At 34.1% G+C, this 115,343-nt stretch carries 98 protein-coding genes, 1 tRNA gene and 1 pseudogene (1 of these 100 running past the window's edge); 37 read left to right on the top strand and 63 right to left on the bottom strand.

All coding sequences use genetic code 11. From position 1 onward, the window contains the following. The 3 genes from zwf to A9G11_RS08400 all read right to left on the bottom strand — a co-directional run. Positions 1–83, bottom strand: the 5' portion of a protein-coding gene (gene zwf, locus A9G11_RS08410; protein WP_065619165.1) for a glucose-6-phosphate dehydrogenase. Its footprint begins 1,378 nt before the window's first position; only the first 83 of its 1,461 coding nucleotides appear in the window; it begins with the start codon at positions 81–83; its stop codon lies off the left edge, out of view. A 196-nt stretch (positions 84–279) separates the two neighbouring features. Next, the gene (gene rplY, locus A9G11_RS08405; RefSeq protein WP_065619164.1) at positions 280–564 is read right to left on the bottom strand and encodes a 50S ribosomal protein L25; all 285 of its coding nucleotides are present in this window, start codon (positions 562–564) and stop codon (positions 280–282) included. Positions 565–742: 178 nt separating this feature from the next. Next, a complete protein-coding gene (locus A9G11_RS08400; RefSeq protein WP_065619163.1) occupies positions 743–1,615 on the bottom strand; it encodes a D-hexose-6-phosphate mutarotase in 873 nt (290 codons plus the stop codon). A 198-nt stretch (positions 1,616–1,813) separates the two neighbouring features. On the opposite strand from A9G11_RS08400, the gene hemW reads away from it, so the two are divergent. Then, positions 1,814–2,947, top strand: a complete 1,134-nt coding sequence (hemW, locus tag A9G11_RS08395; RefSeq protein WP_065619162.1) for a radical SAM family heme chaperone HemW — start codon at positions 1,814–1,816, stop codon at positions 2,945–2,947. Positions 2,948–3,184: 237 nt separating this feature from the next. Here the strand turns inward: hemW and A9G11_RS08390 are convergent, their stop codons facing one another. Continuing rightward, positions 3,185–4,162 carry a sugar kinase gene (locus A9G11_RS08390; RefSeq protein WP_065619161.1) on the bottom strand — a complete coding sequence of 326 codons (978 nt, stop codon included), beginning with the start codon at positions 4,160–4,162 and terminating at the stop codon, positions 3,185–3,187. A 1-nt stretch (position 4,163) separates the two neighbouring features. Next, a complete protein-coding gene (locus A9G11_RS08385; protein WP_065619160.1) occupies positions 4,164–4,991 on the bottom strand; it encodes a DeoR/GlpR family DNA-binding transcription regulator in 828 nt (275 codons plus the stop codon). A gap of 340 nt (positions 4,992–5,331) precedes the next feature. Here A9G11_RS08385 and A9G11_RS08380 point away from each other — a divergent pair, with 340 nt between their 5' ends. The 3 genes from A9G11_RS08380 (at position 5,332) to A9G11_RS08370 (ending at position 7,963) form a co-directional block, all read left to right on the top strand. Beyond that, positions 5,332–6,186, top strand: a complete 855-nt coding sequence (locus A9G11_RS08380; RefSeq protein WP_065619159.1) for a tagatose bisphosphate family class II aldolase — start codon at positions 5,332–5,334, stop codon at positions 6,184–6,186. 11 nt (positions 6,187–6,197) lie between these two features. Continuing rightward, entirely contained in the window at positions 6,198–7,118 is a 921-nt protein-coding gene (gene pfkB, locus A9G11_RS08375) for a 1-phosphofructokinase (protein WP_065619232.1), read from the top strand. 272 nt (positions 7,119–7,390) lie between these two features. Further along, positions 7,391–7,963: a hypothetical protein gene (locus A9G11_RS08370; protein WP_065619158.1), complete on the top strand. Its 573-nt coding sequence runs from the start codon at positions 7,391–7,393 to the stop codon at positions 7,961–7,963. Between the two features lie 41 nt (positions 7,964–8,004). On the opposite strand, the gene ribD is transcribed toward A9G11_RS08370, so the two are convergent. The 3 genes from ribD to A9G11_RS08355 all read right to left on the bottom strand — a co-directional run bounded on the left by ribD (position 8,005) and on the right by A9G11_RS08355 (position 10,715). After that, positions 8,005–9,111 carry a bifunctional diaminohydroxyphosphoribosylaminopyrimidine deaminase/5-amino-6-(5-phosphoribosylamino)uracil reductase RibD gene (gene ribD / locus A9G11_RS08365; RefSeq protein WP_176701253.1) on the bottom strand — a complete coding sequence of 369 codons (1,107 nt, stop codon included), beginning with the start codon at positions 9,109–9,111 and terminating at the stop codon, positions 8,005–8,007. A gap of 14 nt (positions 9,112–9,125) precedes the next feature. Then, positions 9,126–9,578 carry a transcriptional regulator NrdR gene (nrdR, locus tag A9G11_RS08360; protein WP_065619156.1) on the bottom strand — a complete coding sequence of 151 codons (453 nt, stop codon included), beginning with the start codon at positions 9,576–9,578 and terminating at the stop codon, positions 9,126–9,128. 180 nt (positions 9,579–9,758) lie between these two features. Next, on the bottom strand, positions 9,759–10,715 hold the full coding sequence (locus tag A9G11_RS08355; protein WP_081298487.1) for a sugar-binding transcriptional regulator: 957 nt from the start codon (positions 10,713–10,715) through the stop codon (positions 9,759–9,761). A 349-nt stretch (positions 10,716–11,064) separates the two neighbouring features. On the opposite strand from A9G11_RS08355, the gene A9G11_RS08350 reads away from it, so the two are divergent. From A9G11_RS08350 to lpcA, 6 genes are read left to right on the top strand one after another with little or no spacing between them, the layout of a single operon-like run. Then, entirely contained in the window at positions 11,065–11,469 is a 405-nt protein-coding gene (locus tag A9G11_RS08350) for a PTS sugar transporter subunit IIA (protein WP_065619231.1), read from the top strand. Positions 11,470–11,491: 22 nt separating this feature from the next. After that, positions 11,492–11,965: a PTS system mannose/fructose/N-acetylgalactosamine-transporter subunit IIB gene (locus A9G11_RS08345; protein WP_065619154.1), complete on the top strand. Its 474-nt coding sequence runs from the start codon at positions 11,492–11,494 to the stop codon at positions 11,963–11,965. A gap of 20 nt (positions 11,966–11,985) precedes the next feature. After that, a complete protein-coding gene (locus tag A9G11_RS08340; protein WP_065619153.1) occupies positions 11,986–12,738 on the top strand; it encodes a PTS mannose/fructose/sorbose/N-acetylgalactosamine transporter subunit IIC in 753 nt (250 codons plus the stop codon). Positions 12,739–12,755: 17 nt separating this feature from the next. Continuing rightward, positions 12,756–13,595 carry a PTS system mannose/fructose/sorbose family transporter subunit IID gene (locus tag A9G11_RS08335; RefSeq protein WP_065619152.1) on the top strand — a complete coding sequence of 280 codons (840 nt, stop codon included), beginning with the start codon at positions 12,756–12,758 and terminating at the stop codon, positions 13,593–13,595. 53 nt (positions 13,596–13,648) lie between these two features. After that, a complete protein-coding gene (locus tag A9G11_RS08330; RefSeq protein ID WP_065619151.1) occupies positions 13,649–14,701 on the top strand; it encodes a zinc-dependent alcohol dehydrogenase in 1,053 nt (350 codons plus the stop codon). Between the two features lie 28 nt (positions 14,702–14,729). After that, positions 14,730–15,311 carry a D-sedoheptulose 7-phosphate isomerase gene (lpcA, locus tag A9G11_RS08325; RefSeq protein WP_065619150.1) on the top strand — a complete coding sequence of 194 codons (582 nt, stop codon included), beginning with the start codon at positions 14,730–14,732 and terminating at the stop codon, positions 15,309–15,311. 100 nt (positions 15,312–15,411) lie between these two features. On the opposite strand, the gene thrC is transcribed toward lpcA, so the two are convergent. From thrC to rpsU, 11 genes are all read right to left on the bottom strand, one after another. Continuing rightward, positions 15,412–16,701 carry a threonine synthase gene (thrC, locus tag A9G11_RS08320; protein ID WP_065619149.1) on the bottom strand — a complete coding sequence of 430 codons (1,290 nt, stop codon included), beginning with the start codon at positions 16,699–16,701 and terminating at the stop codon, positions 15,412–15,414. A gap of 117 nt (positions 16,702–16,818) precedes the next feature. Continuing rightward, positions 16,819–17,757, bottom strand: coding sequence for a homoserine kinase (gene thrB, locus A9G11_RS08315; RefSeq protein WP_065619148.1), 939 nt, complete (start codon positions 17,755–17,757; stop codon positions 16,819–16,821). Then, the gene (gene thrA / locus A9G11_RS08310; protein WP_065619147.1) at positions 17,758–20,214 is read right to left on the bottom strand and encodes a bifunctional aspartate kinase/homoserine dehydrogenase I; all 2,457 of its coding nucleotides are present in this window, start codon (positions 20,212–20,214) and stop codon (positions 17,758–17,760) included. A gap of 367 nt (positions 20,215–20,581) precedes the next feature. Continuing rightward, complete coding sequence (locus A9G11_RS08305; protein WP_065619146.1) at positions 20,582–20,911, bottom strand: hypothetical protein; 330 nt, start codon at positions 20,909–20,911, stop codon at positions 20,582–20,584. A 160-nt stretch (positions 20,912–21,071) separates the two neighbouring features. Beyond that, complete coding sequence (locus tag A9G11_RS08300; RefSeq protein ID WP_065619145.1) at positions 21,072–21,818, bottom strand: SDR family oxidoreductase; 747 nt, start codon at positions 21,816–21,818, stop codon at positions 21,072–21,074. Positions 21,819–22,003: 185 nt separating this feature from the next. Continuing rightward, positions 22,004–22,456 (bottom strand): universal stress protein UspA, encoded by a 453-nt coding sequence (gene uspA / locus A9G11_RS08295; protein WP_065619144.1) that lies wholly within the window; start codon positions 22,454–22,456, stop codon positions 22,004–22,006. Positions 22,457–22,521: 65 nt separating this feature from the next. Further along, entirely contained in the window at positions 22,522–24,036 is a 1,515-nt protein-coding gene (pitA, locus tag A9G11_RS08290; RefSeq protein ID WP_065619143.1) for an inorganic phosphate transporter PitA, read from the bottom strand. A gap of 81 nt (positions 24,037–24,117) precedes the next feature. Next, a complete protein-coding gene (locus A9G11_RS08285; protein ID WP_065619142.1) occupies positions 24,118–25,083 on the bottom strand; it encodes a bile acid:sodium symporter family protein in 966 nt (321 codons plus the stop codon). A gap of 65 nt (positions 25,084–25,148) precedes the next feature. Continuing rightward, complete coding sequence (rpoD, locus tag A9G11_RS08280) at positions 25,149–26,990, bottom strand: RNA polymerase sigma factor RpoD (RefSeq protein WP_065619141.1); 1,842 nt, start codon at positions 26,988–26,990, stop codon at positions 25,149–25,151. 83 nt (positions 26,991–27,073) lie between these two features. After that, complete coding sequence (gene dnaG / locus A9G11_RS08275; protein WP_065619140.1) at positions 27,074–28,855, bottom strand: DNA primase; 1,782 nt, start codon at positions 28,853–28,855, stop codon at positions 27,074–27,076. A 112-nt stretch (positions 28,856–28,967) separates the two neighbouring features. Continuing rightward, a complete protein-coding gene (rpsU, locus tag A9G11_RS08270) occupies positions 28,968–29,183 on the bottom strand; it encodes a 30S ribosomal protein S21 (RefSeq protein WP_034882800.1) in 216 nt (71 codons plus the stop codon). A 185-nt stretch (positions 29,184–29,368) separates the two neighbouring features. Between rpsU and hemB the strand changes: the two genes are divergently transcribed. The 3 genes from hemB (at position 29,369) to A9G11_RS08255 (ending at position 32,401) form a co-directional block, all read left to right on the top strand. After that, positions 29,369–30,376, top strand: a complete 1,008-nt coding sequence (gene hemB / locus A9G11_RS08265) for a porphobilinogen synthase (RefSeq protein ID WP_065619139.1) — start codon at positions 29,369–29,371, stop codon at positions 30,374–30,376. A 312-nt stretch (positions 30,377–30,688) separates the two neighbouring features. Next, complete coding sequence (locus A9G11_RS08260) at positions 30,689–31,462, top strand: hypothetical protein (RefSeq protein ID WP_065619138.1); 774 nt, start codon at positions 30,689–30,691, stop codon at positions 31,460–31,462. Between the two features lie 75 nt (positions 31,463–31,537). After that, positions 31,538–32,401 (top strand): hypothetical protein, encoded by an 864-nt coding sequence (locus tag A9G11_RS08255; RefSeq protein WP_141674384.1) that lies wholly within the window; start codon positions 31,538–31,540, stop codon positions 32,399–32,401. Positions 32,402–32,436: 35 nt separating this feature from the next. On the opposite strand, the gene nudC is transcribed toward A9G11_RS08255, so the two are convergent. Genes nudC through rpmH form a run of 5 tightly spaced genes read right to left on the bottom strand, consistent with a single transcriptional unit; the run spans position 32,437 to position 35,726 of the window. Beyond that, on the bottom strand, positions 32,437–33,240 hold the full coding sequence (nudC, locus tag A9G11_RS08250) for an NAD(+) diphosphatase (RefSeq protein WP_065619136.1): 804 nt from the start codon (positions 33,238–33,240) through the stop codon (positions 32,437–32,439). A gap of 59 nt (positions 33,241–33,299) precedes the next feature. Beyond that, a complete protein-coding gene (gene yidC, locus A9G11_RS08245; protein ID WP_065619135.1) occupies positions 33,300–34,928 on the bottom strand; it encodes a membrane protein insertase YidC in 1,629 nt (542 codons plus the stop codon). Further along, positions 34,928–35,203, bottom strand: coding sequence for a membrane protein insertion efficiency factor YidD (gene yidD / locus A9G11_RS08240; protein ID WP_065619230.1), 276 nt, complete (start codon positions 35,201–35,203; stop codon positions 34,928–34,930). Before yidD ends, yidC begins: the two co-directional genes overlap by 1 nt. Positions 35,204–35,217: 14 nt before the next feature. Next, positions 35,218–35,574 (bottom strand): ribonuclease P protein component, encoded by a 357-nt coding sequence (gene rnpA, locus A9G11_RS08235; RefSeq protein WP_081298485.1) that lies wholly within the window; start codon positions 35,572–35,574, stop codon positions 35,218–35,220. Between the two features lie 11 nt (positions 35,575–35,585). Next, complete coding sequence (rpmH, locus tag A9G11_RS08230; protein WP_034944344.1) at positions 35,586–35,726, bottom strand: 50S ribosomal protein L34; 141 nt, start codon at positions 35,724–35,726, stop codon at positions 35,586–35,588. A gap of 424 nt (positions 35,727–36,150) precedes the next feature. Between rpmH and A9G11_RS14430 the strand changes: the two genes are divergently transcribed. Then, on the top strand, positions 36,151–36,297 hold the full coding sequence (locus A9G11_RS14430) for a hypothetical protein (protein WP_176701252.1): 147 nt from the start codon (positions 36,151–36,153) through the stop codon (positions 36,295–36,297). Positions 36,298–36,481: 184 nt separating this feature from the next. Then, positions 36,482–37,786: a hypothetical protein gene (locus A9G11_RS08225; protein WP_065619133.1), complete on the top strand. Its 1,305-nt coding sequence runs from the start codon at positions 36,482–36,484 to the stop codon at positions 37,784–37,786. A 104-nt stretch (positions 37,787–37,890) separates the two neighbouring features. On the opposite strand, the gene epmB is transcribed toward A9G11_RS08225, so the two are convergent. Further along, positions 37,891–38,919, bottom strand: coding sequence for an EF-P beta-lysylation protein EpmB (epmB, locus tag A9G11_RS08220; protein WP_065619132.1), 1,029 nt, complete (start codon positions 38,917–38,919; stop codon positions 37,891–37,893). A 33-nt stretch (positions 38,920–38,952) separates the two neighbouring features. On the opposite strand from epmB, the gene efp reads away from it, so the two are divergent. After that, on the top strand, positions 38,953–39,519 hold the full coding sequence (gene efp, locus A9G11_RS08215; RefSeq protein WP_065619131.1) for an elongation factor P: 567 nt from the start codon (positions 38,953–38,955) through the stop codon (positions 39,517–39,519). Positions 39,520–39,776: 257 nt separating this feature from the next. Here efp and trmL read toward each other — a convergent pair whose 3' ends face one another. The 4 genes from trmL to thiI form a co-directional block, all read right to left on the bottom strand. Continuing rightward, positions 39,777–40,262 (bottom strand): tRNA (uridine(34)/cytosine(34)/5-carboxymethylaminomethyluridine(34)-2'-O)-methyltransferase TrmL, encoded by a 486-nt coding sequence (gene trmL, locus A9G11_RS08210; RefSeq protein WP_304363245.1) that lies wholly within the window; start codon positions 40,260–40,262, stop codon positions 39,777–39,779. A 22-nt stretch (positions 40,263–40,284) separates the two neighbouring features. Further along, a complete protein-coding gene (gene cpxA / locus A9G11_RS08205; RefSeq protein WP_141674389.1) occupies positions 40,285–41,655 on the bottom strand; it encodes an envelope stress sensor histidine kinase CpxA in 1,371 nt (456 codons plus the stop codon). Positions 41,656–41,692: 37 nt separating this feature from the next. Continuing rightward, positions 41,693–42,406, bottom strand: coding sequence for a response regulator (locus A9G11_RS08200; RefSeq protein ID WP_065619129.1), 714 nt, complete (start codon positions 42,404–42,406; stop codon positions 41,693–41,695). A gap of 123 nt (positions 42,407–42,529) precedes the next feature. Further along, positions 42,530–43,978, bottom strand: coding sequence for a tRNA uracil 4-sulfurtransferase ThiI (thiI, locus tag A9G11_RS08195; RefSeq protein ID WP_065619128.1), 1,449 nt, complete (start codon positions 43,976–43,978; stop codon positions 42,530–42,532). 273 nt (positions 43,979–44,251) lie between these two features. Between thiI and A9G11_RS08190 the strand changes: the two genes are divergently transcribed. The 9 genes from A9G11_RS08190 to A9G11_RS08150 all read left to right on the top strand — a co-directional run bounded on the left by A9G11_RS08190 (position 44,252) and on the right by A9G11_RS08150 (position 54,068). Then, positions 44,252–45,718, top strand: coding sequence for a hypothetical protein (locus A9G11_RS08190; protein WP_065619127.1), 1,467 nt, complete (start codon positions 44,252–44,254; stop codon positions 45,716–45,718). 200 nt (positions 45,719–45,918) lie between these two features. Beyond that, complete coding sequence (gene secG, locus A9G11_RS08185; RefSeq protein WP_065619126.1) at positions 45,919–46,305, top strand: preprotein translocase subunit SecG; 387 nt, start codon at positions 45,919–45,921, stop codon at positions 46,303–46,305. Between the two features lie 7 nt (positions 46,306–46,312). Continuing rightward, positions 46,313–46,397: transfer RNA gene (locus tag A9G11_RS08180), tRNA-Leu, on the top strand. Between the two features lie 185 nt (positions 46,398–46,582). Then, on the top strand, positions 46,583–47,833 hold the full coding sequence (locus A9G11_RS08175; protein ID WP_065619125.1) for an integrase domain-containing protein: 1,251 nt from the start codon (positions 46,583–46,585) through the stop codon (positions 47,831–47,833). 258 nt (positions 47,834–48,091) lie between these two features. Next, the gene (locus tag A9G11_RS08170; RefSeq protein WP_065619228.1) at positions 48,092–49,018 is read left to right on the top strand and encodes a dihydrodipicolinate synthase family protein; all 927 of its coding nucleotides are present in this window, start codon (positions 48,092–48,094) and stop codon (positions 49,016–49,018) included. Between the two features lie 74 nt (positions 49,019–49,092). Beyond that, positions 49,093–50,454, top strand: coding sequence for an MFS transporter (locus tag A9G11_RS08165; RefSeq protein WP_065619124.1), 1,362 nt, complete (start codon positions 49,093–49,095; stop codon positions 50,452–50,454). A 63-nt stretch (positions 50,455–50,517) separates the two neighbouring features. Next, entirely contained in the window at positions 50,518–51,357 is an 840-nt protein-coding gene (locus tag A9G11_RS08160) for a fumarylacetoacetate hydrolase family protein (protein ID WP_065619123.1), read from the top strand. A gap of 115 nt (positions 51,358–51,472) precedes the next feature. Then, positions 51,473–52,474, top strand: coding sequence for a LacI family DNA-binding transcriptional regulator (locus A9G11_RS08155; RefSeq protein WP_218056101.1), 1,002 nt, complete (start codon positions 51,473–51,475; stop codon positions 52,472–52,474). A 343-nt stretch (positions 52,475–52,817) separates the two neighbouring features. Further along, on the top strand, positions 52,818–54,068 hold the full coding sequence (locus A9G11_RS08150) for an integrase domain-containing protein (RefSeq protein ID WP_065619121.1): 1,251 nt from the start codon (positions 52,818–52,820) through the stop codon (positions 54,066–54,068). Positions 54,069–54,764: 696 nt separating this feature from the next. Here the strand turns inward: A9G11_RS08150 and A9G11_RS08145 are convergent. Together A9G11_RS08145 and A9G11_RS08140 are read right to left on the bottom strand one after the other, a co-directional pair. Continuing rightward, positions 54,765–55,340 (bottom strand): serine acetyltransferase, encoded by a 576-nt coding sequence (locus A9G11_RS08145; RefSeq protein ID WP_065619120.1) that lies wholly within the window; start codon positions 55,338–55,340, stop codon positions 54,765–54,767. Between the two features lie 445 nt (positions 55,341–55,785). Next, positions 55,786–56,942 (bottom strand): annotated as a pseudogene (locus A9G11_RS08140) (IS3 family transposase). A gap of 47 nt (positions 56,943–56,989) precedes the next feature. On the opposite strand from A9G11_RS08140, the gene A9G11_RS14055 reads away from it, so the two are divergent. Together A9G11_RS14055 and A9G11_RS08135 are read left to right on the top strand one after the other, a co-directional pair. Continuing rightward, the gene (locus A9G11_RS14055; RefSeq protein WP_081298483.1) at positions 56,990–57,163 is read left to right on the top strand and encodes an EthD domain-containing protein; all 174 of its coding nucleotides are present in this window, start codon (positions 56,990–56,992) and stop codon (positions 57,161–57,163) included. A gap of 78 nt (positions 57,164–57,241) precedes the next feature. Beyond that, the gene (locus tag A9G11_RS08135; RefSeq protein ID WP_081298482.1) at positions 57,242–57,478 is read left to right on the top strand and encodes a DinI-like family protein; all 237 of its coding nucleotides are present in this window, start codon (positions 57,242–57,244) and stop codon (positions 57,476–57,478) included. Positions 57,479–57,761: 283 nt separating this feature from the next. Here the strand turns inward: A9G11_RS08135 and mukB are convergent, their stop codons facing one another. Genes mukB through mukF form a run of 3 tightly spaced genes read right to left on the bottom strand, consistent with a single transcriptional unit; the run spans position 57,762 to position 64,280 of the window. Further along, entirely contained in the window at positions 57,762–62,180 is a 4,419-nt protein-coding gene (mukB, locus tag A9G11_RS08130) for a chromosome partition protein MukB (RefSeq protein ID WP_065619119.1), read from the bottom strand. A gap of 2 nt (positions 62,181–62,182) precedes the next feature. Then, positions 62,183–62,914: a chromosome partition protein MukE gene (gene mukE, locus A9G11_RS08125; protein WP_081298498.1), complete on the bottom strand. Its 732-nt coding sequence runs from the start codon at positions 62,912–62,914 to the stop codon at positions 62,183–62,185. A 43-nt stretch (positions 62,915–62,957) separates the two neighbouring features. Further along, on the bottom strand, positions 62,958–64,280 hold the full coding sequence (gene mukF, locus A9G11_RS08120; protein WP_065619118.1) for a chromosome partition protein MukF: 1,323 nt from the start codon (positions 64,278–64,280) through the stop codon (positions 62,958–62,960). 426 nt (positions 64,281–64,706) lie between these two features. Here mukF and A9G11_RS08115 point away from each other — a divergent pair, with 426 nt between their 5' ends. Then, positions 64,707–65,432, top strand: coding sequence for a DUF4198 domain-containing protein (locus tag A9G11_RS08115; RefSeq protein ID WP_065619117.1), 726 nt, complete (start codon positions 64,707–64,709; stop codon positions 65,430–65,432). A 334-nt stretch (positions 65,433–65,766) separates the two neighbouring features. Here A9G11_RS08115 and uriT read toward each other — a convergent pair whose 3' ends face one another. From uriT to rbsK, 3 genes are read right to left on the bottom strand one after another with little or no spacing between them, the layout of a single operon-like run. Further along, positions 65,767–67,155, bottom strand: a complete 1,389-nt coding sequence (gene uriT / locus A9G11_RS08110; protein ID WP_065619116.1) for a uridine transporter UriT — start codon at positions 67,153–67,155, stop codon at positions 65,767–65,769. Beyond that, the gene (gene uriH / locus A9G11_RS08105; RefSeq protein WP_065619115.1) at positions 67,152–68,108 is read right to left on the bottom strand and encodes a uridine-preferring nucleoside hydrolase UriH; all 957 of its coding nucleotides are present in this window, start codon (positions 68,106–68,108) and stop codon (positions 67,152–67,154) included. The genes uriT and uriH overlap by 4 nt, the downstream gene beginning before the upstream one ends. A gap of 23 nt (positions 68,109–68,131) precedes the next feature. Continuing rightward, the gene (gene rbsK / locus A9G11_RS08100; protein WP_065619114.1) at positions 68,132–69,325 is read right to left on the bottom strand and encodes a ribokinase; all 1,194 of its coding nucleotides are present in this window, start codon (positions 69,323–69,325) and stop codon (positions 68,132–68,134) included. Between the two features lie 381 nt (positions 69,326–69,706). Between rbsK and pntA the strand changes: the two genes are divergently transcribed. Then, positions 69,707–71,239: a Re/Si-specific NAD(P)(+) transhydrogenase subunit alpha gene (pntA, locus tag A9G11_RS08095; RefSeq protein ID WP_065619113.1), complete on the top strand. Its 1,533-nt coding sequence runs from the start codon at positions 69,707–69,709 to the stop codon at positions 71,237–71,239. Between the two features lie 13 nt (positions 71,240–71,252). After that, positions 71,253–72,647, top strand: a complete 1,395-nt coding sequence (pntB, locus tag A9G11_RS08090) for a Re/Si-specific NAD(P)(+) transhydrogenase subunit beta (protein ID WP_141674383.1) — start codon at positions 71,253–71,255, stop codon at positions 72,645–72,647. 56 nt (positions 72,648–72,703) lie between these two features. Here pntB and A9G11_RS08085 read toward each other — a convergent pair whose 3' ends face one another. From A9G11_RS08085 to oxyR, 3 genes are all read right to left on the bottom strand, one after another. Next, entirely contained in the window at positions 72,704–73,741 is a 1,038-nt protein-coding gene (locus A9G11_RS08085; protein WP_065619111.1) for an alpha/beta hydrolase family protein, read from the bottom strand. A 194-nt stretch (positions 73,742–73,935) separates the two neighbouring features. Continuing rightward, the gene (gene fabR / locus A9G11_RS08080) at positions 73,936–74,580 is read right to left on the bottom strand and encodes an HTH-type transcriptional repressor FabR (RefSeq protein WP_065619110.1); all 645 of its coding nucleotides are present in this window, start codon (positions 74,578–74,580) and stop codon (positions 73,936–73,938) included. A gap of 47 nt (positions 74,581–74,627) precedes the next feature. Then, positions 74,628–75,548: a DNA-binding transcriptional regulator OxyR gene (oxyR, locus tag A9G11_RS08075; RefSeq protein WP_065619109.1), complete on the bottom strand. Its 921-nt coding sequence runs from the start codon at positions 75,546–75,548 to the stop codon at positions 74,628–74,630. A gap of 473 nt (positions 75,549–76,021) precedes the next feature. Here oxyR and pcnB point away from each other — a divergent pair, with 473 nt between their 5' ends. The 6 genes from pcnB (at position 76,022) to sppA (ending at position 84,610) form a co-directional block, all read left to right on the top strand. Further along, the gene (pcnB, locus tag A9G11_RS08070) at positions 76,022–77,323 is read left to right on the top strand and encodes a polynucleotide adenylyltransferase PcnB (protein WP_065619108.1); all 1,302 of its coding nucleotides are present in this window, start codon (positions 76,022–76,024) and stop codon (positions 77,321–77,323) included. Positions 77,324–77,397: 74 nt separating this feature from the next. After that, positions 77,398–79,746, top strand: coding sequence for an LPS assembly protein LptD (gene lptD, locus A9G11_RS08065; protein WP_065619107.1), 2,349 nt, complete (start codon positions 77,398–77,400; stop codon positions 79,744–79,746). 79 nt (positions 79,747–79,825) lie between these two features. Continuing rightward, positions 79,826–81,139: a peptidylprolyl isomerase SurA gene (gene surA / locus A9G11_RS08060; RefSeq protein WP_065619106.1), complete on the top strand. Its 1,314-nt coding sequence runs from the start codon at positions 79,826–79,828 to the stop codon at positions 81,137–81,139. After that, a complete protein-coding gene (rsmA, locus tag A9G11_RS08055) occupies positions 81,132–81,932 on the top strand; it encodes a 16S rRNA (adenine(1518)-N(6)/adenine(1519)-N(6))-dimethyltransferase RsmA (protein WP_065619105.1) in 801 nt (266 codons plus the stop codon). Before surA ends, rsmA begins: the two co-directional genes overlap by 8 nt. A 4-nt stretch (positions 81,933–81,936) precedes the next feature. Further along, the gene (gene apaH, locus A9G11_RS08050) at positions 81,937–82,770 is read left to right on the top strand and encodes a bis(5'-nucleosyl)-tetraphosphatase (symmetrical) ApaH (protein ID WP_065619104.1); all 834 of its coding nucleotides are present in this window, start codon (positions 81,937–81,939) and stop codon (positions 82,768–82,770) included. Between the two features lie 16 nt (positions 82,771–82,786). Further along, positions 82,787–84,610 (top strand): signal peptide peptidase SppA, encoded by a 1,824-nt coding sequence (gene sppA, locus A9G11_RS08045; RefSeq protein WP_065619103.1) that lies wholly within the window; start codon positions 82,787–82,789, stop codon positions 84,608–84,610. Between the two features lie 30 nt (positions 84,611–84,640). Here sppA and A9G11_RS08040 read toward each other — a convergent pair whose 3' ends face one another. The 5 genes from A9G11_RS08040 to moaC form a co-directional block, all read right to left on the bottom strand. Next, positions 84,641–86,473: a sulfatase-like hydrolase/transferase gene (locus A9G11_RS08040; RefSeq protein ID WP_065619102.1), complete on the bottom strand. Its 1,833-nt coding sequence runs from the start codon at positions 86,471–86,473 to the stop codon at positions 84,641–84,643. Positions 86,474–86,655: 182 nt separating this feature from the next. Beyond that, positions 86,656–87,354: a Bax inhibitor-1/YccA family protein gene (locus A9G11_RS08035; protein ID WP_065619101.1), complete on the bottom strand. Its 699-nt coding sequence runs from the start codon at positions 87,352–87,354 to the stop codon at positions 86,656–86,658. A 60-nt stretch (positions 87,355–87,414) separates the two neighbouring features. Beyond that, positions 87,415–87,858, bottom strand: coding sequence for a molybdopterin synthase catalytic subunit MoaE (gene moaE, locus A9G11_RS08030; RefSeq protein WP_065619100.1), 444 nt, complete (start codon positions 87,856–87,858; stop codon positions 87,415–87,417). 4 nt (positions 87,859–87,862) lie between these two features. Next, positions 87,863–88,108, bottom strand: a complete 246-nt coding sequence (gene moaD, locus A9G11_RS08025; protein WP_065619099.1) for a molybdopterin synthase sulfur carrier subunit — start codon at positions 88,106–88,108, stop codon at positions 87,863–87,865. Then, a complete protein-coding gene (gene moaC, locus A9G11_RS08020) occupies positions 88,109–88,591 on the bottom strand; it encodes a cyclic pyranopterin monophosphate synthase MoaC (protein WP_065619098.1) in 483 nt (160 codons plus the stop codon). 228 nt (positions 88,592–88,819) lie between these two features. Between moaC and priA the strand changes: the two genes are divergently transcribed. After that, positions 88,820–90,988: a primosomal protein N' gene (priA, locus tag A9G11_RS08015; RefSeq protein WP_065619097.1), complete on the top strand. Its 2,169-nt coding sequence runs from the start codon at positions 88,820–88,822 to the stop codon at positions 90,986–90,988. A gap of 42 nt (positions 90,989–91,030) precedes the next feature. Here the strand turns inward: priA and A9G11_RS08010 are convergent, their stop codons facing one another. From A9G11_RS08010 to A9G11_RS07925, 18 genes are all read right to left on the bottom strand, one after another. Beyond that, positions 91,031–91,336, bottom strand: coding sequence for a ComEA family DNA-binding protein (locus A9G11_RS08010; RefSeq protein WP_065619096.1), 306 nt, complete (start codon positions 91,334–91,336; stop codon positions 91,031–91,033). Positions 91,337–91,488: 152 nt separating this feature from the next. Then, a complete protein-coding gene (locus A9G11_RS08005) occupies positions 91,489–93,351 on the bottom strand; it encodes a SurA N-terminal domain-containing protein (protein WP_065619095.1) in 1,863 nt (620 codons plus the stop codon). A gap of 131 nt (positions 93,352–93,482) precedes the next feature. Then, positions 93,483–95,918 carry an endopeptidase La gene (gene lon, locus A9G11_RS08000; RefSeq protein ID WP_081298480.1) on the bottom strand — a complete coding sequence of 812 codons (2,436 nt, stop codon included), beginning with the start codon at positions 95,916–95,918 and terminating at the stop codon, positions 93,483–93,485. 194 nt (positions 95,919–96,112) lie between these two features. Next, positions 96,113–97,378: an ATP-dependent protease ATP-binding subunit ClpX gene (gene clpX, locus A9G11_RS07995; RefSeq protein WP_218056099.1), complete on the bottom strand. Its 1,266-nt coding sequence runs from the start codon at positions 97,376–97,378 to the stop codon at positions 96,113–96,115. A 21-nt stretch (positions 97,379–97,399) separates the two neighbouring features. Continuing rightward, positions 97,400–98,002, bottom strand: a complete 603-nt coding sequence (gene clpP, locus A9G11_RS07990) for an ATP-dependent Clp endopeptidase proteolytic subunit ClpP (protein WP_065619093.1) — start codon at positions 98,000–98,002, stop codon at positions 97,400–97,402. 95 nt (positions 98,003–98,097) lie between these two features. Continuing rightward, entirely contained in the window at positions 98,098–99,399 is a 1,302-nt protein-coding gene (gene tig, locus A9G11_RS07985; RefSeq protein ID WP_065619092.1) for a trigger factor, read from the bottom strand. A 123-nt stretch (positions 99,400–99,522) separates the two neighbouring features. Continuing rightward, positions 99,523–100,536, bottom strand: coding sequence for a UDP-3-O-(3-hydroxymyristoyl)glucosamine N-acyltransferase (gene lpxD, locus A9G11_RS07980; RefSeq protein WP_065619091.1), 1,014 nt, complete (start codon positions 100,534–100,536; stop codon positions 99,523–99,525). Further along, on the bottom strand, positions 100,536–101,024 hold the full coding sequence (locus tag A9G11_RS07975; RefSeq protein ID WP_065619090.1) for an OmpH family outer membrane protein: 489 nt from the start codon (positions 101,022–101,024) through the stop codon (positions 100,536–100,538). Before A9G11_RS07975 ends, lpxD begins: the two co-directional genes overlap by 1 nt. A gap of 41 nt (positions 101,025–101,065) precedes the next feature. Further along, on the bottom strand, positions 101,066–103,486 hold the full coding sequence (gene bamA / locus A9G11_RS07970; protein ID WP_065619089.1) for an outer membrane protein assembly factor BamA: 2,421 nt from the start codon (positions 103,484–103,486) through the stop codon (positions 101,066–101,068). A 25-nt stretch (positions 103,487–103,511) separates the two neighbouring features. After that, positions 103,512–104,831 carry an RIP metalloprotease RseP gene (gene rseP / locus A9G11_RS07965; RefSeq protein WP_176701250.1) on the bottom strand — a complete coding sequence of 440 codons (1,320 nt, stop codon included), beginning with the start codon at positions 104,829–104,831 and terminating at the stop codon, positions 103,512–103,514. Positions 104,832–104,845: 14 nt separating this feature from the next. After that, a complete protein-coding gene (locus A9G11_RS07960; protein WP_065619087.1) occupies positions 104,846–105,688 on the bottom strand; it encodes a phosphatidate cytidylyltransferase in 843 nt (280 codons plus the stop codon). Beyond that, on the bottom strand, positions 105,682–106,416 hold the full coding sequence (locus A9G11_RS07955) for an isoprenyl transferase (protein ID WP_081298478.1): 735 nt from the start codon (positions 106,414–106,416) through the stop codon (positions 105,682–105,684). Before A9G11_RS07955 ends, A9G11_RS07960 begins: the two co-directional genes overlap by 7 nt. Before the next feature lie 63 nt (positions 106,417–106,479). Beyond that, on the bottom strand, positions 106,480–107,112 hold the full coding sequence (crp, locus tag A9G11_RS07950) for a cAMP-activated global transcriptional regulator CRP (RefSeq protein WP_065619085.1): 633 nt from the start codon (positions 107,110–107,112) through the stop codon (positions 106,480–106,482). Between the two features lie 85 nt (positions 107,113–107,197). Then, positions 107,198–107,404, bottom strand: coding sequence for a YheU family protein (locus tag A9G11_RS07945; protein WP_065619084.1), 207 nt, complete (start codon positions 107,402–107,404; stop codon positions 107,198–107,200). 148 nt (positions 107,405–107,552) lie between these two features. Then, positions 107,553–108,698, bottom strand: coding sequence for a hypothetical protein (locus tag A9G11_RS07940; RefSeq protein WP_065619083.1), 1,146 nt, complete (start codon positions 108,696–108,698; stop codon positions 107,553–107,555). A 563-nt stretch (positions 108,699–109,261) separates the two neighbouring features. Then, positions 109,262–110,419 carry a hypothetical protein gene (locus tag A9G11_RS07935; RefSeq protein WP_065619082.1) on the bottom strand — a complete coding sequence of 386 codons (1,158 nt, stop codon included), beginning with the start codon at positions 110,417–110,419 and terminating at the stop codon, positions 109,262–109,264. Positions 110,420–111,184: 765 nt separating this feature from the next. Beyond that, positions 111,185–112,294, bottom strand: a complete 1,110-nt coding sequence (locus A9G11_RS07930; RefSeq protein ID WP_065619081.1) for a hypothetical protein — start codon at positions 112,292–112,294, stop codon at positions 111,185–111,187. Between the two features lie 146 nt (positions 112,295–112,440). After that, positions 112,441–115,128: an inverse autotransporter beta domain-containing protein gene (locus tag A9G11_RS07925; RefSeq protein ID WP_065619080.1), complete on the bottom strand. Its 2,688-nt coding sequence runs from the start codon at positions 115,126–115,128 to the stop codon at positions 112,441–112,443. Positions 115,129–115,343 lie beyond the last annotated feature (215 nt).

Genomic DNA, 115,343 nt, shown 5'->3' with positions numbered 1-115,343 from the left:
TACAAAGACGGTAATAATTTACGTCTTGTTAAATCCCCTTTAGCGCCAAAAATCACTAAATCGCAAGCTGGGATATCAGACATGGTTTTCTCCTAAAATGAGATAAAAAGAAATTAATCTATTATGTTGGATTATAAGTATACATCCAGTTAATTGTATAAATTATAATAATAGGTATTTGCTATATTTTGCTACTGAATGGAAAAAACAAAAGGTCACCTTTTTAGGCGACCTTTTTGTTTTAAGCTGTCATGGATAACATTTCAACGAATAAATAAACTATACGCGTACAAAATCCATATGAACTAATTTTGGTTTAAATGGGTGACGTTGTACTGCTTGTACCTTAACTTTAACAGCTTTGCCGTCAACTTTAATAGTTAACACATCAGAATAAAATTCTGGTTTTTCTTGCATATTAAAAACTTGGTTGTGATCAAGCACAACAGCAACTGCAGGTTCAGTTCCACCATAAATAATAGCTGGGAATTGACCAGCGTGACGCAGGCGGCGGCTCGCACCCTTACCATGCTCTTTTCTAACTTCTGCATTTAATGTAAACATGTTTATTTCTCTTAGTTATTTAAAATAAAAACCAATCACAGGCGACCCAGTAGTTGGTTATCAAATTAGTGCTTTAAAAAGCGTGAGGAATTATAAAGGGTTCTGTTGGTAAACGCAATCAAATAATCAGTTTATCATTGATATGCAAGCTATTGACTGCGTTTATAATTTTAGAATATTACATTAATTCTATTTTAAAACCAAACGCTGTCTTTTGTGTTGCTGATAACTTTAATGCCTGATTAATACAGCCCGTTTCGACACAAACCATAGATTGATATTCTTCATCGGCAAAATCGACCATTGATTTTGCTTTATCTATCCATGGATTCCAAGTAACAATATCACTAGAATGGGTGTTGGTGAGTTGAATTGTTCTTTTACCGTCGGTGATTGTAATTACATTGTTTGCATTCGTATAGATACGATCTACTTCTTGATTAATAGTAAGTTGACCAGCAACAGTAGGTTCATTAACAGTTGCTAAACGTTCTTGATAAGTATCGCCTAGACCTTTAATAACAACATGATCAATGTTATCAACACCAAAATAGGTATGCAATGCGCTTGTTGCTTCAAAATCACCTTGACAGCTCAGTGTCACTTGACAAGTTTTTCCTAGCTTAATGGTCAACCAAGCATTAAAAGGTTTTGAAAAAAACGACGCTGTTTGTGGATTGTTAGTTAATGACAAAATTAACTCAACCCCTGTTTCATCTTCTTTATATGAATCTAAATTCCAGTCAACTATACGTGCAAAACCATGCATAGGATCACCCAACTTTCCAAACCACGGCCAACAAACTGGCACTCCACCACGAATAGCTTTTCCTTTTTTAAAAACAGCTTTTTTACTCAACCAAATTACTGGCGTAGATTCGGTAACTGGCTGCCAAAATAATAGGTGTGCGCCTTGTAACGAAATAGCTGCTGTACAAAGTTTGTGTTTGATAACTAAAATAGGCAACTCGCCAAATGTAGACTGTTTAATAGATGAACTTAATGATTTTTCTGATAAATTGTTATCTAAAATATCTTTGAAAATACTCATGCTTTCTCCTACAAAATAAAAATAATTGTAATCAATATCAAAAAATTACCGCTGATTGTACGCCGTTTGTTTGAAATATAAAAACACCAATAGATGTAAAAAAGCTTTTTTTATTAATTTGAGGTAATATACCGCGTTGTTTTGATCACTAACCAATGAACAATTATATTTTTTGTAAAAATCTTTCAGGAAAGGCATATGTTTAAGTATAAAATACCCATAAGTTTGTATATCCATATGCCATGGTGTGTGCATAAATGTCCTTATTGTGATTTTAATTCACATACGATAAAAAACACACCAGATTACAATACTTATATTTTTCATTTAATCAAAGATTTAAAGCAGGATAGCGTGCTTTGTGCCGATCGAACGATACACTCAGTTTTTATTGGTGGCGGTACACCTAGTTTGTTCACTGCTGAACATATCGATCAGCTGTTATCTGCCGTTAATCAGATAATGCCTATTGAAAAAAACGCTGAAATCACTATCGAAGCGAATCCAAATTCTGTTGATGTTGAGAGATTTAAAGGATATCAACAAGCTGGCATTAATCGAATTTCAATCGGTGTGCAGAGTTTTCAAGCTGATAAGCTTGCAATATTGGGACGAGTACATAATCCACAAGAAGCTGTAACCGCAGCTAAACTCGCGCATACTTTGAATTTACGTAGTTTTAATTTAGATTTGATGCACGGTTTACCCAATCAAAATGTAGATGATGCTTTGTTTGATTTACAGCAAGCAATCAATCTGAATCCACCACATTTATCTTGGTATCAATTAACGATTGAACCAAATACATTATTTGGTTCAAAACCACCTGTTCTCCCTGATGATGATAAACTCTGGGAAATTTATCAACAAGGACAGCAGTTGTTAAGCAAACAAGGTTACCAACAATATGAAACATCTGCTTATGCTAAATCAGGTTTGCAATGCAAACATAATTTAAATTATTGGCGTTTTGGTGATTATTTAGGTATTGGTTGTGGTGCGCATGGCAAAGTGACACAATCCGACGGTAAAATTATTCGTACAGTAAAAACACGCCATCCTAAAGGTTATTTAGAAGGGCGTTATTTGCAAAAATCCTATACAGTGCCTAAAGATGAATTACCTTTTGAATTTTTTATGAATAGATTCAGATTATTCGAACCAACACCAAAAAGAGAATTTGAACAACGTACTTTTTTGCCAATAGAAATAGTTGATAAACAAATAGCCATTGCTATTGAAAAAAATTATTTATATGAAGATAGAGAAAATTGGCAAATAACCGAAAATGGAAAATTATTTCTGAATTCACTCTTAGAGATTTTTTTATAGGAAAAAAGCACGATAACCTAAAAAAACAATGCTACGTTATCGTTTACAGTTATTTAACACATTCGATACAAACAATTTAACCTATCATTGAGGTCCACTTACATACATTTATCAATAAAAAGTGCATACTGTACATAGCAATGTTTTTTTCATTGTTTTCCTATTCCTTATTTTTCCCCAATAACTTTTGTTATTGGGTTTTTTATGCTTTGAATTTAAGTTGATAAGAAAACAAATTTATGACTTTGACTTCATGGAGTTATGAGAAAGAAATTTCTCAAGTTCAATTAATGTAGACGTTCCTTCCATCGGACCTTTTTTAGAGACAGCCAGTGCGCCACTTACATTAGCATATTGTAACGCTTTTTCCACCGAAAATCCTGCTAACATTAGACTGACAAAAGTTGCAGCAAAACAGTCCCCAGCGCCCGTCGGATCAACGAAGTTTGTCAGATAACCATCCACATGGATCGATTTATAATTATTTTGTTCATCATATCCATAATAATTAGCACCTTTTGCACCGGCTTTTACTACGATATGCTTTATCCCTTTTTCTAGCAAAGCTTTCATGGTTTGCTCTTCACTTTCACCATTGTTGTGAGCAAAATAACTGACTTCATTTTCACTTGGTAAAAAGATATCAGTATATTCCATTATATAATCAAAAGATTGTTCCATTTCTTGAATATCAAACATCTCTTTACGTAAATTAGGATCAAAGGAAATTGTTCCTCCTTTATTTTTAATAATATCTAATGCCTTTCGCATCGCATCAATAGCACGAAATGAATAGAGTGAGGAACCCATTACATGTAGATGATTACAATCTTTTAATAAATTCTCGTTGATATGATTAAATGAAAGTAAACCACAAGCACTATTTGGAATATTAAAAATAAAGTCCCTTTCGTCTTCACCTTTATAAGTAACGAAAGCACTACCGGTATTTGCCTTTTTATGAGAAGTGATACCCTCAGTAATTACTCCATCTTTTTCCAGCCGGTTAATGCACATTTTGCCAAACGCGTCTTTACCTACACAGCTAAAAAATACGACTTGGAAACCTAATTTTGCTACCTGATCTGCAAATATTGCTGGAGCGCCACTTGGGAATGGGCCGATAAATTCACCGGTTTGATCAAAACGTTGATTTTGTTCTTTAGCCAAAAATTCGACTAGCAACTCGCCAATAGTGCAGATTTTAAAACTCATATTATGCCCCTGGTACATTATGATAGGTCACGCAATATTTGTTAACAGCAAGTTGTTTAAAATCAGAATCTAATAGTTGTTGGTGATATTCAGTAACAGCAGGCCTTGATAAGATCATCACGTCCATGTGTTTTAATTTTCCAATACTATTGTTATTGTAATAAACAACTCTTTGCGACAAAATTCCAATAGTATGATCAGCATTCTTAAGCATTTGTTGGTAAGTCTTAAGTTGCTCCATATTTTCGATAATTAATTGGTTATCTGTGTTAATAGCAGCTAATTCAACGATGAAATGTGAAATATGCAGTTGGTTCAAAAGAACATTAATGGCTTCATGGTTTTGTAAAATATTCCCTTCAAGTAAAACACCACCCACAAGAATCACTTCAGCATCCGAAAACTCTTTAACGAGCTGAGCATTACTAATATCATTCATAATGAGTTTTAGTGATTTTTTGTTATGCAAAAAAGGGATTAGTTTTCTAATCAAATTACCATGACTTAAAAAAATGGTGTCACCATCATTAATATAACTTAAGCAGTTTTTTACTAAATTAATATCACCAATGTCATCAGCAGTATTGCTATTATTTGAAGCTACAATATGAGTATTATTTACGGTACCTTCAGGTGAAATATATATAGCTCCGCCAAAAGAGCGTTTTAAATACCCTTGTTGTTCTAAGTATGTTAGATCTTGTCGAATAGTTACATTTGAAACCCGAAGCAAGTCAGACAATTCATCAACTTTAATTTCACCTTTTTTTCGGACTATTTCGGCAATATCTAAACGACGTTTTAATAAGGCTGAAGATGCTCTAGCCAATTTTTATTTCCTATATTACAGATAAACATTAAACAGTAATATTAAAATTTATCATCCAAGCGATCAATAACAAATAACAATGAATATTCGATCTTTCTAATTATTTTATTGCAGTTAATATTCGTGATTATTCTCATTAGTTAATTATACAGTTAACAGTCAAAATCAAACTTTAGCAATAAAATTATTTTTTTTAAAAAATTAAAGTCAATTTTTGTGATCTTGGTCACGCTATTAATACTAGAATAACTTTCGTTTAGCAAGCATAATTACAAAATAAATCTTTCGAATCGAAAGTTAAAAAGGTTTCTAAAATTGACAAAAATTAAGGAGAAGTCATATGTCGATTATTTCAAGTCACAATATGCTAAAAAAAGCTCAAAAAGATCATTATGCGGTTCCTGCCTTCAATATTCATAATTTAGAAACCATGCAAGTGGTTGTTGAAACTGTTGCCGAACTACAATCTCCAGTGATATTAGCGGGTACACCTGGTACTTATAGTTATGCAGGAACTGAAAATATTATAGCCATTGCTGATGAACTCGCTAAAAAACATCATGTTCCATTAGCGGTTCATTTAGATCACCATGAAGAATATGAGGATATTGTGTATAAAATAGATGCCGGTGTGCGTTCTGTTATGATCGATGGTTCACATTTAGCTTTTGAAGATAATATTGCTTTGGTTAAACGCGTTGTCGATTATGCTCATCGGTATGATGTAAGTGTTGAAGCTGAATTAGGTCGTCTTGGCGGTATTGAAGATGATCTGGTTGTTGATGCTAAAGATAGTTTATATACCAATCCAAAACAAGCTGTTGAATTTATTGAAAGAACAGGCATTGATTCATTAGCTATTGCTATTGGAACAGCTCATGGTCTTTATAAATCTGAACCAAAACTAGACTTTGAGCGCCTATCGGAAATACGTAGTATCGTAGAGATCCCGCTTGTGTTACATGGTGCATCAGGCGTACCTGATAAAGATGTGCGCGAATGCATTAAACGTGGTATTTGTAAGGTAAATGTAGCCACTGAATTAAAAATTGCTTTCTCTGACGCGCTAAAACAATACTTGATAGAACATCCAGATGCAAATGATCCTCGCCATTATATGAAACCCGCCAAAGCAGCCATGAAAGACATTGTGAAAAAAATTATCACTACATGTGGATGTGCAGGGAAATTATAGAGAGCAATATGATGATTTACACATTAACACTTAATACAGCAATTGATATGAATATCCGTTGTCATGGACTTAATCCAAATTCGGTAAATCGTACATCACATACTGAATATAGTCCTAATGGCAAAGCCGTTAATGTATCAATTGTTTTACATAAATTTAATAAACCAACTTGTGCGTTAGGTTTCTTTGGTGGCTTTTCAGGAAAATATATCGTTGATGAATTAACAAAAAGACATATTAAAACCATGCCATGTTTTATTGACGATATTACGCGCATAAATGTTTTTATTAATGACGGACAAGATGAGTATAAATTGGTAGGTAAAGGGCCTTTTGTTCCTGATGGTAAAAAAATAGAGATGCTCGCTGTTATCGAATCACTTGATAATGACAGTTACTTGGTCATTAGTGGTAGTTTACCTAATAACGTTGAACCTGAATATTACGACTCAATTTTAAAATTATGTCAAAGCAAAAATATCCAAGTGATTCTGGATATTAGTCATCCTAAATTAAAAGATTTACTTGCATTTAATCCTTTACTAATAAAACCTAATGATGATGAGTTAAAGGAAATTTTTGGTTTAGAGACCCAAACAACCGAACAAGTCATCACTGCATTAGAAACGGTACATACACAAGGAGCAAAAAATATTTTACTTACTATGGGGTCAAAAGGAATGTTCTTTTCCAATGGTAAGCACATTTGGTTTTGTAATGCCGTTATGATAAAACTTGTTAGTTCGGCTTGTGCAGGAGATTCATCGCTTGCTGCATTTTTAAGTGAATGGTTACCTGAACAACAACATGTTGAACAAGCTATGAAAAAAGCCTCCGCAACCGGAGCCAACGTTGCCGAATCGGACGGATTAGGTTTAATGGATAAAATTACTACTTATATGCAACAACTGAAAGTTACGCAAATTAAATAAAGTGATAACGATGAAAAATATTAGCGATAACAGATTGGCTTATAGTTATCGCTAATACACATTATGACAAAAAAAGTAGTAAAATTTTAATCATCACATAAAATCAAAGTAACGGAAACAATTTCAAAAAAATATAAAGTTAAAAATATTCATCTTTATCAAAGATAATATATAATACAAACTTGTAAGAAGTTATTTTATCTGCATTGATAAAATTAGACAGATAATAAACTTAACCTTTGGGTATGATTGAATTTGAAAAGGATAGCAAGATGAAATACTTTAATAAGGCTAATAAATTTATTTGTTTAATGATATTAACTCTGACATCTGGCATTTTATCAGGTTGTGAAGCGTTTCGTGATAGAATACTACAACAGGGAAAAGTAATTTTCTATGTTGAACCTAATGAAAATACACCTAGAGCTAAAGTTATGTTAGCGACTTATGAAAAGCCTTCTTGGTGGTATGATCCATTCGAATTCTATATCATCAGACATATTGATGATATTAATTCTTATTACACATATAAGGTAGAGTATTTGTATAACAGTAACCGTTATACTATGAATCCCACTAAAGTGAAAAATTTAGGTATAGATGTACAAATAGAAGGTAAAAATAAGCTCACAGAGGTTTATTTACCTGCCGAAACGGATGCTAAAATAACTCTTGGTTACCGTAACAAGAAGTGTGATGAAGAAATACACGTTGCATTTAACAGGCATAAGCAATACATTTTATCTGCAGATCAAGATGGTTCAAGGGGCTGTGGCTTTAAACTACATTTATATGAAATTATCACAGATGATAATTACAATAACTCTTTAAAACTATTAGAATAACAAAATTAATATAATCAACCACAAAATAGGTGTGTTAAAGATTATTTTTTTAATATCACTCGCAGATCTTCACCGGTCATCTTAGCCGATTCAAATCGAAAACTTGGTGCAAAAGCGAGTTGGTATAAATTTGGAAGAATGCACATATCCATCGCATTATGACCAAGTAATTTAGGTGCATAATAGATAATGAGTTCATCAATCAGATTTTGTTCAATTAATGCTCCAGCAAGATGCGCGCCAGCTTCAACCCAAACTGAATTTATCTGTTTTTCACCTAAGATCATTAATAATTGCTTCAAATCAATATAATTTTGAGCTGACGATTCAACGATCAATTTAGTGTTGGGCCTATCTATTGGTATTTTTTGCTTTCTTACAACCCATGTTTCGCCTTGCTGTTTAAACACATTTTCTTGGCCGGTTAGTCGCTGTTGACTATCAATAATAATACGAATAGGTTGGCGAATATTTTCAGGATGATAAATCTTTTTTATTTCCTCGGGTAACTCAGCATACCTAACGGTTAAACTTGCATTATCAGCTTGTACTGTCGCGCAAGTACTTAAAATACAACTTGCTTGCGCGCGAAATTGTTGTACATCACTTCTGGCAATGTTTGATGTTATCCATTTACTTTCACCAGATGCCATTGCAATTTTACCATCAAGAGAGGTGGCGAGTTTAAGTTGTACATATGGTATGCCAGTACGCATACGTTTTAAAAAACCTTTATTGAGTGATTCAGCCTGATCGGATAAAACCCCAACAGTCACATCAATACCCACATCTTTTAATCGTTTAATACCATTACCCGCAACGTTAGGATTTGGATCTTGCATAGCAATAACAACACGTTTAATGCCAGATTTGATAAGTGCATCAGCACAAGGAGGAGTTCTACCGAAATGACTACATGGCTCTAATGTCACATAGGCTGTTGCTTGTTTGGCTTTGTCGCCAGCCATTTGCAAAGCATACACTTCAGCATGTGGTTCACCAGCTTTTTGATGATAACCTTTACCGACAATCTGATCATCTTTAACAATAATGCAACCCACATTTGGATTAGGCGTAGTAGTAAAACAACCAAGTTTAGCAAGTTCAATTGCTTGTTGCATATAAAACTGATCTTTATTATAAGTCATAGTCATTTAATTGATTATTTTTGTTGTAACTTCGCAATTTCATTACTAAATTGTTCTATATCATCAAAACTAAAGTAAACAGATGCAAAACGAATATATGCAACTTTATCGAGATTTTTAAGCTCTTCAATTACATAATTACCAATTAATTTAGCGGGTACTTCACGCTCACCAGTAGCCCTAATTTTTGATTTTATTCGTGTCACAGCATCTTCAATGGCATCAAAACTCACTGGGCGTTTTTCTAAAGCACGTTTCATGCCATTACGCAGTTTATCTTCATTAAATGGTTCGCGAACTTTATTACTTTTGATGACATTTGGCATAATCAACTCAGCCACTTCAAAGGTAGTGAAACGTTCATTGCATTCAACACATTGTCGTCTACGACGAACTTGAAATCCTTCACCAACAAGACGTGAATCAATGACTTTTGTATCATCTGCATTACAAAACGGACAGTGCATAAGAATATCCCTATAATGACATAATTTTTACTTACAATAGCTGAAAATATTGATTTAAACAAGATGTTAGTTAATACCTAACGAATTGTTATTTTAGATAATAGCTAACTTTTAAATAATATCCTTTTTTGAAATTTGTTAGTTACTATATTTTTTAATATATATCAGTTAGTTATACATTTAACTTTTATGTTCTAACAACATGGTGGCATTTTCAGCATCAGTAATTAACGTTGTAATTAACCCACTTTTTAACGTAGCTAAGATAGCATCAAATTTATGAATACCCCCTGCAACAGCTATCACTTGAGGAACTTTTTTTACCTGTTTTACTGTTATACCAAATCCTAAATCATCAAGTGGTGAAGTTAGTACATTACCTTTTTTATCTAATGGAATGGTGCAAATATCAGCACAGACATCTTTTTTAAATAGATTATCCTTCCATTGTTGTGGCAAGGCGGTATACATACATGAAGAAGGTGTTGTCCAACTACCTATCCCTGTAATTAGTACATCAAGATCATCAAATTTCTTTCTTACTTCACTCACTCCAGTCTGCATTCTAAGCTGTTTTGCAGTCTCTTTATCTTCAACCCACATAGGTAAATATATAGGATAAGCCTTACCTTTACTCACCTTAGCAATACGTTGAACTAAACCTATAGAATTTTGCTCAAAATCAATATTAGGATATGCACCTGTTGTTTGTACCACTTCAAGCGGAGGCAAAGTTTTTAAAGAACGAGCCGTTGAACATAATACTTTTCCCCAGGCTATACCGATTTTCATATTCATCTCAAGGGATTCTTCCAAATAGGAAGCGGCAAGTCTTCCTAATTTTTCATTTAATGACATTTGCGGATCATTAATACCATATGAGTTAGATTGAACAATCACATTTTGCAATTTAAATTTTTGGCAAAGTTTATTTGATAAGGTCGGATCGATATCCGTTTGTTCGGCAATAGTAAAAGTAACCAATTTACTTTCAATTGCATCATTAATTAATCGTGCCACTTTAAACCTTGACATACCTGTCTCTTCAGCTATTTGGCTTTTTGTTTTTCCATCTAGAAAAAACATCTTTGAAACAATAATACATTTAATACGATGTAATGGTTGTTCTTGTGCCATTTTATGATTCCTTATCATTCTGTAATTATCTTTTTTGATGCAATCACTGTATCTGTAAATATAAATATTTTATACGATTATTGTCTGATTTACTTTGTTAAATATCTAAAACTATCGCGAATAATGTCGATATTATCATAACAAAAGACTGACTCAAAGTTGTTGCCTATCCCTAAATATCTAATTGTAATTTAAAACAATTTAACCAATAAGATGCAATTTATCGAATATTTTTGCTCATTTGTTGACTTCGATCACACAAATGAGTAAAAAATATTTTTATTTAATTTTTATTGACTATAATCGAGCCAAAACACAGCAAAACGCTAAGTATATTAAGGAGAATATTTTGATCAAAATATTAATTGCAACTCATAGTCATTTATCTTCAGCGCTGAAAGATGCCGTAGAACTTATTTGTGGGGAATCGCAACACATTGAAATAATGTCACTTTATCATGAAACGAGTATTGAGGAGTTTACCCAAGCTGTAGCAAAAACGATCGAAACTTCAATTAAACAAGGTGAGAGTGTTTTAGCTTTGGTTGATATCTATGGAGCGAGTCCTTTCAAAGCTTGTGCATTAAGTTCTAAAAATATTGATCCTGAAAATTATCGAATCATTTCTGGTGTTAACTTGCCGATGGCAATTGAAGCAGTTATGTCACGCCACCTCACTTTAAATGAATTATACGTATCTGTCTTACAGACAGGGAAAGAAAGTATCAAAGAATTTTTCAATGAGTTGAAATAATTAAGAAAAGGAAGCTATTACAATGAAAAATATCGTATTTACAAGAATAGATGACCGATTGATCCACGGACAAGTTATGACTGCGTGGTTGAGCAATACCAATGCCAATGAGATTGTTATCATTGATGATGAAGTCGCACAAGATGAGTTTATCAAAATGGTAATGTTAGCTGCTGTTCCTCAAGGCATTCATGTAGAAATTTTAACCGTTGATGAAGCTGTGCAATATTTATCTGGTGAAGATAAAGGAGGCAGAATCATTATTCTAGTTAAAAATCCATTTACTATCAATGAATTACTTCAAAAAGGTATAACTATCAAAGAACTTAATGTTGGCGGAATGGGATTAAGAGGAAACCGAAGCCAAGTCTATCGAAATATCTCAGCCTCAGATGATGAAAAAGATATTTTCAAAAAGATGATCGAACAGAAGATAGTTATCAATATCCAAGTTATTCCATCTGATAGCAAAATTGACATTAGCAAATACTTATAATCTTAAATCGAGGATTTATTATGGAAATATCATTTATTCAAGCCATTCTCATTGGCATCATCTATTATTTAGGTGTTAATGGGACGCCTTGGTTAACTTTACTAGGTAGTACTATTTTAAATAGACCTTTAATTTGTGGCACCATGGTAGGTGTAGTACTAGGCGATCCAATGCAAGGCTGTATTATTGGTGCTGCAATCAATTTACCTTACTTAGCTTATATTTCAGCTGGGGGAACCGTTCCTGTCGATCCGGGTCTTGCTGGAACATTAGGTACCGCTTTAGCTTTAGTCTCAGGTGTCGATCCACAAGTGGCCGTTACCTTAGCCGTGCCAATTGGATTACTTGGTACAGTTATTTGGATTATCCACATGACTGTTGATATTAGCTTCCTGCATATGGTTGATAAGGTTGCAAGTAAAGGTGATGTCAATAATCTTGGACGAATACATCTCTTTTTCCCACAAGTATTTTTATTTATTATTTCTGTCATTCCGGTAGCACTTATTGCTTATTTTGGCGCGGATGTCATTCGCTCATTGTTAAGTTCAATTAGTGGTAAGCCATTACATGTTTTACAAGTTATTGGTGGTGTATTACCTGCTCTTGGTATCGCAATGATTCTTAAATCAATTAATAGCTCTAATACAATGATCTTTTATGCTTTAGGGTGTCTATTAGCTGTCTATTTCAATCTTCCAATCATCGCCTTAGCTGTTTTTGGATTTATCGTTGCCTTTATTTACACTCAACTTTTTTTCAAAAATAACTAATTATAAGGAATATTAAAATGAATACAGAAAATACCAAATTACCCGCTAAATCATTAACCAAAAGTGATGTTAAAAAAGCATTTTGGCGTTGGACTTTTGCATCACATTCAAATTATAACTATGAACGGTTACAGTCTACCGGTTTTGCTTACTCTATGGTGCCGGTTTTAAAACGTTTATACGCTGATAATCCGGAAGAGTTACAAAAAGGTTTAACCAGACATTTAGAATTTTTTAATACTGAACCCCATTTTGGTGGCATCATCCATGGTATGACCATCTCGTTAGAAGAACAAATGGCAAATGGCAGTCCAATTAAAGGGGAAAATATTAATGCGTTAAAAACAGGTTTAATGGGACCTTTAGCTGGAGTGGGTGATACCTTGTGGCAAGGTACGATTGTTCCAATATTTCTTTCATTCGCCATTAGCCTTTCTTCAACCAATGGTAGTTTACTTGGACCTATTTTTTATATCATTGCTATGTTTATCACCATGTTATCCATTGCCTATATTCTATGGATGAAAGGTTATTATCTTGGTAAAGAAGGTGTTCAAAAACTATTGGCTGGACATGCGCTTAAAAAAGTTATGATGACCGCTCAAATATTAGGAGCCATTGTAATAGGAGGATTAACCGTCGCCTATGTATCTTTATCAACACCATTAAGTTTTTCTGCCGGTGAATCAGTTCTTCACGTTCAGGGTGATGTACTCGATAAATTATTTAAAGGGTTATTACCTATCGCTATCACATTATTGTCACTTCATTTTTTGAATAAAAAAATGAAATCAACCACAGTGTTATTGATCTTAGTTTTAATATCAGGAATTGGAGCTGCGATAGGAATTTTTTAAATGGTGTAAAACGAATTTATATTTGAAATTGATTAAACTTAAGTGAGGACAAAATGTCAGACATGTGTAAAGCTGCTGTATTTACGGGTGTAGGTAAGATAGAAATTATAGATATTAAAAAACCGGTTCCCAAATCAAATGAAGTGCTTGTGAAACTTAAAGCTTGTGCGATTTGTACTTGGGAACAGCGTGTTTATCAAGGAATTAATAAAGTCGATTTTCCATTTATTGGTGGTCATGAAGAATCTGGTGTGATTACCGCAATTGGGGAAGATATTGATCCTAAGTTATGGAAAGTAGGAGATCGGGTTGTTGTGGGTCTTATGACTTCCTGTGGTGTTTGCCATAACTGCCGTATAGGAGAAGAAGGTTGTTGTACTAACTTCAACTATGAAAATAGAATTGGTGGATTAGATATTAAAGGTATGGGTGGTTTTTCTGAGTATTTAGCCGTCCCTTTAAGTAAGATATTCAAAATTGAAAGCGATCTTAGCGATGAAGAAGCGGCACTTGTTGAGCCATTATCGTGCGTTGTTCATAGTGTTAATATGGTAGATATAAAATTCTCTGACTCCGTTGTTGTTGTTGGTGCTGGGATCATGGGGGTTTTCCATGCAATGTTGGCAAGATTGAAAGGTGCGAGAGTAATCATTGTTGAACCTAATGATCAACGATTAGACTTTATGCGAAAACTGGGGTTCAATGAGTGCATTAATCCTAGCAAACAAAACGCAATTGAAGCGGTTAAATCTCTTACTAATCAAGAAGGCGCCAATATTGTTTTCAATACAGTGGGGGTATCTAAACTTGCAGAAGAATCCGTAGAGATGAGCGCTTTATATGGTAAAGTTATTTTGTATAGTTCCTATCATCCTGATACTCCAATTAGTTTAAGTCCTAATCGTTTACATCGTCGAATGACCGAAGTTATTGGTAGTGCTAATTCTAATACCACGGATTTTATTACAGCACTAAACATACTTGATCATAAAATTATTGATGTAAAACAACTTATTTCAAAAGTTGTACCATTTAAAGACATTGAATATGGCATCAAAGAAGGCATTTCACCTTTAACCTATAGAGTTGTCGTGAAATTTGACTAGCCATCAATTATTACAGGACTAAATGATAATGTACATTGAACAAATAAAAACTGAACTTAAACAATCTGCAGATGTATTGGATAAATTTATTAATAATCCTACTCATCTACAACGCGTTAACGATGCAGCGATTATGATTGCAAACGCTTTTAAATCTGGACGTAAAATATTTTCTTGTGGCAATGGAGGATCACATTGTGATGCCATGCATTTTGCAGAGGAATTAACCGGTCGTTATAGAGAAAATAGACCTGCTTACCCCGCCATTGCTATTTCAGATGTGAGTCATATCTCTTGTGTGAGTAATGATTTTGGTTATGATGCAATATTTTCACGATATTTAGAAGGTGTTGCGCAAAAAGGAGATATACTTCTTTGTTTATCTGGTTCAGGTAATTCCAAAAATATTATCCAAGCAATGAAAACTGCAAAACAGCTAGGATTAAGCACAATTGCCCTAACTGGCAACGATGGTGGTTTAATGGCACCACTTGCAGATTTGGAAATTCGCGTTCCACATCATGGGTACGCAGATAGAATTCAAGAGATACATATTAAGGTTATTCATATCTTGATTATGCTAATTGAATTTGAAATGGAAAAAAGATAAGCGTGTCAGTTTACAAAAAATATACCTTCCCTTTGATCACAAAAGGAAGGTATTTGTTGTGATGACTATTTTGCTATTTTCATTAAGAATAGCAAAAAAATTACCAATCTAATTTAATTAAAAAATCACGTAACTTGGTAAAATCATTAGGCATATAGTGAGAAAGTAACGTCATATCTGCTCGTTTAGCAAGTGCTTTTGGTAATGAAATTGATTTACCAAGAATAGTTTCAACCACCTCTTTGAATTTCGCTGGATGTGCAGTACCTAAAAATAACCCGTACTCACCTTCTTGTAGCTGATCACGTAAAGCTCGATATGCAATGGCCCCATGTGGTTCAGATAAATAACCTTTATGATCGAGTTCTCGCACCGATTGCGTTGCTACTTCATCTGACACAGCTGCATGTCCCAATGATTTTAATACCCAACCCTCTCGTTTATAGATCTCTTCAATACGAGGCCAATTATTTGGTTGGCTAACATCCATCGCATTGGATAAAGTCGCCACAGTTGCATGTGGTTCCCATTTACCTGTCTCTAAGTAACGAGGAACAGTGTCATTAGCATTTGTCGCCGCTATAAAACGTTTAATAGGTAAACCCATAGTTTTAGCCAGTAAGCCTGCTGTTAGATCTCCAAAATTACCGCTAGGAACAGAAACAACAAGTTGTTCTCGTTGTTTTGGTGTGAGTTGAGCATAAGCTTCAAAATAATAACTAATTTGTGCAAGTAATCTGCTAATGTTAATAGAGTTTGCTGAATTTAACCCAATGGTAGTTTTTAATTCTTCGTCATCAAAGGCCTGTTTCACCAGTGCTTGACAAGCATCAAAATCACTTTGAATTGCGATAGTATGGATATTGTCACCAAGTGTACAAAATAACTTTTCTTGTAATGGACTGATTTTTCCTTCTGGATACAAAATTACCACGCGTATATTAGGAAGATGATAAAAAGCATGGGCAACAGCAGCACCGGTATCTCCTGATGTCGCCGTTAAAATGGTAATTTTTTTGTCGGCAGCAACTTGAACTAATGCTTGTGCCATAAATCGTCCACCAAAGTCTTTAAATGCTAGGGTTGGTCCATGAAATAACTCTAATGAGCCAATATCGGTTTCGATTGATTTTACAGGTGCTGGAAACTGAAAAGCGTTTTTGACTAACCTTAACATATCTTCATTGCTGATCTCATCACCAATAAAAGCTGATAAGATTTTGGCACTTCGCGTAACAAAATCAAGTTCCAGTAGTGATTCGATTTCGCTAGCAGAAAATTTAGGTAAATCTTGGGGGAAGAACAGCCCTTGTCCCTTACCAAGACCTTGTTGCACAGCTTGTGCAAAACTAACTTGCTCTGAGTGATCTTTTAAATTGTACAATTTCATAATATATTCCGATAATCTTTAAGCTTAACTGTTTACTTTTGTTATAACAGTTTCATCTGTTATTAAAAAGTTGGGATTTTTCTAATTTAACCCAACATCCTTTATGTCAAATTAATCTCAAATAACTCTTGCACCTTGTGTATCAATTTTACAAATATGAGTAAATCCATCTTCATTTTGTAAATAATAGCTTTTGAGCAATAATTCAATTTGTTGTGCTGTTTCAAGTTTATCGGCAACCACAAACATTGTTGGTCCAGAGCCTGAGATCCCTGAAGCTAATGCACCGAGTTGTTTGACTCGTTTTTGTGTCTCATCAAAATTTGGTAATAATTGTTTACGATAAGGTTCTGCAATATTATCACAAAGCATTGCTGCCGCTAGTTTGGGTTGCTGCGTATAACAAGCATGAACAAATCCGCCTACATATCGGCCATGTGCGACACAATCAGCTTTTTGATATTGAGCAGGTAAAATCGCGCGTGCTTCTGCGGTTGAAACTTTAATGCCTGGATAAGCCATTATCCAATACCAATCGTCAAACAATGGAATTGATTCACTAATTATACCCATTTCATCAAGTATGAGTTGCATTCCACCTAGATAACATGGTGCCACATTATCATAATGCACACTTCCAGAAATACGCCCTTCAAGTTCACCCATCATGGTCAGCATTTCAAATTCATTAAACGGCTTATCAAAAAACTCATTTAAAGCAACCAATGCACCCACAACAGAGCAAGCACTTGATCCTAACCCTGAACCAATTGGCATATTTTTTTCAAGGATAATATTAACAGGCAATTTTTTGCCAATAGCTTTACAAAAACGTTGCCAACATTGGTAGACAATATTGTATTTAGGATCGCGCGGTAGCTTTTTGACAAACTGTCCTTTGCTGGTGAGATTAAATTCAGTTGATGATTCAACCGTAATACAGTCTCCAAGCATTGCGCCACTAATCGGATTAATGGCAGCACCAAGAATATCAAAGCCAACACTTATATTCGCCATTGAAGCAGGTGCATAAACAGTTAAAGATTTATGACTCATTTAACCTCCGATTTTACCTGAAGTCGTTCTTAGAATATCAGCAAAAACACCAGCAGCTGTTACATCATTTCCTGCACCATAACCTCGTAGAACAAGTGGAATTGGTTGATAATAACGAGTATAAAATGCTAATGCATTTTCTCCATTTTTGACTTTAAAAAGAGGGTCTTCACTATCAACAGTTTCAATTTTTACGCTACACTGGTTGTTTTCAATGCTACCTACATAACGTAATACTTTGCCTTCTTTTGCGGCTTGCTCTGATTTTACTTTGAATTCGCTATCCAATTGTGGCAATTTAGCCATAAATTCATCAATACTACCTTGTGAGTATTGTGTCGGTAAAACTGATTCCACTTTGATCTGATCTAACTCTAATTGTAACCCAGCTTCTCGCGCTAAAATTAATAGTTTTCTAGCAACATCGGTACCCGATAAATCATCTCGAGGATCAGGTTCTGTAAAGCCTTTTTCTTTTGCTAGTTTAGTTGCTTCTGACAGAGACATACCTTCATCAAGTTTACCAAAGATAAAAGAAAGTGAGCCAGATAAGATACCGGAGAATTTAATCAGTTCATCTCCAGCATTAAGTAAATTTTGCAGATTTTCAATAACAGGTAATCCCGCCCCCACATTTGTATCATACTGAAATTTACGTTTACTTTTTGCTGCTTCTTGGCGTAGGCGTAAGTAATAGGCCATCGAACTTGTATTAGCTTTTTTATTCGGTGTAACTACATGAAATCCATTAGCGAGAAAATCGGCATATTTATCAGATACTTCACTACTTGATGTACAATCAACTAATATTGGATTAAGTAATCGATTTTTCTTAGCAAAATCAATAATTCCATCTAATGAATAGGGTGTATCACTTTGTTTAATTTTTTCACGCCAATTAGTTAAATCAATTCCATCTCTGCTAACAATACTATGTTTTGAATTAAACAATCCACAGACATGTAAATCAATTTGTTTGTTTTTAAGCCATGGTTGTTGACGACTGATTTGATCAACCAACGCACCGCCGACACCACCAACTCCAATAACAAAAACATCTAACATTTTATCAGTTCCAAAAAGAACTTGGTGAACAACTCGCACGCCGATAATAGCAACATCATTATCGACTACGACTGAAATAGAACGTTCAGAAGAGCCTTGTGCGATAGCAACTATATTAATATTGGCTCTGGCTAGTGCCGTGAAGAAATTAGCAGATAAACCACGTAAAGTTCGCATTCCGTCCCCAACCACAGAGATGATAGCAAGTTTTTCAATCACTTCTATCGGTTCAAGTAATCCATCTTTTAACTCTAAATAAAACTCTTCGTTGAGCGCTTCTTCTGCACGACAAAGTTCCGCTTGAGGTATACAAAAACTGATACTATATTCAGATGATGATTGGGTAATAAGTACCACAGAAATTCCTGAATAAGACATAGCTGAAAAAACCCGCGCAGACATGCCCACCATTCCTTTTAATCCTGGACCGGATACATTAATCATTGCCATGTTGTTTAAATTAGTTATCCCTTTTACTGGTGTTGTTGAATCAACTACATTGGCGCCAATTAATGTTCCTGGTGCATCAGGATTATTAGTATTTTTAATTAAGCAAGGTATTTGAAATTGAGCAATAGGTAAAATCGTTCTAGGGTGGAGAACTTTGGCTCCAAAATAAGAGAGTTCCATAGCTTCTTGATAGGACATAGTTTTAAGTAATTTAGCATCCGGTACAATACGAGGATCGCAGGTATAAACACCATCGACATCAGTCCAAATTTCACAACAACTGGCACGCAAACAAGCTGCTAAGACCGAAGCGGAATAATCAGATCCATTTCGACCAAGTACGACCAATTCCCCTTTTTCGTTACCAGCTGTAAAACCAGGCATTAAAATAATATCTTCTTGAGGTATTTGCATTTCATTAATGCGACGGGTAGATTCAGTAATATCCACCGTTGATTCTAAATAATCACCCTGTGCAAGTAACATTACCACCGGATTAATTACAGTAACAGCATGTCCTTTTGCTTTTAGCAGTTCTTGCATTATTGCAATTGATAATTTTTCACCACGACAAATAATCGAGGCGTTAATGCTATCGGGACATTGCCCTAACAGACGAATGCCTTCAAGTAATTGCTTAACATGATTTAATTCATTCAATGCAAAACGTTTCATCTCGTGGTAAGCAAAATTAGGTTGTGCTTTTGAAAGTCCTTCTAACAGATCAGCAAAGATTTTTTCAGCATCATAAATATTATTGTGAATATCTTGCCCGGCAACCGTTTTTTCAACCATTGCAACTAAATGATTAGTAATTTTTGCTGGAGCAGATAGAACCGTTGCTGTCTGCTCTTGCTTAGCATTATTTTCAATAATCTCTGCAACACGCAAAAAGCGTTCTGCGTTAGCAACAGATGTTCCTCCAAATTTTAAAACTTTCATATCACACCTTTATTTATTATTTTAATTTATGCCCTTTACAATTCAAAATACCTAACATCGAAGTTATCGATAAGTATTTAGTGAATTTTTATAGTACTAAATCCTAACACCATAAATTTCTCATTTAATCTTGTTTAATATTATTGATGATAAATTTTTCGTTGCTGACAAAAGAAAAAACCCGCCTTTTTTGGCGGGTTTCTTGATATTTTTTAGGAAAAATCAACCCGCCCTATATTTCATAATAGTGCCGAAGGTGCCAATAATACCTAAAATACTCATTACGGTTGTCATTTTTTTCCTAAGCTATTTTATCAATCAAATCTCTAAACAAAACAGCCCGACATTTTCATGTCAGGCTGTAATTTTAAAAAACCTTTTTACTATTTTCGTATTCGTTGACCACTTTATTTAACGCTTGATAGATACTTTCAGCATCTTGTTTATTCAATGCTTCATCAAGGATGTTTAAATACGATAACATGACTTTTTGATTATCTTCAGCAAATTGCGGAGATATTTCCTGATCTTCATATAACATCACATACGTGCGCGCGAATCCAAACACCAGAAAATACACCGCTGCATTTTTTGGATCTTCTTGAATTAATGTTTGCATAGCTTTACGTAATTTTACGTAAGTATCTGTTCCAGGCAAACTTGTCGCAAATGTTTTCGTTACTTCAGAAAATGTCATTGCAATAAACCTCTATCAAATTTACAAGGGAAAAGCATAGCAATCCATTAGCATAAGTGCAAGTCTATTTTGTTTGCTAAACACAATTTTTTACAAACTTAATTTATGTATCTGCACTTATTATTTAATGCAGATACTGTACTTTTTATTGTTATTGAGCTTATTTATATACCGAAAGACCAGCTTGTGCCTGTGCAACGGGCATTATTTCAATCGAATTAACATTAAAATGGGAAGGTGTATTTACTAGCCATGATACCGTGTTTGCTATATCTTCTGCTGTTATATATTCAACACCTTGATATACCTTAGCGGCTTGGGCATCATCACCATGAAATCTTACATTTGAAAATTCAGTACCACCGCATAAACCTGGTTCAATATTAGTTACTCTTACTTTTTTTCCGAGTAAATCAGTACGTAAATTAGCACTAAATTGTTTAACAAATGCCTTAGATGCCCCATAAACATTACCACCTTTATAAGCATAAGTACCAGCAACAGAACCGAGATTAATAATATAACCGAAGTTACGCTCCACCATGCTTGGCAAGATTTGATGAGTTAAATGTACTAATCCGATTATATTAGTATCAATCATAGTCTGCCAGTCATTATAATCAGCTTGATATGCCGGCTCTAAACCAAGCGCTAAACCAGCATTATTCACTAAAATATCAATAGGTTGAAAATCTTTAGGTAATTGTAGCAAAATAGATTCTACTGCATCTTTTTTGGTTACATCCATGGTTAATGGGCAAAATTTGTGACCCAATTCATCAGCTAGTTTTTGTAATTTATCTGCTCGTCGAGCAACGCCTATGACTTTATAACCATCCGCAATTAATTTACGGCATATAGCTTGACCAAAACCCGATGAAGCACCTGTAACGAGAGCTGTGTTCATAATAAATCTCCTTGTAACATTAAATTACCATTTAACTATATTCTTGTCGTGTCTCAAATCACAGATAAAAGTAGCAAATATAGAAAAATATACTAAAACGTATAGTTAACCTGAAACATCTTTACAAGAATTTTAAATTGAAGTTAACAAAAACCCGCCAATTAAGCGGGTTGATGTTTTAAATTTCATTTGGCAACTTCTTCAGACAGTTCTTCATCTTTTAGCGGAACAATTAACGTATCAATATGAGTATTATTAATAAGTTGACGAGCCGAAGACATTAATTTACTCCAGAAATCTTGATGGTGACCGCAAACAACAAGATCAGCACCATATTCTTGAATTGCTTCAATTAGTACTTGTCCAAATTCGCCATTTCCTGAAAGAGTATGAGCAATAGGATAACCTGCATCATCGGCAAGTTTATTCAATGCAATATGCGCATCTTCAGTTATTCTATCTTTCATATCATTCATATTAATATCCACCAAACCAGTATAAAGATCGGAATAGTTAATACCAACGTGAATCAATGATATTTGAGCATTATATGGCCTTGCCATAGAAACTGCTTTTTCGACAAGAACTTCGCTTTCTGGTGATAAATCAACTGCGACTAAAATATGTTTGTAAGCCATGATACTTTACTCCTTCCTCTTTTGACGCTCTGGTTAAATTCAAATTTGATACTCTATATTTACTACTAAATCAGTTTTTGAGCAAGCCAAAAAAGTGATGCAGATAACAAAATTGATATCGGAAGTGTTAAAATCCATGTTAATGCAATATTTTTTATGGTTTTACTTTGTACGCCTCCACCATCAACGATCATTGTTCCCGCGACAGATGAAGAGAGAACTTGAGTTGTTGATACTGGCATTCCGGTATAACTTGCAATACCTATAGATAACGCAGTGGTAATTTGAGCCGACACACCTTGTGCATAAGTCATACCTTTCTTACCAATTTTTTCACCTATCGTAATAGCAACGCGTTTCCAACCTATCATTGTCCCGACAGCTAACGCAGATGCAACTGCAATAATTATCCAAATCGGTGCATATTCGACGGTTTTAAGAAGATCGTTGTTCAGTGATTTTAAATATTGTTTGTCTTCTGGGGTTACATTAGGCTGTTTAGCAACATGGGAAACCGTATCTGATAAACAAAGTAAAATACGTCTTGCTTGTAGACGCTGATCGACACTTAATGCTTCATAATCATTAAGCTTATTAAATAAAGAATTAGCTATGTTTAATGTGGTAAATGAACGAGAATAGTCACAATGATATTTATTCAAATCACTGACAGGAACCGTATTATCTACTGCTGATTGTTTACCGATAACAGTATTAAGTTCGTCATTATGATTAATAAAATACTCTTCAATATTGTGAATCGCATTACGTGTATAAGTAATTTCGTAGGTAGATGCACTCATATTTACAATAAAACCAGCTGGAGCAATGCCCATTAAAACAAGCATTAATAGACCGATACCTTTTTGTCCATCATTAGCGCCATGCGAAAAACTAACCCCAGCAGCAGATATAATTAACATTATACGTATCCAAAATGGCGGTTTTTTCTTTCCGTATAGTTTTTCACGTTGCTCTGGCGTCATAAAAATACGTTCTCTTTTTTTGCTACTTTTTTTACTTTGCCCTCTTCGTGTCCAATATTTGCGAAGTAAAAAAATCATCAAACCAGCAATAACTAGTCCCACAACGGGAGATATAATTAAGGATAGAAAAATTTGGATCATCTTAGGGATATTAAGTGCATCAATAATTGATGTGTCCATAATAAATGCATTAGCAAGTGCGACGCCAATAATCGAACCAATCAATGTATGCGAACTAGAAGCAGGAAGACCAACATACCATGTACCCAAATTCCAGATAATGGCTGAAAGTAAGATTGAAAATACCATAGCCAGACCATGGGTAGAACTTACATTAAGTAAAAGATCGGTTGGTAAAAGATGAACAATTGCATAAGCGACACTAAGCCCACCAAGCAGTACACCAAAAAAATTAAACATCCCAGCCATAAAAACAGCAAGTTGTTCTTTCAATGCCCTAGTATAAATAACTGTTGCAACAGCATTGGCTGTATCATGAAAACCATTAATGGCCTCATAAAAAAGGACAAATAGCAACGCTACGACTAATAATGCAATGGTCGAAAACTCTAAATCAGCAAATAGATGAAACATAATATATCTTTCTGTTGTTAATAGCGGGACTATTATCCTTGAGAATAGGATAATGAGCAAAACAATTTTTACATTTTTCGTTTAACGTTTAGCATAACGAGCGGCTAGAAAAGCACAAATCATTAATTGGATTTGATGAAAGATCATTAATGGTAAGATCATTATCCCCATTATAGACATTGGAAAAATAACACTTGCCATGGGAATACCACTGGCTAAGCTTTTTTTAGAGCCACAAAATACAATGGTGATCTCATCTTCTTTATTAAATCCCAACAACCTAGAACAATAAGTTGTGAAGAGTAATACAATCGTGAGTAATAAAATAGAAAAAAAGATAATTTTTAGCAGTGAGATAAAACTAATTTGTGACCAAATACCATTAGCAACTGCATCGCTAAAGGCAACATAAACCACTAGTAAAATTGACATACGATCGGTTTTTGAAATTACACTTTTATATTTATCTACCCATTTACCAATGAAACGCCTTGATAAATGACCAATAATAAAAGGTAACATTAACTTTAACATAATAGATGTTATTGCATCCATGATATTCATTGAACCAGCAGCTTGTGTATGCATCAATAGCCCGACTAAAAGTGGGGTAATGAAAACGCCTAACAAGGTTGATGCAGAAGCACTACAGATAGCTGCGGCAACATTTCCTCTGGCAATTGAAGTAAAGGCTATGGCTGATTGAACTGTTGCAGGTAAGACACACAGATATAAAAAACCTAAATAAATCTCTTGAGATAAAACGCGGGGTACTAACAATTGCATCATCATTCCCAATAGAGGAAAGATAACAAATGTAGTAATAAAGATGATTAAATGTAATCGCCAATTTTTTATTCCAACTACTATTGCTTGAAACGAAAGTTTGGCACCATGCATGAAAAACAACAAGCCAATAGCAAAAGTAGTTAAATATTCAAAAATAACTTTAGTTTCACCTTTACAGGGAAACAAACTCGCCAAAATGACAACACAAATTAAAACTAATAAAAATGTGTCAATCTTAAAACGTTGTAGTATGTTCATTGTTATCAGCGTGATTGATTAAAAAAATCGCCACAGATGTGGCGATATAATTAATGGGTAATAAATTATTCTAAAAAACTTCGAAGTACATCAGAACGACTTGGATGACGTAATTTACGTAACGCTTTGGCTTCTATTTGACGTATACGCTCACGTGTAACATCAAACTGTTTACCCACTTCCTCAAGCGTATGATCGGTATTCATATCAATACCAAATCGCATACGTAATACTTTAGCTTCTCGTGGTGTTAAGCCCGACAATATATCACGCGTTGCACTACGCAAACTTTCTGAAGTGGCTGCATCTAAAGGTTGTTCTAGTGCAGTATCTTCAATAAAATCACCTAAATGTGAATCTTCATCATCACCAACCGGTGTTTCCATTGAGATTGGTTCTTTAGCGATCTTCAACACTTTGCGGATTTTATCTTCTGGCATTTGCATGCGTTCGGATAACTCCTCTGGCGTTGGTTCGCGACCTATCTCTTGTAACATTTGACGTGAAATACGATTTAATTTATTAATCGTTTCAATCATATGTACTGGAATACGGATTGTCCTTGCTTGGTCAGCAATTGAACGTGTAATAGCTTGTCTGATCCACCAAGTTGCATAAGTTGAGAATTTATAACCTCGACGATATTCAAATTTATCGACAGCTTTCATTAAACCAATATTACCTTCCTGAATAAGATCTAAGAACTGTAATCCTCGATTGGTATATTTTTTAGCTATGGAGATCACCAGACGTAAGTTAGCTTCAACCATCTCTTTTTTGGCTCGACGTGCTTTAGCTTCACCAATTGACATACGTCTATTGATATCTTTAATTTGCTCGATCGAAAGATTGGTTTCGGTTTCAATTTGTTGTAAAAGATTTATTTGAGCCATAATTGGTTCTTCAAATTCTTTTAAGCTTGCAACGAACGCACCTTTAGCCGTTAACGCCTTTTTATACCAGTTCATGTTATTTTCATTACCAGTAAAATGCGTCATAAACTGTTTTTTAGGCATTTTGCATTGTTCGACACAGATTTTCATAATGACACGCTCATGCGCTCTTACTCGATCCATCATACTTCTCATGTTATTAACAAGTATGTCAAACTGTTTGCCAACTAAACGGAACTGTTTAAAGATTTCAGATAAGTTTTCAATCTCTTGTTGCGCTTTTTTATGCGCTCTTCCATATTTTTTGATAGCTTCAGACGTTTTGTCATGTTGCTCTTTTAACTCAGCAAATTTAGCTCTGGCAACTTCTGGATCAATAGAAACATCATCTTCAGCAGATGAATCACTTTCTTCATCTTCGCTTTCGTCATCACTGTCATCAATATCGATTTCAGCATCACTTTCTTCTAAATCTTCTGGTAACTCTTCTGTCGACTCTTCAGCATTTGGATCAACAAATCCAGTAATTAAATCAGATAACCGCACCTCGCCTGTTTCAATTAAATTATACTGTTCTAACAGGTAAGTGATGGCTTCTGGGTATTCTGAGACAGAAGTTTGAACTTGATTGATCCCATCTTCAATTCGTTTGGCTATATCAATTTCGCCTTCACGTGTTAGTAGTTCTACTGCACCCATTTCACGCATATACATACGTACAGGGTCTGTTGTTCGGCCTATTTCTGATTCTACATTAGATAGTACTAATGCAGTTGCTGCTTCAACGGCTTCTTCATCAGGGACATTATCTGAAAGTAATAACTCATCAGAATCAGGGGCTTCTTCAAGAACTTGAATCCCCATATCATTAATCATTTGGATAATATCTTCAATCTGATCTGAATCAATAATCTCTTCAGGCAAGTGATCGTTGACATCAGCATAGGTCAAGTATCCTAACTCCTTACCTCGAATGATTAGGAGTTTAAGCTGTGATTGAGAATTTTGCTCCATAAAAGGTATCCACTTTTAGTTATTCGGTCATGTATATTTAATATGTAGAATAAAATATGTTGTTCTACACATACTCTGTATATTTAGTCTTTTTTTGATAAAACAAGTATTAACGTCGCTAATTCTTTTTTCTCTGCGGTACTTAAGCCCGAGACTCTCTCTTTTGCGATTAATTCGTCTTGCCTTTGGGCAAGTATATTATCATATAACTCTTTTAAAGTATGAGAAAAAATTGTGGCTATTTCATCATCTTGGTAATGAGACTCCCATGTTGCCAAACGGTTTAATTGTTTATAAAACGGTCTGTCGATACATTCCGTTAATAGTTGTGCAGTAGTTATATTTGGATAACGTTGACATAATTCAAGTAGTTCAATCAAAATTTCGATGCCAGCAAGTTTAACTTGGCGAATGGTATCAAGATCTGAAACTTGCTTGGCAAGATTGGGATATTGAATCAATAAACCTATCAAGATACGCATCGTAGTTAACTTCATATTTGATGCTGGTGCTGTTTCAACCCTTTTTCCGTCATTCTTATAACGGTTTGAAGAGATCAACTGTTCAATTTGCGATACTTCAAGTAATCCTAAATAATTACCTAATTGTTGTAATAAGTTCAATCGAAATGCTTTAGCTTTAACCTGCTCAAGTAATGGCAAAGCAAGTGAGCTTAACTTGGCCTTCCCTTCTGCCGTTTTTAAATCTACTTGTTTCAATAATTCATCAAATAAAAATTTGGATAAATTGGGAGCTGATTTTAAATAATCTTCAAAACCTTCTTTGCCAATTTTACGAACTAAACTATCCGGATCTTCGTCTTGTGGTAAAAAAGCAAATGTTATATCTTTACCATCAATCAGACAAGGTAATAATACATTCAATGCTCGCCAAGCTGCACTGCGACCAGCATTGTCACCATCATAACAAAATATGACAGAATCTGTTGCTCTGAACAAAAGTTTAATATGTTCTTCTGAGGTTGCAGTGCCTAAAGCAGCAACAGCATAATCAATACCATATTGGGCAAGAGAAACAACATCCATATAGCCTTCAACAATCATCAATTGCTTCGGATTGCGATTAACTTCTTGAGCTTCATAAAGTCCATATAACTGGAAACCTTTATGGAAAATAGGTGTTTCAGGTGAATTTAGGTATTTTGCTGAATCATTAATGATCGTGCGACCACCAAACGCAATCACATTACCTTGTCGGTCACGAATCGGAAACATAATTCGCCCACGAAAGCGATCATATTGATTACCACCACCATTATTAACTGACATTCCGGCTTTATCATAAAGGATAGCGTCATCTTTTGTTTTAACTATATTTTGAAAAGTTAGCTGTCTTGAATTAGGTGCAAAACCAATTTTATATCGAGCGATAATTTCAGAATTAAGTCCTCGTTGAGCAAGATATTGCTTAGCATCTGTTGATGTAGGCAGCGCTAACTGCTGTTGGTAAAAATTTGTAGCTTTTGCCATCAGCTCATAGAGATCACGACGCATGTTTCGCGATTCTATCTGTTTTGCTTGATCGTATTGATTGTTACTATCGGTTGTATAAGGGACACGAACCCCTTGCATACTAGCTAATTCTTCAATTGCTTCCGGGAAGGATAGACGTTCATATTGCATTAAAAAATTGACAACAGAACCTGAAGCGCCACATCCGAAACAATAATAGATTTGCTTTTTTTCGTTTAACGAAAAGGAAGCCGTTTTTTCATCATGAAAAGGACAACAACCAAAATAGTTATTCCCTTTTTTTTTCATTTTAACGCGTTTGCTGATCACATCAAGGATGTTAGTGCGAGCAATCAAATCGAGAATAAAATCGTTAGGAATAAGACCTTTCATGACAAAATTTCACTAAGATTGATATTACACATAGACAACAAGCCGTAAAGATGTACGGCTTGTTAAAATTCTTTATATTAAAAATATAATAAATTGATTTTTAGTATAAATATTAGTATAGACGAGTGCGACGAGCGTTTTCTCTTTCTAATTTTTTAGCATGGCGTTTAACAGCTGCTGCTTTTGCGCGTTTACGAATTGTTGTTGGTTTTTCGTAAAATTCACGGTTACGAACTTCTGCTAAAACTCCTGCTTTTTCGCAAGAACGTTTAAAACGACGTAATGCTACATCGAAAGGTTCATTTTCACGTACTTTGATTACTGGCATGTGCCTCTCACCTCAAATTTGTTTGATATCACAAGGAATTAAAAATTAGTGCCGAATTTTACCTCTAATTAACCCCTGTTGTAAAGTAAAATATCGAATTATTACTATCGAACAAATTGATTTGCTTATCCTTAGTCTACGTTTAATAATACAGCAAAAATTTTTGAAAATTTGTAGGAGTTTGTATGCCATCTTTTTTTGCTGGTCAATTTCCACAACGCCGTTTACGTCGCATCCGTGCGCACGATTTTAGTCGTCGTTTAGTTGCTGAAAATAGCTTAACTGTCAATGATCTGATTTATCCTGTTTTTATTGTTGAAGGTAAAAACGTGGTTCAAGGCGTTACCTCAATGCCAAAAGTTAATCGAATGAGCATTGACGTATTATTAAAAGAAGCTGAGCAAATAACTAAATTAGGAATACCCGTTATTTCATTATTTCCTGCCATTGAAGCATCAAAGAAATCACTCTTAGCAGAAGAAGCCTTTAATGAAAATGGATTAGTACCTAGAGCAGTACGCGCATTAAAAAAGGAGTTTCCTGAACTTGGCGTATTAACTGATGTTGCTCTTGATCCTTATACTATTCATGGACAAGATGGTATTACTGATGAGCAAGGTTATGTACAAAATGATTTATCAGTTGAAACTTTGGTTAAACAAGCATTAATGCAAGCCCAAGCTGGTGTTGATATTGTTGCTCCTAGCGATATGATGGATGGCCGTATCGGCGCAATCCGTCAGGAACTTGAAAAACAGGGTTTTGTTAATACACAAATCATGGCATATTCAGCAAAATATGCTTCAAGTTTTTATGGACCATTCCGCGATGCTGTTGGCTCAGCTAAAAATGTCAAAGGGGGTAACAAAAAAACTTATCAACTTGATCCTGCTAATAGTGACGAAGCACTGCAAGAAATCTATCAAGATCTTAGTGAGGGTGCTGATATGGTCATGGTAAAACCAGGCATGCCTTATTTAGATATTGTACGCCGTGTTAAAGAGACGTTCGCCGTACCAACTTTCGCCTACCAAGTTTCTGGGGAGTATGCCATGTTAAATGCAGCTATTAATAATGGTTGGTTAGATGAAAAAGCTGCGATTATGGAATCACTACTTTGTTTTAAACGCGCGGGAGCTGATGGTGTTTTAACCTATTTTGCAAAACAAGTCGCCCAATGGTTAAATAACTAGTATTCAAAATATTGTCATATGAGATCGACCTCTCTAATAACGAGGTCGATTTTATTAATTTATATAAATATTCATACAACTCTTTTTACTCAACTGCCCTCTTACATAACTTAATTTATAACCCTACTATCAATATCTTCATGGTAACGCTTTATTTAGCCTATTTAATAAGCCTGTATATTATAAAGCTCTATATTATTAATCTGAGTAATTACATCTATCAATGAAAGATGTAAAAAAGTTTCAGGAGAAGTATATGTTTATGTAAAAATCTGCTAATATTTGTGGCTATTAGTGATATGGAGGTAAAAAATGATTTATGAACTTGTACCAACTGAATTACATGATGAACTAAATGCCTTTCGTCATGATTTAGAAAAAATGACTCTACAGCACATTGAAACTTGTCCTTTTTGTGGAGAAAATAAATTCTATTTAATTCGTTCTAAACCAACGAGTACTTATCGTTGTAAAGCTTGCTATAAATATTTTACAATCGCCACTAATACACCTTTCAATCGTTTAACCCCCTTTAATTGGTTAGAAATTATTTTTATTAACCGAATCGAAAATAAAAGTTATCACTATATAGCTGAAAAAAAACTCGATTGTTCACTTGAAAAAATAATGCGTAGAGATCATGCCATTATTGAATATCTACATGCACATTATCCAGCGTTATACAGATGGTATATTGCTCATGATCAAAGTGATCTTACACCAACATTAGCTGAACAACATAAAGTAATTAATGACAAAATAACCGCGATATTAAATGAGAAGAACCCATCTTGTATACACTGTTCTTCTACCGATACCACCAAAGTGGGATCTAGAACGTGTTATCGATGTAAACGTTGTCGTCGTAGTTTTAATCTTTTAGGCGATACACCGTTAAATAGATTACCAAAGCCAGAATTATGGATAGAATTTATCAATTTAATGGTTGCAGGACAAAACAATATGCAGATTGGGAAAAAACTCAACCTTAACAGTAGTACAATTAGTAGCTGGCGTGCAATTTGGTGTGAGATGATGAAAATTTGGAACTGTGAAGCGCTTGCTATCTGGTGTAGTCGTCGTTAATATTATAGAAATATAAATTAAAATATCCAAATCTTAACGAATTATTAAACAATGAAATTAATAGAAGCTAAAATTATGAAAAAATATATTCCGTTATTATCTATCTTGTTATGTAGTAGCACGTTATTGATCACTGGTTGTGATAATAAAAAAACTTCTGATACCACAACATCTAACTCAACAGTTAGTAGTAATCCCGATTCTAATCCAAGCACTAAGCCTTCACCAGAATTATCGATTCCAGTTATTAATAGTTATCTTTTTCATACTGAACCTGAACTATTACCTTTTAGTAAGGCAATAAAACAGCAACATATCCAAAGCGCATCCTCTGATAAACTCATTAATTACAATGAGCAAGGCTTTGTAGCTAATTACAATTTAGATGGTTTACAAGCCGAAATCAATTATGATACTGCAAAATATATTTACGGTATGAAAGACACAAGAAGTGAGTATGCGATTACCTTCGATGCAAATAAAAATATTCTTGGTATGAAAAACGATCAAGATGATATTGTTGCTATCTCTGAATTTGATGAACAAGGACATCTGATCGAAACAACACTTTCACATTTTGCAGAGAATAATGTTATCTTCAAAAATCAAATTATTTATGATCAAGATCGTGTTGAACTTGTTTTATATAATGCTTATGTCCCTATTGATGAAAAAACCAAATTCCCGATTTTATCTCAAGAAAAAGATGTAGTTTATAATGCGAATAAGCAACTAGAAAAAACCGTGACTAAAACATTTAAACTAACATCAGATGGTAAAATTATTATCAATGACAAAAATGAACAAGAAGTCGAATTAACCGAAACTTGTAATTATTCAGATTATAATGAGAATAATGATTGGACTAAAGCTATTTGTGTTACCACTGGTGAGGAATCTAAAACCGTAAATCTAACCCGCACCATACAATATGAATAGGCTTTTAGCCTATTCATATTAATTGTGAATATGACTTAATTATCACCATATTCGTCATATTCACGACAAAGCACTATAGTATCCTCGATTAAACGCCTTGCAATAGTTCCGTACTCTGGAATTTTAGGTAATGCTGTATAATGAAACCAATTCGCTTCAACTAACTCACTTTTATCGATTGAAATATCACCACTATCGTAATCAGCTAAGTAAGCCATCATCAGTGAATTAGGAAAAGGCCATGGTTGAGATGCAATATAACGAATATTTTTTATTTTGATCTTCGATTCTTCAAAAACCTCTCGCTCAACAGCCATTTCCATGGTTTCACCCACTTCAGTAAATCCAGCAAGAACGGTATATAAATTATCTTGATTATGTCGTACATGTTTGGCCAGTAAAATTTTATTATTATGTCTTATTGCCACAATAATTGAGGGTGATATTTGTGGGTAATAACGTTGGTGACAATGATCACACATACAACACCACTCTGTTTTACTAATATACATTTCGTGACCACAATAGCCACAATACTTATGAGAACGATAAAACTCAGCCAGTTGTACTGCACGACCAGCCATATTGAATAAAGAGGGATCTTCATCATTGAGTAATGGACGGATTGAACTCATAGCTTCATTCATTTCTTTGCAAATCAACCAAGCTGTTTGTCCATTCCATTCACCAATAGGTTGCGAAAGTTGATCTTTAAAGCCGAACTCACTGGCAGTCCCTACCGGAACTTGACCATTCGGTAACCATAAACGCCCATTTTTACTAACAAACCAATAACCTTTTTCATTACCGGTTAAATTAAACTGTGATTGTATATTCATATGAAATTATGCCAAAACAAAGACGAGAAAGGAGGAATTACCCCTCCTTTTTGATTATATTATTTCTTTTTCTTCTCATGAAGCCCTTTTTTCTCAAGTTCCCAATAAATAATACGTTGTTGGGCAATTGTGAATAAATTACTTACGATATAGTATAAAACTAAACCTGACGGGAACCATAAGAAAAATACTGTAAATATCAATGGCATATAAGTCATTAATTTTTGTTGTAATGGATCTGTAACGGGAGTTGGTGACATCTTCTGAATTAAGAACATAGTACCACCCATCAATAAAGGGAAAATATAGTATGGGTCTTGCGCTGATAAGTCATATATCCAAAGAGCAAACGGTGCATGACGAAGCTCGACTGTATTACCCAACATATAAAATAACGACAAGAAGATAGGCATTTGAATAATTAATGGTAAACATCCACCCAATGGATTTACTTTCTCTTGTTTGTAAAGTGCCATTGTTTCCATACTCATTTTTTGTCTATCATCACCATAACGCTCTTTTAATGCTTGCAAACGAGGTTGCAATAACTTCATTTTAGCCATTGAACGATATTGTGCGCGAGTTAATGGGAATAAAATACCACGTACAATAAAAGTGATAACAATGATGGCCAAGCCCCAGTTACCCACAAAACTCTGAATAAATTTCAATAAATAAAATAGTGGTTGAGACAAGAACCATAACCAACCATAATCAACGATTAAATCAAGATGATTAGCCGTTTCTTTTAATTGACTTTGAATTTCTGGACCTAACCATAACTTAGCGCCAATAGACTGCTTACTACCTGCTTGAACAACTGTCGTTTCACCTTTAAAGCCAATAGTAGCTTGAGAATTTTTTGCCGTCGCACGAGAATAAAGTAGATTATTTTGATCCTGAGTTGGCACCCACGCAGACGCAAAATAGTGTTGTAACATTGCGACCCAACCCGTTTGTGTATCTACAGATAAGGTCTTATCTTTTATATCATCAAAACTATATTTGCTGTAATTAGTACTAGAACTAGAATACGCTGTACCACGGAAAGCACTCAAGCCTAATCCACCACCGCCTTCGGTCACAGCATCATGAGGTAACTCAATAGTCTGTTTTAGCTGACCATACATAGCCACTTCAACAGGAGCATCACTTTGGTTATTAACATCATACTGAACATCAATAGCATAACTACCACGATGTAATATGTAATATTTAGTATAAGTTACACCATTCACCTCATAAGTTAACGGAACTCGTAATTCATTTTCACCGTCAGCTAAAACATATTCACTTTGTGCTGTTTGATACACAGGACGTTTTACGCCTTGAGTCGCATTATCAGGTCCATCTTTGCCCGTTAAACCACTTTCAGCAACATATACAAAATCTGGACGTGAAACAAGTAGCTGAAAAGGAGTACCTGAATGTAGTGTTTGCTCATATTTTAATAATTGAGCAGACTGCACATCACCACCATAAGTATTTATAGTCAGTGACAGTACATCTGATTTAACGGAAATTGCTTGACCAAGGGTTAAGCCATCGGTGGAGTCATCTTCACTGGTTTGTTGTGTTAATTGATTGGTTGCTACTGGTTTTGGTTCATGATCCTTCTGCCATGCAGTCCAAATCAAAAAAGATACAAAAAGTAAAGCAATAACTAAAATATTACGTTGAGATGCCATTAGTGTTTTTCTCTATTGTTTTTAATTCTAGGAGGTACAAAATCTTCCCCTCCTTCATGTAAAGGGTGACATTTTAATACACGTTTGACCGTTAGCCAACCTCCTTTTAATAATCCAAAGCGTCTTAATGCAATTATGGCATATTGTGAACATGTTGGGGTAAACCGGCATTTAGGACCAAATAGTGGGCTAATAAAGCGCTGATAAAAACGAATCAATAAAATAAAAGTATTAACTATCAATAACTTACATGCAATAACATGTTGTTTGATCATTAATATAATTTTAGCTAAACCATTTGTTTGGTGACGATTCGTTGACATAACTTGTCTAGTGTTTCAATAATGTGCTGATTATCTAAATTAATAATAGGCTGTTTAGCCATTAAAATAAAATCAATATTAGGTAATTGATGCTGATGATGACGAAAATACTCTTTAGTCAGTCGTTTAATACGATTACGTTCATGAGCTCGCTTAACCTGTTTTTTGGCGATAGCAAAACCTAAACGAGGGTGTTCTAAATTATTCTTTCGAGTAACTAATGTAAGGAAAGGAGAACCAGCGCGAATGGATTCTTGAAAGACATAACTGAAATCAAAGGGAGTTAACAAACGCAACTCCCGAGGAAAAGTGAGTTTAACCACTCAACTTTAAATCAGCTAGCAACAGTTAAACGAGCACGGCCTTTAGCACGACGGCGAGCTAGAACCTGACGACCATTTTTAGTAGCCATACGAGCGCGAAAACCGTGAGTTCTATTACGTTTTAATACTGATGGTTGAAATGTGCGTTTCATGACGATTTATATCCAAATCTAATTTATCAACAGGTTGTAGAGTAATAACTCCACAGCATTAATTAAAGAGGTCGGAATTATAGTGGCTATTTTAGTTTTCGTCAATGAGATTTTCATAGATAAGGAGTTAAAGAAGAATCTTCATATTGAATCGTAAATCCGATAAAACATCGTCGTTTTATTGGTTATATAACATATCATAAGTACCATTTGGCAATGTAAAAATAAATCAATAATAATTTATTTTTTATCAATATTAGTGTAAATATTGACCGCAACCAACACTATCTCTAATTGATGAAATAACACTTAACATTTATTAACAAAATTAAACTAGCGATATACTAAAAATTAGTTTATAAAAATATTTTAAAAAAGAGTAAATAAATTGGTTGTTACATAGCCAAAATCAGGAACAATTTAAATGAAACACGTGAACAATTTCACTTCTGACAAAACTATCACAGCAAGCAAGCAAGCAAGCAAGCAAGCAAGCAAGCAAGCAAGCAAGCAAGCAAGCAAGCAAGCAAGCAAGCAAGCAAGCAAGCAAGCAAGCTATTATAACATGTAAACCAAATTTCTTCAAGAAACTTAACTTATTTTTTTCATTTCAAAAAATTGGCCAATTCAAAAAATTAACTTTAAAACGTCAAATAGTTAGAAAGTTAATAGTAATATCACTATTTTTCCCTTGTATAACTAATGCTGCTTTATCAGCTAAAACAGTAGAAATAATACATGGAAATGCACCTTATTTGGACAAAAATTTAACTGATGAGATAAAAAAACAATCATTGAGTTTGCTTGGATTTAAATTTGATGGTGTTGATTATTATGATGATAACATCAGTACGTTACATGTTAACCCGATGACTATTTCACCTTCAATGATAACTGGACTCCTTAAAACACCGGCTGTATCACAAACTAAAGACGATGATGGTGATAATAACTTCAAATTATCCGTAAAAACTCAACTTAGTACCGATTTTTACGATAATCTTGGTAATAAAATAAGTGATAAAACAAAAACTTTTTGTGATATAGCCAATAACCATCCTAGCCCTTACAAACTTAAAATTAGTGGTGATTTAACTTTAACAACTCAGTATGGTGTCCCAAATTCGAAAGAATATAATATATCAACAACAGAAACATTAATTCAGCCTAGTAAAGAGTATCTATTACCTGTTACTAATCAGATTTGTTATCTTAAGCCCAACCTAAATGATAACACCAATGCGTGGCTTGGATTAGGCGCATCATCAATGTGGGATCCTGATAGAGGGTTTTTAGTACAATCAACAGAACCAAGTTCGTATAATAAAAACTTCCCAACAACTGGATCTAACCGGCTCTTTTTTGATATATCTTTTATTACAAATACACCGTTAACATGGTCAAATGTAAGTGTAGGAGGTATAACCGCAAAAGTTTCTAATATTACTAATAATAGTGTAAGAATTACTTTAGATGGTCCGTATGCATCGGTAAGTCAAAGTGACTCCAACAATCCAAGTCCTGTTGCCAAACCGTCATTACCAGCCGTTTTTGAGTTAGAAGGTAAAGATAGTAAGAATAATACAGTTATTAAATACGGATTTAGCCTAAAGCAATGGTTTATTCATAGATATCGTTGGGCTATCGTTGGTACTCAAAGAAATTGGTGTACACACACCGGCTATTATGTACCAGATGTCAAAGATTTAACAAATGCACAAGGAACATCTAAAGATGCTACGGATAATAAGCAAATCCCTTCTCCACCACCAATTCCTACTTTTCCTGATCAAGCATCAGCATCAACCGATAACTTCTATCGACGACATATTGGAGCAGGGTTATTTACTGAATGGGGAAGTATGGGCATTTATAATGATCAAGGAATAATAAAAGATGGACATTATGACGATCCGAACAATATAGACTGGAGGTCTTATGTTGGTTACTGGACTAACTATGATGCAAATACATATCATTATCATGTCGACGGAGGTAATGGAATGGTCTTTGTTAATCCATGGGACGGTGGTCATTATATTAGCTGTAAAAGTAATTAATATTGTAAATTACTTAACGTTTAACTAAAGGTAATAAAAGTTAATTATAAACTGGAGATATTACCTATAAATAGATATCTAGCCTAGATCCAAAATCTCTAGGCTTATTTATCATTAAATGCAATAACTCGCTTACTTTTTTCACCACCAATCTCACGCGCTAATTTTGGTACTAAATAACCTGATACGCACGAAGCAAGTCTTTGCATTAATTGTTTTGCTTCACTATCGCTAACTAAAAAATGAGCCGCACCTTGTACTTTATCCAATAGATGTATGTAATAAGGTAAAATACCCGCATCAAACAGTTTGTTACTTAATTGAGCTAAAACATTAACATCGTCATTAATATTTTTCAGTAATACACTTTGATTAAGCAAAGTAACTTTATGTTGCTTTAACTGTTGAATGGCTCCTTCTACACTTTCATCAATTTCATTTGGGTGATTGATGTGAGTCACCACAATTATCTGTAATCTACTTTGATAAAATAGTCGGCAAAGTTCAGGTGTAATACGTGAAGGAATAACGACCGCTAAACGTGTGTGTATACGTAATCGTTTAATATGAGGAATATGTTCAATAGCATCGAGCAAAAAAGCCATTTCATGATCTTTAGCCATTAATGGATCACCACCAGAAAGAATAATCTCATCTAATTCTGGATGATTTGCAATATATTCAAGCGCAACAGCTAGATTTTTTTTACTACTTTGATTGCTTTGATAAGGGAAATGCCTTCTAAAGCAATACCGGCAATTAATCGCACAAGCCGTTTTTGTAATTAACAATGCGCGATTGTAATATTTGTGGAGCAATCCAGGAATAGCATTTTCTTGTTCCTGTAATGGATCTTCACTATATCCTGTAACTTTTATCATTTCACGATCATTGCAAAGTACCTGTAACAATAGTGGATCATGTATATCACCTTTTTTCATACGATTGATAAATGACATAGGTACTCGTAGTGGAAATTGTTTTTTTGCTTGTTGCATGGCAAGAGAAATCATCTCAGAATCAAGATTTAAACAACGATAAAGTTCATTGATATCCGTGACTACATTAGCAAGTTCAAAAATCCACTCATCTTTATTTGGTAGTTCAACTTTTTGCTGTATAATATGGCTCATTTTTTGTAATTCAGAATGATAGTTGGAGCTTTTATGGCATCTTATAGTACGAATGAGTTTAAAGCTGGTCTAAAAATAATGCAAGATGGTGAGCCATGTGTAATTGTTGAAAATGAGTTTTATAAACCAGGTAAAGGGCAAGCAATTAATCGCGTAAAAATTAAAAAATTACTTTCTGGTAAAACCGTTGATAAAACGTTTAAATCAGGCGAATCTGTTGAAGCAGCCGATGTTGTAGATATGAATTTAGTTTATCTATATACAGATGGTGAATTTTGGCACTTTATGAATAATGAAACATTTGAGCAATTATCTGCTGATGCTAAAGCGGTTGGTGATAATGCAAAATGGTTAGTTGAACAAGCCGAATGTATTTTAACATTATGGAATGGTCAACCGATAGCAGTAACGCCGCCAAACTTTGTTGAGCTAGAAGTGGTAGAGACTGATCCAGGTTTAAAAGGTGATACAGCCGGTACTGGTGGAAAACCAGCAACATTATCAACTGGAGCGGTTGTTAGAGTGCCATTGTTTGTGCAAATTGGCGAAGTCCTCAAGGTTGATACTCGTTCTGGTGAATATGTTTCCCGTGTCAAATAAATAATCATCGATTACTTGATATTATTATCATATTTTATAATTTGTTGTATTCTAGTAATAAAAAACAGACAGTGTAAATTAAAAACTGTCTGTTTTTTATATTAATAATAAATTGCATCATCTAGTTTTTGATCATGTCATTTTAATTTAAATCCCATCTATCATAGCTTATCTACTTTATAAATAGATTGATAAAAATAGTTGTCATTACCGTCAAACTACATTAAATAAAATAAACGGCTAAAGCCTGATAAATTTCAACTTGCACCTATATAATTGAGTTGTCGCCATGATTCATAGACAACCACTGCAACAGAATTAGATAAATTCATACTTCGACTATTAACTGTCATTGGAATACGAATTTTTTTATCTTGGGGTAACTCATCTAATATTGATGAAGGCAATCCCCTAGTTTCAGGTCCAAACATTAAAAAATCATTTGCTTTATAATGTACTTCACTATGCGGTTTCTGCCCTTTGGTCGTTAAAGCATAAACTTGATTTTGTAAATTAATTTGATTGCAATCTAAAAAATGTTTGAGATTTTTATAACGTTTTACATCAACAAATTCTTGGTAATCTAATCCTGCACGCCTTAATTTTTTGTCATCCCAAAAAAATCCCATTGGTTCAATAATGTGTAAATTAAAGCCTGTGTTTGCGCAAAGACGAATAATATTACCGGTATTTGCCGGTATTTCTGGTTCGAATAAAACAATGTTCAATGAAACATTTGACACAATTATTTCTCTATTATTGTTACTAATGATGGATTGGTAATACTATCACAATTCTGAGTCCACCTAAGTGGCTTTTTTCAGCTTTAACTGTACCCATATCTCTTGTGATAGAATTAAAAACAATAGCAAGCCCTAATCCCGTCCCGCCTGATTCGCGATCGCGAGCTTCACTGGTTCGATAAAAAGGTCTAAAAATTTGCTCTAGTTCGTTACTTGGTACACCTGGACCATCGTCATCGATAGTTATTAAAATATGTTGCTGCTCAACAACAAAATTAATCTCAACTTCACTATCGGAATAACGAAAAGCATTTCTGATCACATTTTCTAAAGCACTACATAATGCAACGGGATAACATAAAATAGTTGTATTAGTTAAAGGATGATTAATTGAAAATTTTTTACCAATTTGCTCTGCTTCAAAAATTGCATTATCGAGAACTGGTTTAAATAACACACCAATTTGTTTTAGCTCTCGAATTTCATTATTTTCATATTGTTTTCTCGCTAAAGACAATAAGTCACCGATCATGGAATCAAGCTTTAGAGCCTCACTGTTAATCCGTTCAACTTCTTTACTTTCACCCTGTTTGCGACGCAATAAAGATGTGGCTAGTTGTAAACGTGTTAATGGCGTACGTAATTCATGAGAAATATCTGACAACAGTTGTTTTTGTAACTCTTGCATTCTCTTTAACTCACGTAACATATGGTTAAAACTAGCCCCTGTTGCTTTATATTCTGACGAACCCATTTTTTCAAGATCTGACCATTCTTGTAAATTCCCTTTTGCTACTTGATCGGCAACATGTTTTAAACGTCGTGCTGGTTTTGCTATACTCCAGGATAACCACAATAAAAAAGGTGAACTAGCTAGCATAGTTAAACTCAACAATAAGAAAGGGTGGTCGAAAATGAAATTCACAAATTGTGATTGAATATCACTAGCCGGTTGCAAAATATATAATTGATATCTTTCATTATTATAATGAATTAAAAAGGGGCCGATGATCTCTTGCGAATCATAGATTTTTTTGGCAGGGTCATCTACATCATGGGATTTTTCATTAAAATTTTTGACTATGTCGATATTACTACTATCAGCTGTAATAATTTGATCATTCGGTGTAATAATAAATAAGAACTGTCCTGGTTTCTGATAAGTATCCATAACCACAATGAATCGCATCCACCAACGGAAACTATTTTTGGGAATATTAACGATGTCTTTTTCAATTTGCTTAGCAAGCTTATTGCCTATTTCTTCCTCTTTATTAGCTAAATAAGTCAGATTACGAGAGTCAAAATTAGGAACTAACATAGCTAACATTAGAAACAAAGCTACAGTGAATAAAAATATTGTGAAAATTCTGATTGTTAAGCGATCAAAAATCCACATATTATTTTACCTTATTAAAAATACACTATTTTTATTGCAGATCATCATTGTGGTCGATAACAAATAAATAACCTTTAGAACGTAATGTTTTAATCCATGGTAACCCATCACTACGTGGAGGAAGTTTCTTTCGCAAATTTGATACATGAACATCAATTGAGCGAGCCAAAGGCAAAAACTCTTTACCTAACACGGTTTCACTTAAGGTATCTCTGGAAATAATCTTGCCCGCATTTTCGAGTAATTTGAGTAATACCTGAAATTCTGTACCCGTTAATTCTATGTAATTATCATCGAAATAAACAGATTGTTGCTTTCGATTAACCGTAAGCTTATCAATATTATATTGATCCAGTTCCTCAGTAACTTCATGAGCCATATTATCCCAAAGCGTTCTGCGTAAAAGTGCGTTAATTCGAGCAATTAATTCTCGATCATTAAACGGTTTTTGAATGTAATCATCTGCACCTAGTTCAAGACCTACTACTTTATCAAGTTCACTATCTTTAGCGGTTAAAAAAATCACTGGTACAGTATATTTCGCTCTAAGTTGAGACAATACACTAAGCCCATTCATCTCAGGCATCATAATATCCAGTAAAATAAGATCAATAGTATTGTCAAATTTTTCTAATGCTTGAATTCCATTGTTAGCTGTTTCAACAGCAAACCCTTCCAATTCAAGTAATTCTCGCAATAACGAAGCTATTTCAAGATCATCATCTACTACAAGTAATTTTTTCATTACAATCCTTTTTATCTTATTAATATAGAATACTTATTTTTAATTAGTTACCAATAAACTCTGATATTGTATCTAATATATATGCAAAAAAATACTAACAATATAATAATTGAAATTCAGCTATCAAGCCTTGAATATTTTAACGTTATGATAACCTTGTTCAATTAAATAGAGTGCTTGTAATTTGCTCATCACACCACGTTCACAATAAAGTAAATATTGTTTTGATTGATCTAAATCACCAAATTGTGTTGCTAATTTATAAAATGGAATGATTTTTATCTCAACATTACTCAATTTAAGTGGATTGTCCTCTTGCTCATCTGGTGAACGAATATCGATAATTACCTGATTTGAGGTAAGTGTTGTCACTGTTTCAACATGTTGAATTGTTATATCGGTCTGTTTAGCTATTTCTCTGATATCGATATTTTCTGCTTCGTCAACTGCTTTGTTTAAAATAGAAAAATCAAAATTTAGCTCTTCCGCTTCAATATTATCTTTAATAGCCTTCACTGTAGGACTTTTAGAAATGACACCACAAAACTCAGGCATAGTTTTAGCTATATCTTCAGTTCCAATTTGACGGGCAAGATTAATTATAGTTTCCTTATCATGCGTTATCAGTGGTCGCAAAATTAGGGTATCACTGACATTATCTATCAAACGTAAATTAGTTAAAGTCTGGCTTGACACTTGACCTAATGCTTCACCAGTTACGAGAGCCTGTACTTTATAGCGCTCAGCAATTTTTGACGCAGCACGAATCATCATTCTTTTAAGAATAACGCCCATTTGACCGTCATCAATTTTTTCAAGGATCTCACCAACAACATCAGAAAAATCTATAGCAATAAAACGGACTTTATGCGAACTACCAAAACGCTCCCATAAATAATAAGCCATTTGCTTAACGCCAATTTCGTGAGTTTTGCCGCCTAGATTAAAAAAGCAATAATGTACTCGCGAGCCACGCCTCATTAGCATATAGCTTGAAACACCTGAATCAAAGCCTCCGGAAATAAGGGAAATAACATCTTCTTGAGTTCCTGTTGGAAATCCACCTAGCCCTTCATACCTTCCCTTAATAAGTAATAGCTTATCTTTGTCAATTTCTAAATTGACTGTAATATCAGGGTGAGTTAATTTAACTTTTGCAGAAGCAACATGTTGATTAAGTCCGCCTCCAACATAACGTTCTACATCAATTGACGTAAATTCATGTTTACCCCGACGCTTAACACGTACACAAAAAGTCTTGTTTTCAATTAATGGAGCATAATAATCCAACGCTTTTTCAAAGATATCATGAACATCTTCAAAATTAAGTTCATCAACTACTAAAATATGGTGGATACCCGGAATGCGTGTTAATAGATCGAGGATCTGATCTTCACTATTGACAACTTTTGGTCGAACTTCAATAAAATCCCAATGCCTTATAACTGCAACTTCTTCAATATGATGCTTTAAAATATTGCGGATATTACTGGTTAATATTTTGATAAAACGTAGACGAACAGAATCACTTTTTATCGTGATTTCAGGGAAAAGTTTAACAATAAATTTCATAAAACTGGAACGACTTATATCTTAAAATGACGACATTATACTGGTTTCTTAATAAAAACGCACAATTGATTACTCAAAACATCAAAAAATTGATTCTAGATACTAGTTTTTTTATATTAAAATTTGCAATATAATATATCTGTTAGTTGTTCCAATATATATATTATATTCTTCTCAGTTATATCCCTTTTTTATATTAATTAAGTTTTGAATCTCTAAAAATTACTAAATCAGACAATAAAGAAATTTGACCGTTTAGGTAAGAGGGTTAAAATGTTAACATTTAATAGTAAGCGGTATAATAAAAAATCGAACAATACATTTATAATAAAAAAATTAATTTTTTATCCTTTAATTTTCCCTTTTTTGGCTAATGCTATTCTTCCTGCAATCACTTCAAATAAAATAAAAGGAAATGCACCTATTTTTATATCTAATAAAGCTAAAGATAATTTAGGCTTTACAGTCAACGGCACTTTTTATAGTGACAAATTAGGTAACTTACCACAATTTTTTAATAAAAATCTAACTATTAATGATTTCAAAGTGAAAACTGTTACTAATAGTGATTTTTCTCCTTTAAATGACTATTATGATGAAGACGGGGATGAAGCTAAAACTTCTGGAAATGGTACTTTTTCTATTGGCACGATAACATTTAACTGGAAAGATAATTCAGGTAAGGTTATACCTAAATCAGATTATACAAAAACTATTGGTTGTGGAAGTAATTTTAGTATGCCATTAAATTTAGAGATAACTGTTTCTGATATTCAAGTTCACTCTGAATACGGTATTCCCCAAGATAGTGATTTAAATAAATTAATCAAAACATATCAAATTTTACCAAAATCTGAAATCTGCTTTGCAAAACCTAATCAAATGATAGTGAATAATCAACAAACTTGGGCGAGTGTTAGGCCTATATTATATAATGGAAAAACTGAATGTATCCTCGCAGGTTATAATGATAATGAACTCAATTTGTCAATAACTGACTCTAATAGGGGAAATAAAGGTTGGAACTATTTAGGTTATGAATATAGAGATACGACATGTGGAGGGGGATATGATCACACTGTATTTGATCCTCAAAATGGATTTTATGCTTCAATTAATCCTAAATTTCCAACGACAGGGTTTGCTGGTGCTAAATTTCAATTAATCATGACTGGAGCACAGACTGATTGGGACTTCTCTGTTAATTCTAACCCATTAGGTAGCGTTACTGTTGATCCAAATGGAAATGTCTATTTAAACAGTAAACCTAATGGCACTGTAACAATATTAGCAAAATTTAAACAAAATTTAAGCATAATACATACTTATAATTTTAATCCAACCAAAATATGGGTAATCCCTAATGGTAATACTTCCTATACTTATACACAAGCTGTAAATTTATGTAATGGTGAAGCAAATATACCGACAAGAGCAGAAATGACAAACTCACCAAATGCTCCAGCTTCATGGACAACATATCCAAAAACTTGGGATGTTTTCACTCGAACCATCAATGAGGGACTCTTAAGTGAATGGGGTATGACATTTAAAGAAAATTATCCTGACTCAAATTGGCCTAATGGATATAGCGGGACATGGTTTCATTCATCAGATATTTTTCCTGATGCTTATTTATACCCTGGATTGCAAGATAGTAGATATGCTATAGATGCTTGGATAGGTCAAATTGAAGTTTGGAAACAAGGTGAATTATTACATACTGTATGTAAAGGATAAAAATAAACTAAGATAACCAATAAAAGCATTAAATTCGTTAAAAGTTTAAACAAAAACTACATTTTATAGAAGACGTAAAGGACAATCCTCAAATTATGCTAATAATCTCTGAAATTTTACTTGCTTGTTGCTCGCTCTTTCGCTAATATTTCGCATCAATAAATTTTTGTTGTATGACATGTAAAAATTGACAGGTTAAAATGTACGCACTTTTAATTACAGGTTATTTAATTATCGCTTTAGTGATAATTGTTTTAGTATTAATTCAGCGTGGTAAAGGCGCTGATATGGGTTCATCTTTTGGAGCTGGTGCATCAGCAACTTTATTTGGCTCGTCAGGAAGTGGAAACTTTTTAACACGCACAACAACTATTTTAGGTATATTGTTCTTTGTATTAAGTATCGTTTTATCTAATTTAGGCAGTCGTAGTCATTTTAGTTCATCTGGTGAATTCAATAATATTGAAGAAGTAGCACCAACTACAACGCAACAAAATACGAATACCGGTGAATCACATGAGGAAATAAGTCCAGCGACTCAACCTCCTCAACAAAGTACAAATCCAACATCCGATATTCCTGAATAATAACGGCGCCGTGGTGGTGAAATTGGTAGACACGCTATCTTGAGGGGGTAGTGCTTCAGAGCATGCGGGTTCAAGTCCCGCCCACGGCACCAAATCAATAATCAGTAACATCCTTTTAAATCCTTTAAAACCCACCAAACATAGTACAAACAAGGCTTAGAGCCTATTTTGCTATTCTGTAAGTATCAGTGAGGCACATTTACAACCAAAAATAATGGGGGTATATTTTGGGGTAGGATAAAGTACCTTTATAATTAGATCCCCCCAAAAGTGAAAAATGGCTATTAAAACTACCCCTTTGACTGATACACAAATAAAAGCATTAAAAGCCAATAGTAAGGATAAAAAGTATTTTGACGGTGGAGGTCTTTTTTTGTTAGTCAAATCGTCAGGAGCTAAATTATGGCGATTTAAATATAAAAAACCCATATCAAATAAAGAGACATTATTATCTTTTGGTAAATATCCAGAAGTTTCGCTACAGCAAGCGCGAAAACAACGCGACGAAGCACGCGAATTAATTAAGCAAGGCATAGCCCCCCAAGAACATAAAGCGGAACAAGAACAACTTAAGCAAGAAGCAATCGGCAATACATTCTACTCCATGGCTGAGCGGTGGCTTAAATTCAAAACAGAACAAGGACTAGAAGAACAAACTTTAAAAAAGGCTTGGCGTTCATTAGAGAATCATGTATTCCCTTACATTAAAGACATTCCCATAAACCAAGTAACCGCAATTAAAGCTATCAATGCTTTACAACCATTAAATAACAATAATAAATACGAGACAGTAAAAAGAGTTTGTAGGCGAATCAACGAAATAATGTATTATGCTGTCAATATGGGAATTATCGATAATAACCCTCTTGCTAAAATTACCGACGTATTTAACAGCCCGAAAGTAAAAAATCAGCCCACCATATCCCCTACTGAGTTACCGCAGTTTATGCAAGCCTTATCTATGGCTAGTATTGAGTTACAAACAAGATGCGTGATTGAATGGCAATTACTCACATTAACGCGACCTAGCGAAGCTGTAGGCGCTCGGTGGGATGAGATAAATTTTAATAAGAAGATATGGAGTATTCCTGCCGAACGCATGAAAATGGATAGACCTCACAATATACCTTTATCCCCACAAGCAATAAAAATACTTGATATAATGAAATCTATTAACCATAAAAGCGAGTTTGTTTTCCCAACAGCAAGACCACCTTATAACAAGTCAATGAGTAGTCAAACCGCTAACATGGCAATAAAGCGCATGGGGTACAAAGATAAGTTAGTAGTACATGGATTAAGAGCTTTAGCGAGTACAACACTAAATGAGCAAGGCTTTAATTATGACGTAATAGAGAGCGCATTATCGCACGTTGATAAGAACGCAGTTAGGCGAGCTTATAACCGAGCAGAGTACGAACAACAAAAAAGAATCATGCTTGACTGGTGGGGTGACTTTGTAGAGCAAGCCAGTAAAGGGAATGTCTCATTATCCGGTAATCGTAACTTAAAAATAGTCAATCAATAACTTTCTTTCGATATAGATATCATAACTTAAATATCATCTACATATAAAAAGATCCATCCCCAATTTATACACTATTTTCTCATCAATCGATTTTAATTTAATAGCTTATTATCTGATTAATTTAAGATTAATGATAATTTTTTTGAAGATCATCACAAAACTGAATAAAGTTCATTGAACAATATTTGATTCTATAGTCAAATCGATAACGCAAACGATTGCAATAACGATTACAAAAGAGGAATTATTATGTCAAATATAAAAATTGATTTACGAGGATTAAACCCTGCTCCTGTAACACCATTTACACGTGATGGTAAAGTTGATTATACCGCATGTAAAAGATTAGGTGCATGGTTACGCAGTATTGACGGAGTGAAAAGCTTAACCGTGTTAGGACATGCTGGCGAAGGTACATTTCTATCTCAGGATGAGCAATTAAAAGTTATTGAAGCATTTGTAGAATCTGTAAATGATGAAATTCCAATTATTGCGGGAATTACTTTAGAAGGTACTAAAGTAGCTGCAGAAGAAGCAAAACGTGCAGTTAAAGCTGGTGCGAAAGCTGGTTTATTATATCCTTCACATGGTTGGTTACGTTTCGGTTATCAAAAAGGCGCTCCACAAGATAAATATCGACAAGTTTATGAAGAAAGTGGTTTACCGTTGATTTTATTTCAATATCCAGATGTTACTAAATGTACTTATAACTTAGAAACACTACTTGATATTGCTGCACAACCGGGTGTATTTGCTATGAAAAATGGCGTACGTAATATGCGCCGTTGGGATACTGAAATTCCAGTCATCCGTAAAGAACGTCCTGATTTACAAATCTTAAGTTGCCATGATGAATATTTATTATCGACGGTATTTGATGTCGATGGATTTCTTGTTGGATATGGTAATGTAGCACCAGAACTGTTAGTTGAAATGATTAAGGCTGGTAAAGCGAAAGACTATAAAAAAGCTCGTGAAGTTCATGACCGTTTATTAGAGGTTACTAAGAAAATCTATCATCGTGGTTCACATATGGAAGGAACAGTGGCATTGAAACATGCTTTAGTTGAGCGTGGTATTCTTGAACATGCAACAGTACGCTCACCTTTATTACCATTAGAAGCCGGTGCAGAAGAAGAGATTAAAACTGCGGTAAGAAATGCGGGTCTATCTAAAGTGATGTAATACATAAAATAGCATAATCGTAGATATTGTTAATATTTACGATTATGTTTTACGCTCAAAAAAGGGAAATATATATGGCTGTAGAAAACAATATATTATCTAATGGATTGATTATTGCTCGTCTAGAAAGATTACCGCTCATACGTAAATTATTAACTATCCGAATCGTTATTGGTTCATCAACTTTTTTTGATGCTTATACAATCCTCGCGTTAGCATTTGCCATGCCGCAATTAGCTTCAGAATGGCATTTAACGCCGGCGATGATAGGCATGATTATTTCGGCAAGTTATGTTGGACAACTTTTTGGTGCTATATTTTTTGGTTCGTTAGCTGAAAAAATAGGTCGATTAGGTGTTTTGAAAATTACCATTATTCTATTTGTTCTTATGGATTGTGCTGTTTTATTTGCTTGGTCAGGCACATCAATGCTTATTATTCGATTTTTACAAGGTTTAGGTATTGGCGCTGAAGTTCCAGTGGCAAGCGCATATATTAATGAATTTGCAGGTTCTAAAAAAAGAGGTAAATTTTTCTTATTATATGAAATCATATTCCCGATAGGTTTAATGTTTGCAGGTGTTATGGGATATTTCTTGGTTCCTTTATATGGTTGGAAAATCTTATTTATTATTGGTTTGATACCATCAATATTTATGATCCCATTACGTTGGTGTTTACCGGAATCACCAAGATGGCTAGCTTCAAAAAATAGACTTGATGAAGCAAACGCAGTAGTAAAAGATTTAGAAGATAGAGCAATCAAAAAAGGATATATCTTAGCAGAACCAGTGGTCACCATATTTACCGAACCAAAAAAATCTAGTTGGAAAGAACTATTTCAAGGTATTTACAGAAAAAGAACTTTTACAATTTGGTGTTTATGGGTAAGTGCTTATATGATTAATAATGGTTTGATTACTTGGTTGCCAACACTGTATAAACAAATTTTCCATCTACCGTTAGAAACAGCATTATCTTACGGATGGATGACTTCTGCAGTAGGAGTTGTTGCATCCATTATATGCGCACTTTATATTGACAAAGTTGGAAGAAAAAAATGGTACTCATGTGCATTTATTTTAGCCATCATTCCATTCATTACTCTTTTTTTTCTCGGTGCAAAAAATCCAATTCAAGTGCTTATTTTTGGTTCGATGGCATATGCAATTTTACAAACAATTACTTTCTCTCTTTATTTATATTCATCAGAGATCTATCCTACAAGGTTAAGAACAATTGGTACAGGTATGGGAAGCGCATGGTTACGTGCTGGTTCATCTATCGGCCCTCTCTTAGTAGGTTCAATTGTGAGTTTTGCAGGTATTGAGTATGTATTCTTACTTTTTGCCGGAGTAGCACTTTTTGGTGGTTTAGTAACGGCAATTTTTGCTATTGAAACAAAAGGAAAAGTACTTGAAGAGCTATCGCCATAATATGGCGATAGCTCTTTATTATATTAAAAGCTAAATTTTGATTTTAAATGGATAGGTTAATGTATGAAATTTGTTAGTTATATATATCATGGTAAAAGTAGCTATGGGTTAGTTAATAATAATCAGATCATAGATTTAGGTGAAAAACTGGGTGTGATTTATCCGGATTTGAAATCATTACTTAGCTGCAATAATTTGAGTAAAGTTTTAGAACCTTTTTTTGATAATGGATTTAAAATTAATATCAATGAAATTATGTACTTACCTGTAATTCCCAATCCTAATAAGATTGTATGTGTTGGGATGAATTTTAAGGATAAAAAGAAAGAATACAATGTATCAAAAAATAATTTAGTTACATTTATCCGTTTTAGTGATACACAAACAGGCCATAATCAAATTCTCTTAAAACCAAAGGTATCACAACAATTTGATTATGAAGGAGAACTAGCAGTTATAATTGGTAAAGACTGTTATCAAGTTAAATACCAAAATGCTATGGATTATGTTGCTGGGTATAGTTGCTACATGGATGCATCGGTTAGAGATTGGCAGCATGAGTGTTTTACTGCTGGGAAAAACTGGCCAAAAACTGGAGGAATTGGACCATATTTAATGACCAAAGATGAAATAACTGAATTAGGCCAGCTTGTCATCTCAACCTATGTAAATGGTCAGCAATTACAAAATGATACTATTGATAACATGATATATTCAATCCCACAAATAATTGAATATATTAGTACTTTTACAAAATTAACTGTAGGAGATATTATTCTTACTGGCTCTCCTGGAGGATCAGGAAAGCATCGAAATCCTCCCCTGTTTTTAAAAAATGGAGATATCGTCGAAGTACAGATTACTCAATTAGGAAAATTAAGAAATTTTGTTATTGAACAATAAGGTAAAAGATTTTCTTATTTGCAAAATAACATGGCTATTATTAAAACAACTATCAGTAAATATACAATTTATGTTAATATTTTATAAGTTATTTTGAATATTAAGAGAATCATTTTTGGACAACAAGCAAATTACCTTAAAAGAGATAGCCAAACTAGCTGGTGTTAGTACCTCTACTGCATCAAGAGCGCTTGACGAACGGTTTGATAATTACAATAGTAAAATAGCAAAAAATATAAGAGAAATAGCAGAAAAACATGGTTATATAAGAAATATTATTGCTTCAAATCTGCGTAGAGGTACAACAAGAACTATTGGAGTTTTAGTTCCCTATTTAAGTGATACTGTAATGGCTCTTTTATATGAAAATATTGCAAATATTGCAGAACGTCATAACTATTTTACTGTTGTTGCAACTGCCGGAAATTCAAAGGAAAGAGAGCGTGAAGTTATTAAAAGCTTATTGGATAGAAAAGTAGATGCCTTGATACTAGCTACCTGTTCTTTAGATGATGAAAACATAGCATCACTAAGAAGAAATAAAATACCTCATTCATTAATTTTAAGAACAGATGGTCAAAGTTATTCTTCGATTGGGGATGATAAAGCAGGAGCATATATAGCAACCAAACATTTGATTGATCTTGGTCATAAAAAAATAGCTTTAATAAATGGACCTATCAAAAGTTCCAATTCAAAATATAGACAAGAAGGTTTTATTGAAGCAATGAAAACATCAAACTTAAAATTGAATAAAGATTGGATCATCAATTTGGGGTTTGATATAAAATCTGGTGAGAAATCAGGTGATATTTTATTCTCTTCGAAAAAAGAAAGGCCGACAGCCATTTTTGCGACAAATGACGAACTCGCAATTGGTGTGATGAGTTCAGCTTATAATCATGGAATTGCAATTGGCAAAGATGTTTCAATAATTGGATATGGTGATATTCCATTATCATCAAGATTACCAATCCCTTTAACTACAATACAAATACCTTTTGAATATATGGCAGAAAGAGCATTTAATTTAGCAATTAATAATCAAGGACATTATCCACTTATTAATATGGTTACCCCCACATTAATATCCCGAAAATCAACTTCAAAAATTTAATAAAAACTCGCATGTATTTACATCGTTAAAAATGGGATCTTATACATTTTTTAATATTTAACCAAAATAAAAAGATCCCAAAATAATTTGCTTTTATCTTAAATTATTATAAATGAGATCATTAAGTTAACTAACTATCTTTCACCTACTACACTCATCCAATAATCAGTAACATTCTTTAAAATCATTTAAAGCACATCAAAACTAGTATAAATAAGGCTTAGAGCCTGTTTTACTATTTTGTAAGCATCAGTAAGATACATTTACATTCATATTTTTGGGAACTATATTAAGGACTACGCGGACATAGTCCTATAATTTCATAGTCCCAAAAGGTGAAAGTATGCCTAAAAAAATAGCTCCAATGACTGATACACAAATTAAGAACGCCAAGCCACAAAGTAAGGATTATCCTATTTATGATGGAAATGGTTTGCTTTTGCTTATCAAGTCAACAGGGACAAAAATATGGCAATTTAGATATTATCGCCCTATAACGAATAATAGGACTACGGTCAGTTTTGGTAGTTATCCCGAAGTTTCACTACAGCAAGCGCGAAAACAACGCGACGAAGCACGCGAATTAATTAAGCAAGGCATAGACCCCCAAGAACATAAAGCGGAACAAGAGCAACTTAAGCAAGAAGCAATCGGCAATACATTCTACTCCATGGCTGAACAATGGCTTAAATTCAAAACAGAACAAGGACTAGAAGAACAAACTTTAAAAAAGGCTTGGCGTTCATTAGAAAATCATGTATTCCCTTACATCAAAGACATTCCCATAAACCAAGTAACTGCTGTTAAGGCAATCAATGCTTTACAACCATTAAATAACAATAATAAATACAAGACAGTAAAGAGAGCTTGTAGGCGAATCAACGAAATAATGTATTATGCTGTCAATATGGGAATTATCGATAATAACCCTCTTGCTAAAATTACCGACGTATTTAACAGCCCAAAAGTAAAAAAACAACCTACCATATCCCCTACTGAGTTACCGCAGTTTATGCAAGCCTTATCTATGGCTAGTATTGAGTTACAAACAAGATGCGTGATTGAATGGCAATTACTCACATTAACGCGACCTAGCGAAGCTGTAGGGGCTAAATGGGAAGAAATTAATCTTGATAAAAAATTATGGAGCATTCCTGCCGAACGCATGAAAATGGATAGACCTCACAATATACCTTTATCCCCACAAGCAATAAAAATACTTGAGATAATGAAATCTATTAACCATAAAAGCGAGTTTGTTTTCCCAACAGCTAGACCCCCTTATAACAAGCCAATGAGTAGCCAGACCGCTAACATGGCAATAAAACGCATGGGTTACAAAGATAAATTAGTCGCGCATGGATTGAGAGCTTTAGCGAGTACAACGCTAAATGAACAAGGCTTTAATTATGATGTTATTGAAAGCGCGTTATCGCATGTAGATAAAAATGCAGTAAGACGAGCTTACAACAAGGCTGAGTATGAACAACAAAAACGCATTATGCTTGACTGGTGGGGTGATTTTGTCGAGCAAGCCAGTAAAGGGAATGTCTCTCTATCAGGTAACCGCAATTTAAAGCTAGTTAATCATTAACTACACCGCGCTATAAATATCGTGCCTCATATTTGAGTTACGCTTTCAATTATTAATAAGATCCACTCCTCAAATGTGAGGGGTGCTTTTTCAAATATCACCCTTTACAAATGCCAGTTATTAAACTGGTTTTTTTATACTTACCCCCAATATTCTAAACTTTTCATTAAAAGTGTTCACTACTATTCACATTTAAATATAATCTTGATCCTATGGTTAACCAATTGAAATATTGAAATAATTCTATAACCCTTCTTTCTCGCTCAAATAAAAAAGAATATTAATCATAATGTTAAAAATAAGTGATTTTAAGGTTGATCCAGAGTTATTATTGAAAATAAGATTAAATGCTTTATGGTGATTTCCACCATGCAGGTATTAAATTTGCAATCTGCTAAAAAGTCAGCAGATTCGTTCAATAGGATTGAATTGCTCAACAATAGCTATTTATGGCTACCCATTTGATAATAATTGTCACCTGCTCAGTGATAGTTAAAAAAATTATTTCATTTCACGTTTTGCACAAAAATGAGGAGGGGAATGTATAGAAGGCTCAAAGCTGTATAAATTTACGCTCTTTCTCCCTTTTGATGGGAGAGTGGATTATGCAGTATGCAAAAGATTAGGTATATAGTTACACCGTATTGATTAGTTCCGACATCAGACAAAAACCGAACAATAAATATTGGGCTTACTTCAACTATTTTTTGTAGATCTAATTGTTATACCTTTCAATTTTGAATAAGCTATACAATCAGATGGAATACTTTTATCAATAAAAGAAAGCGCACCAATAGTTACATTGTCTCCAATATTAATTTTTCCACCAATTATACAGACATTGGCACCAATGACGACATTATTTCCAAGTATAACATTAAACTCCTCAGACTTACCCATTCCGATAGTGACATTTTGTAAGCATGTAAAATTATTGCCAATAATAACCTTATTAGAAATAACAATTCCAATAAAATGTTGAATGGTCATTTTTATGCCAATTTTAGCTCCAAGGCCAATATCACAATTATATTTAAAAATAAGTTTATTATTAATTCTTTTAGCTATTCTTTGAAGATCTTTGTTACCAAATTGGTACATCTCATTAGCAAGTCGCCACCAAAACAAATATTTATTTTGACATTTTAAAAGCTTTTTAAATAATCTATGCCATTTAAAATCTCTTCTAATAAACTCAGAACCCCAACACTCTTTTAAAAATTTTAAATCGTGGGTCATAAGAAATTTTATGATATGATAATATTTAAACATATTAATTTTTCTTAATATTTAACCATAAGTTATATTATAGTACTTTAAAATAAAGTTCTATTTTTTAATTCAAAAATTATAGTTTTGTTACCTCAAAAAATCCATCTGATCATAAGTGTCTATTTAAAAAGATAACCATTTAATTCGTTACTTAAGAACATAGCGAATTTTGGCATTGTCAGTATCACTTTGCCTAAATTTAGCTAAATGGGGAATTTTCGGACATGTTAGTAGATAACACAAATGAAAGATTTTAATAACTTAGTACAGTAATAGAAACACAACTAAACAGCAAATTACAATAAACAGTTATCATAAAAGATTTACACAACTCTCTTTGTGAAGATAGAGATTTCTCTGCATAGATTAAAAGGAGAATAGCAGAATATGGATTTATTAACAATAATGATTTTTTATTGTCTGATTATTGATCCTCGCCAAAATACTAGACAGTGCTCACCTCTATAATCTTGTTGTTTTGGTAGTACTGTTGTTCATATTGTTCTGGCGATATCCAGCCGTTGGCTGAATGACGACGAACCCGATTATAATAAATTTCAATATATTCAAATAGTGCTTTATTCGCTAATTTCCTCGTTTGATCGTAACAATCATGAATAATATGCGTTTTTAATGTATGAAAGAAGCTTTCAGCAACCGCATTATCCCAACAATTTCCTGCTCGACTCATACTTTGTTTAAGCCCATAGTGTAATAATAACTGTTTAAAATCAGCACGACAATATTGGCTTCCCCGGTCACTGTGAATTAAGACATTTTTAGGAAAACCACGTCGAAATAATGCTTGTTTCAATGCCTGACAGACTAAATGACGGTCAATATAACGACTCGTTTGTCGACCAATGACTTTACGTCCATACAAATCAATAATCACACACAAGTATAACTAACCCTCTCCAGTTTTGATATAAGTGATATCGCTCTCCCAGACAATATTGGGTTTATCCGGATTAAACTCTCTATTTAACTTATTTAGCACCACATTATGACCACTACCCGAATCGGTTTTATACTTGAATTTACGTGCAGCTTTACTGCGTAATCCTAATTGTTGTAAAACACGACTTATTGTCCTCTCTGAGACGTGATACCCTTTATCCCTCGCATCATGTACTAAACTCGGCGCACCTAAGCGAGCTTTATGATACCAATATTGCTTGTTAATATGTTCGGTCAGTGCTGTTGACTTACCGGGTCTTTTTAACCAAGCGTAATAACCTGACCGACTCACATTAAGTAACCGGCTAACTAAACTTATACAGTAATGAGATAACTGTGTTTTCATATAACGGTACTTTATCGACTTGGATTGTTGATAAAGTACACATGCGCCTTTTTTAGTATTTCATTCGCCATTTTCAGTTCTTTGTTTTCTTTTTCAAGCGCAATAATCCGTTGTTGCTCCGGCGTTAATTCACGGCGACTGGTTTTATTTGGGGCAAGTTGCCTTACCCATTTATCGAGGGTTGATTGACCTACACCTAGATGGTTGGCTAGTTCACTTATGGAAAGGTGTGTATTTGTCAGTGCATAATCAACAGATTGTTGTTTGAATTCAAGACTAAATTTTTTGACCTTGATATTTTCTCCTATGATTTTTATTTATATCATAGAGGAATTTTGATGGTATGGCTGAAATATGGTGGAAGGATCTAGAAGCTATGCAAAGAAATCGTCAATCGACAGAAGCGATAAAAGCATTAAATACATTGGTTGAAGATGAAAAACGATTTATTGATCATTCAAAATCTATTGTTTGGTATTCTACCGAGCGTTCAATTATTCATAACTTTTTATCATAAACGTGTAAGCGTATTGAAATATATTGAAAATAAAATATACTGTATACAATAACAGTGTATTTTACGGAGATAGAGATAATGATAAGAGTAGATATTTTATTATCTAAAGATGATAAAGTGCCAGCTAAAATTGTAGACGCTTTACAGCAAGAATTAGAAAAGCATGTTCACAAAAGATATGAAGATGCAATTGTTCGTGTTCGTATCAGTTCAAGTAAATCGGTTGATGTTTCTGGTTGTGATAAGGATGATAAAGATAAACTGCTAAAAATTATTGAACATGTATTTTATAGTGATGATTGGTTACCTGAGTAACTCTGTTTTGAGTGTTTTTTTATAATTCTCTTTAACTGTTATTGATATCAATACCGTATTTAGGTTAGATCTAAATGCTAGGTATAATTAACCTAAAAATAGTTATTTCTTTTTAAAATTTGACTATCTCAAATTCAAATACATACTGAAACATATAGTTAACCTGAAACTTCTTTACAAAAAGTTTCTATTTTGATCCATAGTAGAAACAGATTCACAAAATAATGAAATAAGTATTTTGCCGACTTTTGCCGGCAAAAATAAAGATGCATAAGAAATATGATTACGCAAAGCCTTTTAAGCCTACTACGTGAACGTGTTCTTGGTTATTAATGACTTTACGCACTAGTTTATATGTTGTCCCTTTTTCCGGGCTAATATTTTCTGGTGCAGCAATAATTAATTGCATTTCTAATCTTTCACATAGTTCAAATAGTGTTGCAATTGATTTGGCATCCAAACGCGCTGCTTCATCCAAGAATAACAGACGACATGGAGAGATATCTTTATTACGCAGGCGTTTTGATTCATCTTCCCAGCTTTGAATAACCATCAATAAAATTGACATCCCCGTACCAATCGCCTCCCCTGTTGATAACGCTCCACTTTCAGCACGTAACCAACCATCAGCACCACGATTAACTTCAACATCCATTTCAAGATAATTGCGGTAATCAAGTAACTCTTCACCAATCGTTTGTGCCGTACGTTGACCCATATCTATATGTGGGTTTAAACGTTGGTAGAGTTTAGCTAATGCTTCTGAGAAAGTAATTCGATTGTTACTAAATAAATCTTGATGCTCGTTTTGCTCATCTGCTAAAGCCGTTAAAAGTGAGGAATGTGCTTCTCTGACACTCACATTTAAGCGAACCCCTTTAACTTGACCAAAGGCCACGGCTTGTAGACCTTGATTAAGCATTCTAATACGGTTTTGTTCTCGCTGAATTGTTTTACGGATAATATTTGCGACACTTTTTGAGCTGATTGCTAATTGTTGTTCACGAGAAGTCAGCTCTTCTGTTAATCTTGATAATTCAATTTCCATCTGTTCAATAGCTTCAATTGGATCATCGGTTTTAACAATATCTTGACGAATTCTTTCACGTAGATGTTTATAAACTGCAATATAAAATTGAATTTTGCGTTCTGGGCGTTTTGGATCTTCAGATAACCTTAATATATCGCGTAAATGTTCATTATCATTAACAGCCAGACGTAACGAACCTAATGCTTTATCGGACATTGAACGTAATTCATCAGCACCTAAATAGGCTAACTCTCGTCGATTTAAACGTCGCTCTACACTATTTTCTTTAACCAACCGTAAGACTAAACACCAACCAATTTTTACTTGTACTACTTGTTCACGTAACTGTTTATAATCGCGAAGTGTCTGAGATAATCGTTTTTGCATTTGCGCCATTTCACTTTCACAAATAATGAGTTGCTTTTCAAGCGAAGTACAATGTTGACGATTATTGTTAAGTTTCTGATGGATCTCATCACGGCGTATACGCGAACGCTCTTCTGTCAGTGCATCCGCTTTAACCCCTATTTGTTCTATCTCTTTATGCAGTTCATTTAACATGTCGCGTTTAGTTTCAAATGCACTTTTAAGCGATGCCAAAGTTTGATTATATTGGTTATATTTATCTTGGTATTGTTGCATTTGACTACGAGCTTGAGTCCTTTGTGCTTCAACAACTTCTAATCTAGCGCGTAGTTTTTCGTTCAAGTCAGTATTTTCATTCAACATACCTGCTGAATCTTGATAACTAAAGTGAGCGCGACGTTGCATTACCTCGGTTAAAGCAAATACTTGCTGACGAATGGTTTGTTGCTGTGCTTTAACTGTATTGTAGTGTTCACGCAATGTTTCATTTTGTTCAGGATCACTCTGTAACACGGCAACCACTGGTTCAAGTTCTACTACTGTATTGCGATTTCGGCTTACATATTGTGCAGCTTCTTGTGCTTCAGCTAATTGTTCACGTAAATCATCGACGCGATCGGCTAAATCCTCATCTGCCAGTAAGTGCATTTGGGCAAGTAACCGATTAACTAGAGCTAATTGTTCTTTACAATTAGTGACTTGTTGTTGATTCTGTTTATCAATATTTTCTTGCGCTGATAATTGGCGTTCTATTTCATTGCGTCTTGTCGCTAATTTCTGTGCTTCTGCCTCGGGATCGATGTCAAAAGCTACTGCTAAATATTGACCAATAAATTGACCAACGTTTTGCTCAACACGTTGTAATTTTTGTAAATCAAACGATATTGTTGCATAACGTTCGTGTAATTCATCACGCTCAATAGTTAATTTTTCAAGATGAATTTCACGAGCAGCCCGTCCAAAAAGTGGTACATTTGGGAAACTTGAAAATCGCCATTGGCGATCCCCTGTTTTTACAAGTACCGCTTTATTCATCTCTTCACAATCAAATACACTATCATCAAATGATGAAGGATCGCCTTCAATAAAATAGATATCTTCAGGATAATCTTCATCACTGGCAGTAAGATTCTCTAGTTGAGCTTTAACGAGTGATAAATCAGGTACTACAATAGCCTGTCTTGCTGGACCATATAAGGCTGAAAAATAAGGAGCATCATCAATAGTAACATCTTCATAAATTTCAGAAAGTAGTACACCATTAAATCGTTCAGAAAGAGCAGATAAACGTCCGTCATCCACACCACTTGGCTGATTGAGTTTTTCAATTTGTTCATCTAATTGATTTCGTTTGAAATTAATCTGATCTCGTTCAGTCACTAATATGCGTTCTTGTTCAAGTAACTGTTGCATATGTTGTGTTACCGCTTGGCTATGACCGAAAGTTTGACCAGTTTGTTCTTGTAGTGCGATCAGTGCATCTTGCGCTTTTAACCATAACGGTGCTTTTTGATGATAATCAGCAATTTTAGATTGAATTTGTTCTAATTCTTGTCTAAATTCAATCCGTTTTTCACTGGATTGATTGGCAAGTAGAGCGCTATCATCCAGTTGTATGTCAAGTTCCTGTTTTAGTTCATCAAGTTCATCGTAATTGATTTGTCGTCCGATACGTTTACAAAACTGTGTTAATAAGGATTGAGCCTCTTTTTGTTCAAAAAAACGTTGTTCTAATTCATCAAGTTGTAACTGTAAATGTTCAGCTTGTTCCGCTTGGTAACATTGAGATGGCCATTTTCTCAATGCTTCTTTAGCTGCTGTCCAAGCTTCGCTCCTAATAACCTCACCGACTAATTTGACAACTAATTGATAAGCACGATCGAATTGATTAATTGCTGCATCGGAAACACTGAGTTTTTGCTCTAGGTCTAACACTTGTTCAGTAATTTCTTTTTGCTTTTCATCAAACACTTCAAAATGATCTTCAATATTACTAATCGATAATTTTGGTAGCTGGCATAGAGACTGTGCATTTTTAAGCGCTTGTAAGGCTTGCTGATATTGAATGGCACGTGTTTGTTGTACATCTAAGGCTTGTTGATAATCTGCCAACTGTGTTTTGATTTCATCAACTTCTTGCTCGGTTTGTTCAACTTGATCACGATAAGTTTGATACTGTTCATTAGCCTCAATGACCACTTCATTTTGTTCTTCAAGTTTTAGATTTAAATCGTCTAAATCTGCTTGATAACGGTCAATTTTTTCTTGTTGACGCAATGCTGTTTGTACTAGATTAAGGTGATCATTTGCTGCTTGCAAATCTGTTTCTAAATCACTTTGGGCATCTTGATGTTCTTTAAGCTCTTTCGCCATTTCTACTTGGCGATATTGATTACTAATGAGATTTTCTTGTGTTTTAAACATTTCACGGCGTAAACCGAGTACTGATTCAATATGTACACGCCGTTCATTTGAGTGGCGCATATAATCAGAAGCCACATAGTTTGTTGATTCAGTAATGAGATGTTTAAACAGATCTCGATCCGATTGTGTTACTCGAATCGCTTCTAAAGTCATCCTGTTTTCGCGTAACGCCGCTTCCATATCTTGGAAGGCTTTTCGTACTCCACTATTTTCCGGTAGTAAATAATCACGTAAAGAACGAGTAATCGCACTTGAGATACCACCATAAAGGGAAGCTTCAATTAAACGATAATATTTACTTCGATCTGATGATGAACGTAAGCGTTTAGGTAAGATCCCAAAATCAAACATGATTGAATGATAATCTGTGATAGAATTAAATTGTTTAAAAACAATTCCATCCATTGCTTCGACTTTGTCTTTTAATTCAGGTAATGACAAAATTCGTGCTTGCGTATCATTAATACGCTCAGTAACCAGTTCTGTTGGGCTAATATTGACAGGTAAACCTTGCAGTAGAAAAGGTTTAATATCTACCTTTTTGTCTCGTCCTGCTACTTGTTGTAAACGCACACCACAAATAATTCGTTGATTACGTGAGTTAATCACATCTAGCATTGAGTAACAAACACCTGGTTTTAATTTTCCATGCAAACCTTTATCTCGTGAACCCGATGTGGCACCAGCTTCGGTTGTGTTTCTAAAATGTAATAAAGTTAAATCAGGAATTAATGCTGTTACAAATGCTGCCATGGTAGTTGATTTACCAGCACCATTACCACCTGATAAAGTAGTAACGAGCTGGTCAAGTTCAAAAGTTCGGGCAAAGAATCCGTTCCAGTTAATTAGCGTTAATGAGTGAAATTTACCGTGTCCAATCATGATTATTCAATCTCCTCATTAATTTCGTCATCTTGTTCTTCGTTATTATCATCATCTAAACTAAGAGATGATTCGATTTTAATGGCCTCACCATCTCTAATTAAGCGTAGTTGAGCTTCTTGGGCATCATCACTACTTCGGACATCGGCACCGAAACGAAATATTGTTTCATTGATACGAAAACGGCTACTATCGTTACCAACAATAAAGTAAACCATACCTAGTCGGCGTAAACGATTTAGTGCTGTTTTTACTTTATCAAATAGTTTTTGACGATCTAAATCTGAACCTGTTGAACGCTGATTGACCAATTTAAGCAGTTTACTTTCGTCTGTAAGCGAAACCAATTCATCAAATAGTTCTTGTAAAGTGAAAATACCTTCATGCGCTAATCGCTCTGGACTTAGATATAAATAACACAGCACTTTTCCAACTAACATTTCTAGCTCTGACAATACCGAACGAGATATCAAGGTAGTAGAACGAGGACGAAGATAGAAGAAACCTTCCGGCGCACGAATTAATTCAACGTTATAGCGTTGATAGAATTGTTCAAGTTCACTTTGAAAATCCATTAAAAAAGTATGATGATCGAGTTCATCAATACCAATATGACGACCTGAACGGAGTAGACTATCAAGTCCAGGAAAAATAGGATTAGCAATAGCTTGAGCCAGTTTAATCGGCATATATTTATCAATTGACGCCTGTGAACTTGCCGCTATGCGATCCATTACCTCATTGAGTGGATGAGAGGTTTCGTCTGATTCAAAATCTTTAGTATGTATTGATGACATGTGCTTGTACCTTAGCTCCATAATCGTTAATAGGTTTCCATTGAGCAGCAATACCAAGTAAATCATCTTTAGCTATACCTAGACGAATAGCTTGGTCGATAAATAACCTCGCAACATCAAAATGTTGTTCACGCGGGAACTGAGCTAAATAACCTCGAATGGCAATACCTATATCAAGTGGTTTATTTTCTTGTTTAAAGACCAATAAATTTTGTTCAATATGAGCAATAATATGTTCTTGGATCTCTTCAATCATTTCATATTCAAGTTCTGAAGGTAACTCACCTGTAACCTCAGTTTCCTGTAAAGTTAATTCCTCATCACGCATATCAAGTAGACGGTCAGCATTGGCAAATGTAAGTGACCATGGTAAATCGAAGTAACTTTGAATTGATTTGCGTAAACGCTGTGAAAAGACACGATTTTTATCGAGATCAATTGCTGTACGAATAAATTTATGGACATGTCTATCATAACCAATCCATAAATCAATAGCTTTTTGTCCCCAACCGATGATCCGGTCAAGTTTTCCTTGAAGATCCAAAACGATATTATTGATTTTATCAAGGTTTACATCACCAAGTGTTGCATCTTGAATTAATAACAAACTCGCTTGTAATTTGTCACCGGCAGCCGCTAGGGTATCTTGCAGTTCGCGTAATGTTTGTGATGTTTCAGTAAGTAAACCTTCACAACTGCTAATTGCCGCTTGCCAATCTTGACTTAATAAAGCAGATATATTTTGTTTTACTTCAGCTTGCTGTTCGTCCATTACTCGCTGAGTAATATCAATACTATCAAAAATCTCAGCAACCGAATATTTTAAAGGGGCAAATACATTTCTGTGCCAATGTAAATCATCGCCACCTTCAAGTGCTGCATCTGCCGCACGTTTTAACTCTTGCGCTACAATGGAAAGTTGAATAGATAAACGTAAAGTTGAAAATTCACGCTGGCGAATATAGTAATCAGTTATGCCAATGCCTAGGGGAGTTAAACGATAAATCGAAAAACCATCCGTCATTTCACTGGCAAAACGAGTAATTAAGCGTTGACGTACTAAATCATTAATTGCATTATTAGCGCGAACAGAAATCGTATCTTCACTCTGCTCAAAAATTTGTGAAACATGCCTAAAAGCATCAATTAATTCAGATTCTGTCATTTCTCCATCGAACCGTTCGCTATTTAAGACTGCAATCGCCAATAAAAAAGCGAGCCTTTCGACAGGCAAAGTGATCGAAAAATCATTCTTTTTTGCCCAAGAGACCAGTTCTGGCACTGATTGGGAAAAATCCTTCATAGCGGTTCCTTAATTAAAGATACTTAAATGATTAAATGTATCTCAAGAAAAATATCAGAAACACAATATATTGTGCTAAAGACAAAATATTATCGATTATATAACAAATTGAAATTGTAAAAAATAGCTAACTTCGAGATTTATTGCCGAGAATTAATCTATAAATCTTACTACAAATTAATAAAAGATGATTTTTCTTTGATTCACAAACTATCATAAGTGGTAAAAACAATCATTTTAATTTTTAGCTAAGATTTGAAGTATAAAAAATGAATTTCAATGTTTTCATCAACATCAAAATTTAAATTTCCATTTATTATTTAAGTGTATAAGATTTTGGTTATTAACTAAGCAGATAAATCTTGACATTGCTTAATAGCGTAATAATAATGATTATCATTTTCATAATTGAATAAGGGGAAATAAATGCGTAAATTAATGGTAGTTATGCTATTTGGCAGCGTTGCTTGTATGGTTTCACAGACCGTTTCTGCACATGGTATTTGGATTGCAAATCGAGTTGATCAAAAGCAAATTGTTCTAGGTGAAGGCCCACTTGATAATGGCTATAATATTGATTGTGTGAAAGAAATTCATGCATATAATGATGATTGGACTTTGTTACCTATCATTAAAAAAGCCTATAACAATTATGTTACGGTTGAACCATCAGATAAAACAGCTGTTGTGACAGTTAGTTTTGACTATGGTTATTGGACTAAAAATGCCCAAGGTAAATACGTAAATGAAACTATGAATAAAGTCGAAGGTGCAACCAATGGCACACACGCCATAAAATATAGTGTTAATTATCTGGCATCAGTCAATACACCAAAAATGATTGAAGATATTCCACTCCAAATTGTACCAAAAGTCGATCCAACCAAATTAAAACGGGGCGATACTTTGCCTGTTACTGTTTATAAAGATGGGAAACCACTGGCAAATACACCAGTTATTATTGATGTTATTAGTAATCTCGATCAAACCATTAAAACAAATGCTCAGGGGGAAGCCCTAATTAAGATCCCAAATCAAGGTTTGAATGTGATTGGTGTAGAAATCGGTTTCCCACTTACCAATAACAGTTTAGCCACCCAAGATAAATTCTTTACTACATTAACGTTTACTTTAATGCCTGAAGAGGATTAGATCGAGGTTATCATTAATATTAAATGGAGAATATAGAATTATTCTCCAGCAATTAGGGATCTTACGTTTAATCTATTATGTATTTTAGTAAATATGTTCTTTAGCAAACTTTAAACCATTTTGTTATTAACATGTTTTTCTTTTTTTGCTTTTTAAATAATATGTTATCTTAAAATATTTATTGCTAAAAAACTGTGGGTAACTAATTGATTACCAACAATGTAGTATTTATACTGCTTAAATATTTTAGATAAATTTAATAGTGAATTTTGTCCAAAAAAAACGAGATCTATATATGATCTCGTTTTTTATTAAGTTAAGTTAACTTAATTGATTAAACTTCAGCATTAACTGGACGAGGAATTAATAAAGAAGAAAGTAAAGCCAATATTGTTATAATAAGCCCTAATAATAACCCATTAAAATATCCATCAACTGAATTACCATTCATCATTTGTATAGCCGGTAACAATGCAAAACTTAATCCAGCACCTAAATTAAATGCTCCTGCATTCATACCCGGCAAAAATCCCGGATTTTCTGTAGGTGATAAAACGACACCTAAACCATTTAAGATAATATTTGCCATACCGGCATAGAAAATCCCTAATACAATGACACCAATAGTTAAAATCGGTAAAGAATGGATCCCGTAAAACATAATCATTAAGATGCCAATAATACAGCCGACTAAACCTAATTTTAGTACTTTATTGTATCCCATTGAAGGCGCTAATCTTCCTGAAAATGGCCCAACTACCCAACCAATTAGCGCATAAGGTGTTAAAAAGATTAATGAGGCCCAATCAGGATCAAGACCAAATCCGATTTCATGATTTTGTGCTATCGACATAACCAAACCATTGACTACTGCAAAAATACCCGTCATGGTGAGAGTTGTCGTTAATAATAAAGCCCAAGTTGATCGTTTTTTTAAGTGAATAGTCGTAACAAGTGGCTGTTTATTTCTTTTTTCTACGTTCCAAAATAAAATAAAGCAAATAATCGCAAACAGCGTTAATCCAATAACAATAAACCAATTAGCATTGGCAAGTTTACCTGCTTCATTAAGTGCTAATAATAAAGCTGCAATCGTTAATACTATTAGTAAAACGCCTAACCAATCCATTTTAGTTCCAGCCGACGGTTTAGATTCTGATGCAAAACGGTAGACGAAATAAGTTGAAATAGCGGCAACAACAGCAATAACCCAAAAAACAGAACGGAATCCAAATTGAGTGGCAAGCACGCCTCCTGCAATAGCATCAACACCAGCAATACCACCATTTACTGCGGTAACTATTCCCATTAACATACCATATTGTTTGACATCTTTTACTTCATAACTGAGCATAAGCAAACAAAGTGGAACCACCGGTCCTGATACACCCTGTATAATCCGCGCTGCATATAACACTTCTATATTAGGGGCAATAGCCGCAAGAACTGTGCCTAATGTCATTATCAATAACATGCCGGTTAATACTTTTTTACGCCCTTTTATATCACTTAAACGAGGTAAAAAGAGTGAAAAAAGTGCAGCAGCAATAAAGAAAGAAGTTTGAGATAATCCAACAGCTGCATCATTTGTTCCCAACTCTTTAGTAATTGTAACTAATACTGGGCTTAACATGCTCGCATTAAGTTGAAATGCTACGCAAGCAGCAAGTAATGCAACCATTAACGTCAAGACATTAGTTTTATCCTTGCTTTGTTCTATCATAAATTTACCTCTCCAATACGTTCTAAAGCATCCACGATTAAATCCCAAAACCCAGCATGATCAAGTTTAGTCGCTACTTGTGTATGACAATTTTCATTTACTGGAAAACGAAAATCAGCAACCGTCATACCTAAAGTAAGCGTTCCGGTTAGTTCTATATCAACTGGAACTCGTTGCGTTTTAATTAAATTTGGATTGATAACATAAGCTACAGCACAAGGATCGTGAACTGGCGGATAGGTAAAACCTTGTGCTTGCTTATACATTTTTCCAAAAAATTCAAGCATTTCAAGCACAAACTTAGCTGGTTTTGTTTTGATGGCAGAAATCTTTTCAATGACCTCTGGCGTCGCTAACGCTTGATGAGTAAGATCCAATCCAACCATGGTTAATGGCCATTTTTCATTAAATACAATGTGAGCCGCTTCAGGATCTATCTTTATATTAAATTCCGCAACAGCACTCCAGTTACCAACATGGTAACCGCCACCCATTAAAACAATTTCTTTTACTCTTTCGACAATTTTTGGCTCTTTACGTGCAGCCATTGCAATATTCGTCAAACCACCAGTGGGTACAAGCGTTATGGTTTTTGGTGGGTGCGACATAACTGTATCGATGATTAAATCAATAGCATGTCTTGAGTCAAGCTGTATTGTAGGCTCTGGCAATACCGGGCCATCTAATCCTGAATCACCATGAATATCTGGCGCAATTTCTACATTTCTAATTAATGGCCTTACTGCACCAGCAGCGAAAGGAACATGAGTAATATTAGCTATACGCGCTACAGATAGAGCATTACGAGTTACTTTATCTAACGTTTGATTACCCACAACTGTTGTTACGGCTAATAATTCAATATCTGGATTACCATGTGCTAATAACATTGCAATCGCATCATCATGACCGGGATCGCAATCGAGAATAATTTTTTTAGGCTGATTTGTCATTAATCGTTTCCTCTAATATAAATTTATTTGTTTGCCATTCTTTGAAGTACACTCTGATGAGATGGCATATTTGACGCACCTTCACGTTCAACCGCTAAAGATGCAAAAGCAGAAGCATAAGTTGCTGATTGGTAGAGTGATTCTCCCTTAGCTAATGAAGCACAAAAAGCACCATTAAAGGCATCTCCAGCACCTGTTGTATCTACAGAAACAGCTAAGAATGGTTTAATATGCTGGTGTTCTTTACCATCAAAAATAAGAGAACCTTTACTACCCAAAGTAATAATAACGGTTTGAATCCCTAAAGAATGGATCTTTTCGGCCGCCAGTTTTGCTGAATCTAAGTCATTTACCTCAATTCCCGACATCAAACTCGCTTCTGTTTCATTGGGTGTGATAATATCAATATAAGGTATTAATTGAATGACATCTTTAGAATAAGGAGCAGGATTAAGAACAACTTTTACCCCTACTGCTTTAGCTAATTTCACAGCATTTGATATAGCATCAATATTATTTTCAAGTTGAACTAATAAAATATCAGATTGCTTTAAATTGCTTTCTAACATTGCAATCTCTTCATCTGTTATCGTTAAATTTGCACCTGGATAAATGGCAATCATATTTTCACCATTTTCCTCAGATACATAGATTACTGCATTACCTGTAGGCTCTTTTTCTGATTGATATAATGTAAATGAGTTAATTTTTGATAAGGTAAGGTGATTATGTGCAAATTGACTAAACTGATCTGTTCCGACTTTAGCCACAAAATGAACTTTCGCTTCAGCATGACTTGCCGCTAAGGCCTGATTCGCTCCTTTACCGCCAGGACCAATTAAACTTCTTTGTGCTAAAATCGATTCTCCCCCTTTTGGAAATCTTGATACTTGAGCAACAATATCAATATTAAATGAACCTAAAATACAAATATTACCGTTCATTTTTTCTCCTCGTTTTTTGGTTTTTTGTTTTTTATATCTCGTCAGTAACGAGGCAATATTCTCTTTGTGTGCAATGCTACTAACCAATTTATGTCTTAAAATCATAGCACCACCATAACAACGAATAATAAAATGTTGCTTGGCTAGTGCAGAAAGATCTTTTCTAATTGTTTCTTTTGAAACATTAAAAATATTAGAAAAATGTTGTACGCTACCTGTTTCGTGTTTATCTAAATAATCCAAGATAGCTTTTTGTCTTTCTTCTAAAAACATAAAGTAATCCTCTAAATAATTGGTCAGAAGTATAGCTTTATTTAGTAAATAAAAGAGTGATAATTATCATAACTTAGGAGATAAAACAGAAGCAAACGGAACATAGGTAAGTCATTACTGACTGCTTTAAAAATAGAACAATAGGTAATAACCCATATGAGGAACAATAAGTTTATTTATTGACAAAATTTTACAACGATTAACGGATAAACTGGTATCGGCATTATGATTGTTTAGTAAATTAAATAGTTAGCAACGTGTTATTACTAAAAATAATAATCAAACATTAAACATAAAAAATAAATTCCCCTACTCGCACTGGCGCTAATTTATGCTAAAATCAGCAATCATAGATAAACTTTAACATAAGGATGTAACGCAATGCATATAGGTATACCTAAAGAACGGTTATCCAATGAAGCTAGAGTTGCGGCAACACCACAAACTGTTGGACAACTGTTAAAACTTGGATTTACAGTTTCCGTTGAACAAGGTGCTGGTCATGCTGCTCATTTTGAAGATCAAGCTTTTATTGATGCTGGAGCCACAATTCAAAATACTCAAGATATTTGGCAAAATGACTTAATTTTAAAATTTCATGCACCAACCGATGATGAAATTGCTTTAATGAAAGAGGGATTAACCCTTATTAGTTATATTTATCCTGCACAACATAAAGAACTATTAGAAAAACTTGCGGCTAAGAATATTACCGTAATGGCGATGGATTGTGTGCCACGTATTTCTCGCGCTCAATCTCTTGATGCATTAAGTTCAATGTCTAATATTGCAGGCTATCGTTCTGTTATTGAGGCTGCAAATCAATTTGGTCGATTCTTTACAGGGCAAGTTACTGCTGCTGGTAAAGTGCCACCAGCTAAAGTCTTAGTCATTGGTGCAGGTGTTGCTGGCCTTGCTGCAATTGGTGCAGCCGTTAGTCTTGGTGCTATCGTCAGAGCTTTTGATACACGTCCAGAAGTTGCTGAGCAAATTAATAGTATGGGCGCAGACTTCTTAGAATTGGATTTTGAAGAAGAAGCGGGTTCTGGGGACGGATATGCGAAACAGATGTCAGCAGCCTTTATTGAGGCTGAAATGGCGCTATTTGCTGAGCAAGCAAAAGATGTTGATATTATTATCACAACAGCATTAATTCCTGGAAAACCAGCACCTAAACTTATTTCAAAAGAAATGGTTGAGTCAATGAAACCAGGTAGTGTTATTGTTGATTTAGCAGCATTAACAGGCGGTAACTGTGAGTTAACTAAGCCAGGTGAAGTTTATGAAACCGATAATAACGTTAAAATTGTTGGTTATACGGATTTAGCTAATCGCATGCCTGCTCAAGCTTCTCAACTTTACGGGACTAATATCGTTAACCTATTAAAACTTCTTGCAAAAGAGAAAGATGGCAATATAGATATTAATTTTGATGATGTTGTTATCCGCGGTGTTACTGTTGTTAAAGATAAAGAAATAACATGGCCTGCACCACCAATTCAAGTCTCTGCACAGCCACAAAAGAAAACTGCTGAGCCAGTTGTTAAACCTGAACCTAAACCAATGGATCCTCGCAAGAAGTATGGCATTTTAGCTTTAATTATGATTGCTTACTTCTGGTTAGCTGATTCTGTGCCGGAAAGTTTTTTAGGGCATTTTACAGTATTTGCTTTATCTTGCGTGGTGGGGTATTACGTTGTATGGAATGTTACTCATTCTCTCCACACGCCACTTATGTCCGTTACTAATGCCATTTCGGGTATTATTTTGGTCGGTGCAATCTTGCAAGTCGGTGATGATAATGGCTTAACTACAGCTATTGCCTTTGTCGCTATTTTGATTGCTAGTATTAATATTTTTGGTGGATTCTTTGTTACGCAAAGAATGCTGAAAATGTTCCAACGTGGCAAGTAATAGGAGAGCATAAATAATGTATGGAATCATTCAAGCAGCCTATGTAATTGCTGCATTACTTTTCATTTTTAGTCTACGTGGGCTTTCTAATCAGGAATCAGCAAAATCCGGTAATATTTACGGTATGATTGGTATGGCAATCGCTCTTATTGCAGCAATTGCTAGTATCAAAGGTGGTTTACACTGGATAATTATTGCAATGATTATCGGCGCAGCTATTGGTTTATATCTAGCTAAAAAAGTTGAGATGACCCAAATGCCAGAATTAGTTGCATTACTTCACAGTTTCGTGGGTATGGCAGCGGTTCTTGTTGGTTTTAACAGCTTTTTAGATCAGAATAGCTTACATTATATTCATCAAAATGAATTTACAGTGCATTTAGTTGAAATTTTTGTCGGTATATTTATTGGTGCCGTAACGTTTTCTGGTTCTATTGTGGCATTTGGTAAATTAAATGGACGCATTAGTTCTAAACCTTTATCAATTCCATATAAACATTATTGGAACTTAGGGGCTATTGTCGTTTCTGTTATTCTGATGTTTATTTTTGTTAAAGTTCAATCTGGTGTTGGTGCGACTATTAGTTTATTAGTCATGACCATCATTGCATTAGTGTTTGGCTTTCATCTTGTTGCATCAATTGGCGGCGCTGATATGCCTGTTGTTATTTCAATGCTTAACTCATACTCTGGTTGGGCAGCAGCAGCAGCCGGATTTATGTTAGGTAATGACCTATTAATTGTCACCGGTGCATTAGTTGGTTCGTCAGGTGCCATTCTTTCTTATATTATGTGTAAAGCAATGAATCGCTCATTTATTAGTGTCATTGCTGGTGGTTTTGGTAGTGACGGTAGTACATCAAGTTCATCTGATGAAGAACAAGGTGAATATCGTGAAATGCAACCTGCTGATGTAGCTCAAACATTAAAAGAGGCTCGTTCTGTAATTATTGTTCCAGGTTATGGTATGGCTGTTGCACAAGCTCAAGGCGCGGTAAGTAATATTACTGAAAAATTACGCGCTATGGATATTGAAGTGAGATTTGGTATTCACCCTGTTGCAGGTCGTTTACCTGGTCATATGAATGTATTATTAGCCGAAGCAAAAGTACCTTATGATATTGTATTGGAAATGGATGAAATTAATGATGATTTCCCTGATACCGATGTGGTTTGGGTTATTGGTGCTAATGACACGGTTAATCCGGCCGCAGAAGAAGATCCAAATAGTCCTATTGCTGGTATGCCAGTTCTTGAAGTATGGAAAGCAAAAACCGTTATTATTTCTAAACGTTCAATGAATACCGGTTATGCTGGTGTACAAAATCCGCTATTCTTTAAAGAAAACAGCTATATGCTATTTGGTGATGCTAAAGATAGTGTTGAAAAAGTATTACAAAATTTGTAATAGACTATAGTCCAACAAAATATTACTGCGGCTTTGCCGCAGTAACTTTTAAAACACTAATCAGCAGTATTCAAAAATATTTTAGACAAAAAACCAGTGATAAGATAACTTAGTTCTCGATGAATTTCCGTCCTTTCACGAGTACCGCCATCTTGGCAAATAATCCCTTCTCCTTCACTTTCTTTATTTAATAAATCGACTGCACCAACCTTACAAACTTGCATAAAACTAAAATGCATTGCGTCAGGAATCACAATATAAGTGGATAAACTCTTGGTAAGAAATTGTTGTAAATAGCCAGATTCGAGCTCAACAGCCATATCTCCAACATCAATTCCTGCACCAATAACTAAGGAAGGAATATCCATATTTTTCAAACTTTGAGGAGTAAATCCTCTTGCTAAGCCAGAATCTAAAGTAATAAACGCTTTTATGCGCGGATCTTTCATACTGTTATTTAATTCAGGGTTATCCAGTCCAAGATCTGATACTAACTCACATGCCTTTAAATTCGAATGAGTCATACAATCTTGTTTAAATAACGCAGTATTAAATCGACCACCGGCAAGTGCGATAACTGTCCATCCACCCAAAGAATACCCTATGGCCGAGATCTTATTCATGTCTATATAACTGGCTAAATCTTCATCTATACTTATAGCATCAATAGTTCTACTTAAATCTCGTGGGCGTTGCCATAACTGAACAGATTGTTTGATATCTCGATTTAAAATGGTAGTACCAGGATGATTTGGCGCAACCACAATATAACCTTGACCGGTTAATTCATAAGCTAACCAACTCAAATTACGCCAGCTACCACCATAACCATGAGAAAATACGATTAATGGATATTTATTATTACTTAGCAAAGGTTTGCCATTAGGTATTACTCTGGAGCCATAAAAAACGGTATTATCACTAATAGCTATTGTTTCTCCACTATTTTTTGCTGGATACCACACTGCAATATTTAAAGGTCTACTCCCTACTTTATCTAAATTAATTTGCTTAAAACCAACATTAAACGATGCATAAGTAAAAATGGGGAAAAGTAAAACTAATGTATTAAATAAATGATTAAATTTAAGCATATAGTTAATTCCATTTTAAATAAAAACTTCAATCATAATATTTAAAGAAATTTGTAAAAATAAGAATAGCAGTTATTTTGAACAAATAACACCAGATAAATAAATGAAGTATATAAAGCATAAATTTGTAAAGATGTTTCAGGTTAGCTATACGTTTCAGTATAAACCGCTTGCTGAATTCAAGTTTTTTTAAATCAGCGATGTTCGGCTTTTATCTGCTCTTTATGATAAAGATAATATGCTCCTCTAGATACCATCCGAAGTTGAAAGATAAGATCTTCAATTAATTTCTGACGTTTTATTTCATCAAAATCAATTGCTTCGGCACCCGCATTAAACGCAATCGTGACCATAGCTTCAGCTTGAGCTTCGTTGTAATGATGAGGCATGCCATTAGCATTATTAAGATAATCTACAAGCTCTACAATAAAATGTTGGATCTCGCGGGCAATAGCTGAACGAAAAGCCGATGAGGTTCCTGCCTTTTCACGTAATAACAGTAAAAATACTTTAGGATTTTTATCAATAAATTCAATAAATGTTGTTACTGATGTTTGGAGAACACTTCCTCCTTTTTCTATACGTTTACGTGCTTGTCGCAATAACTGACGTAGAGTTAAACCACTTTCATCTACCATGGCTAAACCCAATTCATCCATATCGCGGAAATGGCGATAGAAAGAAGTTGCGGCGATTCCTGCTTCGCGTGCAACCTCTCGGAGACTTAAACTGGCAAACCCTTGTTCGGCATTAAGTTGATTAAAAGCTGCATCGATTAAACTTCGACGCGTTTTTTCTTTTTGCAAAGCACGGACACCACCAGTTTTGTTATTTTTCATTTTTGCTTACGAACTTTCCTGCATTAATCTGTCTATGAATTATCAATTTATTGCTTAAGTGACTGCTCTTTTTCAGCAAATACTTTTGGCATATGATCACGAATTGTTTTAGCGATAGTTTCATAACGTGAACGTAAAGGAGAGCCGGGACGATATATAAGCGCTATACTTCGAACCGGTACAGGATCAGTACACGGAATATAACAGATATTATCTCGAATACGCTCATTTGGTGCTGCAAGCTCAGGAAATAATGTTATACCTCTTCCTGCCGAGATCATACTTCGAAGCGTTTCAAGACTGGTTGCTTTAAACTGTTTATCTTCATCAATACCTACTTGAAAACAATATCCCATAGCATGATCACGCAAACAGTGTCCATCTTCTAACATCAAGAATTTTTGACCTTTTAAACTAGAGAGTTTAACGGTTCTTTTACTCGCCAACTCATTATTTGCAGGAACGGCTAAAAACATAGGTTCATTGAATAAAGGCAGTTCAATAAATTGTGCTGTCTCTTTAACTTGAGCGATAATTGCGCAATCAAGTTTACCACTTTCAAGCTGTGCAACTATATTTGCTGTTTGAGCCTCGTGTAAATAAAGCTCTAACTGTGGATATGATTCATGCAATACCGTAATAACATGAGGTAACAAATAAGGCGCAATGGTAGGAATTAATCCAATATGCATTGGTCCTGACATCTCTTCACCTTGACGGCTTGCCATTTCTTTTAGGATTTGAATATTACGCAAAATCTCTTTCGCTTGTTCAACGAGCATCATGCCTGTTTGTGTAAATAATACTTTTCGGCTAGTTCTTTCTAATAACATTACACCTAGCTCATCTTCTAGTTTTCTGATTTGGCCACTTAATGTTGGTTGACTTACATTGCAAGCATCAGCTGCTTTACGAAAGTGACGAAACTCAGCTAATGAAACAAAATATTCCAAATCACGAATATTCATAATATCCCCAATAAGTTATCAGTTAATGGTATATATCCAATTTACTTCAGTTTATAAACGTCATTACAAGAATAAACAATCAAAACATATCGACTGCATTGAATAATCCATTATTTATTTGTTTTTATTCCGGCAATTGATATAAAAAAAGTTTTGAATATACGTTTATTTAATCTCAATTTGCCCGCAGATAGTACATAAATACAAGTATATATAATATGTCGCTTTGCGACCAAGCAGTGTTAATTGTACTATATAAAATCCTATTGTTGGTAATTAAGTTTAAAAAAATGCAGTAGAATATTTCATATTTTATAAAATACAAAAATTAACTATCGTAGGAATAACCTAAAGAAGAGGCATGGAAAGTTATCAACAATTGCGTTATAATCGCGCGCTATATTTTGCTAATTAGCTAAAAATAATGACTGAGGTGCCCTATTTTTAAACAAGTTTCACGCTTTTATCGTAAGATGTTTCGTCATGAAGAGCAGCCACAAGCTCGCTATGTTTCCATTCCTCGCAATGAACATAACATTTCTCGAAAGGATATCAGTGAAAATGCGTTAAAAGTTCTTTATAGATTAAATAAACAGGGGTACGAAGCTTATCTCGTGGGTGGTTGTATCAGGGATCTTTTATTAGGTAAAAAACCGAAAGATTTTGATATCACAACCAATGCCACACCAGAACAAATCCAAAAAATATTTCGTAATTGTCGTTTAGTTGGTAGACGTTTTCGCCTAGCACATATTATGTTTGGTAAAGAGATAATAGAAGTAGCCACTTTCCGTGGTGAACATGATGATCAAAACGCTCAAACCAATATTTGCAAACGATCTCAATCAGGAATGCTATTACGCGATAATGTTTACGGCACAATAGAACAAGATGCTATGCGCCGTGATTTTACCATGAATGCGCTTTATTATGATGTAAAAGACTTTACATTACGTGATTATTGTCATGGTCTACAAGATTTGAAAAATGGAATTATTCGGCTAATTGGCGATCCACAAACCCGTTATCGGGAAGATCCTGTGCGAATGTTAAGAACGGTACGTTTTGCAGCAAAGCTTAATATGAATATTGAACCGTCCACTGCGCAACCGATTAAAGCACTAGCACCATTATTGAAAAATATTCCTTCAGCACGTCTTTTTGATGAATCTCTGAAATTACTGCAAACTGGATATGGGTTTAAAACCTACTCTTTACTAAGAGAATATCATCTTTTTGAACAGCTCTTCCCGATTATTGAACGCTTATTCACACAAAACCATAATAGCAATTTAGACAAAATTATTGAGCAAGTGTTAAAAAATACCGATTACCGAATATCAAATAATCAACGCGTCAATCCTGCTTTTTTATTTGCCGTATTTTTTTGGTATCCAATCATGGAACAAACTCAACTTACTTGTGTAGAAAGCGGTTTACAATTTCATGATTCATTTTCCATGGCAATTAATGATGTACTTAGTGAACAATGCCGAATAATTGCTATCCCTAGACGTTTAACTTCTATTATGGGCGATATTTGGCGATTACAATTACGGATGAAGAAACGAGAAGGAAAACGTGCTTTTGCCATTTTAGAACACCCAAAATTCCGAGCCGCTTATGATCTTCTAGAGATGCGAGCATCCATTGAAAAAGGCGAACTTTTAGACTTAGCTAAATGGTGGGATGAGTTCCAATATGCGCCAGTTGAAAAAAGAATTGCAATGGTTAAACAGCTGAGTAAAACAAACAGGCGTAAAGTAAAACGTTAATTTTTCATTCGCACTTTTGTAAATAATCGCTATAATGTTTTAATTAAAATAATCATTATTACTTTTGAACATTGATGAAAAAATTAGCGCCCTCATTTATTGCAATAGCGGTTTCACTGTCTTTGTATAATAGTACATATGCGATAAACCTACCTAATGCCATTAGCGATAATCCACAATGCCTTATTGATGTTCCTCGATTTGATCGTCCTTTAGTCGAAGGTGATATCAATACATTACCGGTCAACGCTGAAGCTAACCAATTTGAAGCTATTTACCCTAATACAGCTATTTATCAAGGCGCTGTATCAATAGAACAAGGTAACCGTACCATTCAAGCCAATAAAGTCACTATTGATTCACAAGACAAAAATAATCGCATCGTTACACTTAACGGTGATGTTGTTTATCAGGATAATTTGATTAAGATGAAAGGTAATGATGCCTCCATGAATCTTAATACTAATGACACTAATATGAAGCCAAGTGAGTATCATCTGGTTAATAGACTTGGGCGGGGTAACGCTGATGAAGTAAAACTTGAAGAAAATCGCTTCCTGATTTTAAAAAATGGTAGTTTTACCTCTTGCCCTATCAATGATAGTACTTGGAATATTAAAGGAACAACGGTTATCCATGACAACAAAGAACAATTACTTGAAGTATGGAATGCTGTTTTCCGTATAGGGAAAGTACCCGTTTTATATTCACCTTATTTACAATTGCCAACCGGTGATAAACGACGTTCAGGTTTATTAATGCCTAACATCAGTTATGACAGTATTGATGGTGTTGATTTTTCGTTACCCATTTATTGGAACATAGCACCCAACTATGATGCAACATTTACCCCAAGAGAGTTACAACATCGTGGCTTACAATTACAAACTGAATTTCGTTATTTAAATCAAATTGGCTTAGGGACATTAGCTTTTGACTGGTTACAACATGACAGTAAATATAGAGAGGATAGGCGTAGACAATTAAATGGCAATAATTATGACGATAATCAGCATCGTTGGTTATTTTATTGGAAAAATGACGAGTTAATTAACTATAATTGGCGCTTTTATGTTGATACCACGCGCGTGAGTGATAATCAATATTTAACCGATTTAAGTTCGAAGTATGCATCACAAACAGCGGGTTATCTAACTCAACACTATAAAATAGGTTATAATAATGACAATTGGGACATCACATTAGGGTATCGGCACTTTCAAACCTTCTATTCTTCTGGGAAAGACGATCTTTATCAAACACAGCCCCAGTTAGATGTACACTATTATAATTATGATTTAGGTCCATTTAAATTTACTACTTTCGGTCAAATCTCACATTTTATTAATGCCGGAAACAACAAACCTAATGCATGGCGTTCGCATATTGAACCAACATTAAACTATACATTAAGCAACTCTTGGGCTAAATTAGCTACTGAAGCTGGTTTGATGGCAACACATTATAAGCAAGATAACATCAAAAAAAATAAAGAACTTGATAAAAGTGTTAATCGCTTTATACCTAAGTTCAGTGTCGATGGCAAAGTCATTTTTGAACGAGATACCACTTTTATTGAAGGTTATACACAAACCTTAGAGCCTCGGGTTAAATATATCTATATTCCTTATCGCAATCAATCAAACACTGAAAACTATGATTCAACTTTACTACAATCCGATTATATTGGATTATTTAGGGATCAACCTTATAGTGGTTTAGATCGTATTGCTTCAACCAACAAGGTCTCTACAGGGGTAACTACCCGTTTTTATGATAGTAACAAAGTTGAAAAATTTAATTTCTCTATTGGGCAAATTACCTATTTTACCAAATCAAAAACCAGTGAACATAATTCAGAACTGGATAAAAATTCTGATACCGGTAGCCTTACTTGGGCAACAGACGGTTTTTGGCGAGTGACGGATGATTTTATTTTTCGAAGCGGTGTTCAGTATGACACACGAATCGATACAATTTCTCTTGCAAATACCACATTTGAATATCGACCTTCTAGTGAGAAATTAATACAACTATCTTATCGTTATGCAAATCACAATTATATTGATACTATTAAAACTGAGGACAACAATAATCCATATAAAAAAGATATTTCCCAAGCAGGCATTATGACTGCATGGCCTTTATCTCAAACCGTTAGCGCTGTAGGTTCTTATTATTATGATGTTAAATCAAACCAAATAGCTGATGGTTTTGTTGGGTTACATTATAGTGATTGTTGTTGGGGAATGACAGTACAGTATGGTCGAAAATTAACAGATTGGGATAATAAAACTCACGAAAGCAAATATGAAAATAAACTCTCAGTTAATTTTGAATTACAAGGCTTAGGTCGAACTCGTGATACCAAAGCTAAAATGTTAGATTTTGGCAAATTACATTACACAACAATATTTGAATAAAACTAGTTACATAAAAAATATAACTAACTAATTAATTTATTACAGTAAATACTGTAGCAACAAGATGAGTTGAATAAATATGAAACTACTAAAACTAATTATCGCATTAAACTTAAGTATCAGTTTAGGGCTTGCTATGCCATTTTCGGTGAATGCCGCTCCCAAGGTAATAGAGAGTGTCGCAGCTATTGTTAATAACAACGTCATTTTGGAAAGTGATGTTAATGATATGCTTAAAACAATCAAAGCCAGTACCGATCCTCAGAATTTACCTAATGATCAGGTACTTCGAAAACAAATTATTGATCGTTTAATTACTGAAAATTTAATTCTTCAAAAAGCGACTAAAAATAAAATCACTATTAGCGATGATGAAGTTACTGATGCTATCGGGAGAATTGCCCAAGAAAATGGTATGACCATTGACGAATTAAGATCGAAATTATCAACAATGGGGATTGGGTATAGTGCTTATCGTGAACGTATTCACAATGATATGTTACTAGAACAAACTCAAATGAATGAAATAAAACATCGCATTAATATCTCAGATAAAGAAGTTGAAAATTTAGCCAAAAACATTGCAAAGCAACCAACCAATAATATTGATGTCAAAATTAGTCATATTCTAATCTCGGTACCAGAAAAAGCATCAAAACAACAAATTGATACAGCCGCTAATAAAGCTCGGGACATTGTTAACCGAGCGCAAAAAGGTGAAAACTTTGCTAAGTTAGCCACATCCTATTCAAATGATGATCTTGCCTTAAAAGGTGGCAACATGGGATGGCATAAATTAACTGAACTACCAACAATTTTTGAAGAACGTCTAATTCGAGCCCCGAAAGGTAGTATTGTTGGTCCAATTCGTTCAGGTGTCGGTTTTCATATTTTAAAAGTAGACGATAGTCGCTCAGAAGCACCAAAAACTATCACGGTTCAAGAAGTCAAAGCTCGACATATTTTAATCAAGACTAATGTATTAGTAACCGATCAAAAAGCAAAACAAAAATTGACTGATATTCGCAAATCAATTACCAGTGGCACAACAACTTTCGAATCTGCAGCTAAAACCTATTCTGAAGATCCTGGCTCAGCAAGTAACGGCGGAGATCTTGGTTGGAATCCTCCAGATCGTTACGATCCTGCATTTAAAAACGCATTACTTCAGCTTAAAAAAGATGAGATTAGTCAGCCAATTAAATCCTCTTTTGGCTGGCATTTAATTCAACTTCTAGATACCCGAACAGCTGATCGTACTGATATGGCTAAAAAAGAGCAAGCTTATCGAATGATTTTTAATCGCAAATTTAGCGAAGAAGTACAAGTTTGGATACAAGAACTTAAAGGTGATGCATATATTAAAATCGTAGGTGAAGAAACTAATGAATAATCGTGTACACCAAGGACATTTTGCTCGTAAACGCTTTGGACAGAATTTCTTACATGATGATTTCATTATTGAAAGTATAATTGCAGCGATACAACCCAAAAGTGAACAAGCTTTGGTCGAAATTGGACCTGGGCTTGCTGCATTAACTATACCTGTCAGTAAACATGTAGAGCATCTAACTGTGATAGAAATCGATCGTGATTTAGCCAATAGACTTATTGAAAATCCGATATTAAATAATAAACTTACCGTTATTGAGCAAGATGCTCTAACGTTTGATTTCAATCAACTCGCTGACCAACTTGGTAAACCTTTAAGGGTATTTGGTAATTTACCTTATAATATATCAACCCCATTGATGTTTCATCTATTCCAGTATGCAAATATTATTACTGACATGCACTTTATGTTACAAAAAGAGGTAGTGACGCGTTTAGTTGCAGCGCCGAATAGTAAAGATTATGGTAGACTAAGTGTCATGGCTCAATATTATTGTCAGATTATTCCAGTACTAGAAGTGCCACCGACATCTTTCAAACCGGCCCCTAAAGTTGATTCTGCGGTGGTTAAGTTAATTCCTTATAAAAAAAATAAACCTTATCATGTAAATGATATTAAAGTACTTTCTCGATTAACAACAGAAGCATTTAATCAACGACGTAAAACCATTCGTAACAGTTTGAGCAATATGTTCACAATCGAGCAATTGAATGAATTAAACATTGATCCTAATTTACGTGCTGAAAATTTGACAGTACAACAATACTGCTTACTTGCAAACGCTTGGAAATAAAGGTATGGCAAATCTACTTATTGGTGATATTCATGGCTGTTATGATGAATTTATGCGATTACTTGAAAAAGCAAAATTTTCATCATCTGACATTTTATGGTTGACTGGCGACCTAGTCGCTAGAGGGCCTAATTCACTTGAGGTGTTACGATTTGTCCAAAAAAATAGTGAACAAATTCGTTTAGTGTTAGGTAATCATGATCTTCATTTATTATCAATTCATGCTAAGGTTACTCCAGCCAAAAAAAAAGATAATCTTGAAGATGTATTGAATGCGCCTGATTTAGATGAATTAATCAATTGGTTGCGTAAACAACCATTGATTCAGTTAGATGAAGAACTGAAACTTATTATGACTCATGCAGGTATTTCACCACAATGGGATCTTGAAACACTAAAAAATTGTGCTCACGATCTGAATGTGGTTTTATCTAGTGATTCCTATCCTCTTTTCCTTGATAAAATGTACGGTAATTTTCCTGATGAATGGTCACCCAAGTTGCAAGGATTCGATCGACTTCGCTATATTGCTAATGCATTAACTCGTATGCGTTTTTGCTATGATGATGGTCGACTTGATTTCTATTATAAAAAATCACCAGAGCAAGCTCCAAACAAACTAAAACCTTGGTTTTTATTGCCGAATAAAATTCCAACTCAATACAGTATCGCTTTTGGTCATTGGGCTGCTTTAAATGGTAAAGGAACTCCCGAAAATATCTATGCACTTGATACCGGATGTTGTTGGGGAGGAAAATTAACCTGCTTACGTTTTGAAGATAAAAAATATTTTAAAAAAAGAAATATTGAAGCCAAAAAAATAGATAAGCTGTTATAAACAGGGGTTGTATATTATGTTTGTTTTATCATTCTTTAAAACCATTTGGAAAATTATCAACTTAATTAGAGAAATCTTTCTTAATCTCATCTTTTTAATCATCATTATCCTTATATTTAGTGCCATTTCTTTAGTCAAAGAGGCTCAAAAACAAGAAATTGTCCCACAAAAAGGTGCGCTAGTATTAGATATTGAAGGTGTAATAGTGGATAACTCTCTGTATAGCGATAATATTTACGCATTACAAAATAAGATATATGGCAAAAGTGTAAATATTGCACGCGAGAATAGTTTATTTGTATTAACACAAAAAATAGCACAAGCCACAAAAGATCCTAATATTAAAAGTATTATCCTTAAATTAGATAACTTTGTGGGGGCTGACATGAGTTCGCTACAATACATCGGTAAATATTTAACTAAATTTAGTAATGCTAAAAAACCTATTTACGCAATTGGCTCAAATTTTAATCAAAGTCAATATTATTTAGCTAGCTATGCCGATGAAATCTATTTGAAACCACAAGGAGCTGTCAATGTATTTGGCCTATCTGCTAGCAACTTATACTACAATACGTTACTTAAAAACTTAAAAGTTAATACTCATGTGTTCCGTGTTGGTACCTACAAGTCCGCGGTAGAGCCTTTTTTACGTGATAATATGTCTGAAGAAGCCAAAAGTAATACAACTCGCTGGTTAACGCTGATGTGGAATAGTTATCTTAATGATATTTCTAGCCAAAGAAAGCGCCCTGCTGCACAATTAGTTGCAACTCCAGCAGAAATGTTATCACAATTAAAAGCAGCTAACGGCAGTATGAGTCAGTATGCACTATCAAATGGTTTAGTTGATGTTATTGCCTCCAGTTATGAATTTGAACTTGAAATGTCCCATACAAATGAAGTCAGTATTTACGACTATCAACTAAAAAAACAGCAAAAGGATGAATCAGATGATGAAAAAAGTGATAAACCTATCATTGCTGTTGTATTTGTCAATGGTACTATTACAAGCGGTGAAAGTAGCAGTAATGTAGCTGGAAGCCTAGATATTGTTAATCAGCTAAGAAAAATACGTAGTAATTTAAATATTGGTGCTGTGGTATTGCGTGTTAATAGCCCTGGAGGCAGTGTTGAGGCTTCTGAAGCTATTCGCGAAGAGCTTGAAGCAATCCGGGATAATCAGATCCCTGTAGTTGTCTCTATGGGAGGCATGGCTGCTTCTGGTGGTTATTGGGTATCTACTGCTTCGGATTTTATTTTTGCCAGTCCAACCACTATTACTGGTTCAATTGGCATTTTTGGTATTATTCCAACATTTGAAAAATCACTTTCCCATATAGGCGTCTATAGTGATGGTGTTACAACTTCACCATTATCTAAAAGTAATCTAGCCGAAGATTTACCTGATGAAATGAGCCAATTGATTCAAATCAATATTGAAAATGGTTATAACACATTTATCTCACTAGTTGCACAAGCTCGTCATATGTCATCTGAGCAAGTTGATAAAATTGCTCAAGGTCAGGTGTGGTTAGGTATAGAAGCTAACAAAAATGGATTAGTAGATAAATTAGGAGACTTTGATGATGCAGTCGAAATGGCTGCAACATTAGCGCACCTAACTGATTATAAAATTGATTGGCAAAAACCAGAAACAAAATGGTTTAATGTACTTACTTCAGATATAGTAGCAGCACTACCTAAATCAACAGCTAGCATTCTCTTTGAACAATTACCAGAAGTAAAACAGTTACAACAGCAAGTATCTTTATGGGATAAATTTCATGATATTCAAAATCGATATATTTACTGCTTAAACTGCGCTGATGTCCGTTAAAACGTCCGCCACTTTGTGGCGGTCAAATCACTATTTAGAAGATTGATAAAAGTAACGCATATTATTCATCGCCGCCTGAATATATTGATAATTGGGAGTTTGATTTACTTCATGATAATGTGAATCCATATAGTGACTAATACCTAAACGATTTACCAGATAGATATTTTCCGGCGTCTTAACTGCATAAGAACTGTAATTAGACATTAATAGCCAATTGCGGTCAGTAATCGGTTTAAATAGATCATACCCTGTAGCATAATCCCTGATATCATTATTCACATAGAGTAGATGCTTCATTAATGAAGGCACAACATCTTCATGGCTTGTCAGTTGATTCGCGTTACTTTCTATATCACCTAGTTTTTTTGCACCGATTATAATAAACGGTACCTTAGTTTGGGCATCAGTGTAGTTGCCATTGTGTCCCCAAAAACCTAATTTATTATCATTCATCTCTTGTGAATGATCACCTGTAATCACTATTAGTGTATTGTCTAATGCACCTGATGTCGCGAGTTCATCATAAATCTTTTGTAAAAGATAATCATCATAATAGACACTTTCTTTATAACGATTAAAAATCGGCACAGGATCGGAATTATTATTAAGTGTCATATAATTAATATCTTCCATCGGTTTAAATTTAACTTCAAAGTCATTTGGAAAATCATAAGCATGAGGTGCATCGTAAAACAAAAATGAAAATGTTGGCTTTGTTGTATCACGTTTTTGATACCATTGTAACCAATCTTCAGTGATCTGTTTATCCCGACTTGATGCTGAACCATCTTTACTACTAATTCTTAAATTTTTAATCGTAGCAAATACCGTACGATCGAATTCAGGAGAAGAAACCTTAGCTGAAGTAAATATGCCAATATTAAAATTTTCTTTTTGTAAGGTTGTAACAAATAGAGAAGGAATACTATTACGTAAAAATGCATCCCAGTATGTACCAGGAAGCCCATAAAACAAACCAAAAATACCGGTACGAGTTGCATTCCCTGTGGAATAATGGTTATTAAAAATCACACCATCATTTTGTTTAGTAAAATGATAAGTATTTGGTGAAATTTCTTCATTAAAGGTATCATAGCGCCATGAATCTAAAACGATAAACATAATGTTTAGAGGTTTTTTATTATCCGGGTTAATCACCAGTTTATTTCTAGGATAATTAACACTAGCATGTTCATTTTCTTTATCATAAATGACCTTGTGTCTTCCCTGTTTATCAAAAAAACCCATTATCTCTTTTGAGGTAAAAGGACGATAGAGGGGAATATACTCTTTAACAACCATAATTGGAGAATATGCATAATAAAATGCAATCATATGCACTAAATGACTTAGCAAAAATGAAGAAAAAAGAAATAGAGTCGCCAATAATATAACGCGACCTTTTTTATGGTGTGCTATTTGCTGTTTTGCTATTTTTTTATCAAGCAGATAAAGAATAAAATATTCAATAGTAAAAACCACAGCCATTAGCATAAATATTAAAATATAGGTTATCAGGGCAAAATCAACGACCTGTCCAGACATTACCATAGATAATACAGATTGATTAATATGAAAACGATACTGCTGAAAAACTATCGTATCGACATACAATCCAATTTGTAGAAAGCTAAATAGTATTGCCAAAATAAAATTACTAATATATTTATTCAACCAAAGCACAGGAATACAAATAAGGAATAAGAGTAAGTATAATGAGAAGAAATGCCCTAAAACAGCAAATAATGAAAAAGTACTACCTAACCAAGAAAATGATGAACCTGGAACTAAAAAGTAGCGCAAGGCGATAATAGACGAAATGAGGATATTAATTAAAACAAAGCAATATAATTTTTTCATAGTAATTCACTAATAAACTAGCTTTTGGTTCTATATTCAGTAAAACACCTATTTTATACTAAAACATAGGGTTAACCTGAAACTTTTTAACAAAATAGCATTATACAAATAAATTACTAACAAAAATTTAACAAAAAGGACTCATTATAGAGTCCTTCTTATCATATTGTATAATAGTCAAATTATCGACGATCTGCAAAAATTCTTAATAACATTATGAATAAATTGATGAAATCAAGATAGAGTGTTAATGCACCTAAAATTACAAAACGCCTAAAGACATTTTGATCATCTTGTGGTAATTGTTCACCTAACGCTTTAAGTTTTTGTGTATCATAAGCAGTTAAACCAGCAAAAACAAAAACACCAATATAAGTAACCGCCCACATTAATGGCTCACTTTGCATAAATAAATTAACAAGTGAAGCGATGATAATGCCAACTAACCCCATAAATAAAAAACGTCCTAAACTGGATAAATCACGTTTTGTGGTATAGCCATAAAAAGCAAGAGCAGCAAACATACCGGCAGTAATAAAAAATACGCTCGCTATTGAAGAGTAAGTATAAACTATAAAGTAAATAGAGAAAGTACAACCATTTAAAACCGAATATAACATAAATAAGGTGGTAGCAGCTGCACCGGATAAACGGTTAATCATGCCTGAAATAACAAAAACTAATCCAAGCTCAGCAATCAACAATATCCACATACCTTTATACAAAATAGTTAAAAGTTCGATACTTGTTGAAGCATACCATGCAACCAATGCTGTTAATAATAAACCAACTGTCATCCAACCATACACATGGCTCATGTATGTTTGTACTCGACTACCGGATTGTTCAATAATTGAACCATTAAGCGAATAATTTGCCATTTATTACCTCTTGTAAAAATAAATGATATAAATTTGTATCTATTATAACCTAAATATTGATTAAAACCATTTTTTCAAGGCTTCTTTATCAGTTTTTTTTGCTTCAACCCAATTTTCTCCTTCGGCTGTTTTCTCTTTTTTCCAAAAAGGTGCTTCACATTTTAATAAATCCATTATAAATTCAGTGGCCGCAAAAGAATCGCTACGATGGGCGCTACTCACACCGACAAAAACAATTTTTTCATTAGTCTCTATTTGACCAACTCTATGGATAACCGCCACTCGATTTAGTTGCCAACGTGTTCGAGCTTGTAAGATGATGTTAGTTAATACTTTTTCAGTCATTCCTGTATAATGTTCTAAAAAAAGACTAATTGGTGCTTGTTCAATAGCACGTACTTTACCTATAAAAGTGACAACTGCACCATCTTGTGGTGATGATGATAACCAATCTATTAATTTATCTAATTCGATTTGCTGTTCATTAACTTGAATAATATCCATATAATTAACCTCCCGTTACCGGTGGGAAAAAAGCTATTTCATCACCAATTTGTATAATATATTGACTATCAACTAATACTTGATTAACAGCACATAGCACAGTTGCTTCTTTTAATGCTAATAACCATTTATCCCCTCGTTGACTTAGTTGGTCTAAGAGATGAGATACGGATAACGTCTTTGCATCGAACATGATGCTTTCAACGCCAATGAGTTCTCTAATTTGAGCAAAAAAAATAATCTTATTCATTTAATTATTAGCCCTAAAATCACCAGATTTACCGCCGGTTTTGTTTAATAATCTAACTTGTGTAATAACCATATCTTTTTGAACAGCCTTACACATATCATAAATAGTTAAAGCTGCAACTGATGAAGCAACCATCGCTTCCATTTCAACCCCTGTCTGACCGTTTAATCGGCAAATAGATTCAATTCTAACCCTTTGATTAACTAAATCAGCGTCAATATTCACTTCAATTTTGCTTAGTAACAAAGGATGACAAAGAGGAATGAGTTCCCAGGTTTTTTTGGCTGCTTGAATACCCGCAATTCTTGCCGTTGCAAAAACATCACCTTTATAATGTTTACCTTCAATTATCATATTAATTGTCTCAGTATTCATTAGCACGAAAGACTCAGCTCTGGCTTCTCGCATTGTTATTGGTTTATTTGAAACATCAACCATGTGAGCATCACCATGTGAATTAATATGTGAAAATGATTGTGACATCAACCGTTACCTCTATTACGCTTTTATTTAATTTGCTTTTACAAGATATCAAAATTTAAAAATTGATACTACCTTTGTATAAAATAGATTATAACTATAAAAATGATTATTTTTTTATATTGTTATCTATATCCTGCTAGAAAATAAACAATTAACCATGTTAGCTTTTGCGAGTTACATAAAAACTGCGTACAATAAACCCTCCATTTATTTTTAATGTGATTTTAAATGCTTATTGCACATGTAGCCTTACCTGTACCACTTTATCAACTTTATGATTATCTATTAGTTGCACCTGCTGAAATTGGTATGCGGGTTAAAGTTCCTTTTGGTACACGTGATGCAATAGGTATTATTGTCAATATTGATGAGCAGACTGATTTTAGTATTGAAAATTTGAAAACAATCACCAGTGTTATTGATGAAACACCTCTTTTTACTCCTTCGATTTGGCAACTATTAAACTGGGCGGCAAATTATTATCATTACCCAATAGGTGAAGTATTATTTCATGCAATGCCGGTATTATTACGTCAAGGTAGGCAAGCTGTTAAAGATGAAAGCAAGCGTTGGCAATTAACGCAATTGGGGCAACAAATTGAGCTAAAATCATTATCTCGTTTTCCAAAACAGTTATTACTGTTATCCTCATTTAGAAATAATACTGTACAGAAAACAGATTTTAATAAATCAATTTATCATCAATTACAAAAAAAACAGCTGATTGAACAAGTTAAAGAGCTACCCCCCATGATTGAATGGCTTCAAGACTTTTCAACAAATTCAAGTTCAATCAAATTAAATAATGAACAAACTCAAGCAATCACAACCATTAATCAACAAAACAATCACTTTTGTGTATTTTTATTAGAAGGTGTGACAGGCTCTGGTAAAACCGAAGTTTATTTGAATGTCCTTGCTGATGTACTATCTAAAGGTAAACAAGCTTTAGTGCTAGTCCCAGAAATTAGCCTTACACCACAAACAATCAACCGTTTTAAACAGCGTTTTAATGCTCCGATTGATATACTACATTCAGGATTAACAGTAAAAGAAAGATTAAGTGTTTGGTTAAGAAGTAAAAATGGTGAAAATGCCATCATAGTTGGCACCCGTTCTTCACTATTTACCCCATTTAAAAATTTAGGGATGATAATTATTGATGAAGAACATGATAGCTCTTATAAACAGCAAGAAGGTTGGCGTTATCATGCGCGTGACTTAGCCATTATTCGAGCAAAAATTGACAACATTCCAATTTTATTAGGATCGGCAACGCCTTCACTAGAAACTCTCAATAATGCGCAGAATCATAAATACCAACTATTACAGCTTAATGAAAGAGCTGGCAATGCCACGTTAGCTAAGCAATCAATTTTAGATCTCCGAGGATTAGTCCTTACTGCGGGTTTATCGCAACCACTTATTGAACAAATGAAGCAACACTTATCAAACAACAATCAGGTTATGTTATTTTTGAATCGACGAGGATTCTCACCTTTGTTAATTTGCCATGATTGTGGCTGGATAGCAGAATGTCCTCGCTGTGATCGTCCCTATACTTATCACCAAAAACAACATAAGCTAAGTTGTCACCATTGTGATACGCCTAGAGAAGTACCGACACAATGCCCTAAATGTGGCTCAACACATTTAATGCCTATTGGTTTTGGAACAGAACAACTCGAAAAGCAACTTGAAATTTTATTTCCTCATATCCAGATCAGTCGTATTGATCGTGATACAGTCAGTAAAAAAGGAGCTTTGGACAACTATTTGCAAAAAATCCAAGAAGGTGGCGCCCATATTTTAGTTGGGACACAAATTTTGGCAAAAGGTCATCATTTCCCTGATATTACTTTAGTTGGCATTATTGATGTTGATGGAGCTTTGTTTTCCAGTGACTTTCGAGCAACTGAGCATTTTGCACAAATTTATACCCAAGTATCAGGACGTGCTGGACGTGAAGCCAAGGCGGGGGAAGTTATTTTACAAACCTATCATCCCAATCATCCACTACTTAATGTATTACTGACACAAGGTTACCAAGCCTTTGCTAAAATCACCCTACAAGAAAGACAACAAACACAATTACCACCTTTTAGCTACCAAACTCTAATTCGTGTAGCCGATCGCAATAATCAATATGCACCAAAGTTTTTACAATATATCCATGATTGGCTTAAAGCCAATGTTACACCTACATTATGGCAACTTGGACCGATGCCAGCAAATCAACCTAAAAAAGCGGGTTATAATCGTTGGCAACTTTTGTTGCAACATAGTAACAGACAAGTACTGCAACAAATATTAGATCAACTCCTTATTGCTATGCAAAAATGGAACGAAATATCAAAAGTACGATGGAGTATTGATGTGGATCCAATAGATAACTAGCTTTATACAATTTCCACTGAAATTAATCAGTGGATAATCTTATTATAAAGTGATTTTCCCGGCATTTTTATCTAACGTAGCTTGTCCGATACCAGAAACTTCTTTAAGCTGTTCTATAGAAACAAATGGTCCAAATTTTTCACGATATTCAACAATTTTCTGAGCTTTACTCGCACCAATCCCATTTAATGCTTTAGTTAACTCCTCGACCGAAGCCGTATTAATATTGACTTGTTCAACTTGCTTTTGCTCTTTTGGGGTTGATTCTGTGGGCTTTGTTTCAGCTAAACTGAGGTTAGAAAAAGTCATAATTGATAATAAAAAACACAATAGTGAAAATACTTTCATTTGATTAATCTCCGAAATAGTTATGCAATTAAATTTGCTTTATCACTATCTCACTAAATCAAATGAAAAAAATTCTCTTGCCACAAAAATAAGAAAAGTCACCTAAGTGACTTCTCTTTATTACTCTTTATTTCATTATTTTTCGAACTATATCACAAATTGGAATTTGGCATGATTTCAATTTTAGCTTTAGAACGAATATCCATAATTAGATAATAATGGGTAGTATCAATAAATGTAGGTGTTAATTCTGATGAAATATCTCGTACTTTATCTGGTGTAACTACATCATTTAACGCTATTACATAAGCTTCTTTATCATCATTCACATAGGTTACACCGTAAACATCTTTTCGATTTGCTGAAGGTATTAAATCAAAAACTGTATCAATAATCGGTTTTTCAAATTCTTTTGAATTTCGATTTAACTTATATTGTATGGCAAAGTGAAGCTGATTAGATTCTCCTGATGTATTAAGTTCTTTCAAAATTTCATCAACTGTAGATTTAAAACGATCACTCGCAATCTCATAATGGAGTTTCTTATTAATTTCATCTTTGACTTCTTCAAAAGGTGCTATACCATCCGGACGATAATCTACCACTTGAATAACAAAATCATACATATCGCTATCATTACCGACAGGTATTATGTCAGAAATTTTTCCTGTTGCTTTACCATCTACAACCATTTCATTACTGAATACCAAATCACTTACCTCAGGATAACGTAAAATAGTTCCTGAATCTCGATAATAACTCCAAGCAGAATGATATAGTTCAAGATCTGATTTTTTAGCAACTTCCTCTAAAGATAAGGAAGGATTATTCAAATTAACCTTAATTTTATCCTCTACTACTTCAAAAGCATGTTGTAATCTCTGTTTGTATAGCTTTTCTGTTATCTGATATTTGATATAGTCAAAATCCATAGACTTAGCTTTTTGCGTATCATCCAATTTAATAATTAAATAACCACCCTCTACTGCAATTGGTTTAGAAATCTGACCTATTTTTTTCAAATCAGCATCTTTAAAAGCCTGTGGTAAGGTATCATCTACTGCAAACCAACCTAAGGAACCATTTTTACCATAAGGTGATATTTCATTATCTTGATTGACTGTTTTGACAATATTATCGAAGTTTTCACCTGAAGATAGGTCTTTACTTATATCATCTGCTTTTTCTTTATTTGTTACAAAAATAACACTGTATGCATTTTTAGCTGGGAAGGTATAGATGCTCTTGTTTTTATCATATTCCTGCTGAACTTCATCATCACTAACTGTAATTGTTTTGGCTATATTATCTTTAGAATTAATAATGTAATCAAATTTTACTCTCTCCTTTCTAAAGAACTCACTTTGGTGCTCATCATAATATTTTTGTTCATCTTCAGTAGAAATATTAATATCATCTAAATTAACAATTGAAGGAGTTACAGAGCTTATATAAGCCTTTCTTGTTTGATCAACAAGTAATGTTCGCTCAGAATCAACAGGTAAAACAAAATCGGTTTTAATTAGTGCATTAATAACCTGTTTCTGCTGTAATGATGATCTTAACGCGTCAGCATAAATATCAGAGTTGAGATTATTTGCCGCTAATAAATCTGTATATTTTTTATTACTAAATTGACCGTTTTCAAAGAAGACTTTATCTGCTCGAATAGCATCTTTTACTTGTTCATCGCTCACTATGGCTTTAAGACTTTGCGAGAACTTGTAAGATAAAAAATTATCAATTTGACCCGTTAAAACTTGACGGCGCAATTGTTTAATGAAAGAAGCATCACCGTAAGAATTAGCCACTATATTATTTGCTTGAGCTTCAAATTGTTTTCTACTGATTCCTTCACCATCGACTTTTGCGACGTAATTTACTTCATCATTTTTATTACTACCGCCACCAAAACCTAAAAAGCCAATTCCGGTAAATATAAAACATAGAATTATTATTGCAAAAATAATCTTAACGACAATATGATTTGCTGCCTTTCGGATTGTCTCCATCATTTCTTGCTATTCTCCATAAACCTAATATTTAGTTTTGCAAGTATAGCATATTTAGCTAAATTGGCTATTACCTGAATGTTAAACAGCAAAAAAAGATCAACTTTAAGTTGATCTTTAATAGTGACTAAAATTTAATTTAACCGATTAGTAACTTCAACAGTACTTTTTACTTTTTTAATAGCTCTTTTACTCGCCGGCTTTATATGCTTTTGGTTATTAACTATTTCCATACCAAAAGGATTATTTTGTAAAGCAAGTGTTATCACTTCATCGATCCATTTTACAGGATGAATATCAAGTTCTGTTTTTACATTATCAGGGATTTCTTCTAGATCTTTAACGTTATCCATTGGTATAAGTACAGTTTTAATACCTCCTCGGTGAGCCGCTAATAATTTTTCTTTTAAACCTCCGATAGGTAAAACCTCGCCACGTAAAGTTATCTCACCTGTCATTGCAACATCTGAGCGAACAGGATTACCTGTCAATGTCGATATAAGTGAAGTACACATAGCGATACCAGCACTAGGACCATCTTTTGGTGTTGCACCGTCTGGTACATGTACATGGATATCACGTTTTTCATAAAAATCTGGATTAATGCCTAATTTATCGGCGCGAGATCGAACAACGGTTAATGCTGTTTGAATTGACTCTTGCATAACATCACCTAAAGACCCCGTATAGGTTAATTTACCTTTACCTGGTACACTTACCGATTCAATAGTCAATAAATCGCCACCAACTTCAGTCCAGGCAAGACCAATAACTTGACCAACTCTATTTTCATTATCCGTTTTACCATAATCAAAACGTTGTACTCCTAGATACTCTTTTAAATTATCTTGGGTAACACTAACTTTTTTTAATTTGTTATTCAAAGATAACTGTTTAACCACTTTTCGGCAGATTTTAGCAATTTCTCGCTCTAAACTTCGTACACCTGCTTCACGTGTATAGTAACGGATAATCCCGATAATTGCAGAATCATCAATAGAGATTTCTTTAGCTTTTAAACCATTATTTTCAATTTGTTTAGTAATAAGATGCTGTTTAGCAATATTTAATTTCTCATCTTCTGTATATCCAGAGAGACGAATAACTTCCATTCTATCTAATAATGGTGCTGGAATATTCATTGAATTTGCAGTTGCTACAAACATAACATCGGATAAATCATAATCTACTTCAAGATAATGATCACTAAATGCATTATTTTGTTCAGGATCCAGCACTTCTAATAAAGCCGATGCCGGATCACCACGCATATCAGATGCCATCTTATCAATTTCATCTAATAAAAATAATGGATTTTTAACACCTACTTTTACCATGCGTTGAATTAATTTACCTGGCATAGAACCAATGTAAGTACGTCTGTGACCACGAATTTCTGCTTCATCACGCACGCCACCTAACGCCATTCGAACATAGTGTCTTCCTGTTGCTTTAGCAATAGATTGTCCTAATGAAGTTTTACCGACACCAGGAGGTCCAACCAGACATAAAATAGGTCCTTTAACTTTGTTAACTCGTCCTTGTACGGCTAAATATTCTAAAATACGATCTTTTACTCTTTCAAGTCCATAATGATCTTTATCTAGTACCTTTTGAGCACTCTCAATATCTTTTTTAACTTTACTACGTTTATGCCATGGAACTTGTAACATCCAATCAATATATCCACGTACGACAGTTGCCTCAGCAGACATCGCTGGCATCATTTTTAATTTATTTAATTCCGCCAATACCTTATCAGTTGCCTCTTGTGGCATTTTAGCTTTAGTAATTTTAGTTTTTAACTCTTCATATTCATCAGGCTTATTATCGATATCACCTAACTCTTTATGAATCGCTTTAATCTGTTCGTTGAGATAATACTCTTTTTGTGCTTTTTCCATTTGTTGTTTAACACGTTGGCGAATATTTTTTTCAACTTGTAACAGATCGATTTCCGCTTCCATCATTGAAATAAGTAATTCAAAACGTTTTTCAATATCTGCTGTCACTAATATTTCTTGCTTTTGATCTACCTTTAAAAATAAAGTAGCAGCGATCGAATCGGCTAACTGAGATGGTTCTTTTATTAACCGAATAGAGTCAACAACTTCCTGAGTAACTTTTTTATTCAGTTTTGCATACTCATCAAAATTGGATAAAACAACTCTTACTAAAGCTTCATTTAAATCATCTGTTTTCTTTTTAGTAGTGAGTGAAGTAATATTGGCAATTAAAAAATCATCTTCTTTACGTTCTACAATATCCACAATCTTAGCGCGTTCAACACCTTCTACCAGAACTTTAACCGTACCATCCGGTAGTTGCAGTAATTGTAAAATATTTGCAATTGTTCCCACTTCATACAAATCGTCTACATCCGGCTCATCTTGAGATGGATTTTTTTGCGTTACAAGAAAAACTTGCTTATCCATTTCCATTGCACTTTCAAGGCAACGTATTGATTTATTTCGGCCGACAAAGAGAGGAATTACCATATGAGGGAATACAACTACATCGCGTAATGGTAAAATAGGCATAATCATTTGTTTTGTTTGTTTTGTTTTCATTTTTTTCTCTCTATTAGTACAAACCCTTTGATTAAATATTGGGATCGTTTTTAGATATTCAAGCCTATTCTTTTTTGATCCGAGCGTTTGGTACTCCTAAAATATCTTGACCTAACTTTTCAAATTCTAACTTAATTCTTAAAAAGTAACTTATACTTGTATGCCATTATTTCATGGCTACAAGTATATTTGATTTAGGCAGATAGTTCAGTTGCATCATTATAAACTAATTTTGGTGCTTGTGATTTTTCCACAGTTTTTTGATCGACAATGACTTTTTTAACATTTTTATTGGAAGGTAAATCATACATGGTATCTAATAAAATGTTTTCAACAATCGAACGCAATCCTCGAGCACCTGTTTTACGTTGCATCGCTTTAACAGCAATAGCCTCTAACGCTTCTTTAGAAAACTCAAGTTCCGCGCCATCTAAATCAATGAGTGCTTGGAATTGTTTAGTTAATGCGTTTTTAGGTTGAGTTAAAATACTAATTAAAGCCGCCTTGTCTAATTCAGATAGTGTTCCTATAACAGGTAATCGACCAATGAATTCAGGGATTAAACCAAACTTAACTAAATCTTCCGGCTCTATTTGTGCTAATAATTCAGATTCTGTTGCTTTTTGTTTGTTGCTTTTTACTTTTGCACCAAAACCAATTCCAGTATTAGTAGAAACACGGTTTTCAATAACTTTATCTAAACCACTAAAAGCACCACCACAGATAAAAAGAATTTTAGAAGTATCAACTTGCAAAAACTCTTGTTGAGGATGTTTGCGTCCCCCTTTAGGCGGTACAGAAGCAATTGTGCCTTCAATAATTTTTAATAAAGCTTGTTGTACTCCTTCCCCTGAAACATCTCGAGTAATCGATGGATTATCTGATTTTCGAGAAATTTTATCGATCTCATCTACATAGATGATACCTCGTTGAGCTTTCTCAACATCATAATCACAATTTTGTAATAACTTTTGAATAATATTTTCGACATCTTCACCAACATAACCAGCTTCAGTCAGCGTAGTTGCATCAGCCATAGCAAAAGGCACATCCAAAAATCGCGCTAATGTTTCAGCTAGTAATGTTTTACCGCTACCAGTTGGACCAATTAACAAAATATTACTTTTACCTAATTCAACATCGTTGCGATTAGTATAATTACGTAAACGCTTATAATGATTGTAAACTGCAACAGACAAAACTTTTTTTGCACGATCTTGACCAATCACATATTCATCAAGATGCTCTCGAATTTCATGTGGTGTTGGTAATGGTTTACTAATGAACTCTTCATGTGAAAGAAAGTTTTTTGTCTCTTCTTTTAAGATATCATTACATAACCCAATACATTCATTACAAATATAAATAGATGATGGTCCAGCAATTAGTTTACGTACTTCATGCTGACTTTTACCACAAAAAGTACAATAGAGTAATTTTTCAGAACTTTCTTTATCCACTTTTAACACCTACCTGTTCAATTAAGATCGTTTATTATATATAGCATCAACTAATCCATATTCAACTGCTTTTTCGGCTGACATAAAGTTATCACGATCAGTATCTTTTTCTATCACACTTATATCTTGTCCTGTGTGATATGCTAAGATTCTATTTAACCTAGTTTTAACGTGTAACATCTCTTGTGCATGAATTTGAATATCGGAAGCTTGACCCTGAAATCCACCAAGAGGTTGATGAATCATCACACTGGCATTAGGTAAACAATAACGTTTACCCTTAGTGCCAGCAGTTAAAAGTAAAGATCCCATTGAGCAAGCTTGCCCTAAACAAATAGTACTAACGTCAGGTTGAATAAACTGCATAGTGTCATAAATAGCCATACCAGCAGTAACCACTCCTCCGGGGGAATTTATATATAAATAGATATCTTTTTCAGGATTTTCCGCTTCTAAAAATAGCATTTGAGCAATAACCAGATTCGCCATATTATCTTCAACTTGACCTGTTAAAAAGATAATTCGCTCTTTTAATAATCGTGAGTATATATCATAAGCTCTTTCACCTCGAGAACTTTGCTCAACAACCATTGGAATGACACTCATATATGGTTCCAAGGACATTTTTATCTCCTATTAAACAAAATAGCCCAAACAGACAATCCTTATTTGGGCTTCATAATGATCTTTTTAAAATTAAATAAAAGCAGTTTATAGAACTAGGCTACTTGCTGATTCATTAACTCAGAAAACGAATAATGTTTATCTGTAACTTTAGCACTAGCTAATAATAAATCGACTACTTGATCTTCTAATGCCACAGATCGAATATTTTCCATCGCTTTCTTATCTTTATTATAAAACTCTACCACTTCTTTAGGATCTTCATAAGCAGTTGCAATTTCATCAATTAAAGATTTAACACGTTCGTCATCAGCTTTCAGTTTATTACTCTCAATTATTTCACTAAATAATAATCCTACAGCAACGCGTCGTTTAGCTTCAGCTTCAAACAACTCTTTAGGGAGATCCATTGCTTGTTTCACGTTGCCACCAAAGCGAGAGACGGCTTGCTGACGTAATACTTCAATTTCCCGTTCAATTAATGCATTTGGAACATCAATTTCATTATTTTTCACTAAACCATCAATTGCTTGCGTTTTGATTTTATTACGAATTGTTGCATTAAGTTCCCGTGACATATTCTTACGAACTTCTGCTCGTAAGCTTTCAACAGATCCATCCGCAATTCCAAAACGTTTAACAACTTCTTCTGTTAGTTCTGGAAGTTCAAGTTCTTCGACTTTTTTAAGTGTTGCAGCAAATACAGCTGGTTTACCTTTTAAATTCTCAGCGTGATAATTCTCTGGGAAGGTAACATTAATATCAAATTGATCACCTGCTTTATGTCCAACAATAACTTCTTCAAAACCTGGGATCATACGACCTTGCCCTAGCACCAATGCAAAGTCATTAGCTTTACCACCTTCAAATTCTGCACCATCAACTTGTCCAACAAAATCTAATGTAACCCGATTTTGTTCTTTAGCGGCAAGATCAACTTCTTTCCATGTTCCTTGTTGTTTACGCAATGTTTCTATCATAGTTTCAATATCTGCATCATTCACTTCAGCAACAGGTTTTTCAACTTCGATTTTATCCAAATCTTTTATTTCTACTTTTGGATATACTTCAAATTCAACCGTATAAGTATAATCTTCACCATTTTTATATTCTGTCGGAGTATAAGTTGGCGCACCTGCAGGATTCAATTTTTCTTGAATAATTGCATCAACAAAGTTTCGTTGCATTAAATCACTTAATGCATCTTGTAAAATAGAAGCACCATAACGTTGCTCAACAATTTTTAAGGGTACTTTCCCTTTACGGAAACCATCAATACGTACTTTTTTTGCCGTATTAATTAGCTCTTTATCAACAGCTTTTGTAATATCATCAGCTTTAATAGTAATTGATAAACGTCGACCTAAACCTTGTGTTGTTTCTACCGAAACTTGCATCTTTATACCTCGGAATTATTGAATATTATCTGCTCATTATTATATTAAAAACTATAATTGAGCTAAAAAAATTATAAAATAGTCAGGCATTATACCGACCGTTGTGACTCACGTCGAGACATTTCAAATTTTCTTCTCGAGTGCTTTTAAGCGTTTATTCATTGCATCAATATGCAAAACTAATGAAGCAGTTTTACGCCATACCTTATTTTCTTGTAATGGAATACCCGATGAATAAACACCTGGTTCAGTAATTGGACGCATAACCATCCCCATGCCAGTTACTGTAACTTGGTCACAAATTTCCATATGTCCATTGATAACGCTTGCGCCACCTATTAAACAATGGCGACCAATGGTTAAACTCCCGGCCATAATAACTCCACCAGCAACGGCTGTATGATCACCAATAATATCATTATGAGCAATTTGGCATTGATTATCGATGATAACTCCATTACCAATAACTGTATCATCTAAAGCTCCACGGTCGATTGTCGTTGAAGCACCGATCTCAACATTATTGCCTATAATAACTCGCCCGAGTTGAGGAATTTTCACCCATTGACCTTTATCATTAGCATAACCAAATCCATCTGCTCCAATAACTGTCCCTGATTGTATTAGGCAATGTTCTCCAATCACACAATTATGATAAATAGTTACATTTGCCCATAATTTACTACTTGCTCCAATTACGGTATTTTTCCCTATAAAACAACCTGCACCAATTATACAATTATCAGCTAAGACTACGCCACTTTCTATAACAGCATTGGCACCTATAGCAACATTTTTCCCTATTTGAGCAGTTAGATCAATTACTGCTGATGCAGCTATATCTTTGGCTGGTACAGGGGTAGTATCAAGACATTGGGCTAATTTTGCATAAGCAAGATAAGGATTTTTAACAATGAGCGCTGAACCTTCCCAATATTTAAGACTTTCTTCTGTCATTACCACTGCAGAAGCTTTACACTCAGATAATTGATTATGTAATTTTTTATCAGACAAAAAAGTAATTTGTCCAAATACTGCACTTTTCATTGATGCCACACCCGTGATGGTTAAGTTTCCATCACCATGTAACTTAGCATCAAGCTGCTCTGCTAATTGTCCTAACCGAAAAGCAAACATTAATTTTTAACCTTTTCAAGCACTTTACTTGTAATATCTACTGCATCAGATGCAGATAATGTTGCTTCTGCTTTTAAAATAATGTCGTATTTCTCTTTAGCGACGATATCTTTAACTGCATCTTGTATTTTAAGTAATAATTTACTTGCTTCTTCTGATTCACGTTTACGATAGGCTTCAGTGAATGATTTAGCTTTAGCTTCAAAATCAGAAATCACTTTATTTAATTTTGCTTTTTCAGATGAAGATAATGTAAGCCCATCCTTTTTTAATCGAGCAGACGCGGCTTCAGCCTTTTTCTGTTCATCTTGTAAAGCCTTAGCTCTTGCGTCAAACTCTTTATCTAAGGCTTTACCTACAGTTTCCCTTTGTGGCATATTTTGCAATACTGACATAACATCAATAACACCAATTTTAACTTCTGCATGAGCTAAGCTTGTAAAAAGTAAAGCAACTCCAATACCAAAAACCGATATAATTTTTTTCACTTTATTCACCTTATTTAATTTTATTTATTTAAAACATGGAATTACCATGTTGAACCTATATTAAACTGGAATTGTTGCGACGAATCACCATTATATTTCTTAAACGGTTGTGCATAAGAAAATACCAACGGCCCTAGTGGCGACATCCATTGAACAGCCAAACCAGCTGACATACGAATGTCAGATGGAGAACTATAATCAGGTAGATTTTTACCTTTCAAATCCCATTCGCTATCCCAAACGGTACCTGCATCAAAAAATACCGAAGTTCGAAGGCTATCGGCATATTTCTCGCTGGCAAACGGTGTTGGAACAATCAGTTCTGCACTAGCAAATGCTAAAGCGTTACCCCCAACAGCATCTTTAGATCGAGTACACCCGTTAGTATCATCTAAACTAGAACAACCTGTTTTATTTAAATATACTGCTTTAGGACCAACAGTATTTGCTTTAAAACCACGAAGCACTGTGGATCCACCTGCATAAAAGTTTTCATAAAATGGTAACTCTTTTCCACCTAGACCATTACCGTACCCTAAACGACCACGCGTTAAAAAGATCCAATGTTGTTCGGTATCAATTGGATAATAGTAGGATGCATCAGTAATAAATTTATAGAACCTGTTATCAAAGAAAGGGGTCGTTACTTTGGCATTAGCTGTAACTTTTAGACCATCTGTAGGGAAAAATCCTCGATTCAAGGAGTTGTATGTCCAATAGGCGTTTAATAACAAATCATTAGTATTAAATGAAATAGAATTTTTATTCTTGGTATTTTCACCCATTGAATCAAAATAACGCCACATGCCATATTGTGCATGCATATCTGATAATTTATGATTCGCAAATTCAGTACCAAAGCGAAGGAAATTATTTTCACTAATTGGAAAACCGAAGTTAGCTGTAGCCCCCCAAGTTTTACTAGAGTATTCAGATTCCTCATCGCTATCATCGGTTTTATATGTATTGTAATAGACGCTACCACCTAAACTTACACCATCTACGGTAAAATAAGGATCGACAATTGAGATCGAAGCTGATTTATCTGTGTCTGTGGTATTAACATCAAATGAAACACTGTTTCCGGTACCTAACCAGTTTTCTTGGGAAATACCCGCATTGAAACTTAATCCACTATCTGAACCAATACCAATACCAAATTTGATACTACCTGTATTACGTTCTGTCACCTTATAAATAACATCAACTTGATCGCCTACCCCCGGAACACGTTCAGTAGTAGCTTCAACGTTATCAAAGAAACCTAAACGATTTATACGCTCTTTTCCTAACTCAACTAAACCATTACTTAACCAAGCCCCTTCCATTTGACGTAATTCACGACGTACAACGCTCTCACTTGTTATGGTATTACCAACTATTTTAATATTACGGACATAGAAGCGTTGACCAACATCAACCAGTAGTGTCAATTTTACAGTATGTGCTGTATCATCCATCTCTGGTTGAATCACCACTTGAGGATAAGCATAGCCATAATTAGCCAATAATCGTTTTACATTATCTTCAATGTCTGTAATTTTTTTACCATTATAAAGTTCTCCGGGTTTAACTCGTTCATTAGCTATTTTAGCAACCGCATCTTTATGCCCGGCAAAATCACCTTTAAAATCCAAATTAGATAGCTTGTACTGTTCCCCTTCATGAATATTAATGGTAACGTAAATTCCCTTTTTATCTGGTGTCAAACTTACTTGAGTTGATTCAATATTGAAGCGTGCATAGCCACGATTAAGATAAAAGCTTTGTAATTCATCTAAGTCAGCCGCTAATTTTTGTTTTTGATATTTACGGTCACCAAGCATGTTCCACCAAGGAACTTCATCACGTAACGAAAAACGTGAAATAAGTTCTTCTGATGAAAAAGCTTTTGCACCGACAATATTGATCTGATCAATCAATGCAGATTTTCCTTCGGCAATAACTAATTTCAAATCAACTCTGTTACGAGATAATGGCGTTACAACAGCTTTTATTTGAGCATTATATTTACCAACACTATAATAAAAATCCTCTAGCCCTTTCTCAATTGAAGAGATTTTTGTATGATCTAACGATTCACCTTCACGAACCCCTGTGCTATCTAGATTCTTTTTGAGCATTTCATCTTTTACTGATTTATTTCCAGAAAAAGTAATGCTAGCAATAGTTGGGCGTTCTTTTACATGAACAATTAACCGATCACCATCTCGAGAAACGCTGATGTCATCAAAATTTCCACTTGAATAAAGTGATTTGATAATACGTCCTAAATCAGCTTCATTAACATAATCACCAACTTGAACTGGCATTTCAAGCAATGCTGCACCAACCGTTACCCGTTGTAAGCCTTCGAATTTAATATCTTTGACCACAAACTCATCTGCACAAAATGCATTGGAACTGTATACTGCTGTGGTGCTAAACAACAAAGATGCTATAAGTAATTTATTTATTTTCATTGTAAATGTTTATAACCTCATTCCATCACAATCGTAAAACATCATTAAATAGTGCAATTCCCATTATTACCATTAATAAAACAAACCCAATTCGATAAAATCGTTCCTGTGTCTTATCTGATAAGGCTCTTCCTTTTACCTTTTCACAAAATAAAAAGATAAGGTGCCCGCCATCTAACATGGGTAATGGAACAAGATTGATCACCCCTAAACTTATACTGATAAATGCTAAAAAATATAAGTAAGGTGTAAAACCATAACTTGCTGTTTGCCCTGCGCTTTTTGCTATTGTTATAGGTCCGGATAAATGTTTAAGACCAATAACACCCGTTACCAACTGATAAAGCGAACGTACTGTTAACTGCGTGGTTAACACAGTTTGTCCAAGCCCTTTACCAAATCCCTCTAAAAAACCATACTGCTTAACTATCGCATTTGATGTAGGGTAAATCCCTGCAATACCTTCTCCATTTGCCTGTACTATTGGTACAAGGGTTAAATAAATTTCTTGATTGTTCCTTTTGACTTTTAAAGTCATTGCTTCGGCCTTTTTAATTGTAGCCGAAAAATCATTCCAATCAATGTATGGATGATTATTATAACTGATAATTTTATCACCAATTTGCAAACCAGCGCTTTCAGCTGCTGAACCAGATACAATTTTACTTATAATTGGATAAATTTCCAATGTTTTAGGTACAAAACCAAAAGTTGTGATAGCGGATTGTTTTTCTATATCAAAATGCCAGTTGCTAATATCGACTGTCTTTTTAACTTCTTTTTGGTCATTACTGCCCGCATTTTCGATATAAGAGAAAGTAACGCTATTTTGTCCCATCACTGAAATTAGTGCTAAATTTACATCATTCCAACTTTCAATATTAATATTATTAATTGTTTTTAACTCTGCACCTGCAGGAACTTTTACTGTTGCAACAGGTGTTCCGGGCAAGGTTTCCTTTATTTGGACAGGATAAGTCATTACGCCCAGCAAAAAAATAATCCAATAAATAATAACTGCCAACAAAAAATTGGCGAATGGCCCTGCAAATATAATTAAGGCTCTTTGCCAAATCTTTTTGTTATTAAAAGCAAATTTTTCATCATCGATTGATAATGTGGTTGCTCTACCGTCTAGCATTCTAACATAACCACCAAGAGGAATCATAGCAATTACCAACTCTGTTCCACTTGAAAATTTATGCGACCACAATTTTTTACCAAAACCGATTGAAAAACACTCTACTTGAACACCACATAGTCGTGCAACTAAAAAATGGCCAAATTCATGTACAGTGACTAATATACTGATAGTAATAATAAATAACAACAGTGACCAAAGCAAAATCTATAACCTTTTTATATTAAATATAAAGATAATGCAGCAAAAATAGGAATTGCAGCGGTTAAACTATCAATTCGGTCTAAAATACCACCATGTCCAGGGATCAAGTGACCACTATCTTTTATACCGGCTTCTCGTTTAAACATACTTTCTGTTAAATCACCTAATACAGAGACAAAAATAGCTACGATAGAACTAATAATAAAATTGCTGAATTTAAGGGTAAAAAAGTTAGAAAAATAGGCGCACAAACTAATTATTATAGCCACGCTTACTCCACCTATAAATCCCTCAACCGTTTTGCCTGGTGATACCTTTGCTGATAATTTCCGTCTACCGAAACTACGCCCAGCAAAATAAGCCCCACTATCGGTTGCCCAAACTAATACAAAAACATACAGTAGCCAAATCGCACCTGTATAAGTGTTGTTATTATAATCTATAGATCTTAGAGCTATCATACCAATAAAGAATGGTACTAATGTAAAAAAAGCAAATAATAACTTTATAAAGATAGAATTATGCCAATACTTAGTCGTATTTGGATAGCTAATAACTAAGCATAATGCAACTAACCACCAAGCAATAGATAGGGTAAGAATGGTGATAAATAGGTTTGATTTTATTGCTTCAGGAATAGGTGAAAAAATCAATAACAACAATATAATCATCAAAATTAACACGAAGATTAATCTTTGCGATGTTTTAGTAATGTGTAAGAACTGTGTCCATTCCCATGCAGCTAGACCACAAACTAAAACCATAATATAGGTAAAAATTGGTAGTGGTGCTACAAAAAGTACGATCATAACAAGTGGAATAAGTACCATGGCAGCAAGTATACGATGAATTAACATGAATGCTCCTGTGTTGTTGGAATACCACCAAAACGTCGTTCTCTGGTATTAAATGCTTTAATCGCTTCATCAAATTGTGTTGAATTAAAATCAGGCCACAAAATATCGGTAAAATAGAGTTCAGAATAGGCGATTTGCCATAATAAAAAATTACTGATACGGCAATCACCTCCAGTACGAATAACTAAATCAACTTCTGGTAAATCATACATGCACATCTGTGAAGCAAAACGTTCTTCGGTAATATCATCTAATGTTATTTCACCGTTTACTACCTGCGCTGTGATTTTTTGTGCAGATTGTAAAATATCCCATCGACCACCGTAATTAGCCGCAATATTTAATACTAGCCCTGTATTGTTTTGAGTTAATTGTTCTGCGTTGGTGATCATATTTTGAAGATGATAACTAAATCGTGAAATATCACCAATGATATTCAATCGGACATTATTTTTATTTAAACTCTTCATTTCTCGATTTAAAGCATACATAAAAAGAGAAATTAGAGCTGAAACTTCTGTCGAAGGTCGCTTCCAATTTTCACTACTAAATGCGTATAAAGTGAGAACTTTTATTCCTATACTTGCTGCATAGGTGACAATTTTGCGCACAGCTTTTAATCCTGCACGATGTCCAGTCGCTCGCAACTGGTTTCGTTGTTGTGCCCAGCGACCATTACCATCCATAATGATAGCCACATGACTTGGAATGCATTTATTTTGAGTCATGTAATATCCCATATTCTTATAAATATTTTATAAATTATGTTGGATAATATTTTCCTGATCAATTTAACGTGTACCATAAACTACAATTGTTTTACCATGCGCAGAGATTAAATGTTGATCTTCAAGCATTTTTAGAATTCGACCTACTGTTTCACGGGAACATCCAACTATTTGCCCAATTTCTTGACGTGTTATTTTGATTTGCATACCATCAGGATGTGTCATTGCATCAGGTTGCTTAGCAAGATTTAATAATGTCTGAGCAATACGACCAGCCACATCTAAAAATGCTAAATTACTCACTTTTTCAGAGGTTACTTGTAAACGACTTGCCATTTGACTAGCTAGACGCATTAAAATATCAGGATTAACTTGCACCAGTTGTTTAAATTTTTTGTAAGAAATTTCAGCCACTTCGCAACTCGTTTTTGCCTTGACCCACGCGCTGCGTTCAGTTCCTTCTTCAAATAGTCCCAGTTCACCAAGAAATTGACCTTGACTTAAATAAGACAAAATCATCTCGTTACCTTCATCATCTTTAATCAAAACTGCCACAGAACCTTTAACTATATAATAGAGAGTTTCGGCCTTTTCACCTTGATGGATAAGAGTACTTTTAGCTGGATATTTATGAATATGGCAATGTGATAAAAACCATTCTAAAGTTGTATCCGATTGTTGCTTACCTATCATCATTCCTTTCTCTCCATTCTATTTACAACTTGCACACTATAACAAAGTTACACAAAGAATTATATACTCATAGATAATGATTTAATTATTATTTAATAGGTTTAATGTCAATAGATTGATGTAATTCAGACCAAAAAATAGCAACCGAGCCATTAATTAATTGAGATTTCACGTCGTTAACTTTTTGTTTTAATGATTTTTCATGTAACCCATAATCGGTACCTTCCCGTAATACAAAGGATTCTATTAAATTATTTAATGTTTCAGGATCAATTTCTTGCCAAGGGATATTCATTTTTTAATAAAAATAATTCATCGTGGTGAGTATTTTAAAACATCAAAAGTAGAATAAAAAGTAGAAGAGATTATTTTAAGATTTTAGTTGTTAAAACTTTATATGTATTTCATGTTTGAGTAATTAACACAAAAGTAACATTCACAACTCATTGATTGTTAGCATAATTACCTGGCAAAGCTTTAATTCCTAATAGATAACCTTGAGCACCAGCTTTATAACCATTCTCTGGTGTCGTATAAATCGCATTATGACCTTTGCCCGAAGTTGATCCTAAAAATATGCCTCCAGCAAATTCATGTGGTACTCCTTCCTCTTTGGCTAATACTTTTTTTGCTGGTGGAATTCCTTCATAGTCCTCGCCAGTTAAACTCCATTCATAGGAATAATAAGCTGACATTATTAGTTCCCCTTTATCCCAGGTGTCATTATCATTCAAATCATTCCATATCATTGCACCATAATTTTCACCATATTGAGGGCCAGGAGGATTTGTTTTGCTTGATGCATAATTAAAAGACAAATCTACCTTTTCCACGTTAACTGTTGATGAACCCGTTTTGTCTTTTAATTTAAATATACCCAACTTAAAATTATCTCCTTCAACTGGATACATGCCATTTTCTTTGACCGTATCGCCCGGACCATCAGTTGAATTAGTTAATATCTCATTTAAGCCAGGACCTCTGTTATCTAAATCATCAATATCATCTTCTTTACTTTTCCAAGGATATGCAGATCTAGCTCGACTCAAAATATCAGAAGCAACCAACCAGTTACCAACAGAAGGTATACCATACTCCGTTCTTCCTAAAATTATGACACTAATACAATCAGCACCTAAAAATTGTTCATCTAATTGAAAAGTAATAGTATCTATCCCATCCTTTGTTTTAAAAGTAGCCGGTTTATTAAGATTAACACGCATCCAATCATTGACTTGGTCTTGATTCTCATTTATACGTTCGCCATGTTTAAAAACCTTCAATGAGGGAAGTATAAGAGAACTTGTAACACTATCTTTATCACCGTCTAGATCAATTAATCTATATTGAAGATGAACATAGTTACCTACATGCAACGCATTTTCTTTACCTATTAGGTTATTTCCTTCTTTATCTTTGGTAACTCGTATAGTAAATCCGAATGCATCATCTTTATTAACCGGGAAAATGGAAGGTGTCGTACCCTGAATAAATTTTGTAGTTGTGGCACTAAAAGCAAAAACACTACTAATTACTAAACAAATCAAAACAATAGACAATACAACTTTATTGATTGTTGAATTTTTCATGTTTAGACTTTCCATTCCATTCCAAATTAAGATTTTTAGTTAAAATTACATATCATTCTTTTTGTATCTTTGAAATTTTCAGGTATTAATATCAACCTATTAGTTCCATTATGCTATAACTTTTACCTAATTCATATAATTTTTTAGATTGCACTTTATTTATAATTTCAATATTTTGCTTAATAGTTAACAATAAATATAATTTTTGCAAGTGGTGAATTAAAAATAAAGTCGTTTAATTTTATAGTTTATTAAATAATTTTTACATCATTTGCAATTGTAAACTGTAGTTTTTTACGTTCCACATTAGCAACAAGGAGAGCTAAATAATAACTAAGTTAGTTTTACTCAAATTCTAAGCCAATATTAAGCAAAAAAAATAACTTTTACAATTGATTTTTTTGCAATTACTGATTCAGTCATAATATTCGAATACGCTTTCAAAGAAAATAAACTACTTCTATTTTTAATATTATAACTAAATGAGTAACAATAAATTAGCGACATTATAAAACCACTTTCAAAAGTGGTTTTATTTTTTCAAGTGATTTCAAAGCTTATTGTTACTTTGATACAGTAACCACTTTAAGATTATAACCTTGCGCGCCAGCTTTATAATTATTCTGTGGTGTGGTATAGATCGAATTGTGATCTTTACCTGTCGTTGATCCTAATATTATGGAACGACTATCTTTTGAAACACCTTGTGCTTCAGTTAAAGCCGAACTACCATCAGCCGGAACACCTTCATAGGTACCATCCAAATACCACTGGTAATTATATAAGTCTGTAAGAACTAATTCACCTTTATTTGGAAGTTCATCTTGTGTCTGATCGTTTTCTACCCACACAACAACGCCAAACTTATCTTGATATTTAGGGGTAGGAGGAGTTCCTTTTGTTGAAGCATAATTAACTGATAAGTCAGATTGGTCAAGTTCGGTACTATTTTGATTTTTATATTTAAATATACCAACTATTATACGATCATCCTCAACTGGATAAGCCCCATTATATCTATCTGAATCACCAGGACCAAACTCATAATCTGAAGCTATCTTATCTGCTTCCATTCTTACTGCAGCGATACTTGGACCTGATTTATCTGGATCAGCCCAATTAGCTTCATTTACCGCACTTTTTAAATAAGGAGTAGTCATTACATTCAAAATATCAGTCACATTTAACCAATTATTAACATAAGGTACACCATATTGTGTTCTTTCTAAAAGTTTAAAACCGATTCTGGTAGCACCAATAAAACGTGAATCGATCTTAAAAGTAATTGTCGCTGTACCACTATTTATTTCAGATTTGACTCCATTATCATTATTTAGTGCTAATTCACGCCACGTAAAAATTGTGTCTCCGTTTTGATCCAGTTCCGGCCCACGTATAAAAATCTTAAGAGTCTTCAAAATATCAGATGCATTAGGATTATCTTTATCATCATCATCATCTTGCAATTTGTATTTGATTTTAATAAAGTAACCAACTCTTATTTTTTCAAAAAGAGAAAGTCGAGTACTTCCAGCTTCGTCTTTAGAGACGCGTACTGTAAGTTGATGAGCTTTAGATGTATCTGTTGTTTGGTAAATGATTGGTTTATTACCATAAATAACATTAGCAGTCTCACTTTCTAGTGTAGCAAAAACACTACTTGTCATAAAACCAATCAGGAACAAACCTAATGTAAATTTGCCGATTGCCGAGTTTTTCATGTTTAAAATTCCTATCCTTTATTCCAAACTAAGATTCTATACTTATAAATACCTCTTATCGGGTATTACTATTTAAAATCTCGTTTATTTTATAATCATAATTTAATTATTCAGGTATATTTGTTATTTTACTTATTAAAATTTGCATTACAATTTGTAAATAATTCTATTTTTATCTAACCTTTATTAATAACATTTGTTAAAAATACATATAATGGATTAGTTATATTTATTCAGAATAATTATAACAATAAATACCTAGCGATTTTTTTTAACTTTTTATTTAATATTATGTTACTTATGATATTAAAACACTATTCATTTAGTTTTTTATTAGTATCCAAATAAAATCCATTTACTAAACTAATACCTAAAAAATTTAAACTTAAATTTGCTCTTTATTTAAGTTTAAACTCTTACATAACGATGGCTATCACATTTTTATATACGTTTATAACGAGTAAAATCACGAAAATTAACTTTTAATTTATATATGCACTATTATATTTTAGAACTTTTATAAACTAGTTTTACTATAAAAATAACCTTTCCTTGATTAAACAATCTAAAGTAATTCAATAAATTATCTTTAATGATAAAATAATCCATTCGGTTTCAGTTATTGAATTCTTTTAAATAACATAAACACTAAAAAATAATATTATTTTTTTATATTCAGCATTACAAAAAACTAACTTTGTATAAATATTTTTTATAAAACCACTCCGAAGAGTGGTTTTGTCTGTTTGTAATATAACTACACCATTAGTCAGCTTCTACTTTAAGTTTATAGCCTTGAATACCTGCTAAGAGATCTTTATTACTAGCGCCTTTAACTGTACTATATAATGTGTTGTGTTTTGCTGCATTAGTAGTAGCAGCATCACCTAACACAATTGTATCATTGGTTCCTGTTGAATTAGTTATACCAATCTTCAACTCATCTGCTGAAGCTGTAACCGCTTGACCATCATCACCCTTATACTCACCTGTTAAATACCATTTCATGGTATAGCTACTAGTCTTTTCCATTTCATTATTATCTACAAGATCATTTTTAGTCTTATCATCTACCCAAACTATAGCGGCGAATTTATCTTTATACTTCGGTGTTCCTGATATCTTATAGTTCTGTTGTTTATTTATTGTACCATCAGCATTATATTTGAAGATACCAACTTTCACATCATCACCTTCAATTGGGAATACACCATTCTCATCATCTATATCCCCTGGACCATGTTTATCATGTCCTATAACATTTTCATCTGGTATAGCTGTATTAGGATTTCTTGGGTCATTACCTGGATCTGCTTTTAACGGAAAACTTTTATCTGTGATATCTGTTACCAACAAATATTTATTAGTATATGGCATACCATATTGTGTTCTTTCTAATATTGTGAAACCAAGTTTCTCTGCACCTATCATAGCAGTAGGTATCTTAAAGCTAAATTGAGCCTCATTGGTTGCTGGGGTATATTTACTATCAAATTCTTCGAGGTTCCCTTGTGGTATAAAAGTCCAAGGTTCTACCATTGTTTTATCTGTTGTATATAAAACTTCAATTGTTGAGTGAAGTATTGCAGCTTTGTCATTGAGTTTATCACCATCACTATCGTCTAGTTTGAATTTAACAAAGACATAGTTACCAACTTTAACTTTTTTATTTTTACCAACTGGTGTAGTACCTGCACTATCTGTGTAAACACGTACTGTTAAACCATGTGCCTGATCTGTCATTGTGGTAAAGACTGGTTCATTACCTAAGATTATATCATTTGTCTGTGAGTCCAATGTTGCAAACGCACTACTTGCTGCATAACCGGTTAAAAGTAAACCTAATGCAACTTTTTTGATTTTTAAATTTTTCATGTTTAAACTTCCTATTTTTATTTCTGAATTAACATGTTGTATTTATATAAATACACCATTTTTGGTTGGTGTTCCATTTTGGATCATCGGACCAAACCGATAATCTCAAACTTTTGCTTAATTTACTTACTTCTATAATTACTTTATTAATTAACTACTACTTGTAATTTAAATCCTTGATCCCCTGCACATGCAGTAGGAGAAGCATTTATTGGATTTAGATTCAAATAAGACGGCGCGCCATCTCCTCTTGCAATACTAGTACCAGAAGTTGCATAACTGTTTGTATTTTGACTTCTTATCTTATAGTGTGCATCAGTACCCATTGCCACATTAAACCATGGTCCATAAGGATTTACAGAAGCATTTGGCAATGCATTAGTTGCAATTCCCGGACAAGCTAACTGATTGGTATCAACCAAAGACCAGATAACGTATGGATTTACGATTTCTGTTTGTCCATCAGAAGTATAAGCTTTCACATAATACTCACTATCAACTTTCCATTCATTCGGTCCATTAGGATCAAACTGTAATAAATGCCCAATTTGGTTAGCAACTAATACACCATCACTTCTATAAACTTTGAGTAAACCTGCTTTACCACCAGAAAAATCAACCGTTGCTTTATTAAAAGACGTACCAAACTGATCTATCGTCATGGCAAAATCAACCACACCTTCAAAATTTGATGCCACATCCAATGTATAACTATCACCAATTACCACTGTATCGCCTGCTGTAGCTACTTTAGATGGGACTTTTTGACCCATTTTAACTTTTTCATAATCTTTAACAATAATACAAGGCTCAGCCGATGGACACGAATCAACAGTACCAGATGTACCATCAATTAAAGTAATATTCTTACCACCACTTGTCGCTTTCCAACTTTTCTGAAATGCTTCAAATGTTAAAGGTACACTTTGCATAAGTACATCATCACTAAAACCTTCAGCATCACTAGCTGAACTAATAGAACCATTTGGAACTTTAGGTTTAACTAGCGTTGCTAATACAGTTATTGCTGTTTTACCATCAGCTGGATGGTTGGTTACTGCGACTTTATTACCAGCTTTATCCACTGCCCATACACCAATTTTACGTACTGAAGGACTAGGTAAAACTTCAAAATTAACAGCATTAGATGTAGCTGTTTTACCTTTCCCGTCAGTAACAGTAACTGATAATGTGTATTTACCATTAGTATTTACTGGACGGCGTTGACCATTTTGATCAACATAACTAGGTGCAACTATTTTCCAGTTATTAATATCTGCTTGTGGCGTTGCCCATGAAGAAGAGGTACAAGTTCCTGTAGTAAAACAGAAGAAACCGCCTCCGGCATCAATTTCCAACATGTCACCAGCCCATGACAAACTATTTAGTCCTTTATTATTATGTAGGCTGATGTTCAAACCATAGGTTTCGCCTTCAATCAATTTAGTTGACTCAATAGCTAAATCAACACTGAACTTTTTCTCTTTATATTCCAAAACGATGTTGTAATTACGATCTACAAGATCATAACGACTTCCTTTTACTGAACGTGCTGCAGAAACCATATCAGGGTCTAACTGATCTTTAATCGGCACCCCCATACGAAAGTTCATCGTTAATTCAGCTTGTGTTGCAGATTTCTTATTTTGTCCGCGTTTATGTGATGCCTTAATAGTAAATAAAGGAACCGGAGTATAATCTATACTTGCAGTAATAGCTCTAGGATCTTTCTGTAAATTATCCTTACCAAATAGAGCGACTTTATCACCAAAATATTGCTCATACATTAATGATCCACCTAGTTGTGGGTATTGAGGTAGATAACCTTGTAAACGAATATCAAAACCTTGAGCAGCACGTTCTAAGAACTCATCAAAATCACGCGACTCTTTCCAGTCAGATAATGGATGGTAAAAGTTAGCAGCAAATTTAAAATAATCAGTCCATGCTTCTAAACCAATACCTAAACGGTTGTGATCACGCTGAAAATCATGATCCAAAAAGACGTTATATCCAAGTAACCATGTTTTATCCGCCACATCCCAACGTTGACCAATACCTACGTTACCTATTCCTCGATTGTGTTCATACTCCTGAAAGGATACTTGGCTAAAAATAAGAGTGTTTTCACTATCATACCAAGGACTAAATAGCTTCAAATTGACGTTTCTAAATTCGGCTTTATCGCTCACATCAAATTGAAATTGAACTGTACCAAAACGTCCTAAGAAATCTTGAGCTGCACTTCGAAGAGGATCGACAACTTGACTTTTTACACCATTGCGTACATATCTTTCTGCATAATCTTTACCTTGCATTTTAATATGTCCGGCAACACCACCATTTTCAGATGATGTGATGCTTTTCCAGTCCTGTGATGTTAAAGTCTGTAAAGTAGAGGCAACCTGAGTTGCTAACGCATCTTTATCTTGTTTTGGGTCATAATTATCATCTGAACCCAATTTAGGCAGGTTAGCATATTTATCTTTGCTGCCAGCATCGGCTTTTTTAATAGCAGGTAATAAAGGAGAACTTTCAGGAAGAACAAGTCGTTCACCAACCTCTACCTGATCTTTTTTATCAAAACGTCCGGCATTCATTTCTCGCAATTCAGCAATCGAAATATCACTCAAAAGTGCAATTTGGTATAGACTTCGTTGTTGATTATTGATCATCTCACGAACTTTTGAGCCATTTTTCAACTCGATCACTTTATTACTGTCAACCGCAACAACAGGCGTAGACGCCTGCGTGGTAGCCGCCCACGCAGGCTGGCTACTTAATGCGATGATCACAAGTGCTGAGATGACTGTTAAATTAAGATTCGTTTTCATCTTAATTATTCCTTATATTTCATATATACAACAATACATATGAATAACTTTATTTTGCCGTTAATATTGTATAGTTGTTAATTATATTTATATTTTTATGTATAAAATTGTTTTTTATATATTATTAATCAGTTCTAACTGCTTTACGGATCTTTTTCAGATCTTTAACTTTCTTTAGTATTCTTTACAAAGTTACTTATATGGTGTGAATTTTA

The organism is Gilliamella sp. wkB108, assembly GCF_001690195.1.
In the GTDB taxonomy this organism is placed as follows: domain Bacteria; phylum Pseudomonadota; class Gammaproteobacteria; order Enterobacterales; family Orbaceae; genus Gilliamella; species Gilliamella apicola_L.
Note: the sequence above shows the minus strand (reverse complement) of the source record. Positions and strands in the feature narration are given on the sequence as shown.

Bases quoted from the DNA above. Each gene is read 5' to 3' on its own strand.
- rplY (WP_065619164.1), bottom strand. From the start codon at position 564: ATGTTTACATTAAATGCAGAAGTTAGAAAAGAGCATGGTAAGGGTGCG.
- A9G11_RS08400 (WP_065619163.1), bottom strand. From the start codon at position 1,615: ATGAGTATTTTCAAAGATATTTTAGATAACAATTTATCAGAAAAATCA.
- hemW (WP_065619162.1), top strand. From the start codon at position 1,814: ATGTTTAAGTATAAAATACCCATAAGTTTGTATATCCATATGCCATGG.
- A9G11_RS08390 (WP_065619161.1), bottom strand. From the start codon at position 4,162: ATGAGTTTTAAAATCTGCACTATTGGCGAGTTGCTAGTCGAATTTTTG.
- A9G11_RS08380 (WP_065619159.1), top strand. From the start codon at position 5,332: ATGTCGATTATTTCAAGTCACAATATGCTAAAAAAAGCTCAAAAAGAT.
- pfkB (WP_065619232.1), top strand. From the start codon at position 6,198: ATGATTTACACATTAACACTTAATACAGCAATTGATATGAATATCCGT.
- A9G11_RS08370 (WP_065619158.1), top strand. From the start codon at position 7,391: ATGAAATACTTTAATAAGGCTAATAAATTTATTTGTTTAATGATATTA.
- ribD (WP_176701253.1), bottom strand. From the start codon at position 9,111: ATGACTTATAATAAAGATCAGTTTTATATGCAACAAGCAATTGAACTT.
- nrdR (WP_065619156.1), bottom strand. From the start codon at position 9,578: ATGCACTGTCCGTTTTGTAATGCAGATGATACAAAAGTCATTGATTCA.
- A9G11_RS08355 (WP_081298487.1), bottom strand. From the start codon at position 10,715: ATGGCACAAGAACAACCATTACATCGTATTAAATGTATTATTGTTTCA.
- A9G11_RS08345 (WP_065619154.1), top strand. From the start codon at position 11,492: ATGAAAAATATCGTATTTACAAGAATAGATGACCGATTGATCCACGGA.
- A9G11_RS08340 (WP_065619153.1), top strand. From the start codon at position 11,986: ATGGAAATATCATTTATTCAAGCCATTCTCATTGGCATCATCTATTAT.
- A9G11_RS08335 (WP_065619152.1), top strand. From the start codon at position 12,756: ATGAATACAGAAAATACCAAATTACCCGCTAAATCATTAACCAAAAGT.
- A9G11_RS08330 (WP_065619151.1), top strand. From the start codon at position 13,649: ATGTCAGACATGTGTAAAGCTGCTGTATTTACGGGTGTAGGTAAGATA.
- lpcA (WP_065619150.1), top strand. From the start codon at position 14,730: ATGTACATTGAACAAATAAAAACTGAACTTAAACAATCTGCAGATGTA.
- thrC (WP_065619149.1), bottom strand. From the start codon at position 16,701: ATGAAATTGTACAATTTAAAAGATCACTCAGAGCAAGTTAGTTTTGCA.
- thrB (WP_065619148.1), bottom strand. From the start codon at position 17,757: ATGAGTCATAAATCTTTAACTGTTTATGCACCTGCTTCAATGGCGAAT.
- thrA (WP_065619147.1), bottom strand. From the start codon at position 20,214: ATGAAAGTTTTAAAATTTGGAGGAACATCTGTTGCTAACGCAGAACGC.
- A9G11_RS08305 (WP_065619146.1), bottom strand. From the start codon at position 20,911: ATGACATTTTCTGAAGTAACGAAAACATTTGCGACAAGTTTGCCTGGA.
- A9G11_RS08300 (WP_065619145.1), bottom strand. From the start codon at position 21,818: ATGAACACAGCTCTCGTTACAGGTGCTTCATCGGGTTTTGGTCAAGCT.
- uspA (WP_065619144.1), bottom strand. From the start codon at position 22,456: ATGGCTTACAAACATATTTTAGTCGCAGTTGATTTATCACCAGAAAGC.
- pitA (WP_065619143.1), bottom strand. From the start codon at position 24,036: ATGTTTCATCTATTTGCTGATTTAGAGTTTTCGACCATTGCATTATTA.
- A9G11_RS08285 (WP_065619142.1), bottom strand. From the start codon at position 25,083: ATGAACATACTACAACGTTTTAAGATTGACACATTTTTATTAGTTTTA.
- rpoD (WP_065619141.1), bottom strand. From the start codon at position 26,990: ATGGAGCAAAATTCTCAATCACAGCTTAAACTCCTAATCATTCGAGGT.
- dnaG (WP_065619140.1), bottom strand. From the start codon at position 28,855: ATGAAAGGTCTTATTCCTAACGATTTTATTCTCGATTTGATTGCTCGC.
- rpsU (WP_034882800.1), bottom strand. From the start codon at position 29,183: ATGCCAGTAATCAAAGTACGTGAAAATGAACCTTTCGATGTAGCATTA.
- hemB (WP_065619139.1), top strand. From the start codon at position 29,369: ATGCCATCTTTTTTTGCTGGTCAATTTCCACAACGCCGTTTACGTCGC.
- A9G11_RS08260 (WP_065619138.1), top strand. From the start codon at position 30,689: ATGATTTATGAACTTGTACCAACTGAATTACATGATGAACTAAATGCC.
- A9G11_RS08255 (WP_141674384.1), top strand. From the start codon at position 31,538: ATGAAAAAATATATTCCGTTATTATCTATCTTGTTATGTAGTAGCACG.
- nudC (WP_065619136.1), bottom strand. From the start codon at position 33,240: ATGAATATACAATCACAGTTTAATTTAACCGGTAATGAAAAAGGTTAT.
- yidC (WP_065619135.1), bottom strand. From the start codon at position 34,928: ATGGCATCTCAACGTAATATTTTAGTTATTGCTTTACTTTTTGTATCT.
- yidD (WP_065619230.1), bottom strand. From the start codon at position 35,203: ATGATCAAACAACATGTTATTGCATGTAAGTTATTGATAGTTAATACT.
- rpmH (WP_034944344.1), bottom strand. From the start codon at position 35,726: ATGAAACGCACATTTCAACCATCAGTATTAAAACGTAATAGAACTCAC.
- A9G11_RS14430 (WP_176701252.1), top strand. From the start codon at position 36,151: ATGAAACACGTGAACAATTTCACTTCTGACAAAACTATCACAGCAAGC.
- epmB (WP_065619132.1), bottom strand. From the start codon at position 38,919: ATGAGCCATATTATACAGCAAAAAGTTGAACTACCAAATAAAGATGAG.
- efp (WP_065619131.1), top strand. From the start codon at position 38,953: ATGGCATCTTATAGTACGAATGAGTTTAAAGCTGGTCTAAAAATAATG.
- A9G11_RS08200 (WP_065619129.1), bottom strand. From the start codon at position 42,406: ATGAAAAAATTACTTGTAGTAGATGATGATCTTGAAATAGCTTCGTTA.
- thiI (WP_065619128.1), bottom strand. From the start codon at position 43,978: ATGAAATTTATTGTTAAACTTTTCCCTGAAATCACGATAAAAAGTGAT.
- A9G11_RS08190 (WP_065619127.1), top strand. From the start codon at position 44,252: ATGTTAACATTTAATAGTAAGCGGTATAATAAAAAATCGAACAATACA.
- secG (WP_065619126.1), top strand. From the start codon at position 45,919: ATGTACGCACTTTTAATTACAGGTTATTTAATTATCGCTTTAGTGATA.
- A9G11_RS08175 (WP_065619125.1), top strand. From the start codon at position 46,583: ATGGCTATTAAAACTACCCCTTTGACTGATACACAAATAAAAGCATTA.
- A9G11_RS08165 (WP_065619124.1), top strand. From the start codon at position 49,093: ATGGCTGTAGAAAACAATATATTATCTAATGGATTGATTATTGCTCGT.
- A9G11_RS08160 (WP_065619123.1), top strand. From the start codon at position 50,518: ATGAAATTTGTTAGTTATATATATCATGGTAAAAGTAGCTATGGGTTA.
- A9G11_RS08150 (WP_065619121.1), top strand. From the start codon at position 52,818: ATGCCTAAAAAAATAGCTCCAATGACTGATACACAAATTAAGAACGCC.
- A9G11_RS08145 (WP_065619120.1), bottom strand. From the start codon at position 55,340: ATGTTTAAATATTATCATATCATAAAATTTCTTATGACCCACGATTTA.
- A9G11_RS14055 (WP_081298483.1), top strand. From the start codon at position 56,990: ATGGCTGAAATATGGTGGAAGGATCTAGAAGCTATGCAAAGAAATCGT.
- A9G11_RS08135 (WP_081298482.1), top strand. From the start codon at position 57,242: ATGATAAGAGTAGATATTTTATTATCTAAAGATGATAAAGTGCCAGCT.
- mukB (WP_065619119.1), bottom strand. From the start codon at position 62,180: ATGATTGGACACGGTAAATTTCACTCATTAACGCTAATTAACTGGAAC.
- mukE (WP_081298498.1), bottom strand. From the start codon at position 62,914: ATGGATCGCATAGCGGCAAGTTCACAGGCGTCAATTGATAAATATATG.
- mukF (WP_065619118.1), bottom strand. From the start codon at position 64,280: ATGAAGGATTTTTCCCAATCAGTGCCAGAACTGGTCTCTTGGGCAAAA.
- A9G11_RS08115 (WP_065619117.1), top strand. From the start codon at position 64,707: ATGCGTAAATTAATGGTAGTTATGCTATTTGGCAGCGTTGCTTGTATG.
- uriT (WP_065619116.1), bottom strand. From the start codon at position 67,155: ATGATAGAACAAAGCAAGGATAAAACTAATGTCTTGACGTTAATGGTT.
- uriH (WP_065619115.1), bottom strand. From the start codon at position 68,108: ATGACAAATCAGCCTAAAAAAATTATTCTCGATTGCGATCCCGGTCAT.
- rbsK (WP_065619114.1), bottom strand. From the start codon at position 69,325: ATGTTTTTAGAAGAAAGACAAAAAGCTATCTTGGATTATTTAGATAAA.
- pntA (WP_065619113.1), top strand. From the start codon at position 69,707: ATGCATATAGGTATACCTAAAGAACGGTTATCCAATGAAGCTAGAGTT.
- A9G11_RS08085 (WP_065619111.1), bottom strand. From the start codon at position 73,741: ATGCTTAAATTTAATCATTTATTTAATACATTAGTTTTACTTTTCCCC.
- fabR (WP_065619110.1), bottom strand. From the start codon at position 74,580: ATGAAAAATAACAAAACTGGTGGTGTCCGTGCTTTGCAAAAAGAAAAA.
- oxyR (WP_065619109.1), bottom strand. From the start codon at position 75,548: ATGAATATTCGTGATTTGGAATATTTTGTTTCATTAGCTGAGTTTCGT.
- pcnB (WP_065619108.1), top strand. From the start codon at position 76,022: ATGTTTCGTCATGAAGAGCAGCCACAAGCTCGCTATGTTTCCATTCCT.
- lptD (WP_065619107.1), top strand. From the start codon at position 77,398: ATGAAAAAATTAGCGCCCTCATTTATTGCAATAGCGGTTTCACTGTCT.
- surA (WP_065619106.1), top strand. From the start codon at position 79,826: ATGAAACTACTAAAACTAATTATCGCATTAAACTTAAGTATCAGTTTA.
- rsmA (WP_065619105.1), top strand. From the start codon at position 81,132: ATGAATAATCGTGTACACCAAGGACATTTTGCTCGTAAACGCTTTGGA.
- apaH (WP_065619104.1), top strand. From the start codon at position 81,937: ATGGCAAATCTACTTATTGGTGATATTCATGGCTGTTATGATGAATTT.
- sppA (WP_065619103.1), top strand. From the start codon at position 82,787: ATGTTTGTTTTATCATTCTTTAAAACCATTTGGAAAATTATCAACTTA.
- A9G11_RS08040 (WP_065619102.1), bottom strand. From the start codon at position 86,473: ATGAAAAAATTATATTGCTTTGTTTTAATTAATATCCTCATTTCGTCT.
- A9G11_RS08035 (WP_065619101.1), bottom strand. From the start codon at position 87,354: ATGGCAAATTATTCGCTTAATGGTTCAATTATTGAACAATCCGGTAGT.
- moaE (WP_065619100.1), bottom strand. From the start codon at position 87,858: ATGGATATTATTCAAGTTAATGAACAGCAAATCGAATTAGATAAATTA.
- moaD (WP_065619099.1), bottom strand. From the start codon at position 88,108: ATGAATAAGATTATTTTTTTTGCTCAAATTAGAGAACTCATTGGCGTT.
- moaC (WP_065619098.1), bottom strand. From the start codon at position 88,591: ATGTCACAATCATTTTCACATATTAATTCACATGGTGATGCTCACATG.
- priA (WP_065619097.1), top strand. From the start codon at position 88,820: ATGCTTATTGCACATGTAGCCTTACCTGTACCACTTTATCAACTTTAT.
- A9G11_RS08010 (WP_065619096.1), bottom strand. From the start codon at position 91,336: ATGAAAGTATTTTCACTATTGTGTTTTTTATTATCAATTATGACTTTT.
- A9G11_RS08005 (WP_065619095.1), bottom strand. From the start codon at position 93,351: ATGATGGAGACAATCCGAAAGGCAGCAAATCATATTGTCGTTAAGATT.
- lon (WP_081298480.1), bottom strand. From the start codon at position 95,918: ATGAAAACAAAACAAACAAAACAAATGATTATGCCTATTTTACCATTA.
- clpP (WP_065619093.1), bottom strand. From the start codon at position 98,002: ATGTCCTTGGAACCATATATGAGTGTCATTCCAATGGTTGTTGAGCAA.
- tig (WP_065619092.1), bottom strand. From the start codon at position 99,399: ATGCAAGTTTCGGTAGAAACAACACAAGGTTTAGGTCGACGTTTATCA.
- lpxD (WP_065619091.1), bottom strand. From the start codon at position 100,536: ATGTTTGCTTTTCGGTTAGGACAATTAGCAGAGCAGCTTGATGCTAAG.
- bamA (WP_065619089.1), bottom strand. From the start codon at position 103,486: ATGAAAATAAATAAATTACTTATAGCATCTTTGTTGTTTAGCACCACA.
- A9G11_RS07960 (WP_065619087.1), bottom strand. From the start codon at position 105,688: ATGTTAATTCATCGTATACTTGCTGCCATGGTACTTATTCCACTTGTT.
- A9G11_RS07955 (WP_081298478.1), bottom strand. From the start codon at position 106,416: ATGACTCAAAATAAATGCATTCCAAGTCATGTGGCTATCATTATGGAT.
- crp (WP_065619085.1), bottom strand. From the start codon at position 107,112: ATGATGATAGGTAAGCAACAATCGGATACAACTTTAGAATGGTTTTTA.
- A9G11_RS07945 (WP_065619084.1), bottom strand. From the start codon at position 107,404: ATGAATATCCCTTGGCAAGAAATTGATCCTGAAACATTAAATAATTTA.
- A9G11_RS07940 (WP_065619083.1), bottom strand. From the start codon at position 108,698: ATGAAAAATTCAACAATCAATAAAGTTGTATTGTCTATTGTTTTGATT.
- A9G11_RS07935 (WP_065619082.1), bottom strand. From the start codon at position 110,419: ATGAAAAACTCGGCAATCGGCAAATTTACATTAGGTTTGTTCCTGATT.
- A9G11_RS07930 (WP_065619081.1), bottom strand. From the start codon at position 112,294: ATGAAAAATTTAAAAATCAAAAAAGTTGCATTAGGTTTACTTTTAACC.
- A9G11_RS07925 (WP_065619080.1), bottom strand. From the start codon at position 115,128: ATGAAAACGAATCTTAATTTAACAGTCATCTCAGCACTTGTGATCATC.